The sequence below is a fragment of the Aliikangiella maris genome (assembly GCF_040719265.1).
In the GTDB taxonomy this organism is placed as follows: Bacteria; Pseudomonadota; Gammaproteobacteria; order Enterobacterales; family Kangiellaceae; genus Aliikangiella; species Aliikangiella maris.
In genome coordinates this window covers 1-85,073 of record NZ_JBFDAH010000022.1, presented here as the reverse complement: position 1 = coordinate 85,073, position 85,073 = coordinate 1, and the positions used below count along the sequence as shown (strand labels likewise).

The following is an 85,073-nucleotide window of genomic DNA, read 5'->3' as shown; positions in this document are numbered from 1 at the left end:
TTCGACCAGGAAGTGATGGCGTATTTTAACATTTCTGGTCGAAAAGTGAGTTATTAATTAGAGATTTTTTATTAAATTTCAGAGTGTTAAGCTGTTTTTCAGGGACGACTACTTACCAATACCAAAATAAAAATAATCACCATCACCAGACCTGCAAACAAATAGATACCTAAATGACCAGACTCAAAATCCTGTTTACGCTTTTCTTCACTTTGTACCCCAATGAGTGCCGCTAAAATGCTTTGTAATACACTAAAAAATCCTGGATGGGTTACTGGTGATTTAGTTGGCGTTGCCGTTGTTTGACTGTTTTGCTTTTGAGTATCTTTTTCTGATGCGTTTAGTTCTTGAGAGTTTAGTTCTTGAGCGTTTTGATCTTTAGAGTTTAATTCTGGTGTATTTGGTTTTTGAATATTCGCTGTTTGATCGTCTGTTTTTTGAATGCTTGGCGCTTGCATGCTTTGATTTTGATTTTCTGGTGGCATAACTGACTCATTGAAAGGTGAATAGGTTATTCAATTAGTTTAACAGACTATTGGTGTCAATAAATTGAAATATTTTGCATGCGTCCAGGCGAAATTGAAGATAAATTCAATCTGACTAATAACACCAACAATCCGAGTAGCAGTACCGACAATCCGCCACCACCGCCTTGGCTGGTGGGAGGCGAGGGCGCAGGGGGAGGTAAAATAACGACTGCATTGGGATCAAAAAAAGCAGGGCTACCATCATCGATTAAACGAATACTGCGATCAATGCCGCCACTATCGGCTTGGTTACCATCCGTCGACTCATAACCTGACCAAGCGCCCTGTTGCCAGTTGATGATTGTTTGTGGCGAGGTGTCGAGTTGCTGACCGGCTAGGTCGGGGGCTTGAATAGCTAATTGAAGTAAACTGGCATCGAGCAATGGTGAGTTATCGGGTAATATAAAATGAACAGCATAACTATCGTCTTGATAGCGTAAGTAACCATTGTTGATGATGTTATCGGCATTTTCTGGTTGATTAAGCCAGGTGCCTGGCTGGCTGGTGTAGGGCGTTATTGACGCTAGAAAAGCTGCATCTTGATTGGTCAGTCCCTCAAAGTTAATTTGTGGCTGACTACTGATTGATAATCCGGGATAGGCTGATATTTCGCCGTTATTTCGCCAGCGCATCGGTTTGTTAAAAGAAACACGTAATTGGTACTCAACATTGGCAGATAGATCGATATGGGTGGGATTTTTATACTCACGTGTCGTTGTGTTTATGGACTGCCAATGTCCTAGATAAACTGTTTGACCATTATCAATACGAGTGATTTGTAGTTGCACAATACTGGGGGGGGCCGATTGCATGTAATATCCCAAAATTGATGCATTAGCCAGCTCGTTTCTAACCCGATTGATTTGTGATTCAGGCAAGATAAATCCATCATGTGATACACCAAGTCCACCATACTGTAATGCACCGCCGTTGCCGGGTTCAGTCTCCAGGGTATATGCTGGGATTTCATAGGTTGTTGCAAAATATTCGTCAGTTGCGCCAATGCCTGCACCAGCAGGGGATGGGCTATAGGCATATTGATTATTGTTCACCGCGCGCATTTTTGATGCCAGATTAGCCGTTATTTCGTTTCTGCGGGCATTATGGGTCTGAGGTGCAAAATAAACTTGAGTAAATGAATGGGTGTCGATGTATAGTCTTAATTGTTGATTGGCTATTTCGGCCGCCGTCAGTAATGCTTGAGTTTCAGGTTCGGAGGCTGCTGAAGCGCCATGATAAACGATTGAGCTTTGGCGATTTGAAGAACGTCCGGGATTAGTCGACCAGAAAGGATCATTATTGCGATTTAAATCGACACCAAAGAGATTATCTGTTTCGCTATTGATATCGTGATCAACACCACGCATATTTTTTCGGCGCATTCGGCCATCTCGTGGCCAATTAGGGGCGTCATCCTGATCTTGGGTATACATGGCAATTGCCGGATAACGTTGTGTTTGTTTAAATCCATCGACATTGAGCACTGGAATCAAAATCATGTGGGTGTTTTCTAGTAAGTACTGATAAAAACCCTGATCGTTCTGAAATGTATTAAAGCGCTCGATTATGCCGCTGACTACTTCGGGCGTTTGCCATTCCCGAGCATGTATTCCGCCATTTTGCAGAAATGCCCCTTCTAGCGCAAAGCCTTCTATAAGGGTATTGTCGCTGTCACTTAGTATAAATGCCCAAATAGGCGCTTGTTCAAATGAGGTGCCAATTCGGGTTGCAGTAATCGTGTCTGATGACAACGCAATATCTTGCAAGCGGGCTAGTAAGCTGTCGTAGTCACGAAAACCATCAACCGGTAGCAGTGAGTTAACCGGAACAGGCACTGGATAGCCCAGCGCTTTTTCATTGGCTTTGCCCGTTGGACTGTTTACATAGGTCATTTGCGTCGCTATAACATCAACACAACAACAGCTTAATACGAATATAAAGTATTTTATTAATTGAGCCATTGTTTTACCTCCTGAGCGATTGTTGCGGGCAATTTTTTCTCAGCGATTAACCAAGGTAAATATTCATCGGCTTTATCACTGAGTGAAAAAGCTAAAACAATATTTTTGATTAAAGTAAAGTCTGTTTTCGAGTCTAATATTGGTGCGGTTACTTGTTCAAGTTGCTGTATCAATTGGTCGGCTAATTGAGGTGTAAGGCTTTGCGCAAGGATATGGGCTGCGGTACTGCCGACACCGTCAGACTTGAGTAATGAAAGCATTATCGTTTGTTTTTGGGCGGGTAAAATATCGAGTTTTTCAATTTGATAAACGGCTTGTGAAGCATACGGCAGTATTGTTGTTAAAGACAAATATAAGTCCAGTTGCTGTGCTTGGGGCCAGCTTTGACGAAGATGGAAAAACTCATGTTGCAATGGTAAATTAGGGGTTTGTGTTAAAACCTGAATTAGCTGTGCGGTGTTTTGCGTATCTACCGCTAACATCATTTCCAAAACCGGGCTCAAAGTTGATTGTTGAGTGTGCTTTGATGGCTGGCCCATTGCGTTTGTTAATGGATTATACGGTGAGCTGTGCAATAATTTTTGTTTGTGTTGAATTGCCCAGCTTAATAAATTCACTTTTGCCTGCTTCGATAAATCTTCACGTATGATTGAAAAAATAGCAGCCTGTGTTGCACTGTCTTTTGACATTAACGATGCAAGTTGAGGTGTTTCAAAAAAGCCGCTTTCAATATCACTCTGGGTTTGCTGAGCCAATTGGTAATGTGTAAAGCGATTAAGTCGTGCTCGTGCCGTTTCAGCAAATGGAAAAGCGATAATCCACTGTTGGTGTGCGCCGTCAGTGAGCGCGGTAAGACTGGTAGATTTTTGGTGTGACCAGTCATGTAAGAGGCTTTGCTGCTCAGCCGACAATTGTTCCGGCATTGCTTCAACAATATTCAGCTTGATAAGTTCTTTGGCGGGTATTGGAATATTGGCTTGCTCTAATTGCTTGGCTTGATGGTGCAGCGAGTCCGCTGGGTTTGATTGCTCAGTTTGCCAATATTTATTCGCTAACTGTTGGGCTTGCTGTAGTTGAAGGTTATCTAGCTTGGTCAAAGTTGAGGTGAGCGGTGGTAACGGCAGGTTGGAGTGATTTTGGGTTAAATGGTTCGAGTTTTTGGGGGCGTTTGCCAGAGTGTCTGTTGTTAAAATGGTCGCCATACCGAAGACAGTTATCAAACTGAAAAATCGCATCATACTCACATGTTTTAGTTGAGCTGCAAGCGGCAACAGATTCAAGCTTGAAGACTTAAACCACATATTTAATATACGGATATTAAAATATCGAATGTTAAAAATGTTATTAAAAACGATGTTATAAATAGAGTGAGCCGGCAATCTAAACATATGACTTCCTTCAATCGAGCGATACTTTCAGCATATAATGGCAAAAGACTGAATAATAGTGTCAAGATACCAAAGTCAGTTGTTTGATGAAAATTCAATCTTTTTAATTTGTCGGCCCTGAATTTTCAATAACTTACGACTTTAACTCGCATCACTTTATCGCATTATAGAGTAAATTCAAGTATTCCTTATGTCGAAGACAAAAACACAATATGCCTGTAGCGAATGCGGGGCAATCTTTCCTAAATGGGCTGGGCAGTGCAGTGATTGCGGTCAATGGAACTGTCTGGTCGAACAGGTAGACGTCAAAAAGTCATCCAATAATCCTCGTTTTGCTGGTTACGCAGGCAATGAGCGCCAACTGCAAAAACTCAGCGAAGTTAAACATACGGACACGGTAAGAATCGCCACCAGTATCAGTGAACTTGATCGCGTGCTGGGTGGTGGATTAGTGCCTGGATCGGTGGTACTGATAGGCGGCGATCCGGGGATAGGCAAATCGACGATTTTATTGCAAACCATGTGTCACTTGAGTCATTCACTTAATGCGGTATATGTGACCGGTGAAGAGTCGGCTCAGCAGATATCGATGCGGGCTCATCGCCTAGGGCTAACCGGCGACCAACTTAGCTTATTAACCGAAACACAGGTTGAAACGATAATTGCTACTGCGCAGTCTACCCAGCCTCAGGTAATGGTTATAGACTCTATTCAAACGATTTATACTGAGCTTTTACAGTCTGCTCCCGGCGGAGTCGCACAAGTGCGCGAGAGTACTGCGCAGTTGGTGCGTTTTGCCAAACAAAAGAGTATTGCTTTATTTGTTGTCGGGCATGTGACCAAAGATGGTGCTTTGGCTGGACCGCGCGTGTTAGAGCATATGGTTGATGCGGTATTGTACTTTGAAGGCGAACGTGACGGTCGCTATCGAATTTTACGCGCAGTCAAAAACCGGTTTGGTGCGGTCAATGAGCTCGGCGTTTTTGCAATGACCGAAGAAGGATTGAAAGAAGTACAAAATCCCTCGGCAATATTTCTATCTCGTTATCAACAGGCGGCTGCGGGAAGCGTGGTGACCGTTACTTGGGAAGGTTCGCGACCTTTGTTGGTTGAAGTTCAGGCGCTAGTTGATGAATCGCATTTGGGTAATCCTCGGCGGGTGGCGGTTGGGCTCGAACAAAATCGTCTGGCCATGTTATTAGCGGTTTTATCAAGACACGGCGGTGTATTTTGTCATGATCAAGACGTCTTCTTGAATGTTGTTGGTGGCGTTCGAGTCATGGAAACCAGTGCCGATTTAGCCTTGTTATTGGCGGTAGTGTCCAGCTTGCGTAATCAGGTTTTACCGCAGGATCTTATTGTTTTTGGTGAGGTGGGACTGGCTGGTGAAATTCGGCCAGTACCGAATGGTCAGGAGCGCATTAAAGAAGCGCGCAAGCACGGGTTTAAACAAGCGATCGTGCCAAAGGCAAACGCACCCAAAAAAGCGATTGATGGGATTCGGGTTATCGGTGTGTCTCATTTGGGGGAAGCGCTGGCCGCACAACGAGAGCTGGATGCCATCAAATAAACGGCTTTGGCTAAGTGTCACTTAACTTATTCGTTATCTGAGCATAGAGCGCTGAAATCACGCTCTAGTAGTTGACTATCTCCAAGGTTAAGTTCTACAAGGCGGCGCAAATGAGTAATACTGTCGAGATCGATATGGGTACAAACCAAACCGAGTTTTTGTTCATGTTGATGGGTCAGTTCCAGTTCCATTGAAATTTTTTCACCGTCGGTTTGCGAGGTGAGTGGAATATCTACTTGATATCGAGAGTCCAACTCAATATCTGCAGGTTCTAACAATAAAATTAAAGCGCCGTGGAGTGAAATATCGATTATTTCGCAATCAAGTTGTCGTTTGTCGGCATAAAATTTAGCCGGCGTTTTGAATGCGACTCGATTAAAGTGGCGTCGCTCAGTGTTCATAGCAAATCCCAGTTAGTTTTTTGTTATTGGCACCAGTCAAGTCAGCTTGATGAGAAACGCACTAATCATTGATTAATGCGCACATCTCAATTTGACTGGCGACTGAATAGTCGTAAATCTCTCTTTAAATGTAGCATATCAAGCACTATTTAACCGAAAACTGTAACAGTTTAGTTGGCTGATAGGCTAATTGGCATGATTGTTTGCGGGGTGGTGCGGTAAAAACAGTTTTCTTTATCTTTCAATAAAAAGCACCTTTAACTTATCATTTTGCTGTGAAATCTCTACAATAGCGCTTATCAGCTTAATTTGTCGTTAATTTTGATGGCTATTTATTTCTTAAAATTTTTAAAGTTTAAAACATCATGACTATTCAGTGGTATCCCGGGCATATGCATAAAGCCCAAAAAGAAATTAAACAAGCACTCCCTGATATCGATTTAATTATCGAAGTCGTTGATGCTCGAATCCCTTATAGTAGTGCAAATCCGGTAATCGCTGATTTAGCCGAAAACAAAGGGATCAGTAAGCCGATTATCAAACTGATGAATAAAACTGACTTGGCCGATCCAGCTCGGACCGCGCAGTGGTGTGAATATTTAGAAAAACAGCAAGGCGTTAAAGCCTTACCTGTAACCGCTCAATCTCCTGAACAGGTTAAAAAAGTGATTGGGTTATGCCGCCGATTGGCTCCCCAGCGAACAACTAAGGAATTGCCGGTCAGAGCAATGATTATGGGAATTCCTAATGTTGGAAAATCGACAATCATTAATATTTTATCGCAAAAAACAATTGCAAAAGTGGGTAACGAACCTGCTGTTACTCAACGCCAACAACGGATTGACTTAAAAGAAGGTGTGATATTATTTGATACGCCAGGGATTCTTTGGCCCAAAATTGATAACACCCATAGTAGCTATCGGCTAGCAATTAGCGGCGCAATAAAAGATACCGCATTGGATTATGAAGATGTTGCTTTTTATGCCATAGAGTATCTATTGAAAAACTATCAATCATTGTTGGCTGAGCATTTTAAACTTGACGAACATGAACTTGCATCTTATCAGTCAGAATCCTGGATGGCATTGGAGTTAATTGGACGTTTACGTGGTTGTTTAAAAGCTGGTGGACGCATCGATATGGATAAAGTCTGTAAAATTCTGATACATGAATACCGTGCAGGGAATATTGGAAAAATTACGCTAGAGTCACCTGCTATGATTGAAAAAGAGTTGATTGAAGTTGCCGAAATGCTAAAGCAAAAAGCAGAAAAAAAAGCAGCTAGAAAAGCGGGGTTTAAAAAGAAACGGTAGTGTTTTATTAAAAGATATCGGTAATAATTATAAGAGAAGTTTGGAAAAAATTATTCATGTTTGAAAAACAAAACCTAGTTGATATTGCTAATACCACTATGCCGTTTGGTAAATATCAGGGGCGTCGATTAATTGATTTGCCTGAACCTTATTTAGTTTGGTTTGCTAACCAAGGATTACCCAAAGGAAAATTAGGCGAGCTATTAGCGCTGACCCTGGAGATAAAAATTAATGGTCTTGAAAAGTTGATCATACCATTAAAACAAGAGCACTAATTGAGATAAAATAACCGGGTTAAAAGGTTAAAAGGTTAAAAGGTTAAAAGAGATTAGCTATAAAAGAATTAAATAATAAATGATTCCCCCCCCTTCTTTTTGTAAATAAATGCTTATGCTTATCTGCCTAGGCATATAGCGCAAGTAAAAAGCTCTTTTTGCGATTATTGGTAAATTCTAAGTCCTTCATTATTTATTTTCGTTAAACTAAAACGATAACTCAATAACAATAACTTCAATAACAATAAGGAAACCATTTTGAACCGAATAATTCGATTAAACATATTAGGCGTGCTGTGCAGCGGTATTTCTTGCATGGGACAATTTGTTAATGCGGATGTTGCCGCAAAGTCTTATGCCAACTATGTTGTGTTGGGGCAATCATCACAAGGTAAAAATATTGCGCTTGCCCGAACGATTATCGATGAAGCGCAGTTGTGTCCGAGTATTGCACCTATAAAATCCCAAGCTACCCAAAAAGCCAATGCTGACGCAGTGCAAATAATGATTCCTCGTGAAAATCCGAATCACTTTTCGGTTATAGTGTGTGAAGCGCAAATTGACTTCGATAAAGCCTATCAAGTTCAATTTAAACAACAGACTGTTCGCTTACCGGTCGCTATGTCTAATCCGCAAAATATTTTTGTTTATGGTGACAGTGGTTGTAAACGAGCAAAACCTGGTAAAGGAGGGTGTTTACCCGGCGAAGCAGCCGAACCATTTAAAACGCTGGCAGATGCCGGTGCTAAAATGAAGCCTGACTTGATTTTACATATGGGTGACTATAACTATCGTGGTACTTCAGGCGATGTTTACTTTACTGAAAAAAATCAACAGGGACAATTGCAGCAAGTGAAACATTGGACATATGATGCCGGTGATGGTAGCTCTCAAGCCGAACATTGCGAGCAGCAGCCAGGCACGCCTTTTTATAGTCAGTCGGCGGATAATAGTAATTATCCTGATATTTGGCAAAACTGGCATGATGATGTTTTCAAACCAGCTAAAAAATTGCTAGCTGCTGCACCTTGGGTGGTTGCACGGGGGAATCATGAACTATGTAGTCGCGCTGGCGCGGGCTATTTTTACTTTTTAGATCCGCATTCTAATCTGATCACTGGTGACCAACAGTTAAGTTGTCCAAAGCCACAGCTTAATTTAAGTGCAATCGACAATACCATTCAAATACCTAGTTATAAAGTTGGCTTTAACAATCTGGATATTATTGTTGTAGACTCTGCTAATGCCTGCGATAGTTTTACGGATTCTCCATTTACAAGCATTTATACAAAAGAGTTTGCCGCAATTAATCAGATGACGGGTGATAAACCTGCCTGGTTAATGGGACATCGACCGATTTGGGGGATTACCGAATACTATGCAACGGAAAGCACTGGGTGTACTAGCACGAACCAATTTGGCTGCATTAATCAGATGATGCAACAAGCTATTGCACAACAACCTGGCAAGCGACTCTCAAGCGCTATTCAATTATTGTTAGCGGGGCATATGCATCGTTATCAAAGTGTGAGTTTTGCCCAGGATCGTGCACCACAATTAGTGATTGGGACTAGTGGGGTTGCGCTAGACTCTGCTGCGCCAGATGGTGCGGTTACCGCCAGTATTGATAATCAACAAGTGAGGGTCTTAACAACTAATAACGAATTACGCTATAACAATAAAATTGTCGATGCTTATGGTTTTTTAACAATGAATGTAAAGGCCAATGGTCAATGGCAGGCAAAGCTGGTCAATCCGGCTAAAAAATTAACCTTGGTAAACTGTTCGAGTGAGCAAAATCTGGCACAGGGACTTTGTGAATTTTCCTCCGGTATTTCTGTTACGCAATAATATATTATTGTTTTTTTCTTTTAATTAATCTGGTGCGATTGATCGAGGTTAATTCCCCTTGACAAAAATTCTGTTATTATTATCTATCATTATTAAATTGATGGAGTAACAATGGGTAGAGATATCTGTGAAAAAGAATATTCTGCAGACGATTATGAGCTATTTAATCACAAAATTCATCAGCAGGTTGATCAGTTAAAAAAGATTATACTTCTACCTGAGTTTGGTCATGATGAAACCTGCATTGGTGCAGAGCTTGAGGTCTATTTGTTGGATGAAAATGGCGAAGTCAATCCAGTAAATCTACAATTACTCAAACTATTAAATCACTCACAATTTCAGTCAGAACTTAATACCTTTAATATGGAAGTTAATCTAAAACCTGTGCTTGCAAAAGGGCGTCCGTTTTCTTCCTTAACGCAAGAAATTCTTGAAAAATATAATGATATTTGTCGGGCGGGAGAAGAAATTAAAACTCGCCCATTGGCCATTGGTATTTTGCCTACACTGCAAGAAAGGCATCTCTCCCACGAATTTATGACGCCAGTTGATCGCTATAAAGTTTTAGCGAGAGAGTTATTAAAACAACGAGGCGAACCATTTCATATAAAAATTGATGGTGAAGAACCCGTTGATTTTAAAACCTCAGATGTCTGCGTCGAAGGGGCAAATACCTCCTTTCAAGTGCACTTAATGGTAAAACCTGAACAGTTTGCCAATGTATTTAATGCGGCACAATTAACTTTACCTATGGCGCTGGCGGTAGCGGCTAATTCAGGTGTGTTTTTGGGACAGTGTACGTGGGATGAAACTCGAGTTGTGTTGTTCAAACAGTCTATCGACAGCAGAATGCCAGACGCATCTGGATGGCGTCAGCCTGCGAGAGTTACCTTTGGACATGGCTGGGTGAGAAAAAGCGCTTGGGAGCTTTTTGCAGAAACGGTTAACTTATATCAGCCTATTTTTCCTGAAATAATTAATGAAAACGATAGCGCTCCAATTCCTGAACTAGCAGAGCTTAATCTGCATATGGGGTCAACCTGGCCGTGGCATCGTGCAATTTACTCCAATCATGGCAAAGGTCATTTGCGCATAGAGTTTAGAGCCTTGCCTGCCGGGCCGACTGCCTTAGATATGGCGGCTAATGCGGCGTTTTCAATAGGTATGGCCGTAGGGCTACAAGATAAAATTGATGAGTATATTGCCAGAATTCCTTTTCGATTTGCCGAATATAATTTTTATCGCGCAGCGAAAAACAGCTTGCATGCAACCATTTTATGGCCACAAAAGTTTCAAAACAAACCGGTTGAAGTGCCAATTAAGAATGTTATTGACGAAATGTTACTGATTGCAAATGACGGCTTAAGCCGATTGCAGGTTGACTTAAAAGAGCGAGATAAGTTTTTAAATCTCATTCAGCGTCGATTGGCACTTGGAATGAACGGGGCCATTTGGCAAAAGAAAATATTAACATCGTTACGTTCACAGTATGATAACTTTACAGCGTGTAAAAAAATGATGGAGCGTTATTATCTTCATCAAAAAGAAGGTTGTCCTGTTAGTGACTGGCCCAAAAAATACTAAACAGCTTACGAGCTTGTGGAAACAATCAAAATAGAGTGTAAAAAACGATGGGTTTAAAAGGTAAATTGTAGACGTTAACCACAAAAAATAACGCAAAGAAGTAATCAATTAATTTAAGGGGGGCTATAGAATTTAATGGAATATTAACAACAGGGATGTGACGGGCGAATATAAAAAATAGAAGCTAAAAAATTGAAATAGCCACTAAAAAATCAATGTATACCGATAAAAGGATGAATGGCCTTGAATTATGCTGAAGGAGAATGTTCGATAAGGTGTTAGATTTTTTCGAGAGATTAAATGGTAAATATTAACTTGTCGATATTGAAATGCCGCACAAAAACACAATGTATGATTTGATAGCCTGAACGCTTTATGTGATTTTTTTAACTGCCGTATAAGATGTGTAATACTGCTTTACGCCAGTGAAAATTCTATTGCAAAAAATCAAATAAAATGACTTTATTGACTTGTGTTAAGGTCGTTTTAAATTTGAACTGTTATATTCAACTGATACAGTCTGCTTCGAAGTAATTAACATTCGAAGCAATCAACAAACGAATTTCTTTTTTAGTTAAACAGAAAAGCGTTAAAATCCATAACCAGAGAGGAACTCTATGAAAATACTTTCTCCCATTCCTGAATATTTCGGTGACTCCTTTCGTCATTCTATTCAGCCTGAAGCGTTGGATTTTTTACATCAATTAAATGGTTTGTCAATTATTGATATTAAAGGCCAGGATACGTCGAGATGGCGAGTTGTAACAACCTTGATTCATGGAAATGAACCTTCTGGATTTATTGCTACTCATTGGTGGTTGAAACAAGCGTTCAAGCCAATAACCAATATCAGAATTATTATTTGTAATCCAGAAGCGGCACAAATTGCTCCAGCATTTTCTCAGCGTTATATTCCTTCGGGAGAAGATTTAAATCGCTTTTTTGCAGAACCCCTTGAAAATGATCATGAGATTGCTATTCGTGCCAGACAAATTAAACGGGCAATTGAAGAGGTGCGTCCCGAAGCCGTTATTGATTTGCATAATACCTCAGGCAATAGTCCGGCATTTGCCGTTTCGATTTATGATTCAATCAAAGAGCTGGCTTTGGCTGAGTTATTTACACAAAAATTTATTTTTACTGGGTTAAAGGTGGGGGCATTGATGGAGCAATCACTTGGTGCACCAATTGTCACTGTCGAATGCGGCGGTGCTAATCAGATTCGCTCCCATCAGGTTGCCTGTGATGGGTTGGCACAATATTTTACTCTCAATGATTTATTTGAAAGAGAAACCAAAAACATGTCGGTTCATCGTCATCCTATACGGGTAGAGCTGGTTGATAAAGCTGTTGTTGGTTTTGCACAAAATAAATTACCCACCTGTAATATTACCTTTCGCGAAGATATTGAGCAGTTCAATCAAAAACAGATTAATGAAGGTGAGTTTTTAGGTTGGTACAATCAACAGCAGCAGCTACCTCTAAAAGCGACTGACGAGCAAGGCGTTAATCGTATAGGGCAACTGATCGAAACCCGAAATAATGAGGTTTATGCTAAACAGTCGATGCAATTATTTATGATTACCACGTTGCGCGAGATTGCGACCAAAGACTGCCTGTTTTATGCCACACTGAATCATTAAGCAAATGGTTAGCGGCGCAACTTTCTTTGGTCGCTGATTATTACTAATGGCGGTTCGCTATGATAGGTAAATACGCTTAAACGCCAAATCACTCGCAGATAGCAGTGCTAAAAGGCGAAATAATTGTAAAGGTTATAGAACTAAATATTGTTAAACTTAAATTGATGAAAACTTGGTTTTGCTGTATCAAATTAACTCAACTTTTAATATCAATGGCGACTTAACCTTTACGTAACCCTATGACAAGCTTAGCAAATCCTTACTGCACTTCCAGCAAACTCAGGTGGGCTGGCGTTTGCTGTATTAACTGGTTGGAATTTCTTTTTATAATATTTTCTTACAGTAAATTTTCTCTGATATAAGAATTTAGTGAAAACTGTCATATTACCGTATGTGATTATGTGTTTTTTGCTGTTAGGCAATAAAAAACTCTGCAAATGTGTCTTAGTGAATCTTTTCATTAGTTTGCAATTGTTCTACTATTGGCACACCCAGGTACAATTTATACGAGCAAATGGTAGAAATAAATTTAAACGAAATCGATTGGAAAATATTAAGCATTCTCCAAAAAGATGGTCGTATTAGATTAAATAGGCTGGCTGAGTTGGTGGGATTATCTGCACCTGCTTGCCACTCGCGAATAGAGAAGCTTGAGTCTTTTGGATACATTAAAGGTTATGTAGCAGTACTTGAGCATCGAAAAGCGGGATTTGATGTAGTGAGTCTGGTGTTTGTTGACTTCGAAGATCATACTATCGAAAAAAGAAACCAAGTATTAGCTGAACTCAAAGCCATAGATGAAGTTGTTGAAATTTTACACATTACAGGTAGCCATGATTTACAAATTCGAGTCATGGTAAAAAATTCACAGCAACTGAATCACTTAGTCAATGATACGATCTCGGCAATTGAAGGAGTTGCCCGTGTGCATACCTCAATGGTATTAGATATTTGTAAACCTTTGAATGGTATTCCAATCAAATAAGTCGGTTAGTTATCTGATTGATGATGGCTCTTTATCATCGGGCGGTCGTAAGCTATTTATCTGATAAATGTAATACCGGTTTTTTATATTAGCCCACTGTTTATATTAGCCCACTGTAAGGTGGGCTTACTCTTCTTCTTTTACCAAAGTTCTTTTATGATATATCAAATATCAAATATCAAGGTTGTTAACTATACTCAGGTGTAACAAGTGATAATTTTAAAGTAACCAGTGAAACTTTTAATGATTCTTTCGAGCCAGTTAAATCGTTTTAATCGCTAGTCAGCTTCAACGACCTTGGCTTCAATAATTTTAGCACCATTTGTTAATTGATAAACATTTTCCTGACCTGCAATAACAGTAGCGAAAATCGTGTATTTTCTATCTAAGTGTAAATTTCTGGCGGTATTAATAAAAAACTGTGAAGTACCGGTGTCTTTACCAAGTGTGGCTATGCCGACTGTCATTGGGATATGCGCTAGAAAACTAATTTCTTCGCGAATCGTGGTATTACTCGACCCTTCACCATTGCCAATTGAATCGCCACCTTGAGCAACAAAGTTGCCGATTACACGGCTAAAGTAGCTGCCATTGTATAAACCCTGATTAACATATTGAACAAAGTGCCAACTGGTGTATGGTGCTTGGGGAAGTAAAGCCAGAGTGATTTCACCTGCGGTTGTCGATAAAACTATTTTCTTATCGATTACTTTGCGTACTTCTGTAAACTTAGGTGTGACTGCCGTGGTGACTTTTTCTTGTTGGTTATCGGTGAGCAGGCTTTTAGCGACATTGGCAACTGCTTCGCTGGGATCGTTTGTAAAAAACTCAATGGTTTTTTTAAAATCTGTTTTTGATTTATTATGTAATGCACCCAGCAAGCGAATTTTTACATAGTCAGATGGATGTTTGATTAGTTTAACAATCCAGCTCATTTTATCTTTATTTTGTCGCGAAATCAGGCCGTTGATTGCTTCAACTACCATTGCTGGATTGTCATTTTTTAGTTGTTGCTTTAGCAGTCCCATCACTTTTTCTGAATCGATCTTAGATTGTGCGATGACTTGCAGTGCGGTATGCGCCAGTTGCGGCTGATGAGAGAGTTGTAATTTCCCTAATTGAATTAAGGTTTGCGGAAAATCAATCAGATTTTTTAATCCTTGCGTAGCTGCAATTTGTACCCCCAGATCCTGACTGTCACTTTGTTCAATCAACCAAGCAACAAAAGCGCGATTGGTTTGCTGGCTTTGTGCAGAATTATTTTCGCTGACTTTATTAATTAAGCGTGCAACGACCATAATTTGCTGCGAAGTGAGTTTTTGCTTGGTCAGACTTAATAGTTTTGTCGCAGATAAATATTTAGCAACTTCGGGAACGCGGTTGATAAACAGACCAATTTTGTTGGCTATTTCTGGTTGTGCTGCCAGTCTGTCAAGCAGTGAATTAAAGTCAACTTGTGACAGATCGTCTTTTAACTGTGGGTTAAATACCATGGCGGTGCCGAGTCCATGGAATAACGCCCCTTGCAATTCAATATTTTTCTCTTTAGGTAATTGTTTCAATAATTGACTTACCAATTGATCTGGACCAAGTAAACCCAGGGCAAGATAAATTTCACTTTTGACTGAAGGGTGGGTTTCCTTAGCCAGTTGTTGCCATAATAACGGCGCGTTTTCTTTATCGGCGCTAATGCCAATAGCGAAGGCTGCATTTTTACGCAATGAAGGTTTATCAGCACCTAAAAATGGAGTAACCATCGCAATTGCCATTTTTCCACCGATACGACCCAAGCCGAGTAAGGCGGCATTTTGTTGAGTTAAATCATCCGCGGCGAGTGCTTGCTGAAATATTTCATGGGAGGCATCGCGTTTATCAACTTGATTGTATATTTGTTGTACGGTCGAGTCGTCCAGCGGAATATCTTTGAATGAAATATTAGGTGACTCACTTGCCAAAAGATTGTTAGCAAGTGCAGCAAAAAACAGTAAACAGATTCGATTGAGAAATGTACACATGTTGCCAGACCGTTCCTTTTATGGGAATAAAGGCTGCATTGTCCAATAAAGCGGTTACATCCTCAAGCCATCCGATGATAAAATTCGCTGTAGTTTTGACAGATTAAAAGGGCAATTGATATTCATGGCACAATATATATTTTCAATGAACCGGGTCAGTAAAATTGTCCCGCCGCAAAAGACTATTCTGAAAGATATTTCACTGAGTTTTTTTCCTGGGGCAAAAATTGGGGTTCTCGGTCTCAATGGCGCGGGAAAGTCGACACTTTTGCGCATTATGGCAGGAATAGATACTGAAATTGAAGGTGAGGCTATTCCACTGAAAGGAACTAATATTGGCTATCTCCCTCAAGAACCACAATTAGATGAAAGCAAAGATGTCAGAGGCAATGTTGAAGAAGGCATTGGCGAAATTAAGCAAATATTAAAGCGCTTTGAGGAAGTCAGTAATGCATTTGCCGATCCTGATGCAGACTTTGATGCTTTGCTAAAAGAACAGGCTGAACTGCAAGATAAGATTGATGCTGTGGGCGGATGGGAAGTTGATCGAATGCTTGATAAAGCCGCAGAAGCGTTGCGTTTACCGCCTTGGGATGCCGAAGTTAAACATTTGTCGGGTGGTGAAAAACGCCGAGTGGCATTATGTAAATTATTACTCTCTAAGCCAGATATGTTGTTGCTAGATGAGCCAACTAACCACCTTGATGCTGAATCTGTTGCTTGGTTAGAACGGTTTTTACAGGATTTTAAAGGCACAGTGGTAGCTATTACCCATGATCGTTACTTCCTGGATAACGTTGCTGGCTGGATTTTAGAGCTCGATAGAGGTCATGGAATTCCTTGGGAAGGTAACTATTCTTCCTGGCTGGAGCAAAAAGAAAAGCGATTAGAAATCGAAGAGAAAAAAGAAACGGCTCGTATTAAGTCGATGAAAGAAGAGTTGGAATGGGTGCGTTCAAACCCGAAAGGTCGACAAGCCAAAAGTAAAGCGCGTCTGGCGCGATTTGAAGAGCTTTCCTCACAAGAATATCAAACCCGTAATGAAACACGTGATTTATATATTCCACCAGGTCCTCGCTTGGGAAATTTGGTTATTGAAGCCAATCATATTCAAAAAGGATTTGGTGATAAATGTCTAGTAGAAGATTTAAATTTCAATCTGCCTCAAGGTGGAATTGTTGGAATTATTGGACCAAATGGGGCGGGTAAATCAACACTTTTTAAAATGCTGGTTGGTCTGGAGAAGCCCGATGCCGGAGAGTTACGGGTTGGTGAAACCGTTGAAATTGCCTATGTTGATCAATCTCGTGATAACCTGACAGATACAAATACTGTATGGCAGGAAATTTCTGATGATTCCGATATCATTACCGTTGGTAATTACCAAATTCCTTCTCGCCAGTATGTAGGACGGTTTAACTTTAAAGGTGGCGATCAGCAAAAGTTTATTAAAGATCTATCGGGTGGTGAGCGTAACCGGGTTCATTTAGCCAAGCTGCTGCGCAGTGGTGGAAATCTGTTACTGTTGGATGAACCGACCAACGATTTAGATGTTGAAACTTTGCGTGCACTCGAAGATGCCCTGTTGGCCTTTCCGGGCTGTGCCGTGGTTATTTCGCATGATCGCTGGTTTTTAGATCGGGTTGCTACGCATATTTTAGCTTACGAAGGCGATAGTAAGACAGTTTGGTTTGAAGGTAACTATGCCGAATATGAAGCTGATAGAAAACGTCGCTTGGGTAATGAAGCAGACACGCCTACCCGGATAAAATATCGTAAGATCGGCTAGGCTTTATACTAATTATTGGTTTGGTTTCTGATTAAAGATTGCCTTTAATCAGAGCCAAGGCATGAGTTGATGTATCTGAAATAGAGTCAAAGCAAGTTAAAATTTTTACAGAGTGTGTTGAGTGAGGCGTTTATGGCATTTGAAAATTTAGTCGGGCTATTTGTGATTGATGATATTGGCTATCAAAATTATCGAAAAGCCATGATGCCAATCTTACATCAGTATGGCGGAAGATTTGGATACGATTTGAAAATTGCTGAAGTACTCAAGTCAGAGGTTGATAATCATATCAATCGTGTGTTTACCATTCGATTTCCGGACAAAGCGACAATGAAGGCGTTTTTTAAAGATGAAGCCTATTTAAGTGTCAGAAAACAATATTTTGAGCCCGCCGTGACTGATGTGACGATTATGGCGGCCTACCACATTTAACTTTGCAACCTATCAAGTCTACCTGCTGACCCAGACTTAAATTAACAGCGGCTTGTTTTTTTAAAGCTATTGTCAGTTTGGCTTTGTGCGAAATAATATTCTTCTGTGTCTCTCTTGGGCTATCAGCCGCAATACTAATAACACTATATAGTAATGCTATAAATTTACCCCTTTAAATTATATGGTTAGTTAAATACTACCAGTTTGATTGGTTGACTATTCCGTTGAACGTTATTGCATTTAACTATTCAATTAATAGAGGCAAACTAGTCATATTGAATTCGTTTTCAAAATATTTATAATTTTCAGAAATTTCTGAAAATTGAGAATTTGGTGCGATGGAGCTTCCTTGTGAACTAGAAACGGTAGTCGTTCATTTTGGTGAAATGGGCAGTCGTTGGGGATTTAACCGAACCGTTGGGCAAATGTTCGCGGTCATTGTATTCACTGAAGCCCCTTTAAACGCAGAGCAAATTGCCAAAATGCTCAGTATTAGTCGTGGTAATGTGAGCATGGGAATTAAAGAACTCCAGTCATGGCAACTTATACGAGTGCATCATATTCCTGGTGATCGGAAAGAGTATTTCAAACCTGCAGGTACCATCTGGGAGCTGGCTCTTCAAGTTTTGTCTGAAAGACGAAAAAGGGAAGTTGAGCCTACACTCTCCCTGCTGCGCAGTCATATGATGAGTGAACAGCAGGGAGAGCATCCTTATGCTAACCAACAAATTAAAGAAATTTATGAGCTAATTGAATTATTTACCAATTGGTTTGATGACATTCATAAAATGAATTCTGATAGTTTAAAAACTTTACTCAAGTTGGGTGCTGGCGTTGGAAAAGTTTTAGATTTAAAAGATAAATTGAGCTTTAGAAAAGGTGAGTCATCTTAATTATTATCTCGACGCTAGTGATTTTCTTTATATTAACTTTACGGCACTAAAAAAAAATGGGGGATATTGTCGACAACAAGCTTACAAAAAAAATGATTTATCCAATTGAATGATTCAATTGAAAACAAACTAAGGAACCGACTTATTAAAGTAGATGATGGAGTATTCTCATGTTAGAAACCTTACTGCTTTCGCGAATTCAATTTGCAGTGAATATCAGTTTCCATATTTTATTTCCCACGATAACGATCGCCCTTTCCTGGTTTTTGTTTTATTTTAAAGTCAGGTTCGACTTGTCTCAGCATCCAGTATGGATGCGAATTTATCGATTTTGGGTCAAAATTTTTGCGCTTAGTTTTGCCATAGGTGTAGTGAGTGGAATCACCATGTCATTTCAGTTCGGAACAAACTGGCCAGGATTTATGGAAAGAGCAGGGAATATTGCCGGACCACTTTTAGGGTACGAAGTACTTACGGCCTTTTTTATGGAAGCAACTTTTCTTGGCGCCATGTTATTTGGTATGAACCGTTTACCGCCTTGGTTGCATACTTTATCGACATTTTTAGTTGCGTTAGGGACAACCATGTCTTCATTTTGGATTCTGGCATTAAATTCTTGGATGCAAACCCCGCAGGGACATCTGATTATTGATGGGATTGCCCATCCTGAAAATTGGTGGCAGATCATTTTTAATCCATCATTTCCTTATCGATTAGTGCATACGCTTATTGCCTCTGGATTAACGGCTGCATTTTTAATTGCAGGACTATCTGCCTATCGATTATTAAAAAATGATCAAAAAGCAGCACCTAAAGTTGCAATGAAAACTGCGCTTTATACTGCGGCTGTTCTTATTCCGCTGCAAATATTGGTGGGTGATTTACATGGATTGAATACCTTAAAACACCAGCCACAAAAAGTCGCAGCAATGGAAGGCGTGTGGGAAACACAGACCAATGCGCCGCTATTACTATTTGCTATTCCTGATGAAGCGCAAAGAAAAAATCATTTTGAAATTGCTGTTCCTAGTATGGCAAGTTTGATTTTAACGCATGATTTGAATGGTGAAGTGCAGGGGTTAAATGATTTTAAACATCACCCGCCAGTAAAACCTGTGTTTTACAGTTTTCGAATTATGCTTGGGGTTGGTCTGTTAATGCTATTGGTTAGCTGGTTTTGTGCAGCTCGACTTTGGCAGAAAAAAAGATTAAGCCGTTTATCGCTTAGTCTTCTGGTTGGTATGACTTTTTCAGGGTGGGTGGCAACATTGGCTGGCTGGTATGTGACCGAAATTGGTCGACAACCCTTTTTAGTGAGTGATTTTTTGCCCGTTGCAGAAGCTGTCACTGATATCCCGCCTGAAAATGTCGCTTTTTCTTTAGCAGTATATTGTGTGGTTTACTTTTTGTTGCTCATTGCTTATTTGCAAACAGTATTTTATTTAGCGCGGCGTTCGATACCTGTTGAAGAGTTTGAGGTATCTGAATTATCAATTGACAAGCAGTTAAAAATTAAAAATCTACAACCAGCACTTTCAACGCAATAGGAGGCTAAAGACATGTTACTCGATAGTTTACTACCACATATTTTTCTCTTATTGATGGCTGTTGCGGTTTTTATGTACGCTTTGCTTGATGGTTTTGATTTAGGGGTTGGTATTTTGTTACCAGCCGATCATCCTGATTATCGGCAAAAAATGATAGCCTCTATTGGTCCGTTTTGGGATGCCAACGAAACCTGGTTGGTGTTGGCGGTAGGCATATTGTTAATTGCATTTCCTAAAGCGCATAACATCATTTTAAAGGAATTTTATCTACCCGTTTTAGTTTTGCTGGTTGGGTTAATATTAAGAGGTGTCGCGTTTGATTTTAGAGCTAAGTCACTCAGTCAATTTAAACCGTGGTGGGATAAAGCTTTTACCTTAGGCTCATGGATGGCGACTGCCTCGCAAGGTTACATGCTTGGAATTTATGTCATGGGATTTCAATATCATACTTTGTCTATTTTATTTGCACTGCTTAGTGCGATTTGTGTAAGTGCTGCTTATGCTTACATTGGCGGGGCCTGGCTGGTGTTAAAAACGGAACATGATTTACAGCAGTTTGCCGTTAAACGTACTCGTATTGCCGGGTATTTCACAATGGCCGGGATCACAACTGTTTGCCTGGTTAATCCGTTGATTAATCCGCAGGTTGCCGAACGTTGGTTTGCTTCTTCTTGGCTAAGTCTTATTCCGTTAGCTTGTTTTGTTCTTATTTTAGGGGTTGATTATTATCTGAAAAAAATACATCAGTTTTCTCAACAATTATGTTGGATTCCATTTGTGTGCATTGGCACGCTGTTTTTATTATGCCTAGTTGGTCTGGCGTACAGTTTTTATCCTTATATTATTCCATTTCAATTATTAGCAAATGAGGCGGTAGGATCGGTTGCTTCACTACGTTTTATATTTTATGGGGTGGTGATTGTACTGCCACTTATTTTGGCATACACCTTATTTTCTTATTGGGTCTTTAAGGGCAAATCAACCCAGTTAAATTATTATTCGTAAACTCAGTTCATTTATAAGGAGATTGTACTTTTTATTCGTTGTGGTCTGTTATTGGTGGCAAACATAGTTTTGCCACATTTTTTCACTTTCTCTTCATAATTCACACCGATTTAAAGCCAGAGCTTATGGCTTAATAGAGACTTTATTAATTGCATCAAGTGCATAATTGCGTCAACTATATCAATAGCGGAAGTCAAAGAATGGAAAATTCAAAATTATTATTCCAATTTAATAAATCATGGTTTTATATTTTTTTACTTTGCTGCGCGGGGATTAGTTTCTCTGCTCTGGCAAAAGACTCTGAAGTTGCAGGGGGGCAATTAAAATTAAAAAACAGCAAAGGAAGTGAGTTTCCTGCGCTCACCATGAATACTCAGGTTCAAATCGATGTGGCCGGTATGATGGCAAGGTCCCGGTTAACTCAAATATTTACTAATCCATCAACCGAATGGGTTGAAGGAACCTATTTGTTCCCTCTGCCAGAAAAGTCAGCAGTTGATCATTTAACTATTAAAATAGGTGAAAGACTGATTGTTGGCGAAATTCAAGAAAAGCACCAGGCCAGAAAAAATTATGAAGCAGCAAAAAAAGCTGGTAAAAAGGCTTCATTGGTAGAGCAGCAACGTGCAAATATCTTTAGCAATCAAGTGGCAAACATTGCGCCAGGAGAAACAATCGAAGTGATGATTGAATATCAGCAAGATTTAACATTCGATTTAGCTGAAGGATTTTCTCTGCGTTTTCCATTGACGATTACGCCACGATATACACCGCTACCCACCTTGGTTGAAGAGTTTTCTTCATTTGAACAAGGGCTACAGACAAAAACACCCGCTAAGCAATTATTACAGCCCGCATTTGTAGAACCTGATAGTGCTATCAACCAAGTGAGTATTCAAGTAAATCTTAATAGTGGTGTCCCTGTCGATTTAATTAAAAGTGATAGCCACGAAATTGATATATTACCTTTTTCAGATTCGCAATATCGAATTGAATTGTCTAGCGTAAAACAATATAAAGCTGATAGAGACTTTTTAATACGCTGGAAACCGGTTCAAGGTGCTGCGCCTAAAGCGGCAATTTTTTCTGAAATTATAGAAAATGAAAAATTTGTGAGTTTAATGATTATGCCGCCACAACAGGAGCAAAGTATTGATTTGGCACGAGAGTTGATTTTTATTTTAGATATATCCGGTTCAATGGCTGGAGAGTCAATTGAGCAAGCAAAAAAAGCGTTATTATTTGGATTGAATACCTTAAATGATGGAGAGCTTTTTAATCTTATTGTTTTTAATAATCATGCACGAAGTCTCTTTCAAGATGCACAAGTTGTCAATCAAAAAACTAAGGCGCAAGCTCGTGCATATGTGCAGGAATTAGTTGCTGAAGGTGGTACAGAAATGCTATCCGCCATGCAGCTGGCATTGACAGGGGAAACTCAATTAAATCGAATTCGTCAAGTTGTTTTTTTAACTGATGGTGCAATTAATAATGAGTCTGCACTATTTCAAAAAATAGCAAATGACTTAGGTGATTCGCGTCTATTTACCGTTGGAATTGGTTCTGCACCAAATGCCTTTTTTATGAAGCGAGCTGCTCAGTTTGGTCGAGGTAGTTTTACTTTTGTAGCGAATACTCAGGATTCAGAATCAAAAATGCGTCAGTTGTTTAGCCAAATTAGTTCACCCACAATGTCAAATTTAATGATTAATTGGCAAAATGGAATTCAAGCTGAAATTTGGCCTAAGCGAATCCCCGATCTCTACCTTGGGGAACCGCTTTGGATTAAGGCTAAAGTCAGTGACTTAAATGGGGCATTGGAAATTAATGGACAAATGTCGAACGCAATTTGGCAGACAACAATTAATTTATCCTCAGCAAGTGAACAAAAGGGTGTCAGTCAATTATGGGCACGTGAAAAGATAGCATCTATTATGAATGAGCATCGTCATGGTAATGTACCATCCGATGCTAAGCAGACGATTGTTGACACTGCAATTAAACATCATCTTGTGAGCCGATTTACCAGTCTAGTTGCAATTGATAAAACCCCTGCGCGTGTTATTGAAAAGCTCCATGAGCAAATAGTTCCTTCTATCTTGCCAAAGGGAAGTCAGCTTGGCGGCTTTCAATTTGCTAAAACGTCAATTCACTTTTGGCTTGCTCCCTCGAAAAACTGGTTGTTGCTAATTGCTGCTACTCTATTGTTCGCTTGCTCTCAGTTAATTCGCTTAGCTACAAGCAAGAAGTCTTAATTATTTAGGCGAGGCTATCAACGCATGCTAATCAGAAAAGTATTAAACTTTAGTGCCATTGGTTTATTGCTCGTTGCCAGTATTTCACTGGCAACACCGGCTTACTATCGAGTTAAAGCCGAACTGGCGCAAATATTATTGATTCATGCATGGCAGGCAACTTTAGCAAACCCTGGCGTTAAACATAAGCCTTGGGATTGGGCTGATACATGGCCAGTTGCAAAAATGACAATATTAAAAAAAGAGCAATTGTCAGATAAGGCATCGCTAGATTATTTGTGGGAAAAAAGCTTTATTGTACTCGCAGATAGTAGTGGCGAAAGCTTGGCATTTGCTCCCGGAATGATGACTCCCCAAATATTACCTGGCGACAGTGGACATAGTTTTATCGCGGCACATCGTGATACTCAGTTTTCAATTTTGCAGCACCTCAATACTTTAGACCACATTATTGTTGAACGACAAGATGGGCAACAATTTAATTTTGAAGTCGATGAGATTCAGATTGTTGATATTAATAAGGTGTCACCAGTATATTCACTTGATGGAAATCGATTGACGCTGGTAACTTGCTATCCATTCGATTCTTCAGATCAAAATCCACAGTTTAGATTTTTAGTAACCGCTAATTTAGTGAATTGAATTCGCATTGTGTACAATAAATGAATTTACTTTGATTGAGTTTATTATCGATTACTTAAGTTAAGTCAATTTTAAATCATTGAATATTTATTTAATTTCTTTCTTAAAATATATGCGTTCAAACCGTCCGTCTATTTTTATCCATATTTTCTATCGCCATGCTCGTATAAAACGATACTGCATTATTAATTAAATAAAGTTACGTGGTTTGGTTTATTGTTTTTTTTGATTTTGAATCATCTTTTTTAAATAAATTAAATCGACTTTTTATTGGGAAATATTAAATGAGATAATTACTAAGGCACTGATAACGAAAAATTTACCGCTTAATCCATTAGAGTGACGATTCATTAATTCAACAGTGTAACAAACTTAAACAGTTCAATTAGGATAGGCTTGGCGCTTTTAATCCAATTAATAGATGCCTACTAATAAAAAATTAGTTCTCTAAAAAAACTGATAAACCCAATACCAAAATCTAATGGGGGATTGTTGTGAAATCACGTGGGATAAATCAAGATCAATTTAAACTGGGCAAACTTGCAAGTCAGGTTGCCCTTGCGTTATCACTGGTAAGCTTGCCTGCAATAGCGGCAGAAAACAGCAATGAACAAGATGATGAAAGCGCACAAAAAATCGTAATTACTGGTAGCCGAATATTAAGTATTGGTGCTGCTTCTCCATCACCAGTAACTGTGGTGGGTGAAGACCTTATCAAGGCCAGTGGTGCGGTTAATATCAATGAACTTTTGAATAAATTACCATCAATGGTTCCAGGCTTGGGTGCTAGTACAAGTAATACTAACGGAACCCCTGGTATTAGTACTCAGAACTTAAGAGGTCAAGGTGAAAAAAGAACATTAACGTTAATTAATGGGCGACGTCATGTAGGATCTGTTCCTGGAACTTCAACCGTCGATATGGGAACTATTCCAACAGCCTTAATTGATAGAATCGAAGTATTAACTGGTGGTGCATCATCAATTTATGGTGCCGATGCTGTCGCTGGTGTTATTAATATTATTACCAAAAAAGATTTTGCTGGTATGCAAGTGAATATTTTTGGCGGTATTTCATCGAGAAGTGATGGCGAAAACTCAGGTGCTAACATCACCTATGGTTTCGATTTTGACGATGGAAAAGGTAACAACGTCACTCACTTTTCTTACGATACTAGTGATGAAATTTTAGCTCGAGATAGGCCTTATACTAATGGCGACTGGCGTTTTGTTAATGCGCCTGGCACAGATCCTGAAGATCCAAATCGATTAAGAATACCAATACAAAGTCGCTCGCTTGCCTCAAGTACAACTACGGTTGCCATGTTTGATGGCGTTGGTTATACCTTCAATGCCGATGGTTCTATTCGTCCTATAAGACTAGGTGAAGGCGGTATTATTAATCCTGATGAAGCTACCGATATCATTTCTGCTCGAACAGGTCCTGGTGGAGAGCAGTTTGCTATTTATAACTACAATCGATTGCGCGTGCCTACTGAGCGTTTTACGCTTAATAATACCTTCAATTATGATTTTGGGGGCACGCAATTATTCGTTGACGCTAAATACACGCAGTCTAAGTCACAGTCTAGATGGGATCCTAAAGCAACTTATAATGGTTATATCTATCGAAATAATCCGTTTATTCAAGATGATTTGGCCGCATTGATGGATGATAATGGCTTGGGCTATTTTAGTTATTCTAGAGTTTTTGATGAAATGGGTGACAGTGGTAGTGATTATGACCGCGACTTATTTCAACTTGTCGCAGCTGTTAACGGTGAGTTTGACTTTGGTTGGGATTGGGAAGTTTATGCCCAGATGGGTAAAGCAACCAGTGATTTTACCATTAAAGATTACTACCAGGGAAGATGGGATGCCGCATTAGATGTTGCAATACATCCAGATACCAATGAAGTTGTTTGTCGAGCTTCATTGCCAGATATTGATCCAAGCTCACTATCATATAACCGTGATGGCGTGAGTTTAGATGGTTGTGTGCCACATAACGTATTTGTGCCAATGCCACAAGAGCTGATTGATTATGTTAAGGTAGATCATACAGGTGAAACTGAACAGACACAGAATGTTTTCCATTTTAGTACACGTGGTGATCTAGTAGATAACTGGGCTGGTACTATTGCGATGTCTGCCGGTCTTGAGTATAGGAAGGAGCGAAGTGAAACAACGCCTTCACAAATTGATGCTTTAGGAATTGGTAGTAGTTATGCAACTTCTCAACCAGTCGTTGGAACTTATAGTGTTAAAGAAGCATTTGCTGAATTTAATATTCCTTTATTATCCGACACCTTTATGGCTGAGCAGTTCGATCTTAATTTATCGGCTCGTTTAGCCGACTATACTGAAGCAGGAAGCAGCACCAGTTGGAATGTTGGGCTGGTTTGGAAACCGATTGAAGATGTTACTGTCCGTGTTTCTAATTCAGAAGCAACCAGAGCGCCTAATATTAATGAGCAGTTTGCACCTAAAGGTAGTAGTGGTGCCTGGTTGTATCAACCATGTTCTGAAAGTAACTATCCAACGCTATCCGCGCAAGGTCAAGCCAATTGTGAGACATTGGGGGTTGAATTTGAGCGAGATGATCAAGGTAATATCGTTAAAAGTTTACTTACCTGGTATCAATGGGGCGATTTAATTTCTGAAGGTAACCAAAACCTTGATGTTGAAGTGGCGGAAACATTAACAGCAGGAATTGTTTATACACCCAGTTTTATCGAAGGTTTTTCTTTTACGGCTGACTATTGGGAAATAGATGTTACCGGGTTAATTAGTAACTTAAGTGAAAGAACTATCATGTATGAGTGCATTGAAGCGGCATCACTTGATAATCAATTCTGTGATCTGATTACTCGTCAAGACAATGGTGTCATCACTAGTGTTGAAGTTGCTACTTTAAACTTAAATAAAATGATCACTGAAGGGATTGATTTTGAGTTTGACTATCGGTTTGATTTAGGCGAAGGAAAAATTCGTTTAAACTCAATGTGGCAAAAACTATTGAGCAGAAAAGTACAATCCGATCCAAGTTTACCTTTAGTTGAAACGTCAGGTAATTTAGCTCTGCCAGAGTGGAGAGGTACTTTTAATGTCACTTATTCAACTGATAATTACTCTGCAATGATTGCTAATAGATATGTTGGTGGGCAAAAACTTTACCCTACAACAACACAAAATCTTAGTGTCAATGAAACTGCCCCAATCTGGTATACCGATATGAGTTTTTCTTATCGAGTTAATGATGAGTTAAGTTTTAATGTTGGTGCTAATAATGTTTTTGATAAGGGAACACCTCAGTTACCATTAGCATTTATTGGTGGCGGAAGTTACTATATTGGTACAACAGGTGGCTTGTTTGATACGAGTGGAAGAATGTATTATGCAAGTATGACTTATCAATTTTAATTTTCCCAAAATAAAAACACCTCTCCCTTCGAGAGGTGTCTTGTCTAGAGTGAAATTGCTTCTGAGATTTTTTCTAATACTTTAAAGAAAATCATTTTTCATGTTTTTTTCGATACTTGTTTTTCTTTTAAATAGCAATGTTTTCTTATTATTTTTTTGTTGTTTGGAATTAAAATTTAATTATTTATTTGTGTGAAATGTTATTTTAAATTTTGTTTCTTATATTTTGATTTATGTTGCCATTACTTCGCTGGTGCTGAATTGCCAGTATTAATTGGAATATAAAAGAAAAGAAACAATGAAGTTTAAATTGATAATGTTTTTCGTCTTAATGGGAATTTCTTTATCCTCAAAAGCGACTAATTACTTGGAGTACTCGACCTCTTTAAATACAGGTTCTATTTTACATACTATTGGTAGTAAATATCCTGAAAAAAATATTTGCTATCAAAACTGCCAGCCACCACCTCCTAGTCGTTGGCGCTTGCCTCCCCTTCCACCGCAGCCACCGCTATATGTTGATACTTGGTACTTTTTTAACGATGATTCTACTGTGTTAATCAAATATCGGGTTAATGTTTATCAACAATACTTTCAGCCAATAAACGTTACCGCAACGGCGAATGAAAATTATGCGATACATGATATCAGAACTATTCGTCAAGAATACAAAAATATGGTTTCAAGTATTCAAGATTGGTGGTTGCAGTATCAAAATACGACGCCAAGTGGATTAATCGCTAGAGCCCAGCAAATGGCATCTGCTCAATCGTCTACCGAATGTGGTTCGGGGGATGAAAGAGTTGATAGTGTTTTTGATTATTTTAGTAAGTCTGCGACTAGAAGTGCTATAAGAAACGCTGTAGTAAATAATGCACTTTCTCGAAAAAAATTCTTTAATTCAACCTTTAGTTCATTAAAGACAACTATTAATGTTTATGGAGTAAGTCTTTCTGCTGATTGGGTTGTTCAGGGGGCTGGAATAGAATTGTTTTTTCCAGATGGAAAACTTGATATGAGGCTAAAGCTTTCAGGGCATACATATAATGCATATGTATCACTGTCAACGAGTATTGGGCCAGATGGCATAATTTTAGATGAGTTCTTCCAAAATGTAGGAGCGGCAGATCAAAATGAGTTTAAAGTTGATGTTAAACCAGGTCTTAACTTTGTAAATATTTGTGCTGAAGAAGAGTTTAAAGATGTACTCAGGGCATATAATATTAGTTTTGATTATAAGTTTGCTGAAAACTATCCTAAAACTCCTTCAGGAAATCCTATTGCTGGTTACACTGGGTTTATATGCAACTATTCCAGTGGATTTGGTGCCCCCGTTATTTATCGATTAGAAACGAAAGCTTTCTATAACCCATCAACGGGTAAATATGTGTTTGTAAAGGTACCTAACACAATACCTGTTTTACCTTATCAGCCGCCTGGATGTGGCTAATTATTAACTGAAAGTGCCCTATAAAAAGCCCAATACTTTATTGGGCTTTTTTAATATTACTTTAAATTAGCTTTACTTTTTAATTAATCATTAGTTAGTAAAGGTGTGTCACTTTCATTATTTTTAACCGGCTCTGACTCTACGGGAGCGGTATCGGTTAAGCTGTCTTCAGTTTGTTTCGGTGTTTTCAGTAAATTCTCCAGCTTGTTTTGGGTAATCGTATCAAAGTCGGACTGACTAATTTTAAAGTAACCTTCAATATCATTTCTTGCCACAAAATAGTCACTTTCTTGTTGATAAAATTGATATTGATGGGTTACTTTCTCATCGGTAACTTCAAGAGTAACCGCTTGCGATGCGGGTGTGCTATCGGCAAGTGCTATCACATTGAGGTTAGCGAGTGACTGAGCTAGTGTCGAGGCTTTTTCTGCATCTAACATAAGGTTCTCGGTTTGGCTATCAGCTAATTGCCAGTCTTCACCTGATTTAACTAACTCAAAATCATTCCCTTTAATTTTGCTGACCGATTGACTGTTAAGTAGAGACTTTTCCAGCCAATCGTTGTTATTTACCGGAAAATCGAAGGTATTGAGTTTAACACTATAAACTTCGCTGTCGCTGGGTTTTCTCACATGAACTTTTCTAAAGCCTGGTGATGTGCCCAAATAAATTTCATCAACGATATTGTCACCTTTGAATAACTGAATACGTCGCTGATATTTATCGTCGGCAACGGCAAAGCGTTGATGTGCTGAGGCGGTCGTTGTGGTTGGCCAACCGGTTTTGAGCTCGCTCAACTTGTTTAAGGCCTGAGTGATTTTATTGCTTTCCGCAGGTAAATTTTTAAGCTCAGGTAGTTGCCATTGTTGATCAACTTTTTGTAATGAAATCGTTTTGTCTTCGCCGTCAATGATAATTTTATTGACGTCATTGATAACAAATTTCATGAGTGATTGTTGCGGATGTTGCTCAGAGGAATTCTGATTAATCAACAACAGCCCACCAATCAGTACTAATTGAAGTACCAAAAGTATACTTAATTTTGATTTTAGCTGTTTCATTATATTCGATACTCCTTAATGCGAAAGTAACTGGGCATATGCCAGATTTTGTGCGCGTTTTCGTTGCTTTTGAATAAGCGCAACAATTGCTAAAGCAAATGCAGCCAGAATATAATTTAAATATTCCCAAAACATTTGGGCATCTTGTTCCATTGGCGGAAGCGTCCGATTGAAATGTCCGCGCGAGCGAATGCTTAAAAGCCCGGCATCTTCCAACGACCAGTCAATACTATTAGCCACTAATTGTAAGGTGGATAAATATTCACTGCCTGATGCTGAACTCGTCATTTGGATTATTTGATCGCTCAAAAAGTCATTAGAACTGAATAAAACAATTCTTGCCGACTCGGCTGATTTATCAATAACGCTTGATACAACCTGGTTGCTTGAAGCTGAGTCTTCCGAATCAGAAGCAGATTGATTGGCCGAGTCCTCTTCATCGGTGTCGGAAGTTTTCGCCGATAAAAGAGGTGATTGTTTACCAGCAAAATATGAATCAAACTGACCTTCACTAATGACACCAATTAATTGTTCTTTGGTTTCACCTTGTGGACTGAACCCACTAACACCGTTGGCATCAACTTTAGGCATGATATCGGTTGAATCCGATAACCAGGCTCCTGCTGAGCTTTTAACTAACTCAGTAATTTGGCGATTGTTTTGACTCTCTTGGTTAACCTTAATTGGTGATGCCCAGGCAATGGTCGCTTGAGGCAGATTCGCGGTAATGGGGTTGTCTTGATTGAGCCCAGTGTTTCTTGCATCGATGAAGTAGGGATAATCCAGCATTCGCATTTCTTGCAATTGAAATCCGCCCACATTGCGAGTAATTGGGACGGGAAATGCGGCATTTTGTGGATCCATTACTAACTGATTATCGATAGTCAATCCGTGATGCTTTAACCAGTCGGTAAGCCCACTTTCGTGAGGTAACATGGCGAGACGACGTCCGGTAAAGCTGGCACTAAATGGAGAGGTCGCAATAAATACTGTTCCTCCTTGCATTAAAAACTGATCGATGGCGAATAGTTGCTTGTCATCAAATGCTTTTGGTGACATCAAAATTAAAAAGTCAATATCACCATCAACACGACCCGCAGACAAATCGACTTTTTTTACGTTAAGGTCAGTGCTGATAAATTGTTCGAGTAAATTAAACTGCGGACCTGCCATACCAAACTGAGCCATTTGTGGATCTTGTTGGGGAACAACCAGACCAACGGTTTTGGTAAAGCCACTGGCAAAGCGTTTGATACCGGCTTCTAGATTGCGTTTAAAGCTACTTTCGGTCATATCATCTAGCGGAATTTGTACGATTTGCTCATCTTTTGTCAGAGTCAAATAAAAATAGAAATGATCATTACTAAACAGATTGGTTGCCATTGGTTGAAACCCAAAATCTTCGGCAATTTGTTGTGCTATTGCACCACCGTTGGCATCTGGATCAATCATATTGATTGTGAGGGAATCATTCGCTTGCTTTTTTAAATCAGCCGTCACTTTTTCAATTACTTGCTTAAAGTTGACCAGTTGCTCTGGTAAAGCTTGTTCATTTGACAAGTAAGCATTAAACACCAGTTTGCCTTGAATGGTGTCAAATAAATTACCTCCCGATTGATAACTGTTTAAGACTTTCTTTATTGAACGAGTTAAATCGTGTTCGGGGTTACGTAATTGCACATCAATATCTGTCGCGCCACCAGATTTAACTTCTATTAAATCACGAAATCCGAGTACTTGATGCTCATCACCATATTGAATGAGAATATTAAAGTAAGAACTGACAATCGATGACTGGTAACGGTCGGCAACCTGAAACGGACTCGGCTGAATGCCATATTTTTGGTTAGCCTCTTCTTCCAGTTCGGGATTGCTAATTGGATCAATAATTTCACTCAACACTTTGCCTCGACCTGCAACTTCGTATTCTTTAATCAGATCTTTTAGCTGAGGAACCAGTGGTGCTAATAAAGGGTGAGTTTTATTACTGAAGTAACCGCGAATTAATAATGGCTCTTGTAGCTGATTTAGATATTGCTGAGTGGCTGGTGAAATCGAATATTGATTACCTTCGGTCGCATCAATACGTAACAGGTTGATTTGTCCTAACCAAAGGTTTGCGCCTAATGCATTGAGTAATAGTAATGCGGTAACAACTCGCCAGTTTGTGTGATGCGGAGTGGTATTGAGTGTTGCCCAGCGCTCGCGTTCTAATACAAAAGCATTCAGAGACAGAAACACCAGAATAATACTGATATAGTAATATAAGTCACGCAAATCGATAACGCCTCGGGTTATCGATTCAAAGCGAGAACCGGTACCAAGCAAGCGTAACCATTCTCCACTTTGATTACCAAAAAAATCAGTAATCATTGGCGTACCTATTAAATAAAATACACCACATAAAGCAACGGCACTGATTAAACTGACAATTTGGTTATCGCTACGCGCTGAGACAAAAAGCCCAATACTTAAATAAGCGGCGCCGAGTAAAAAGGTTGCTAAATAGCCTGCGAGTACAGGCCCCCAATCGAGATCACCAATTAAAGCAACGGTAATGGGTAGCGGAAGTGTAATAAGTAATGCTATAGCTAATAAAGCTAAACATCCTGAAAACTTACCAACAACAAAGTGCCACAAAGCCACCGGTTGTGTCAGTACATGTTCAAGTGTGCCTGTACGTCTTTCTTCACTCCATAAGCGCATGGTTAAGGTGCTGGATAAAAAGATTAACAACAATGGCATCCATTCAAATAATGGTCTGACATCGGCAATGTTACGAGCAAAAAAAGCTTCGGCCCAAAAAAATGTAAATAACGTGACTGCGGCAAATGTGGCTAAAAATAAATAAGCAATTGGCGAAGCAAAAAATAATGCGATTTCTTTGGCTGCAATCCGGCGGATCAGGGTGTTGGCATTATTAGGCAGCATGTTTAACCTCCTTGCTTAAAGTACCTTGGTTAACTTGGCGAAATAGTGTTTCCAAATCGATATGTTGTTGGCTGATTGTGTATAAATCAGCGCCTGCTGAAATAACTTGCTTGGCGATTGTGCTGGATAGTTTGGTTAAATTAGCTGTTGTTGTTAAATGGATCACATAGTGTAAAACTTCGGTTTGCTGTGGATCTTTTACACCTGCAGATTCAATATTGATAATACCTTGAATCGGCGTTAATAATGCTTGAATTTTTTCTAACGAAAGTGATGTTGCTAGATTTAATGAGCGACTTTGGCGAAGCTCATCAAGTTTTGCATCAACGGCTAATTGACCTTGACGAATAATAATGGCGCGATCACATAACGCGTCAACTTCCTGCATGATGTGTGTCGACAAGATAACGGTCGCCTCTTTAGCAATCTCTCGAATTAATTCTCGCATATGTTCTGTTTGAGTTGGGTCTAGGCCATTGGTCGGTTCGTCTAAAATTAACAGACTTGGACGGCCCAAAATTGCTTGGGCGACACCGACCCGTTGTTTATATCCACGCGATAATGTCGCGATGGGATCCAGTAATTTGGGTGCAAGTTCGGTGGCTTTGATGGCTCGTTTTAATTCCTGTTGCTTTTGCTGACGATTTAATCCTTTTAATTGCGCCGCATAGTCAAGATAGTCGGCAACACTCATTTCGGGATAAACCGGCAGATTTTCAGGCAAATAGCCGATTTGCTGTTGAATTTGTTTTAAATTGCTGGTGATATCGATTTGATTAATCTTGATGGATCCGGCGTTGGGTTCAAGAAAGCCGCTGAGCATTTTCATAATAGTGGTCTTTCCCGCACCATTGTGTCCCAGTAGACCAACAATTTCACCTTTACCTATTGAGAAGTTGACACTATCAACGGCTTTAAATTTGCCATACCATCGAGTAAGTTGGTTGACTTCGAGCATCGATATCCTCCTGTTTATTTTATTCGTTTGCTTATTGTTTAATCTTGTTGTCAAAAAAGCCAACAGGTTGTTATGTGCGTTAACCTTTGAAGTTGATTGACGCTTTAGTCACTCAATTGGTGATGGTTAAAAATTACCGTAACAATTGATTTTTCGTTAAACTAACTCGGTTTTTCTAAAGGTGGCGAGTTAATGAGTCAATTCTGTCTAACCTGTTTGGCTAACCGGGGTTGCCAGATGGATTTGGTCAAAACGGTTTGAAACATTATTTTTTATCGTTTCAGAAATACACCACGATTTAGAAAGATACTGGTTAGAAACTTACCTGCAAGCTAAACCGACTAATGTTTGGGGTTTTTTTCTATTTTTTCAAGTGATAAAAATAAACAAACAGACATAAAACCCTGTTAAAAGATGATGACCCACCAATATTTAACAAGCAAGTAACCAAAATGATTAACAAAACAATTAGAGAAATGACGCGGCAGGATTTTGAAAGTTTTTGGCCTTGTTTTCAATCGATTATTCAGGCGCAGGAAACCTATGCTTTTGATCCTGATATGAGCTTAAACAATGCTTATACGTTGTGGTGTGAATCGCCACTCAAATCTTTCGCTTATATTGAGAACGACAAGGTACTTGGGTCTTACTATATTCGAGCAAATGCGGCCGGACCCAGCAAGCATATCAGTAATTGTGGATATATGGTTGATCAACAGGCTAGAGGAAAGGGAATTGCCACGCGGCTTTGTGAACACTCGCAGCAAATTGCCATTGAATCTGGATTTACTGCCATGCAATTTAATTCTGTCATTTCAACCAATGACGTTGCGGTGAAACTATGGCAAAAATTAGGTTTCGCTATAATTGGTACCATTCCCAATGCGTATTATCATAAACGTTTGGGGTTGGTTGATAGCTATATTATGCATAAGGTGCTGGTTGAGCCACAATAAGTGCTATAACATCAAATAATAGAAAAGCCAGACAACGGAAAAATAAATCTGCAAAATTAAGCAATAAGCGTTTGGTCGTTAAAATAGATTCATTACAATCCGTTCAGATAGCAATGGATTATCTTAAGCGGTCAATAAAGGCATACAAAAGTTCATTTATTCCGGTCATTTGATATTAGTGATTTGTTGATAGATGGCTTGTTCCGTCAGTGAGTTTCAGGTAATTAAGTTATGCAATTAAATGGTTCATGTTTGTGTGGTTCTGTCAGTTTCACTATTAGCGGTAAGCTGGAAAAGTTTTATCTTTGTCATTGCCACTATTGTCAAAAAGATAGTGGTTCGGCACATGCCGCCAATTTATTTTTCTCGGCTGCAGAGTTGGAATGGCAATGTGGGCTAGAACAAGTAAAGCAATTTCAATTAATGGGTACGCACCATATGAAAAGCTTTTGTGGTGTTTGTGGCTCGGCAATACCCAGTAAACAACCCAATATTCATAGTGTTGTTGTTCCTGCCGGTTGCATTGACGGGCAACTAAACCAATTACCTGATGCACATTTATTTAATGCCAGTAAAGCGCAGTGGGAAACTCAAGCGGCAACCATTCCCCGGTTTGAGTTTTTACCTGAGTATTAGTGTTTTATGATTCATTTGATTGATGAAGCTCATTGGGCAAATGAATAAGGTGTAGAGCGGGCGATAGAGGTGATGCCACAAGTTAGATGGATAGCCTGCCAAGCTTTGCAATGAGACGGCATTGTCAAAAAAAATTAATATATAATCGAACAAAGCGCGAATTGGTTTAAATGTCCCTAAATTTCAATAACTTCCTAATAAAATCGGATAAATCTCAGTTTCCGTTACGTAACAAGCTCTTGCAGGATGCTCATTTGACTGCTATATAGCTTTTAGTTAGTAGACCTATGCGGGGCTGAATAGAATAATCGGGGCAGATTTCAACAGATAACGTATTTCATGAGCATTTCGTCTTTTACACAATTCGTAGTCGTCGTACTCGTACTCGTCGTGAGCGTCAGTTCACAGCGGGGATTTGCGTTATCTTAGAAAAACTCAAGTATTCAAAAACCCCCGCTTCGCAAGAACCGGGGGTTTTTTTACGGCCAGACATTGAGTCGGCTGTCATGCTGATAGATGATGATTAGCGAGTTGATTGGTAAAAACAGGTGTGAGTGAGGGTGTTAAGGTGATTCAGTTGATTGGTTGGGGGAAATCAAAATGACTTCAGAGAAAGCAAATTCAGGCAAGGCGGCTTCGAATAAGAAAACTTCAGGAAAAACTGCACCAGAAATGTGCTCTGGCGCAGAAATGGTAGTTAGAACACTTAAAGATTTAAATGTGAAATATCTGTTTGGGTATCCAGGCGGTTCGGTGCTAGATATTTATGATGCCTTATATCAGCATCCAGAAATCCAGCATATTTTAGTTCGCCATGAACAGGCTGCTACACACATGGCAGATGGCTACAGCCGCTCAACAAATGAAGTCGGTGTGGTTTTGGTGACTTCGGGACCAGGAGCGACTAATTGTGTTACCGGTATTGCAACGGCTTATATGGACTCGATCCCGATGGTTATTTTGTCTGGACAGGTGGCAACACACTTGATTGGTGATGATGCGTTTCAGGAAACAGATATTATTGGCTGTTCACGCCCCATTGTTAAACATAGCTTCAGCTGTCGCTCAGCGGAAGAAATCCCCAGTGTTATTGCCAAAGCTTTTCACCTGGCTAAATCAGGAAGACCCGGCCCTGTTGTTGTTGACTTACCTAAAGATAAGTTGAACCCTAAAGAAAAGTATCCTTATCATTTACCTAAAGAAATTAAAATGCGTTCTTATAACCCAACTATTAAGGGCCATTCCAAGCAAATTAAAAAAGCGGCACAACAACTACTGGCTGCCAAGCGTCCCGTTATTTATTCAGGGGGCGGGATTGTTGCTGCCAATGCGTCTGAATTACTGGTTAAGTTGGTTGAAAAACTCAATGCGCCATCGGTCAATACACTGATGGGATTGGGAACGATTCCTGGTACACATCCTAACTTTTTGGGGATGTTAGGTATGCATGGAACACTGGAAGCCAATAAATCAATGGCACATGCCGATGTGATTTTAGCGTTGGGTGCGCGATTTGATGACCGTGTGACAAATAACACCAGCAAGTTTTGTCCTGATACAACAATTATTCATGTTGATATCGATCCATCTTCTATTTCAAAAACCATTGAAGCAGATATTCCGGTAGTTGGCTCAGTAGATATTGTTATTCAGCAAATTCTTGATCAACTTGATAAAGAAAGTATTCAGCAAGACACTGCGGCGGTTGCTCAGTGGTGGGGACAAATCAAGCAATGGCAAGAACGACGATGTCTGGCTTATGAAAATGATAGCAAAATAATCAAGCCTCAACAGGTTATTGAGTCGGTTTACAAGGCGACGAATGGTGAAGCTTTTTTAACATCGGATGTAGGTCAACACCAGATGTTTGCCGCATTATATTACCCATTTAAGCGACCTAAACAATGGATCAATTCGGGTGGATTAGGCACTATGGGATTTGGATTGCCTGCAGCAATGGGTGTTAAACTGGCATACCCCGATGCCGATGTTGCCTGTATTACCGGAGATGGCTCTATTCAAATGAATATTCAAGAGTTATCGACTTGTTTGCAATATAACTTGCCGGTGAAAATAATTTTGTTGAATAACGGTAATCTGGGGATGGTAAAGCAGTGGCAGGATTTGGATTATGGGGGACGCCACTCGCATTCTTATATGGAATCATTACCGGACTTTACCAAACTGGCAGAAGCTTATGGTCATGTGGGCATAGAGGTAACCTCTCCTGATCAATTGGATGATGCAATTAAAGAAACTTTTGCCATGAAAGATCGATTAGTACTGCTTAATATTCAGGTAGAAGAGCATGAACATGTTTTCCCGATGCAAAAACGACAAGGGGCAATTGACGAAATGTGGTTAGCCAAAGGAGTAGAAGCCTGATGCAACAAACAGTATTATCTATTTTATTAGAAAATGAGCCAGGTGCATTATCTCGAATAATTGGTTTGTTTTCGCAGCGCGCTTTTAATATTGAAAGTTTAACGGTGGCGGCGACTGAAGAAGATTCACTCTCGCGAATTACCATTGCCACCACAGGTGATCATCGTGTCATTGAGCAAATTACCAAACAGGTCAACAAATTAGTCGATGTTTTAAAAGTTGCAGAGCTTTCTAAAGAAGTGCATATTGCCAGAGAGCTGATGTTTGTAAAAATTAATGCAACAACCCCAGATGCACGCGAAGAAATTGTACGTACCGCAGATATTTTTCGTGGTCAGATTGTTGATTGCAGCAATCAGCTATATACCGTACAACTAACGGGGAAAAAAGAAAAACTCGATGCGTTTATTCGATCGATTAAACGCCAAAGCGATATTATTGAAATTGTTCGTTCGGGTTGTGTGGCGATTGCTCGTGGTCGTCAGGCGTTACGTCCGTAGCTCACTTTTCAATAGGGTGTTAATATCTTTAGGGTGTTAATATTCTCTACGAGTGCGAAGCGTGATTGTCGATAAGTGGTTTATTATAGCGTAGCGAGAGCTGCGCGCATTAACTGACGATTTCGACGTGCTCGCCAGGCTCTGGCCTTAACGGCTTCCTGCAAGTAGTTTGGTTGTATCGGCTTCATTAAAAAGTCATCGCCACCGTGGGCTAAAGCCAGTGCATGTTTTGATGGATCGGTTTCAACCGAAAGAAATAATATTGGTAACCAGGAAAGCTGCTCTTCTTCGCGCAGAACTGCGGCAATTTCAGGGCCGGTTGCTTCTGGCATATACACATCGAGTAGTAATACATCGGGCATAAATAATCTGACGCGATCAAGTACTTCTAACGGGTTATTGACACCTTCAACTACCATACCTGCCGCTTCTAAGGCAATGACAAAGGCATGGAGTGTGTAATTATCATCATCAACTACCATGACTCGATAAGGATCTTCACCACAGGGCGTGCATAACTCATCGGTCAGGCGACATAATTGTTCAAGGTTAACAGGTTTAAGTAAATACCGACTGGCACCTGCTCGAAATGCAGTTAAACGGGATTCCATGGAGTCGTGCTTGGAAATAAAGATAGACGGTAAATGAATGTCTAGTTCGTGGCGCAACTGCGCAATGACTTCGCCGCCAGCAAAAGCACCATCAGGAAAATCCATATCCATTAATACCAAGTCGGGATAGTGTCCATTGCGACAAGTTTGAGCAAAGTCATCGGGAGAATTAAACTGTTCGGTGATGTATCCTTTATTATGTAACGTGTTCGCCAGCAATTCGGTCAGTGTATTATCATCATCAACAATAAAAATAAGTTGGCCAACTGTTGATGGAAATTCCATCTCAAGTTCATCTGGCTGCTTGATAACTTGAATTTCAGCAATTTGTTCTAAATCGAAAATGGTTAAGCCTATTTTTTCCCACATGCTTAAATCGGGTGTTGCTTGTGCCGAAATTTGTGATAATTGTTTTAATAATTCTGAAGAGGCTTCCGATAATGCATGCCATCCCAGCGTGCCCGCCGTACCTGCTAATTTGTGCAGCAGTGCATACAGTTTTTTCTCCGCGCCTGCGTGCCATTTTTTTGGATTGATCAGTTGGTATTCCTGTTTAATTGCCGAGAGCCTGAGCGGGATTTCCTGTTTAAAATCGGCGGTGAGTTGAGAGAGCTGTTTTTTAAATTCACTTGTCAAGGGACATCTCGCAATTTGTTATAGTTTTGCAACCATTGATTGAGAAAAATACTGGTTGGGATGGGTTTACCAAAAAGATAGCCTTGCATTTTAATTTTCGCAAGTTTGTTTAAAAACTGTGATTGCCGCTTTTCTTCAACACCTTCTGCGACTACATACAAATTCAGATGTGCTGCCAGAGATAACATGGTTTTGACAACGGCAGCATCGTTGTTATTCTCGCAAATATTTTGAATAAATGACTTATCAATTTTTAATTCTTTTAGCGGCAGTTGACGTAAGTATTTTAAATTCGAATAACCCGTACCAAAATCATCAATTGAAAAGTTAATACCTAGTTTTGCCAGTTCATGCATTGTTTCGGCGGTTGCTGTGGCATCTTCTATCAATAAGCTTTCAGTCATTTCAAGTGTGAGATTATTGGCATCAATTTGATGATGGCGAATGTGTTTTTTGAGATTGCCAACAAATTGTGTATCTTTAAATTGGCGTGCGCTGATATTGGCAGAAAGCGCCACCGGCTTTCCGGCTCGCTCACATTGTCCGAGTATTTCGCAGGTTTTATCGAGTACCCAATCACCAATGGGAATGATTTGTCCAGTTTCTTCCGCAATACTGATAAATTCCATCGGTGAAACCACGCCTTGTTGTGGATGGTTCCAGCGAATTAAAACTTCCCAGGAAGAAATTTGATGATGATCGTCAACTTGTGGTTGAAAATAAAGTTCGAATTGTTTTTGCCGAATGGCCTCGCGTAGTTCTCGTTCAATACGAAATCGCTTTCTGACTGCTTGATACATGGATGATTCAAAAACTAATACAGTGTTTCTGCCTGCTGCTTTTGCTCCATACATGGCGGTATCTGCTTCACGCAATAAGTCTTCGGCTGTTTCCAGCGCTTTGGGAAAAAGGGTTATGCCAATACTGGCTTGAATATAATATTGATGACCATTGACAACTAAAGGCTTGTCTAATGAGGCGAGCAACTTTTCAGCAATCGCTTTGGCTTGAATTTGTGCAGCAAAAAAGCTAGCGCCAAATCCAAGTAATAAGGCAACAAATTCATCACCGCCAATTCTTGCCAGCGTATCATCTTGTCTTAAGTTTTTTAATAAACGAGTAGCACATTTTTTTAATACCGCATCACCTTCGCTGTGTCCATGTACATCATTGATTTGTTTAAAATGATCTAAATCAATAAATAATAATGCGCCATAAAGACGTTGTCTGCGTTGACTGGCAAGTGCCATACTTAGTCGGTCTTTCAGTAATGCTCGATTTGCTAATCCGGTTGTTGGATCATAAAACGCCAGTCTTTTTAATTGTTGTTCATTGGCAATTTCATTACGTCTATCTTTCAGTTGAACAAATAATCGATTAGGTGTGCTTTCTCCATGCCAGATAGGCGTCATACTAATTTCAACTGGAATTGTTTGTTGTATTGTATCTTGTAATTGCAATGTGCCTTGCCAAACTTGTCGGTTACTAATATAGGCGCTGATTTTTTCAAATGAATTTTCTGCTGATTGATCGAGTAAAAAGTCATGAAAAGTTAAGTCGTAGGGGGGATCTTGATGAATCCCCAGTAAGTTTTTTGAAGCAATATTTAAACTAATTATTGCTCCTTTGCTATCAAGCATTAGATAAGGTTGAGGAGAAAACTGTATTCCTGCCAATAGATCAAACAGACCTTGTTTGCAGCTATCAACGGCCACATCAGGAGAAGGCGCATAATGGTTGTTTGCATCAATGGTCGATGTCAGAGTGGCAAGCGTAGGATAAATTTTCAGTATTAGCTCTTGTGCGTTTTTCGATACTTTGGCGACTTTGAATTCTCGCGTATGTGAAGGAATATGGTCAATTAGCGATTGGCAATCTTCTATTGCGGTATATTCTAGCGCAGTCGTGAGTTGACTGATTTTCTTGGTAAAGCGGCTAAATAAGCTGGTTGGATTTGCATCGGAAGGAAGCTGTAGTCGCAAAATGCCACCACCAGAGTTAGCTATAGCGATACACTGGCTGGCTACCTTCATCCAACTTTTGGGATTATTGGGGTAGATAATCGGGACTTCTGATTGTGCGAGCGACAGTTTGGGTTCCATTATCGGCTATGTTCAATCCTTATTCCTTGTTACGACAATATTTAGTTTTAGCTTAACGTTTTGACTCGATCAAAGTCAGCGTTGTTACACAGAAGCTGTCAGATATTTCTTATCATCTACTTAGCCTAGTTTGGAATAGTAAAAAATCAAGCGTAATATGTTGGCAAGTCAAGTGGTTATTCCAAATCATTACCTGATAGTTGGCTTTCATAGAAATTTTATCTAAAAGCCGAAAAGGATTGAGAATAATTGTATTCTCTGGATTAAAAAATTATTAATTAGCTAATAATACTTTCAACCGCTTGATAAAGATTATCTGCAAGATTCTGGTCTTTTTGAATGACCGTTGTTGTTGATAGTTCATCGAGGTTTTTTGAGTATTTGCTGGTAACAAATAAGGCTGGAATGTTAGCATTTTGCGATTGTGAATATCTTAATGCCGCGATGAGTGCAATACCATTTAACTCATTTAACTCTTTACCAACAATAATAAAATCAAAAGACTCGCGTAGTAAAACAGTTAAGCCTTCGAGCCCATTTGTACTAACACGTAAATGTATGGGGAGGTTTTCAAGTGTTTGCAGGTATAGACTGGCCATCATTGGTGAAGATTCAATCACAAAACCTGATTTCTCGCGATGAAAATGGCGCGAAATAATCTGCTCGATTGCAATTTCCAGCGCTGAAAAGTCAGGTTTTTTTTCGGTTAAACTGAGCGTTGCGATTTGTCGAATGAGATCGATAAAAGTAAAAATGCTGGAGATAACTGATTCAGTTAATTGGCTTTTGTTAGTGAATAAGTTGAGTAAGTTTTCAAACTGATGACATAGTCGAGTTAATATGGTTAAACCGTGTATCCCGCCAGAACCCTTTAAGCTATGTACGGCTCTAAAAATTTCGTTAAATATTTTTTTATCGTCAGGTTCTTTTTCTAATTGAAAAGTGAGATCTTCAAGGTAGTCACAGCGTTCTGGTAATTCAACCAAAAAATCATTGCGTATTTGATCCAGCAAATGATGAAATGCTTCTGGATTATTGTTCATCAGATCATGCTTCTCATTCACATAGCAAAGCGATTGCTATTTTATTCATAACTCTCGCTCATCTCAGTTAATTGGTGGGCGTTAATGGTCTGATTGCGCCCCGTTCTTTTGGCATAATATAGTGCATTGTCAGCTTGAATTAGTAATTCAGAACCATTGCGACCGGGAAAGTCAGTGTTCATGGCAAAACCAATAGAAATGGTACAACAAAACTCACTATCTTGATGACGAAATTTAACTGTTGAAAAGCGTTGTCTGACGTCATCTAATATTTGTAAAGTTTGCTGTAGACTGCACTCTGGCAAAATAATGACAAACTCTTCGCCCCCATAACGGCCAATAATGTCATATTGTCTGAGTCTTTGACGTAATAACATGGCAATGGCACAAATCACAACATCACCTGTGGCATGACCATAGGTATCGTTAACCTGTTTGAATGAATCAATATCGAGCATGGCAACACTCACCGATGATTGATTGCGCTGTGCTCGACTAATTTCATTTTCTACCGCATCTTTGATAGACGAATGCTTTAATAACCCAGTTAAACTGTCTCTGGATATTAATGCTTCTAACTGCCGCGCACGATTAATCCGGCTGCGCACAGCAGAAAGTAGTTGACTGTCCGAGATGGGTTTGGTTAAAAAGTCATCTGCACCATACTGCATAGCATCAATTTGTTTATCAAGATCAGTTTCTGAAGATAAAAATACAATCGGTAAACTTGCCCAATTTTCGTATTGTCTGACGACACCGGCCAAATCCGGTCCAAAGTAGTCTGGCATATACAGGTCCATTAAAATTAACTCAGGACGAAACTGATTTACTTTATTAATAATTTCTGTCGGGTTTTCTAAAATTTCGGCTTCGATATTTGCCGATTCAAAAACTAATCGATAATGTTCTGCCAAGCGTTTGTCATCATCGACGATCAGTACACGTTTAGCAGGGGCTCGTTTGCGCTCAAACAGTTGAACAACGCGATTAATTAAACTGGGAACATCAAGAGGTTTGATAAAAAAGCCTTGCGCACCGATTTGTGCGGCTTTAATTCGAGTATCAAATTCATCAGTAGACGACATAAATATAATTGGCGAGCGGCTGCTGTTGAGCTCTGGCATCAGGCTGATTAAGTCGGTGGATTTTTCGTCGTTTTCAAAGATAACATCCAGTAAAATCAAGTCTGGCTCATTCGATTTTAAGGCAAGTTTGAGTGCTGAGAGCTTGTTGAATTTTCGTGTTTTATAGCCAAATGATTCGATCTGATAAGAAAGTTCATCAACCAAAAAAGTGTCATCATCGACAATCCAGATATTGTAGGTTTTTGATGGGGCAGGTCCCGTATTGGAAGGGACTAATGAAAATTTGTGTTTATTGACGTGGTTTAATTCATTATTTAAGTCTTTTTTCAACTGCTTAATAGTTGTAATAAAAAGCTTAATTTCATCGCGTGTAATTTCGCTGAGAGGATCTTGCAACCAGTTTTTTACTTTGCGCTCGAGTTTGCGTGCATGAGCACTCAGGTTATTACTGCCAAAGGTACCTGCCGAACCCGTAATCTTATGTAAGCGTACGTGTAGTTCATGAAATTTTTCACGACTGGATTCTTCATTTTTCAATTTTTTGGTTAAGGCAATTAACTGATCGATTTCGTCAGGTAAATGAGCATAATAGTCCGCCTTAAGCTTATCTAGCTTTTGTTGTATGAGTTCTTCTTTTGACAGTTCAGCCATTCCTGGATTCCCAAATTTTCTGAACGTGATTAGATAATTCCATTGGATCAAATGGTTTAGCGATCACATCCAATGCGCCGAGTGATTTAAAATGTTCAATCTCAGAAGGTTGTACTTTTGCTGTCATAAATGCAACCGGAATATGGGTCAATGTTGAGATTTTTCGCAATTCTTTTAGTGTGGTAGGACCATCCATGCCGGGCATCATCACATCAAGCAATATCATATCCGGTGCAAAACTTTCAGCTTCCTGCAAGGCTTCTTCTCCTGATGAACACACTTTGACCGTTAGCGCACCTACCATTTCTAAAGCTAATTGAGCAACTTTTTGAATGTCGATTTCGTCCTCAACATACAGTATTTTTTGTAGTTTACTCATGGAGCTTCTCCTTATTTTGTTTAAGAATGGTGTGTTTTTTAAGTATTGCTTTAATTTCCAGTGGCGAAATTTTCGATCTTAATAAGACACTGTCAACCTGTTTGCTGAGTTCAACAGGCACTTCCTTGGCTGATAACAGAATGATTTCTGGTACATGTTGAGCGCTTTTTAATTGCTCAATAATCAGGTGGTTACCACTTTCAGCCAATTCTGCGTCGACCAAAACGATGTCAAATATTTCTTGATTGATAAGTAGTTTAGCCGTTTTTAAATCTTCTGCGTGACGCAATGTATAATCACTTCCCGCCATTTGTTTAATAACTAGATGAAAAGCGGTGTCATCTTCGATATGCAAAATTCTTAATGAAGGCTTGCTGGCGGTGTCCAGCAAATGTTTAACCTTTTTAATTAATTGAAATTGATCGATTGGTTTGCTGATCCAGCTGATTAACTTGTTGTGCTGACTGATAATGTTGTGAATATTTTCATAATGGGCGGTGATAATAATAATTGGGGTTACTTTGGTGCTGGCATTTTTTCTGATTTGCCCAATAACTTGCTCACCAGACAGGCCGGGTAAAAACAAGTCTATGGTTATTAAGTCATAAGATTTATGTTTGATAGCTTCTAATGCTGATTCTCCACTATATACCACATCAACATGATAATGGTGGTCAATTAAAATATAGCTCAGTAGTTCAGCGACATCGGGATTATCCTCAATGACCAGAATATTAATTTGATTGCTTGAAACTTCCTGGTTGCCTGATATTTGTTTATTGGTTTGCAGTGTTGGTAATACAAAATAAAAACTCGTTCCTTTACCTTCAGTCGATTCAAAACCGATGCTGCCATTCATTCGTTCGACCAAAGCTTTAGTTATGGCGAGTCCTAATCCTGTTCCATCTTTTTTACGAGAGTCGGAAGAGTCTGCCTGGGCAAATTTTTTAAAAATACGCGGGTAAAATTCTTTAGGAATTCCCGGACCATTATCGCTGACAGTGATTTTAACACGATTACTGATTTGCATGGCATCTATCGTTACTAAATTATTTTGTGGCGAAAATTTAACGGCATTGGATAACAGATTCGATAATATTTGCATAAAACGATTATTATCGACGCTGATTAACACATCGGGCACTGTTGGAGATATCACCAGAGAGATGTTCTTTTTGGCGCCATAGGGCTGATTGGCTTCAACGGCATTTTCTAGTAAAGCTTTCAGGAGAAAGTGTTGCATATCGAAATGCATTTTTCCAGCAACCAGTTTTTCCATATCAAGCAGATCATTAATTAAATAAGTTAAGCGCAGGCTGTTATTTTGCGCAATAGTCAGAATGTTTTTTATTCCTTCGGGTACTTCGCCGAGTGCACCACCATTAACAAGCCCGAGTGCACCTGAAATTGAAGTCAGCGGAGTACGCAATTCATGACTGACAATAGAGACAAATTCCGTTTTCATTTTATCGATACGTTTTCTTTCTGAAATATCTCGCAATAATCCTACATACATGGGTTTGCCCGAACGAGTGATTTCTGAAACCGCGAGTTCTACTGGAAACAACGTGCCATTTTTTCGCCGACCTTCAACTTCGCGATTAAAACCGATGACTTTAGGAATACCGCCATTTTGGTAATTTTTTAAATAATCATCGTGATTTTCACGATGAGGGCTTGGCATCAGCATTTTTATATTTTGGCCTTGCATCTCTTGAATGGTATAACCAAAGATTTTTTCTGAGGTGGGATTAACCGAATCAATAATGCCGTGTTCATCAATGGTAATTAAACCATCGACCATATTATTTAAAATTGCCAGTGTGTGTTCCGCCTGATCGCGCAGTGCCTGCTCATGAATTTTTTGATTGGTAATATCTACTGCGGTTGCATAAACTTTACCGGTGGTTACATCGGGCGCACAGTTCCAAAGTAGAGTTATGTAGTGATTATCATGGCATCGATACCGATTGACAAAAGAGGTCGTCGGAATGCCTTTAGCGAGATTTTTTATTTTGTTGAAGGTTTTGTCAATATCATCAGGGTGAACAAATTCAATAAAGGGAACGGATAACAATTCTTGCTCATCATAACCCAGCGCTTTAATAAACGTGGTGTTAACTTTTTCGAAATAACCTAAAGTATTGGCAATACATAAAAAGTTAAGTGATAAATCAAAAAATGATTGTAGCTCTTTGCGTGACTCTTTAAGCAACATTTCCGCATTTTTTGCATGAGTGATATCAGCGTGAGTACCGTACATCAATAAGGGCTTATTGTCTCTGGTCCAGGTATAGACTTGTCCGCGATCGTGTACCCAAACCCAATGACCGGCTTTGTGTTTCATACGGCACTGGAATTCGTAAAAATCCAATTCACCATCAAAGTGCTGGTTTAATACTTTATCCAAATCTTTTAAATCATCTGGATGCGCCAGACTCATCCAGGTTTCAATATTAACGGGTGCCAACTCTTCGAGCGTATAGCCGACAATTTCGGCCCAACGTTCATTAAACACCGTATCGCCAGTTTGTACATTCCATTCCCAGGTGCCAATATTGGTCGCTTCAATAATGGCCCTGAGTCGCCTCTCACTTTCGTGATTTTTTTGCTGTAAACGGGCAGCCTGTAATAATTGCGCTATGGTGGATAAAAATGGAGACAAGAAATCGATTTGTTGTTCTGAATAGCCGCCGGGGCGATTGGCTAACCCTATCATCGCCACCATTCGTTCGCCATGCATGACCGGAACCCCCAAAAATGCATTTAAATCGGGGTGCCCTTCAGGTATACCGCAACCTCGAGGATCGTCTTTGGGATTATTTGCTATAATCGCTTCATGAGTTTTCATCACGTGACCAAAAAGGGAGTCGAGGTTAGTAAATTCGAGCCCTTCTTCGATGCCTTCTTCATACATGGCTTTATATTCATCATTCCAGGCAATGTTAGTGATTGCGTAGGTTTTTAAATAAGGTGAGTTGACGGTGTCATACAATACTTCGCCAATAAAGCCATATTCACTGTGGGTTAAATCAAGCAGGTTTTCCAGTAAGCTTTCAAACGCTGAGCGTCGACTGGTTTTTGTAATAAATTCAGATTGGGCTGTGGCAATTGCGTTAGTGAGCTGTTGGTTTTGCTTGAGGCTTTCTTTTTGTTCGAGAAACTCTAACTGGTTGATTTCATGTTCGACACAGTTGGCTAGATTTTCTAATGTAGCCATTTCATTCGGCGTCAGCTCTCTGGCTTTTGAGTCGATGATGCACAAGGTACCAATGCGATAGTTTTGTGCAGTATGAAGCGGCACACCGGCATAAAATCGAATATTGGGCTTATCGGTTACCAGTGGATTATCGGCAAATCTTTCATCTTGACTGGCATCACTGACATAAAAAATAGTATCGTTAAGAATCGTGTGGCCACAAAATGAAATGTCTCGTCCAGTTTGTTCAACATCTAATCCTTGTTTTGATTTAAACCATTGACGATCAATATCAACAAGTGAGATTAGCGCGATATCAACATTAAAAATTTGTTTGGCAAGTAAAGTGAAGCGGTCAAAACGTTTGTCTGGTAACGTATCGAGAATTGAAAGGGAATGTAAAGCTTCAATTCTTTGTTTTTCGTCTTTTGGAAGATTCGGATGCTGCATTCGACACTCACTTTTTATTTACGGAAAAAATGAAATAAAAAGTGTGGCCAAGAAGACACTTAAACTGGTAACCCGCGGATTCGATTTCATAGAAATATTCTTCAAATTAATTAACCGCTTTAACTTTATACCTTTTAATATGCTAAATGCTTAACGGTGTTATACCCGAAGACAATTGGCTGATGTTTCTATTTAGTTTAGTACAATATTAACGGGTTGTTGTTTTCTGTGGAGCAGGTTGCTGTGAGTTCTTTAAGTTGAAAATATGAGATGATAAATATTTGAATGATTTTGTTTCTAACGTATTGAATTTTAATGTATTATTGGTGCACTGACTAAACCTCTAGGTGAAGGTGAAAGTCAAAAAACAGGTGTGTTTTTGAATTAAAATCACCAAATCCCGGTGACTGTTTAATAAAATATTGATGAGTTGAAACAACTTTAAGATTTTAAAATATAAAAAAAAATATTCTTATAATTTAAATGCTATTAATTGCTACCGATTATTGAAGAGTGACACATTAATATTGAGGGTGGCTGGCAATTATTAGCTGACTATTAATTAGCACCAGTTTCAAGCTGTTATGAGGAAATTATGCAACAAAACATTGATCAGGAGTTGGCACAATTGCAGGCCGTTTACGATACAGTAATTAACTTTTTTGTCAATTACAGCTTTCAATTATTAGGCGCTTTAATCGTTCTATTAATTGGCTTGCTTATCGCCAATCGTGTCGCCAAAGTGGTGCTGCGAATTTGTGAAAACAAAAACATAGATGTGACTTTATCGCGATTTATCTCAAATCTTGCCAAAATTCTGGTGGTCATTATGGTGGTCATCATCTGCTTGAACAAGATTGGAATCAGTGTCGCACCTTTTTTAGCCGCGGTGGGAGCTATCTCCTTGGGGGCAGGGTTGGCTGTTCAGGGGCTCTTATCGAACTATAGTGCGGGCCTAAATATCATTTTAACGCGTCCTTTTGTGGTTGGTGACACGATAAAAGTACAAGGCGAAAGTGGTCAGGTGAAAGATATTTTGCTGGCACACACGATTCTTGTGACCGAAGACGGTGTCGAAATTACAATTCCTAACAAGCATATTGTTGGAGAAATTTTGCACAACTCCAAAGCGTTGACTTTATTGGAACTCAGTGTTGGCATTGCTTATGGCAGCGACTTAAATAGGGTTTGTGACATTTTGGAAGCTGTCATGGCTAAACATCCATTGGTCGAGCAACATAAAAAGCCCTTAGTGGGGATTGCCGAATTTGGTGATAGTAGTGTCAATCTTGAAATCAGGGTGTGGGTTGCATCAAACCAGATTAATGCCGCCCGGTTTGCTATCAATCAGACGATTTGGGATACGCTAAAACAGCATCAAGTTGAAATACCATTCCCTCAGCGTGAAGTCAGGCTAATTAATAATTGATCGGCTGTCAGTTCATGCCCTTTAAGGCTTTGGCCAACTGAGGGTATTCGGCGTTTTCAGCCAGCCAAATCTGGCTGAAAACATGGCTGAAAGTTTCATCAAAAATTGAGCCAACGTAGTTGCCGTTAAAATAAAAGTGACTGTTGTTATGGGTATCAACATAAAACTCGATACGATCTTGCTTGTTAACGTCGGGCCATATTGCCGCTAATTGCGCCAGCCACTGAGACTGCTGGGCGGAAGAAATCTTAAACCGCTTCCATTGGTTAGCTGTTTCTTCCAATAAATTGTCTTTACTGATTTTGCGTTGATAAGTGAGTTTTAAAATCAGTGGATACTGATTAGTACGGTATGAGCCGTTCTCGGTAAACAATTGAATTTGATAAATATCCCACCAAAGTACACTGAAATTTGCCTGACCTACCAGATTGAGCGTTGTTGGCAATTGAGGCATATTAATATTGGCATTGGCATGTGAACTCGGTAAATACAGGCCGCTGAAAAATCCCGCTATAGAAAATAAAATTAAAATAAGTACTCGCATGGCTCACCTAAAAAAAAATATCAAAGAATATTTTTTAGATTTGTTCTTCTCAATACGCAAGTGGTTAATCAATGGAGCAGAAATACCCTATGAGTGAATAAATAAAAGTTATCGCGTTGTTTTATTTACTTTATTTCATAGCCATTCGATTTCATCATAAGGCTGTTTGTTTTTTGCATAGGTAGTTTATTCTGATATAGAAAAAATTAATTAAATAACCCTACATAAACTGGATTTGCTGAAAGGTTTGATATATAAAACAACTGTTCTTTGATGTTATCTCAATCAGTCAAAGAGAAATGTTTAGCAGGTACAATCAGCAGGTATCAGATATACCTTAATTTTGGGGCTATCAAAAATACCAGAGATTGACCAAGCATTGAATATTTCAGTCAGAAAAATAATAAATGACAGTAGTAAATAGCAATAGTCAATCATAATAGTAATCATTCGATGACTTCACAGCGTCGTCAGATCTGTTTGTTTATCTGTTTTAGGATAAGCGTTTTAGTGTTAGCCGATCGTAAAAAGGGGGTAAGGCTCGATAATGAATTCTAATCACATCAACACTCAAAACACTAACAGCAAATTAAAGCTGTCTATCTTGCAAAATAATAACAAGTCTTATCCGGTTATCAGTTGGGGGAGTCAGTTATCGTTGATGCAAGTAATCTGTTTCATGTTCTTTACTTTTTCTATTGCTTTGTTGGCAAACCAGGTTTTTGCCGGGGTAGTCAAACAAACCAAAGGGAAATTTGATGATAAATTTCGTCAGCTTGATGAAATTTTGCCAACGCCAAATGATTATCGAAATGCTGCTGGAGAACCTGGCAAAGAATACTGGCAGCAAAAAGTTGATTATCAAATCAACGCCAGACTCGATGAGAAAAAGCGACGAATTACTGCCTCTGAAACGATAACCTATCATAACCGTTCGCCGTATTCGCTTAAATACTTGTGGCTACAGCTCGAACAAAATCGATTTAAAACCGATTCGATGGCTGAACAGACCGTCGTATTTGGTGGCATGGGAGATCGTTCACCCGCAACCCGTAAATCAGGTGATAGTAAATCCGCAGGGCTTAGTTTAGGTGCGCTACGTAAAATGCATGCGATGGCTGATAATGAATTTGGTTATCAGATTGACAAAGTTGTTGATAGTCAAAATCAAGCACTACACTATGTCATTCATGGTGCGCAAATGCGCATCGATTTACCGCAGCCTCTAAAAGCGGGCGAGCAGTTTCAGTTCCGATTGGAATTTGTCTTTAACATGGTCGAAGAAAATGCCGTGTCTGCGCGCGCTGGATATGAACATTTTCCTGATGATAAGCGTAAGGGTGGCAATGATATCTTTTTGTTGGCGCAGTGGTTTCCGCGAGTTGCCGCTTATTCTGATTATGAAGCCTGGCATAATAAAGAGTTTTTAGGGCGCGGCGAATTCACTTTGGAATTTGGTGACTATGATGTCAAAATGACAGTGCCGGCCGATCATATTGTTGCATCGACCGGTGAATTGCAAAATCCCGATAAAGTGTTAACCGCAGTGCAACGCCAGCGGCTAAATAAAGCCAAAGATGCTAAAAGACCTGTCTTTATTGTCACAGAACAAGAAGCTTTGGAAAATGAAAAGTCGGTTACTCGCAAACAAAAAACCTGGCACTACAAAGCGAGTAATGTCAGAGATTTTGCCTGGGCTTCTTCGCGTAAATTTATTTGGGATGCCAAAGGCTATCATCAAGGTGGTGAAGAACAGCCGTTAGTTATGGCAATGTCTTATTATCCGAAGGAAGGCGGAGATTTGTGGAAAAAATACTCAACTGAAACGATTGTTCACACGATGGCCGTGTACTCGCGTTTTACATTTGATTACCCGTATCCAGTTTCTATTAGTGTCAATGGACCGGTTGGTGGTATGGAATATCCCATGATCACATTTAATGGCCCGCGTACTAATTGGCATAAAGATGCTTCGCGTACTTACACACTCAGTGAAAAGCGATTTTTAATTGGCGTAGTCATGCACGAAGTAGGACACAATTACTTTCCAATGATTATTAATTCAGATGAACGTCAATGGACTTGGATGGATGAAGGGATTAATAGTTTTATCGATGGCATTGCCGGTCGAGAGTGGGATCATAAGATTCCGTGGGGGGTTGAGCCACGTGATATTGTTGATTACATGAAGTCAGATATTCAAGTGCCAATAATGACACAGTCAGACAGTGTGTTAAAGCTAGGTAAAAATGCCTATGCTAAACCCGCCGTTGCTTTTAATATTTTGCGTGAAGTGATTTTAGGCCGAGAATTATTTGATTTTGCTTTAAAAGAATATGCATTACGCTGGAAAAATAAACGTCCAACGCCTTCTGATTTTTTTCGCACCATGGAAGAAGCATCGGGTGTTGACTTAGACTGGTTCTGGTATGGCTGGTTTTATACGACCGATCATGTGGATATTTCTCTTGATAAAATTTATAAGTTACGTCTTGATACGAAAGATCCCGATATTGATTTTTCCAGACGCAGACAAGAAGAAGCCGATAAGCCAGAGCCATTGTTTGTGAAACGTAACCGTGAAGAAGGGCGTAAGTTATGGATTGAACTTAATTCTGATATCCGTGACTTTTATGACGAAAATGATCGCTATACGGTGACAAATAAAGAACGCAATAAATATCAGCAAATGTTGGTTGACTTAAAACCTTGGGAACAAGAAACTTTAGAAAGAGCAGTGAAAGAAGATAAAAATTACTATGTACTAGAGTTTTCAAATAAGGGTGGTTTAGTCATGCCAATTTTATTAGAGTTAACTTTTCAAAATGGTAAAAAACAGCATTTGAATATACCAGCAGAAATCTGGCGACGCTCCCCTGAAAAAGTACGTAAATTGATTGTCACCGATAAAAAGCAAATTTTACAATCGGTTGTTGTTGATCCGCATTGGGAGACGGCCGATGTTGATGTTGAAAACAATCATTATCCGCGACAGATTATTCCTTCAAGAATTGAAACGTACAAAAGTAAGAAAGAAAAGAAAAATGAATATCGTGATATTATGCACGATATTAACACCAAGAAAAAAGATCCTAAAGCGGTTGAGCAGAGAAAATAAAGTATGATGCAACAAAGGTGTTTGGCAAAACTTAGTGATAAATATGTAATCTTGAATCGGTTTGTGAATGTCGGTTTGTTTTTTCAGGCGGGCCTGCTTTTCAAGTGGCTTTATTTTTTTAAAGCAGGCAGGTACTTTCATCTTGTCGGTCTATTGATGTTGAGTCATTCTGTGTTTGCACACCAGCAAAAAATTGCTTACACCACTATTTTGTTTAATTCACGAACGGCTAATATCGAAGTTTCGCATCGTTTTTTATTGCACGATGCGGAACACGCATTAAATGCATTGACAAAAAAGCCGCATAATTTAATAGAGAGTCAGACTTCTCGCCAATTATTTGTAGATTATATTTTGCAGCACTTTTCTATTGCGGTTAGTGCACAGACTAATTTAATGTTAAAGGTGGTTGGTTATGAAATTGAGGGAAAGCATCTTTGGATATATCAAGAAGCACCCATTGATGCCGTAGTTTCTAATGCGGCACATCAACCTGATACAGTACAACCTGTTGATATCGAACATTCCTCATCTGCTCAATCTTCAAATGAGCAAGCTTTATCTGCGCAGTCTTTATCTGGGATGTCAGAGCTGAGTGAGTTAACGGTTAGTCAAACCGCACTTTTTGAGGTTTGGGCCGATCAGAATTTTCATATTAACGTAGAAATAAAAACACAGGTTTACTCGGCTTTATTATCTAAAGAGCGCCCAACCCAAACTATTCAATTAACTGATGCGAATATTCAATATTAAAATAGGCGAGATGTTCGGTAATTATTGATATGGCGGTGGTATTAGACTACGAATTACTTAAACAGGGCTTATTATAATTGAAGTTTATCAAATAGGCCCTCATTGGCTATTGGCTTTGGCTATTGCCCGTATTTTACGAATCAGCAGAACTATTGTTGATGTACTGATCATCATTGGCACTTTGTTTATTGGTTTTAGTCTGGCGATTAAGTTGATTGAGCACTTTTCGAATTGTTTGTCTGAGCTGCTGATTACTCGTTCGTGATTTAGTTAGTGTGAGTTGCACTTTTTCTAAAACGGAACGTTTTGGCAAGTGGGCGGTAAACAAAACAATTGGTGGTAGTGACAATTCACTAAAGAGTAAAAATTCTTCTCCCGAACCATCGGGTAATTCAATATCCATTAATATCAGGTCAAAATGATGGGCTGCTAAATGCGTTTTGGCCTCGTGTAATGTCGCAGCATGTTTGATGTCTGCAAACTCACTCAGTACCGTTGAGGCAACTTCAACAATATCGTGGTCACTTTCAATATGCAGAACTTTAGGTCGTTCCATTTTGGTTAGTGCACGGCAAAAAGTGCGTCGAAATTTTTCTTCATCGAGAGGTTTTTCAAGCCAATGAAAAATATTTAAATTGCGCTTGTCATTTAAGTGTTTAGGGCTTTCTGGCGTGACAGAAATAACAACGACCGAAAGCGCTTGAAACTTGGGTTTTTCGCGTAATTGTTTGAGCAAAGTTAAGCCATTCAGATCGGGGAGTTCCAAATCAAGTAGTAATAACTGATATTGCCCTGTATTTAGCTTTGATAGTGCGTTATGTGCATTGTTGGCAACATCACACGTTGCACCTTCTGACTCGACAATTAAACTAATAAAGCGCGCCATTTTTTCATCATCTTCGCAAATCAAAACATCGGAGCTGGCTGTCTGTTCCACATAAGATGGCGCTTGAGTAATAGGCAAATCAAAATAAAAAGTAGTTCCTTCGTTTAATTTTGAAAGATAATTTATTTGACCGCCGTGTCGCTCAATAATCGCTTTGCAGATGCTTAACCCCAGTCCTGTTCCTCCTTTTTCTCGCGTATCGGAACTGTCCGCTTGGGCAAAGCGTTGGAACATGCGCTTTTCAAATTCTTTGGGAATTCCCTGGCCGTGATCGATTACACTGACACGAATAAAGCGTTCTTGGTTATCGGCGGTGACTTCTACTTGTTTATAATCTTTGGAATATTTGATAGCGTTGGAAAGTAAGTTCGCCATAACCTGCAACAAGCGATGCTCATCTGCTTGAACAAAAATAGATTTAATCGATGATTTAAATTTAATTGTTACCTGATGCTGATTGGCGAAGCCTTCATTATCTTCAAGACTACGTTGTAATAAAGGAATTAAGTCGATGTTGGTATATTCAAATTCAAGTTGTTCCGATTCGAGTTTTTCAAGATCTAAAATATCATTGATGAGTAATGTTAGACGCTCACTATTACGATAAGCAACATCAAGCATTTTGTGCATTGAATCGGGTAATTTACCGGTGACATTCGCCAGTACCAGACCGAGTGCACCGCGAATTGATGTCAGCGGAGTCCGCAGTTCGTGACTGACGGTTGAAACAAACTCTCCCTTTAACCGTTCGGTTTCTTTGCGATCACTAATATCACGAATAATACCGGTGAACAATTGTCGCTTGGCAAACCACATTTCACTGATGGCCAGCTCCATTGGAAAAGTCGTGCCATCTTTACGTAGTCCTTCGATTTCACGGTCTATTCCAATTAAGCGTGAATCTTGTGTTTGCAAGTAGCGCTCAATATATTTTTCATGTTGTTTTCGATAAGGTTCAGAAATTAATAGTTTAATGTTTCGACCAATCACTTCTTCTGGATCGTAACCAAATATTTTTTCTGCCGCCGGATTAAATGTTTCGATGATGCCTTTACTACTGATAGTGATGATTCCATCAGGAACTGTATCGACAATGGCTCTTACCTGGCTTTCTCGATCCCGTTTTTCTGCTTCTGCTCTTTCGGTATTGGCTTTAGTGATTTCAAACGTCGCTTGATCAAATGCACTGGCAAGAATTTCCAATTCATCGCCCGTATGAGTCGGGCTAACTGGATAATCACCCTGTTTGACTTTTTGAGTTAACTGAATAATGGGAACGGCCATTTTTTGTCCGATTCGTTTAGCAAGCAGGCGAATGGCAATTAATCCAAACATACCGATAATGGTAATACTGGTTAACCAGGGAGTAATTCGGCTTAATAAATAAGTTGAATCTTTTGCTAAAGTAAACTGGGGTTTGTAATGTGTCAGCAAACTATCTGGTGTGACGCCAATACTTACTTTGAGGCCATTAAAATTATTGGGGATTGTTGTTAATTGCCAGTTATCGTCAAAACTGAGTGAGTAATATAAATTTTGGTCATTGATAGTTTTTCTTACCAAACTGGCAATGTCTACCTGAGTAATGATGCCGCCTTGAACCGTTTGATAGTATTTAATGGGAGAAACAATATAAAAATAGCCATTTAGATATAAAATTTTTCTCACGCCTTGAGCTATCATACTGTTGACCAAATTTATCGAATACCAATCCGTTTTATCGTGCGTGCTAAAGAGTAATTCACCAGAATAATTAAAGACTGCCGCTTCTGTTATATCGGTATTGTAAGTTAAATCTTCGAGAGCAAATTTAAAGTAAGACTGACTCATACTTAAATCGATCAAACTGTTAATTGACAGAGAACTGGTGGCGGTTTTTTCAACGGCATCAACTTGTGCACTAAAGCGTAATTCGATAATTTCAAGAGTATTGTGAGCCTGTTGGTTTAATTCACTTTCCTCTAACGAATTAATGCGAAGTAGTTCAATAAATAAGGTAATGCTGACAACACCTAAAAAGAATGTCAGTAGTAGACTTAATATCGTCTTTGAAAAGCGGGAGCTGATACTTTGGCTATTATTCATCGCGCTGTTTATTTTTGATTGCTTGGTAGCGGAATTAACTGACCATTTTTATAATGGGCAAAAATAACATCTTGCGAATTGAGTGCATCATGGCGTTGTGGCGTAAAGGGGGGGGCATAGTTTTTTACCACGCCATTAAAGTGCTTGATTGATTCCATTGCTACTCTAATATCATTCATATGGTGTGAATTAGCTTGTTTTACTGCCAGCGCCAATAGATGGGTTAAGTCATAGGCATGTGCTGTACCAACAGGCGCGACAATCTGCAAGTCATTCTGAGTGAAATATCGTTGGTGATAGCGCTTTGCGAGCTGATTAGCTTGTGCCCGAGAATTATTAATAAAACTAAAAGTCTGTAGTACTCGCAAATCTATTTTGTCTAGTGATGGTGATGCCATTTTAGGAAATTCAGAACCCGTAATACCCCAATGAGAGATAATTGGTGGTGGGGTGTCTGATTTGGCCAGGTCATGCACTAATTTTGCTCCTTCAACCGGGTTGCCGACATAAATAATAACTTCCACTTCTTTTTGCTTAAATGCCGCTATTTGCTGAGAAAAGCTTTCTTCACCCCAATCAAACCACTCGGTTTTTAAGGTTTGCAAATCTTGCTTGGCCAGTTGCTCAGTAATGGCTTTGTGGCTGCTTCTTCCCCAAGGATTGTTGACCAACAGTAACCCAATTTTATTAGAAATTTTTAACGCTTCTTGCAGTAAAACACGGCCTGCAAATTCATCTCTGAGAGAAACGCGAAAAACAAAATTGGGCTGGTAACCATTATCGACAATTGGTGTTGCAGCGGCCCAAGGATTTAAAAATAATATCTGATTATCGTGAATGAATTTTAATTCAGCAACCGCCACTGGACTGCTGATACCACAAAAAACGCCAATTAAATTGGGATGCCGAATGAAGGTTGCCAGATTATCGAGTCCTTTCGCAGGGATCATTGAGTTGTCTCTGACGACTAATGACAGTTGTTTATCTAAAAGGCCACCTTGCTGGTTTATCTCATCAATCGCTAATTCGATACCTCGTCTGATAGCCAGTCCAGAAAAAGCGGAGTTACCTTGCATATCAGCATCCAGCGCGATAATCAGGTTTTCTTTGGGCGGAGGCAGGACATTACTTCTTTGTTGTAATAAGTCTTCCACCAAACTCGAACCAAAAGTCATGCGATACTTTTCAATTAAATGATCAGACATTTTAATCAACTCAAGACGAGTTCGTTTGTCCATTTCGTTGATTTGAATGGGTTCTTGTTGCAGGCTGGTGAGCAACTCGTGATGTTGTTGTGTGCTGACTTGTCGCTGGTATTCGGTGGCTTCTTTGGCGGCTTCAATAATTACCTGTTGTAACTGGTCATCAAGTTTGGAAAATGACTGACTGGAAATGGCCAGCAATTGTGCCAGGTATCCGTGATCAGAGAGCGTCAAGTGCGATTGAACTTGGTAAAACTTTTTGCCAATAATTGAGGTTAACGGGTTTTCCTGACCATCGGCGATTTTATTTTTTAATGCATCGTAAGTCGCTGAAAAATTGATAACAATCGCATCTGCACCCCACAGTTGAAATTGATCGCGTAAAACCGGACTTTGCATAATGCGAAATCGTTTACCAGAAAAATCTGCAGCTTTTTCGATTGGAAAATTTGAGGTAAGTTGTTTAAAACCACTTTCCCAAAAGGCTAATCCAATTAAGTTATATGGCTTGGTTTTTTGTAAGAGGCGATTACCAACAGAGCCATCAAGAATTTTGTAAGCGATTTGCCGATTAGGAAAAATGAATGGCAAGTCAAACATCTGCATCTCTGGAATAATAAATGAGAGCTTTGCGGTTGGAGGCAAAATAATATCCAGCTTGCCATTTTGCGCTGCATCAATCATTTCTAAATCTGAACCGAGTGACTGATTGGCAAACACCTTAATTAAAACGCTTCCTTGTGTTTTTTGTGCGACCAATTCTGCAAATCGAATGGCTGCAAGATGATGAGCGCTTTTTTCATGCATATCATGACCAAAGCGCAATTCAATGACTGATGATGAACTGGTTTCCCTTGATGTACTTTCTTGTGGTGAATCACAGGAAAGTAAGCTTAAAGCCATCAGGAAAACAAAGCAGACCTTTAACTTCATTCGGTTTACCTGATAATTATTGCAAAACTAAAATTGATAACGAAACCCCAGTGCCATTCCACTGCCATCTAATGTGGGATTATTCTCTTCGTACCCGTTATATCGATATTCCAGCAATAGCCAAAAATTAGGCAGTAATCGATAATTAAGTTGGGGTTCGTAAATCCATTCGTTGTCACTGCGGCTATTTAAATTATAGTCGGTAAAGCCCGAAATATTGAGATTATCACTGATTCGATAAAAGTAGGCGACGCTAAGTTGGCCATGATGCCTGCTTTGCCAGGGAAAGACCCTGAGCTGAAGCCAGCCTTGTGATGACTGTATTAATTGATAGGTAACTCCAAACCGAAGTAAGTGGTTGCTATTTCCTGGCGTAGCATCATTGTATTCGAGCTGGAGTTTCAGGTCTTTGATGTCGGTCCATTGACCCAGTAAATCATTGGTTAGACGATATTCTGAAAAACTGCGTGAAAAGTCATCTCGTTGCTTACTATTATCTTGTGCTGAGTGCAAATCGGTAAATCCCCAAAAAGAAAATCCATTTGGTATATCGTTTTTAGAAATTTGTAGCGTTGCGGTATTGAAGTCACGATTGTCCCAATAATAGCTGATATCAATATTACCTTGTGCCTGAAGCTGGCCCGCCAGTGGTAATAACATGATTAGTAGGAGGCATTTGATAAACCGACTATAAAAGAAGCAATCTTGCTGTGTCATAAGGTTTTACCGTTTTAACGTGAACAAGTATTAATAGCGTAGTGCATGATCTTGTTTTGTTGTAACAAATTCCCTTTATTTCGTTTGGATAAACACTTTCAGAACAAAAATTGCCGGCTTGTTAATTTTTATTTATTCAATAAATTAATAAATTTTAATTTTGTAATAAATATTTCATCTAAAAATTTCAATATTGTCTAGGCTTGACTATTTCCCTTGTCCTTTTGGCCTATAAACGCGTTTTTCTCGGCAAAAAATATTGCAATTTTATAGCCTTTTCAATGAGTTAGACTTATTACGCTAATTGTATTGCAGAGTATTCGCCAAAGTAATGAACTGGCCCCGCAGGTATTAGAGTCGAGGCTTGAGAAATCTCAACTTTTAAATCAACTCATTCAAGTCTATACCCATAACATTATTGATACTGCGCATAAGGCTCGTTCGGGAATGGTAATCTGGAAAGATGCAAAAACTAAACTTGAACATGGTAAAACTCGCGCGCTTGATTTTTGGGCGCAGCTTGAACGGACGGCAAATAATGAACAAGAGATCGAACAAATTCAAGCGACAAAGCCATTGTTTTCTGAATCAATTAAAGCGATTGAAACATTACAGCAACATGTTGCTGATGAGTCGGCTTATAGTTTAGGAAATTTTGTTGATTTAAATTTATATACCAGTCTTGATCCACTATTGATAAGTCTGGATAAAATTGTACTTTTAGAAAAAGAAATTGCTTCACAAGAAATCGAACAAAACAGTAATCAGTTGGAATTTCAAAACCTTATTTTTATAATTATTATTTTTATCGTTGTAATTGTTGTGATTATTTTTGGTCTTTCAATCTTTCGCTCAATCGAAAAACCGCTGAGCCATTTACTCGAGACAATGACACAAATTGAAATATAGTCGGATCTCTCACTAAGAGCGCGTATTTTAAGTCAAGATGAATTTGCAAAAATTAGTGTTCGTTTTAATGAGATGATGCAGCGAATTGAATTATTGGTGAAAACCACCAATACGGTTGGAGAAGAATTTCAAAGTTCTTCAAAAACATTAGTTCAAATCAGTGAGCATGGTCAACAGATTGAAGCGATTTTAACCGTTATCAAGTCCGTAGCTGAACAGACTAATTTGCTCGCTTTAAATGCCGCTATTGAAGCGGCTCGAGCCGGAGAGCAAGGGCGCGGATTTGCGGTGGTTGCTGATGAAGTTCGCTCACTTGCGCAAAGAACGCAAGAGTTGACTTCAGAAATTGAAAGTGTAATTGCCAGTATTCGTCAATCAACTGAGAATGCTGCGGCAAAAATGTATCAGAGTTCACAAAATGCCAATGAGAGTGCGCAAGTGGTACGTACCGCTGAACAACAGCTGACTGCCGTACGTGAATCATTCGATAAGATCTATCAGCAAAGTATGTCAATTACTACCAGCTTTGGTGAGCAATCGACAGCGGTAAAATCTGTGAGTGATGTGGTACATCGAATTTTTGAGTTAGCCAAAAGTGGCGTAAGTACTGCGAAGAATACTTATAATCAAGCTTCTTCGATTGACGGGCTAAGTGAAAACTTACAAGTTGCACTGAAACAGTTTCGCGTCAGCTAACCGACTATTAATTAACAGTCGGTTAGTTTTTTGGTTTGGTTGTTGTATAAAATATTTTTTACTTATTATTCTATTCACTTTTTAATACAGTGAATGTTAATACAGTGAATGTTAATACAGTGAATGTTAATACAGCGAATGTTAATACAGCGAATGAAATGGCACTCAATTTGATTATGCACAGATTTAAAATTGCTTGTTCTAATGTAAATTTGCTTCAAGCTCTATTGGATTTTCTTCACGATCAAAAATAACATAACGATGAATGTTCATGCCGGTTTGCACATCATTAATCATTTGGTTTAAAAAGGGCTCCGTATCTTCTGAGGAGGGCGTTAGTCCTTGCTCACCACTTAGTGATGCAATAAATACAAAATTCCAGTCCTTTTCAATCGAGTCTGCTTCATCAACCAGTGATGAAAATGTCGTAAGTTCTTCTGGTAATTTATCCACACACATTACAGGGGTAATTGTGCCTTGCTGATCATCATTGTTTTTTTCGGGTTCAGCCACTTCAGCTTTAGCAAACAGCATCATCAATCGCTGCGGTTGATCTTGTTCATAAGTCATTTGCAGCAAATCGTTAAACATTTTTTTCATTTGAATTCCCAATCAGATTTAGAAAAAACGCACTGGATTATACGTAATCTCAGTCCATCATGAAAGATGATAATTGCTAAACTGGTTCACGTTTATCGATGACGCGTTGTGCTTTTCCTTCCGAACGGGGAATTTTTCCAGTTGGCAAGATATCAACTTCGGTATTGATGCCAATAAAAGATTTAATTTTTTCTTTTAATGTGTTTTTAATATTTTCGTGGTCTGCTATTAACTGAGTCGGCTTTGTCGTAGAACGATTTTTTTCAGGCATTATTTCTACTATAACCTTAATCTTATCGAGGTTTTGTTCACGCACAACTTCGATTTGATAATGTGGCGAAAGTTCTTTTGTTGATAAAACTTGCTCTTCAATTTGTGACGGAAAAACGTTAACGCCGCGAATAATCAGCATATCATCAGTACGTCCGGTTATTTTTTGCATGCGGCGCATGGTTCTGACTGAGCCAGGAAGCAGGCGTGTTAAATCTCCGGTACGATACCGTATAATTGGTAAAGCTTCTTTGGTTAAGCTGGTAAAAACCAATTCGCCTAACTCGCCATCGGGCAACACTTCGCCAGTTTCGGGGTTTATTATTTCAGGGTAAAAATGGTCTTCCCAGATAGTTGGTCCATCTTTAGTTTCGACACATTCCTGTGCAACGCCGGGTCCTATAACTTCGGATAAGCCATAAATGTCAACGGCATCAATCGACAATCGCTGCTCTAGTTGTTGACGCATGGACTCACTCCAAGGCTCGGCACCAAAAATACCAACTCTTAACTTTAGCTTTTTTATGTTGACTCGCTGGCGTTCCATTTCATCGGCTATATTTAGCATATAAGAGGGTGTCACCATAATAATATCGGGATTAAAATCTTTAATCAGTTGAACTTGTTTGGCGGTTTGCCCACCAGACATAGGGATGACTGTGCAGCCCAGTTTTTCTGCACCATAGTGAGCGCCCAGGCCGCCAGTGAATAAACCGTATCCATAAGCAATATGTACCATGTCACCTTGCTGGCCGCCCGCTGCACGAATTGAGCGAGCAACGACTTCTGACCACATTTGAATATCATTTTCGGTATAACCAACAACCGTGGGTTTTCCTGTTGTGCCGCTTGAAGCGTGAATACGCACGATTTGATCCATGGGTACGGCAAACATTGAAAAGGGGTAGTTTTCTCGTAAATGTGCTTTCGTGGTCATTGGAAGTTTAGCAAGATCGCTTAAACTTTGAATATCTCTTGGATGAACACCATGCGATTTAAAGTAGTGATAATAAAAAGCGACATTGTCATAGGCGTGTCGAATACTGTTTTTCAGTCGGTCGAGTTGTAGCGCCCTTAGTTCATCAATACTAGCAGTCTCAATAGGGTGATAAGGTGTTAAGTCTGGTTTCATTTGGGTAAACCACTCATCAGAAAAAATTGCTTGGCAAAGGTTGGTGAATAATCTTTTTATGCGGGTTTGCCAATATTTGCAAGGGTTTTTAGTTTTAATATCTCGATAATATAAATATCAATGCTCAATTGAGAAAGCGTCACCAAATAGAGGGAATGAGAGTAAACAGAGAAAATAACGCAAATCGAGAAAATGCCAGCAGACCTTTGATAAAATTAATCATTGCATATTCAGTAAACTTTCAAATAAAACAGCGAGACAAGTCACTATGTATTGTGCTAATTAGAACTCGGTAGTTACTATTCTATTCTTTGACGACATGCTATCCTAGACCCTTAAAGTATTGATAAATAATCGAACAATGTATTTATGAGTCAAAACCGTTGTATCAGTTGTCGAAGAAATCTGGCTAAAAATCAGCAGGATTGTCCTTTTTGTGGCGCTTCGCAAAGCTTTATCCGATTTCATCGAAATTCACTGTTGTTTATAATTGTTACCGTGGGCTTTCTTAGTTGGGCTGGCTATGAAGCTGTTCAATTATTAAACACAGAAGTGACGAATAAAATTACGCAACAGTTTCAGGCTAGAATTAATGCCGATGCGCAACAAATAAAACAATTAGAGCAAAAAATTGATGAACTCGATAAACAACTACTTTCCACTCAAAATGAATTATCAGCAATAAAGGAAAATCAGTCTGCTGACTCTTCACAAGCTCAGCAGACAATTGTTGAATTAAAAAAACAAGTTGCCGAGGCTAATGAAGAGGCAAAGCGTCAAGAAGGGCGAGCAGGCTGGTTAAATAAAGAAAATACTCGATTGAAAGATCAAGTCAATCAATTGAAATCACAGGTTAGTTCAATACCGCAAAATAAAGCCATCGATACCTCTGTTTCAAATATAACGCAAAAAACGCTTCCAACAGAAACGCTACAGACTGATATCAATAAAGCTGAAACCATTATTAAAACTGAAACGACTCAAACTGAACAAGTGAATCAGTAAGCCGTATAATTGCTGGCAGTTTTAATTGTTTTGAGTCTCTGTTTCAAATTGGTTGAGCCATGTTTCAATCGCAAATACATGTGAGTCGACTAGATTGAGTTGTCGAAGTGCCTTTGCCAGCTTTAAAACATATTCCTTATTTTCGCCGCTCGGACCTTTACTGTTAAAAATATGCTGCGCAATTTGTTGTTCACTTGCAGGGCCTAAAAATGCATCGTTGTCTTCAGGCGCAATATAAACCAAACCTTTAATTGTTTTTTTTGAGTTAAAAACTAAATCGGTTTCAAATCGTAGATAACCATTTTTTTCTCGATGATCTAAATGATCGAAAACTTCATGCGAAACTCGATAAGCCATGCCATGACAGATTTCATCTGGCGCATTAATCAAGGTTAAAACTCTACCGGGTTTTTCTGGTGTTCCGCGATGATCGTGACTACCTTGCCAAAATCGTCTTGTCCAACCTTGAATATATGCTTGTGATTGATCGAGTATGGGAAAATCTACTTTATAAATCAGCGAGCCATATCCAAATAGCCAAATTTCCTCAAATTCTGAAAGGTTCTGACGGGTTTTATTTATTGCTTGGGTATTGTGGGACATGCGGTTTGTTTTTTCCTACACAAGTTGATGAAGTGTTGTAAATTAAAATCGGCTCTAAATTCATAGGTATTGTAAAGGAATATAGATTTCGTCGTCCAGTTGCATGGGATGATCGATTAATTAATAAATAGATATTTAGACTTCTGTATTTAATAACTCTGTATTTAATAACTCTGTATTTATTAGCTGTAAAGCGGAGTAATAACACCTTGAAAATTACCTTCCTTGCTGTAAGATGCTGATGTCAAAATTATGTGAACAGAGTAAAAACTCGCTTGAAGATTAGTAAGATTTGAGGTGTTCAATATGTTATTAATATCTAGGAACTAAGAAATGAAAAAGTATAAAATTCTAAGTCTATTGTTATTATTAGCTAGTGGAAATTGTTTTTCGGGTGAATTAGTAAAAAATGCAGAAATTACTCGTGTTGGAACTTCTTCTGATGGTGTCACGGACAATATTTTTATAACAGTATCCGGTGGTAGTGGGCCGTGTGCAAATATGAATATTATTTTTCTTAGAGAAAATGCTCCTTCTGCCGAGTTTTTTAATCGACTTTACTCTACTGCTTTATTCGCTTTCTCAACGGGTTCAAAAAAAGTAAGGGTTTATAACCCTACAAGTGATAGTTGTACTACTGCTACTTATATAGATCTTATGAAGTAAATTTAAAAATGTTAACCGCGCATGAATATCGAATAAGCGAAAGACACGTCTCTCAAGATAAAACCAGACAGTCCCAATTTACTGGTTATCTTTAGTCTGAGCGGTAAGTGTGATATTAAAAAAGCACAAAGGTAAATATCTCTCTATGCTAAAAATTAGACTTATTATAGGTGTTGTCTGAAAAATAGATATTTTAGTGTTTTTCTAGGATTTTAACTGATTATTTACTTGTTCAGGTCAAAATGTTAGTCTCGATTTTTGATGGTAACTCATGGAATATTGTGTGGGTTACTAAGAATAACTATGGTTCATCGGATGAAAACTGGAAGCAATTTTGAATTTCTGAAAGAACATGATCCTATATTCTTTCAATTGGCAAATGGCGCAGAAAAGGGGTTTGCTAGTGATCCTAACATGACGTTAGTTAAGTTGCGTCAACTCGGAGAAGCATTCGCCGAAGATATCGCTGCAAGATGTGACATTGACTTTAACGAACAAACGACCCAAAAAGAATTATTATTTAAAGTTGGTCGTGAAATTCGTTTAGAAAGAAGTATTCAAGATTTATTTCATACGCTACGCCGTGAAGGCAATAAAGCCGTTCATCGTTTTAAAACGAAGCACAAAGATGCGATGGATGGTTTAAAAATAGCTCGCAGCTTGGCTGTCTGGTATCACCAATCTTTTGGGAAACAAGGCATAGATTTTAGGCCTGGCGCGTTTATCCCCCCTCAAGATCCCAGTATCCAACTGAGAACCCTTCAGGAAGAAATCGAAAAGCTTAAAGGTCAACTAACCGATGCAAATCAAAAACTAGAGAATAACCAGCAACTAACGGAACTGATAACGCGCGAAAAAGAAGAGTTCGCTGCGCTTGCTGAAATGATGGATGAAGAAGCTCGCCACTTTGAGCAGCAAGCTAAACTGAATGAGTCGACCGTTGAACAGCAGAGGCAATCATTTGAAGCTAGGATAACCGATCTTAAGCAGCAATTAGCTGAGACAAAGGAATCCGACGCGGCGGCTTCGAAAGATTATCTTGCAGCGGTTCATCAGCAAATCAACAAAGCGACATCGCTATTTACTCTTAATGAAGAGCTTACTCGTATCGTCATTGACCAGCAGCTCATCGACGCTGGTTGGGAAGCTGATTCTCAAGAGCTAACTTATGCAAAAGGTGGCCGACCAGAAAAGGGGAAAAACAAAGCCATTGCAGAGTGGCCCACTCGTTATGCCGGTAAGAATGGTCGGGCAGATTATGTGCTATTTGCTGGTTTGGTCCCAATCGCGGTGGTAGAAGCTAAAAAAGAAAATGTCGATGTTGCAGGAAAAATACCGCAAGCGGAACGATATTCGAAGGGGTTTAGTGCATTAGAGCAAATGACTCCCGCCTGGGAAATTGAAGGACGGACAATTGCTTGGGTAGATGAAGCGGAAGGTCATTACCATATTCCCTTTGTGTACTCTTGTAACGGGCGTCCTTATGTTAAACAGCTAAAAGAAAAATCGGGTACCTGGTTTAGAGATGTTCGGCATACGAGTAATACAAAAAAGCCGCATCAAAGCTTTCATAGTCCAGATGGTCTCTTAGACAGATTGAAAAGAAGTCTTAAAGAAGCCGAGTTAAAGCTGGATAAAGAACCATTTGGTTATCTTAAATTACGTGACTATCAAGAGAAAGCCGTTTTAAGTGTCGAAGAAGCTTTTAAAAATGGACAAAAAAATTGTCTATTAGCGATGGCCACCGGTACTGGTAAAACTCGAACTATTATTAGTTTAATGTACCGCTTTCTTAAAGCAGAGCGCTTTAGACGAATTTTATTCTTAGTCGATAGAACGAGTTTAGGTGACCAGGCGAATGACTCCTTTACCGACACACAATTAGAACAAGGAAGAAGTCTTTCAAAAATTTACAATATTGCTGAGCTTGCCGATAAAGCCGCAGAAGCGGAAACTCGTATTCAGGTTGCGACGGTGCAGGCAATGGTTAAGCGCATTTTTATGTCAGATTCACCACCGCCTATCGATGAATTTGATTGTATTATTATTGATGAAGCTCACAGAGGGTATACGCTCGATCAAGAAATGACTGAAGGTGAGCTAAGTAATCGCGATGCATCTCAGTATCTTTCCAGCTATCGAAGAGTTTTAGATTATTTTGATGCTCATAAAATAGGTCTAACGGCCACACCTGCTTTGCATACCACACAAATATTCGGTAAGCCGGTTTACACTTATTCTTATCGCGAAGCTGTTGCTGATGATTGGTTAATTGATCATGAGCCACCAATCAGATATGAAACACTTTTATCTAAAAATGGTATTAAGTTTGAGAAGGGCGAAACCGTTACCGCAATAGACACTCAAACAGGAGAAGTTGAAACTGCGGAACTTGAAGACGAAATGAAGTTTGATGTTGAATCTTTTAATCGCCGAGTGATTACTGAAGGATTTAATAAAGTCATCTGCGAGCAGTTAGCGCAAGAGCTCGATCCATTTGGTGATGAAAAGATCATGATTTTTTGTAGTACCGATCTTCACGCCGATATGATTAAACGACTTTTAGATGTAGAGTTTAAAGCGCTTTATAATGGCGAATATAAAGAGGCCGCGGTAAGAAAAATTACCGGACAAAGCGATAAAGTCAAACAACTCATTAAGAACTACAAGAATGAACGTTACCCCAATATAGCAATCACCGTTGATTTGTTAACAACGGGGATCGATGTTCCAAAAATTGCTCATCTAGTATTCTTGCGGCGAGTAAAGTCTAGAATTTTGTACGAGCAAATGCTGGGACGTGCTACGCGGCGAAGTGACGAGATTGGTAAGACGGTGTTTAAAATTTACGATCCGGTGGATATCTATAAGTCACTCGAAAAAGTTTCTACCATGAAGCCAATCGTTAAAAATCCCAATATCAGTTTGGCGCAGCTCGTTAATGAAATAACCAATGAAGTTTCACTTGAAAATGCACTTAACTCACCGGGCACATTAGCCAGCACTTCTCATGCCGATGACGTACTCGATCAAATTAATCAAAAGGTTATGCGAGTTTTAAGAAAAGCTCAGAGTAAAGCCGAATCTAACTCGAAGGTTAAACAAAAACTTGATGAGTTAGAAAGTGCATGGGGAGTTGAGCCAAGTAAGCTGCATCAGCATTTACATGAGTTAGGCCCGAAACAAGCAGCAAGTTTTATTCGCAAACATGCTAAATTTTTAGAACAAATCGAGAGTGTAAAATTTTTAATTGGCACTGATTACAAACCAATCATCCATGAAGGTGATGATGAGCTGATTAAGCGTGAACAATCCTTTAGTGGTTATGAGAAGCCTGAGGATTATCTCGAAGGGTTTAACCAATATATTAAAACCGCTGTTAACGAACGCTCAGCGATCGCGGCTGTCGTTAACAGACCCAAAGATCTCACGCGCGCAGAACTCAAAGCCATTAAATTGCAGCTCGATAATGAGGGCTTTAGCGAAGCTAATTTAGCGACCGCTTGGCGTAATCAAACTAATCAAGATATTGCCGCCAGTATTATTGGATACATTCGTCAAGCGGCGCTTGGTGAAGCATTGATCCCATTTGAAATGAGGGTAAACAAAGCAATGGAGATCATTTATACACTTAAACCTTGGACACCCGTTCAACGCAAATGGTTAGCTAGACTGGCTAAACAGCTTATTCATGAGGTGATTATCGATAGAGATTTTGTCAACGATTTACCTGCTTTTAGAGGGGGCGCTAAGCAGTTAGATAAGGTTTTGGGGAATCAGTTAGATATGGTGCTTGAGCAGTTAAGAGGACATTTGTGGAAAGCGAGCTCTAGCTAAGCGAGTTACTTGATGGGAATAGGTTTTTTCAGTCAATATAATTGGTTAATATGTCGACAAAACTTAAAAATATCGACATATTTTCTTTACATGTCGACCCGATCGACATATCCTTACAACGTGTCGAAATAATAGAGAAATTTAAACATGACATGGCAGTCTGACCAACCATTCAATGATTTACCTCACCTTCCGCCTGCGGTGGATTTGGATTCCGTTGCTATATTAAAGGCTTGTATTCCTGCGCGTGCAGCCCTTGCAGAGCTTAAGCAAGCTGGAGAATTGCTACCTAATCAAGCCTTACTAATTAATCTTTTGCCGCTCTTAGAGGCAAAAGATAGCTCTGAAATCGAAAATATTGTCACAACAACGGATAAACTTTTCCAATTTGTTGGTGAGGAAAGCTTAGCCGATCCAATGACGAAAGAGGCTCTTCGTTATCGAACGGCTTTACATAAAGGATATCGCGAATTAGAGACTCGTCCATTATGTAGTAACGCGGCTGTTGAGATTTGTAGTGAAATTAAGGGGACTGAAATGGAAATCAGAAAAGTTCCTGGTACTGCATTAGCCAATCATACAACTGGAAACATTATCTACACACCGCCAGCAGGGGAAGGTGTCATTAGGGATTTACTGGCAAACTGGGAAAGTTTTTTACATGCGCAAGATGAAATTGATCCTTTAATTAAAATGGCGGTTGCTCATTATCAGTTTGAAGCCATACATCCTTTTACCGATGGTAATGGTAGAACCGGAAGAGTGCTTAATATTCTTTATTTAATTGATAAAGGATTATTGAGTTTACCCATTTTGTATTTAAGTCGGTTTATTGTTCAAAACAAGAATGACTACTATCGATTGTTAACTTCTGTAACACAGGATGAGTCATGGGAGGAGTGGATCCTTTATATGCTAGCTGCGGTCGAGCAAACAGCTAAATGGACAACCGAAAAAATTGGTGCTGTAAGAGAACTGATTGAACATACGACTGAATATATCAGAGAGAGTTTACCGAAAATTTATAGCCATGAACTGGTTCAAGTGATCTTTGAGCAACCTTATTGTCGTATTGGAAATTTAGTACAGCGAGATATTGCCAAAAGACAAACCGCTTCGACTTATTTAAAGCAACTATGTGAAATAGGCGTTTTAAATGAAATTCAAGCGGGTAAAGAAAAACTATTTGTGCATCCTAAGTTGATTCAATTAATGACGTCTGATAATAACCAAATAGCTCACTACTAATTTTTAATATTTTACTGAAAGACTTTAGAAAAAAGAGAAATTAATGACCAATAACACAATCGTACAAAAGCTGTGGAATCTTTGTGACGTATTAAGAGATGATGGTATCAATTACAGTGACTATGTGACTGAACTGGTGATGCTGTTGTTTTTGAAAATGGTTCATGAAAATAAAGAATCAGGTATTCTAAATAAACATCATTTGCCCAAAGGTTGTCGGTGGACTGATATCAATGAACTTGACGGTATTAATTTATTGGATACCTACAAACGTATTCTTTTAATCTTATCAACGGGAAAAGAAATTAAGCCTGATCCTAAAGATCCTTCAAGGACCATTGAGAAAACGGTTGTTGTTGATCCTTTAATTCTGGCGATTTATCAGGACGCGCATACGCGCTTACGTGAACCTCGTCATTTACGCCAGTTAATTAAATCACTTGATGGCATTGATTGGTTTAGTGCGCAGCAAGATGGGTTGGGTGATCTGTATGAAGGTTTATTAGAAAAAAATGCGAACGAAACTAAATCAGGGGCGGGACAATATTTCACACCGCGAGCGCTAATCGACAGTATGATCCGTTGCATTAAGCCACAAGCAGGAGAAGTCATTCAAGATCCAGCAGCTGGGACTGCTGGTTTTTTGGTGGCGGCTGATGCTTATATTAAATTAAAAACCGATAATTTCATTGAATTAAACAAGAAAGATCAAGAGTTTCAAAGAGACAAAGCCTTTGTTGGTGTTGAGTTAGTTCCCAATACTCGGCGCTTAGCATTAATGAATTGTTTATTGCATGGAATGGAAGGTGATGATGAAGGCGTGGTTCATTTGGGAAATGCTTTGGGAAGTGTTGGCGCAGAATTAAAACCAGCGCATGTGATTTTAGCCAATCCGCCGTTTGGAACCAGTAAAGGTGGCGAAGCCAGTATTACCCGTGAAGATTTAACTTACGAAACCAGTAATAAACAACTGGCATTTTTGCAGCATATTTATCGTGGTTTAAAACCTGGCGGTCGAGCGGCTGTTGTGTTGCCAGATAATGTTTTGTTTGAGTCGGGTAAAGGGACTGATATTCGACGAGATTTAATGAATAAGTGTAACTTGCATACTATTTTACGCTTGCCGACTGGGATCTTCTACGCCCAAGGTGTTAAAACCAATGTATTGTTTTTTACTAAAGGGACAGTGAAAGATCCTAAGCAGGAAGAAAACTGTACTAAAAATGTTTGGGTGTATGACTTACGGACCAATATGCCGAGTTTTGGTAAACGAAATCCATTTGGTGAGCAGCATTTAAAGCCATTTGAAAAAGTTTATGGTCGTAAGGCTGATGGCACCAGCAAGCGAACGGAAGGGGAGTGGAGTTTTGATGCGCGGGATATTGAAGTGGATAAATCTGCTGTTAAAGAGAATCAAGGGGTTGATGATGAGTTAGCACATAGTCGTTGGCGTTGTTTTTCGCGTAAGTGGATTAGTGAGACTAAAGGTGATTCGTTAGATATAAGTTGGTTGAAAGATAAGGATAGTGTTGATGCGTCTGATTTGCCGGAGCCGAGTGTGTTGGCTGCGGAAGCGAAAGAGGAGTTGAGTGCTGCATTGAAAGAGTTAGATGAGTTGATGGCTGCGCTAGAGAGGGCTAGTTGATGAGTGAAATCCATTTGCCTGAGTCTTGGCTTGAAACTAAGTTGGAGTCATTGACAACTGATATCTCATATGGGTACACAGCATCTTCGAGCTCCGACTTAATTGGTCCTAAAATGCTACGTATCACTGATATACAAGATAATAAAGTAAATTGGAATGATGTTCCTTACTGTTACATAGATAGCGACAAAAAAGATAAATATATTCTTTATAAGAATGATCTTGTTTTTGCAAGGACAGGAGCTACTGTAGGTAAAAGCTTTCTAATTCGTAATACTCCACCAGAGGCTGTTTATGCGTCTTATTTAATTCGTGTCAGAACAACATCTGATGGCATGATTTCTTTTTTAGCTCACTTCTTTAATTCTAATCAATATTGGAAACAAATTACTGAGTTCAGTTCAGGAATCGGTCAACCAAATGTAAATGGTACAAAGCTTAAGGCTCTAGATGTTCCAGTCCCTCCACTAGCCGAACAAAAAGTAATCGCCGAAAGACTCGACAAACTGCTCGCGCAAGTTGAAAACACTAAAGCACGCCTCGAACGTATTCCAGAAATACTAAAACGATTTCGACAATCGGTTCTTGCTGCTGCGGTTAGTGGGAAGTTGACGGAGGAGTGGAGACGTAAAAATATGCAAACTTGGCCTGATGAAGAAAAAAAATTAGGAGACGTAATCGAGTTGGCATATGGAAAATCACTTCCTTCAAAGTCTCGTTCAGGAAGTGGTTTTCCTGTTTTTGGTTCTAATGGGGAAGTTGGAATACATAAAGAAAAGTTAGTTAGCGGACCATTTATTATTGTAGGTCGTAAAGGAAGTTATGGAGAAGTTACATGGTCAAATCAAAGTGGCTGGCCAATAGATACTACCTATTATGTTATACCAAAAACAGAAGCAAACCTTAGATTTGTATATTTTCTACTTCAAACACTGGGATTAAACCAATTAAATCGTTCTACTGCAATCCCAGGCTTAAATCGAGAGGACGCGTATGGTTGCAGTGTTACTTTTCCTGCTATAAATGAACAGTCTGAAATTGTTCGCAGAGTAGAAGAGCTCTTGGCTTTTGCTAATTTAATCGAAGAAAGGCTTAATGACACAATTGATAGGGTCACAGTTCTTACTCAAGTAATACTTGCTAAAGCGTTTTGTGGAGAGCTCACTGCAGAATGGCGAGAAGAAAATCAAGAGTTAATTACAGGTGAAAATAGTGCGGAGGCATTACTTGAAAAAATAAGATTAGAAAGGGATATACGAAAAAAGTTAATGCCCAAGCGAAAATCAAAGAAAGCACCGGGGAATAAAATGAAAAAAGAAGTCATATCTGTAGTTGAAGCACTAAAAGATACCAATAAATCAATGAGTGGCCAAGAGCTAATGTCTGCCTGCGGTTATCCATCAGATAGTGATACAGAAAAGCTGGAACAGTTTTTTCTAGATATCAGAACTTCGTTATTAGAAGAAAAAAGCATCATCAAGTTAGAACGTACTGATGACGGGCAAGATTGGTTTGAGTTGGCCGAAACTGAAATAGTAAAGGAAAGCTAAGGACAGAATATGAAAGTTGATAAGTTGCATATTCGCTCTAGATTCAAAAACCTAGAGGATGTAATAGTTGATTTCGATGAAGACCATTTGATGACTGTTGTTGTCGGTTGTAATGGTTCAGGAAAGTCTAATGTTCTTGAAGCTTTAGTTTCGATATTTCGAAATTTAGATTTAGGTGAAGCTCCTCCATTTTCGTATGTGCTTACTTATCAACTGGGAGAAAAAGAATCTGATAGATGGTTACAGATTACAGTTGATGCTGATCCCAAAAGAGGCACTTTATCAAAACAATATGAGGTCAAGGTTTGCGATTTGAACGCTATGTCACCTAAAGATTTATTTGAAAAAGATAATGACGGTGAGTCAGTTCCCATTGCTAAAGTTAAACGAAGCAAAGACGGCAAAGCCCCTTACCTACCAAACTACGTTTTTGCTTATTACTCAGGGCCAAGTGATCGGCTCGAAGGTTATTTTAGAAAGCATCGCACTGATTTTTATAAGAAGCTATTAAAGAGTGAGTTGGACTTAAAAGGAGATATACGACCGCTGTTTTATGCGAAGCCATTTCATAGTCAATTTGTTTTGCTCGCTTTTTTCTTAACTGTAGGCGATGAAGGTGAAAAGGCATTTCTAAAAGAACAACTGGGAATTTCTGATTTAGATAGTATTCACTTTGTGATGAGGAAGCCTAGCTGGGCAAAGAAAAAAGACGAGTTGTTTTGGGGGGCACAAGGCGTTGTTAGAAAGTTTTTGGATGAGCTTTTTCCGTACGCTATGGCACCAGTAAAAGTAACCCGGCAGGAAGATACATCTCTAACTGGTTCAAATATTCGAAACGAATTTTTCCACCTCTTTTTACCTGATGTAGAGTCACTCAGAAATTTTGCGAAAGAGCTAACTCCAGATGAATTGTTTAAGATGCTTGAGTCGACTTTACTATCAGAAATCATTTCCCATGTAAGTATTAGAGTAAAAGTTAAAGGTGCAAAAGACCCGCTCACATTTAGGGAGTTAAGCGAAGGAGAGCAGCAGCTTCTCACTGTTTTAGGACTATTAAAGTTTACTGGTGGAAAAGACTCGCTATTTCTTCTAGATGAACCAGATACACACTTGAATCCTGCGTGGGCAGTTAAATATTTAAAGTTTTTACGAGAATTTGTACCGAATCATGATACAAGTCATTTGTTGATGGTAACTCATCATCCGTTAGCAATTGCGGAGTTGAAAAAAGAGCAAGTACAACTAATGTGGAAAGACGATGATATTAAAGTACATGCTAGAGAACCATTTGTTGATCCTCGTGGTATCGGTTTTATGTCAACGTTGACGGAAATATTTGGGTTAAATACAACTTTAGATTTAGAAACTCAAAAAATAGTAGACGAACGAAATGAGTTAGCACATAAGTCCGAAAAAACTACTGAAGAAGAAGATCAGCTCAGTATTTTGAATGATCAATTGAATCGGCTAGGGTTTTCATTCGAAAACCGAGAACCTCTTTATAATGAATTCCTACTCGCTTGGAAAGATGTGCGATATGCAAACAAGCCACCAATGACGCCCGAGAAAGCTGCGAAACGTAGAGAAGCAATGAAGAAAGTGATTAATGCTTTAGCTCAAAAGGAGGAGTCAGAATGATCTACATTAATCGCGACGTTAATTTGATACCTCAAAAAATTATAGAGGTTGCTACTAGAGCACAAAATGCTTTAGAAAAACTCCCTTTGGAAGAAAGAAAAGACTTCATTAAAAAGAAGTCACACATTTGGAGAAGTTTTGGGAAATATTTATCAAAAATGTCCTATGGTAAATGTTGGTATTCTGAGTCTAGGGATGGAGGAGCCAATTTTGATGTCGATCATTTTAGACCCAAGGCCGAAGCAAAAAGAACTGAGCAAATAGTTGATGAACACGGATATGCATGGCTAGCATTTGATTGGGAAAATTTCAGGTTGTCAGCCCAAAACTGCAATCGTTTAAATAAAGATGATAAAACCGAAGAAACTCTTGGTAAAGGCAGTTGGTTTCCTCTTCTTCCTGATAGCCCTAAAGCCTGTTGGAATAATAGATGCATTAATGAAGAAAAGAGATTGTTACTTGACCCTGTTGAAAAAAGTGATCTTGAGTATATCGACTTTGATGATAATGGACGATTTGTGCAAAGTCCATACTGTGTAGGCCAAGCTGCGCTGAGGGTTAGAGAATCAGCTAAAATATATGGGTTGAACTTGGAACGTATGAGAGAAGCTCGTTTTGCAGCAATGAAAGATGCGAAAGAGCTACTTGAAACCATTCAACAGTATGCTGAAGATCTAGAGCCACTAGGAGATAAAGCATCAATGAGAACAATAGAAAGACAAATTGAATCATTAAAATTGAAAACTCGATCTGATGCGATATTTAGTCAGGCTGTTCGAACGCAACTTCGAAAACTAGGTGCTCCAGATGTGTTTATAGACAGAACTATGGATCCAGCTTAAATGTAAGGGAAAAACTTATGAGCAGATATTGCGGACATGCAAGTGTAGAAGCTAAATTTGAAGTGATTGAAAAATGGAAAAAGTCTTGTCTTTTAGAAGAGGGCTCTCTCTTACTTCAAGAGTCCATTTGGAATAAAGATAACTTTGATTTGTTGGTAGAGCATTATGTTGAAAACTTAGATGAAGGCGAAGGCGATTTTTTAACAAAGCTTGAAGGCCAGCTACAAAATGTGCCTCCAAATATCTGGGCGCTATGCGCTGAACTATTGTGGTTAATGTTATTTTGCCCTAGTAACATCGGTCCCCGAAGTAAGCGAAAGACAGTTAATCGAATTCTCAAAGTAAATGAACTCAAAATTACCGAGAATGATACTTACTTTAAAGATGAAGAATTGACTGGTTTTGGTAGCGGCGGAGTCGGCTACAACCAGCAACGCTGGCGGGAGCTGGTTTATGCAATCAATCTCTTCAGTCAATTTTATCGCTTACCTCAAGGTCAAAGACAATCTTTAGCTGAAAATGGAATTGCCATGCGAGAATGGTTGGAATCAATTCCCGACAACGAAAACCGCCAATTCAGACATATGTTTCTTTTCATGTTATTTCCCGAGCAACATGAAAGAATTTTTGGTACAAGTGATCGCTATAGAGTATTAGTAGAACTCCATGGTCAAAAGTGGCGTACTTATTCAAAAATGAAAGCGCGCGAAATTGACGAGTTATTGCATGTTACAAGAGAAAAGCTAGAAGCAGAATATCAACTCGAACAAATGGATTGGTATGTTTCACCAATCCGTGCACTTTGGCAATCGACCAGCAAAGACGGCGAAACCAAAGACGGCCGTATATTTACTACACTGTCTAAGTTTCTTGAACAAGCGAAAACCAAAGATTTAAAAACCAAAGATTATCCCAGGTATCACGAAGGTTATGAATTACGAGTTAGCTTTGGCGCTGGCGTGCAAGCACATGTTTCTTGGATTGGAGTATTTGGAAAAGATCAAACACCGAAAAAAGGCATTTATCCGGTATATCTTTATTATAAAAACGACAATTTACTGTTCCTTGTCAAAGGTATAAGCGCAACCCACCCACCAGAGCTAGATTGGACAATGCGCGAAGAAAGAACAATCAAAAAATACTTCAATGATGAGTTCGGCCGCGATCCCGTTCGATATCCAGACTCAATAGTATTTAGTGTTTATGATCTCAGTGTCGAATTAGACGAAGATAGAATAGAATCTGACTTAGCCGAGTTGATTAATGAATACGCTGAGCTAGTGCAACCAATAATAACCGTAACGGAAGAGATGCCAGAAGAAATTGAGGAATCTCAATCTACTTCCAAAGTAGAAGAACCAATATCTGATTACGTCGTTACAGAAACGTCAGAGAATAAAATTGCGGAGCCTTTTTCCTTTGACGATCTAATGAATGAGCTCTTTCTCAATCCTGAACAGGCAAAACAAATTCTTCAATTAATGCGAGTGAAGAAAAATATCGTCCTTCAAGGTCCTCCGGGAGTTGGCAAGACCTTTGTCTCCAAAAGATTGGCTTATGCGTTAATGGAAGAAAAAGCTGAGCACCGAGTAGGCATGGTTCAGTTTCATCAGTCCTATTCTTATGAAGATTTTATTCAAGGTTATCGTCCAGATGGCACTGGGTTTGTGCTAAAAAATGGAATATTTCATCAGTTTTGTAAAAAAGCCCGTGAAGATAAAAATAATGACTACGTGTTTATTATTGATGAGATCAATCGCGGTAATCTCAGTAAAGTATTTGGCGAGCTGATGATGTTAATTGAAGCAGATAAACGCGGTAAAGAATGGGCTATGCCTTTAACTTATGGTAAAGGGCCTGATGATAAATTCTACATCCCTGAAAATCTTCATATTATTGGCTTGATGAATACTGCAGATCGTTCATTGGCAGTGGTCGATTATGCATTGCGGCGAAGGTTTGCATTTATTGATCTAAAGCCAGAATTTAATTCTGTGTCTTTTAAAGATTATTTAGTCAAGCAAGAAATAGAGCCTGAACTGATTGCGGAAATTGTCAACAAAATATCTGTTTTAAATGACAAAATTGCAAAAGATACAACGAATTTAGGGCCAGGCTTTTGTATTGGTCACAGTTTCTTTTGTTCAATAGCTAAAGATCAGAAACCTGATCGCCAATGGTACGAACAAATTGTGAAGACGGAGATAGAACCTTTATTAAGAGAATATTGGTTTGACGATGTCGCACAGGCTGATTCCTTGATAAAGAATATTCTGCTTGCAGATTAGGTCAAGTTGAATCACTAATGGCTGCCAAGATACCTATTCAAAATATCTATTATCTACTTTGCTATGCTTGGAATAGCTTAGCTGAAGGTGAAGTGACTGATGTTTCTGGCATAGATTCCAATGAGTTAGCCGACCTTTTTGCCACAGTTTTGATAAATGGCGTTAATCATACGCTTCGTCGGGGGCTTGATAGATGTTATGAACCTCACGAGGAAGAACTCTCTTCAATACGAGGTCGTATTGATATAGCAATGACAACAAGACGAATGTTGGCCGCACAAGGGCGAGCGTGTTGTCATTTTGATGAGTTTACTGTTAATACAATGCCAAACCGAATCATCAAATCAACACTGAGGTTTCTAGCTAGTGTACCAACAATTGATAAAAAACTTAAAGGTAAACTATTAAAATTATACCGTAGTTTACATGAGGTTGATGATGTACCGCTTAATAAATTTCTGTTTCAAAAAATACAGCTTAACTCAAATAATCGCTTCTATCGCTTTTTGTTGAATATTTGTGAAATGGTTTTATCTTCTTGGCTAATTGATGAACAATCAGGAAAGTACAAGTTTAAAGATTTTATACGTAACGACAAAGCGATGGCTCGCTTATACGAAAGTTTTATGCTTAATTTTTATAAAATGGAATTAAAAGGCTCCAAAGTAAAAAAAGAAGAAATTAAATGGAATGCAACAAGTGAAACAGATCCACTTTTAAAACACTTACCTTCGATGAGAACAGATATTTCAATTCGAGACAAAGATAGAACGTTAATTATTGATGCCAAGTATTACAGCAAAACACTTCAGTCCTATTACGATAAAGAAAGTATTCACTCTGGAAACCTATATCAAATTTTAGCTTACCTAGATAATTTAAAGTCGGAAGGAGGAAATGATGCTAAAGCTGAAGGTATGCTGGTTTATCCAGTAATTGAAAAAAAGCTGAGAGAAACTTATTCAATGAACGGTAGAAAAATTCATATTTGCACATTGGATTTAAGCCAGGACTGGCGAGATATTAGAAGTGAGTTGTTAGAGCTGGTTAAGTATTCATTAGGGTAAAAAATGAACTTCACAGCAATAGTCAAATCAATATTATCTTTGGATTATCTATCTATTTGGTTGCACTTCAATAATAACTAAAGAGAAAAATAGTGTTTGTGAGAGCGTTGGCGCAGGTGTAGAAAAAATTATATTTCGAGTACAATCAAAAGTTAAATAGAACTGTTAAAAAAGCAAATGAGTTATGATTGAACATTCGCTTTACATTAGGAGTAAGAATTTGACATTAAAAGAAAAACATAAAAGTTTTCTTATTGGGACGGTGGCTGCTGCGGCTTTTATCTTCTTAACATGCACGTTGTTAGTGGTTTTAAGTCTTGTTAAATTTATGACGGTTGGAATTCTTATTTTTGCTCCGATAGCTGCGGGTGCAATTACTGTTTTTTTTGCAACAGAAGAGCAGGCTAAAAGTCGCAAATATTTAATTTGGGCGCCGTGGGGTGGTTTGATTTTTTGGTCGTTTTTTGCACTGCTTTTCAAGTACGAAACGATTATTTGCGTAATAATACTGAGTCCTTTGTATGCTTTTTTATCCAGTGCTGGTGGGTTATTTTGCGGCTGGCTTCGCAGAAATTTTTGTAATCGTACATTTTCGAGTACAAGCACTTGTGTTGTTTTATTTCCTTATCTGGTTTTACCCTTGGAAGGCAATTTAGGGACTCTAACCGAATTGATTGAAGCAGAGTCCTCGATTCGCATTGAGGCGCCGATTGAGCAAGTATGGTCAGGTATTCAAGAGGTTCCCAATATCAGCGACAAAGAGCTCATCTGGACATTTTCACATTCAATTGGCATTCCTCAACCTGTTTCTGCTTGTTTAAGCAGGCTTGAAGTTGGCGGGTTACGGGATATCAAATGGCAGCGAGGTATCCACTTTGAAGAATACGTGACAAAAATCAAAGAGAATGAGTTACTTGAGTATGAAGTTAAAGTTGATCCTGGCTCAATGGCAATTAAAGAGCTTGATACACATATAGTCATTGGTGACCAATATTTTGATGTAACACACGGCGCTTATACTTTACAGAAAGTAGAGGGGGCAACTTTGTTAACGCTAAAAACGGGTTATCGAATCTCAACTAAAATAAATTTTTACGGTAAGTTTTGGGCTAGCTATGTGTTTGATGATTTTCACTCGTCAGTGTTAAATGTCATAAAAAATAGAGTTGAACATAATCAGTCTCAGCGCTGCCGTGATAAAGTTAAGTAATGATTGATACTGTTTGTGTTTACTACGCTTTGTAATTGGTAAGTGGTTGATTTAAAAAATAAACACAAATGACGCCTGTATTTATATGCAGTAAAGCGGAGTAATAACGCTTGAAAATTATCTTCTCCACTGTAAAATATTGATATTAAAGATAACTTGAAATCAGTAAAAGCTCGCTTGAAGATTAACGAGATTTACTGCATTCAATCAGCTGTTAGCCGTAAAAAAGAATCGAGTATATGGGTCATTTTGTAACAGGTATAATCACGACAGAAGCCGATGCAAATGAAGTTGCGTCTGTGATTCCATTTAAATATTTTCATAAAATCAATCAAGGGTACGTGATATTTCCCCTTACAGATGATTTGATAGATGACAGAATCTCACCGCCATTAAACTTCTGCTTTGATGAGTTCACCTATTTGTCGAAAGAGCTATCAGAGATGCTTTTGAAAGCATCGCAAGATAAATACATTCTGTATCTAGAAACAGAGTATTTTGGCGGGGAAGGTTGTCAATCGGTTATTGTTTATAGAAATCATGAAGTGGTATTCGGCCCGGCAAAGTCTGAATCTGGTTCAATTAGCGATGCATTGGAGTTCATTGGAGTATCAGTGGATGCAGGGCACCATGATGCATTTCAGTCTGTGGGATTAGGTTCTTTCCGGTCAAGCGAAGAGCTTTTAGATAATGCTTAGTTCAGCGGCTAACAAGGCCATCAATTTGACAGTTTTTCCGTTACGCCTTTTGTGCTTAAAAATAGCACAAAAGTCTCCACTCCAAAACTGCAAATTATGGCAGCGTTAGCTTTACTAAATTACTACGGAACTACGGAGAATTGAATAATGAAGTTTGTATTAATATTTTTTATGTTAGCTATTTCGCTCAATGCGTCTGCGGATAAGTGGCACACTGATACTATTAAAATGATCTATCCTCTAGCAGACGGAGGTTTTGTTCTTACGTTTGCAACATTTCCTACGGAGTGCACCAATGGCAGTAAATATTTTTATACTGAAATTGGCCAAAGAAGTATGACGATTGAAGGTGCAAATAAAATTTATTCGCTTGCGATGATGGCAATGTCTACGGGCAAGAAACTAAGCATTAACTACGATGAGAATTCTAGTAGTTGCTACATAAACCGTGCTTATGTGACTAATTAAAAATCAGCTAACAAGTGTTTGAATTTGAACAGGCAAAAAAGATGCCTCCCAAATTAAACGAGCGTTACACGATAAAAATATGAATCTCGAAATCTGCGGATATATTCTCGAATTAGACCCAAGTGGCACGAAAGAGATATATGAAAAAATAAATAAAGGCGGCAGCGAAGAGTGCACTTGCGATTATTGCAAGAATTACATAGAGGCTATCGAGTCCATATTTCCAAAAGAAGTAGAAGAATTTTTTCTGAATGCTGGGATTGATAAAACCAAAGACGCAGAAGTTTATGAATATTGTGAAGAGACTCCAGGAATTCATCATTATGGAGGGGAGTATTATTTGTTGGCCAAAGTTTTAAAGCATCCTAAGAAGCCGGCAAGTATGGGAGAGCATTTTAATTTTGCATTTACTGAACCAAGCCCTTTGGCGCAGGATGAATTTAGAATAAAAGGATCAGTGTGTTTCACGTTCGATACTATGATACCTTGGAAACTCAAATGAACTTGAGAGAGTGTAACCAGTCATTGAATTCGAATCGGCAAAAAACGCCTATCGAATTAATTAGGCGTTAAATGATCGGGTTGTGTGGTGTATTAAATGTGGTTCAATATTGTTAATCGTGTTGCTGAACTTAAATCTATCGACTCCAATAAAGTTGTGTTCGGCGCAGATAGCCACAAATATGAAGCAGCTCCATTACTAACAGAAACACTGCTGAATAAGTATGAGTTGAGTTTAAAGCGTGAGCTTCCAGAACAATTGAGATCATATTACCTAGAAGTTGGAAACGGTGGTTTTGGGCCTGATTATGGAATATGTCCACTCGAAGAAATCCGACTCTATAAACCTGATTGTGAATGGCAAGGTATAGATTTCTATCTTGAGACTGATGAAGAATATGAAGATATAGCTTCGGGAATGTTAGGTATTATGGATAGATACTACTCTCACGAAGGGTGTATTGTTACTAATGGACCTGATAAGGGAAGATTCATTGAATTTAGTCCTTATGAAGGATGGATTTATTTTGGTGCCACAGATTTAATTTCTTTATTCACTTCTTGGATTGACAAAGAGCTTGAGTCTTTCAATATACTCAAGCGAGTGATAATCCAAAATAATTCAATCGAAGATTCGCTTGAAGAATTAAACAGTGTCTATGGCCTAGATCATCAAAACACTCTAACTAGGCTTGCAAGTATGCTTGGGTTTCCCTACAAATACTGGCCTGATGCAAGGGAGGCACTTGAATTCGAGCGGGTAAGTGATCTGAAGTACGATGTTAAGTTAACAAAAAATGCAGTGAAGATGTTTAACCGAAGAATAGGGAAATTTCTATCTACGGAGAGTAATTTGGACTTATCGAAAACAGAAAAGCAATTTACGTTTATGGAATTTCTAGCAATTGATGTTGATTATAGGGGGAGTAACGCTCATGTTGCGGGTGTTTCTTTTTCCGACTGGAATGACAAAGCAAAAACATACGAGTCTACAGTTTCTGGTATTGAAGATTATGTTTCAGGTGAATTTTATAAGAGAGAACTTCCTTGTATTCTCTCCTTGCTAAAAGAACACGAATTAAGTCCGGATTGTATTTTTGTAGACGGTTATGTCCATCTTGATGAAGGCAAACCTGGATTAGGCAAGTATTTATACGAGGCTTTAAATAAAGAGGTGGTAGTTATTGGTGTCGCAAAGAATCCGCGAGGCAATACAATGAAAGAAAATGAGGTGTTCAGAGGCGACAGTAAAAAGCCGCTATATGTTACAAGCGAAGGTATCGACTTACATAGAGCGAAAAAGATAGTCGAAGATATGGATGGGCCTTTTAGAATACCAAAACTAATTAAGCTTGCTGATTCATTATGCCGTCAATAGTTATCTTCGAAGCATTTAACAAGCGCAGGCTGTCGGAACGCCTTTCCGCTGCGCTCCAAGTCGTCCGCAGCTGCGGGCGTTATATTTGGAAGCTAAAATGACAAAAACATTACGAAAAACTCTAGTCACCGTCGCGGTTGCGGTAGTGTGTGTTGGTATAGCTGTACTAATTGAATCGGGTGCACTTTCGAGAATGAAAATTGATATTNTCGCGGTTGCGGTAGTGTGTGTTGGTATAGCTGTACTAATTGAATCGGGTGCACTTTCGAGAATGAAAATTGATATTGGTGGCATGTTGTTTGGTGCTCTTATTATCGGTGGCCCAGTTTTACATGCACTAATTGCTCACCCAAAGAAGATGCCATTTTACTGGGTGTTTATCAATTTATTCGGTAGTCTTGTTGGATATGCTTTCTTTTTATTCTTCCTATTAAATCGAGACAAATTAAGTAAATCCAACCAAAAATATAACCAGGAATCGGAGGTTGACGCAAAAGACGGGCAACACAATTAGGCGTTAATTCAAAAAGGAAGCGTATGAAAAAATATATATTTATGTTTTTAGTAATTATTATTGGGAAGCTTGAAGCTGCGGAGTGGGTGACTTTAGCTCCAGCAGACTTA

Annotated in this window: 61 protein-coding genes; 40 read left to right on the top strand and 21 right to left on the bottom strand. The window is 39.0% G+C overall.

Annotation, left to right across the window (positions count from 1 at the left end; all coding sequences use genetic code 11):
• Window positions 1-98: 98 nt before the first annotated feature.
• The 3 genes from ABVT42_RS17105 to ABVT42_RS17095 are packed head-to-tail and all read right to left on the bottom strand — an operon-like array spanning window position 99 to window position 3,876.
• The gene (locus ABVT42_RS17105; RefSeq protein ID WP_353897027.1) at window positions 99-485 is read right to left on the bottom strand and encodes a DUF2970 domain-containing protein; all 387 of its coding nucleotides are present in this window, start codon (window positions 483-485) and stop codon (window positions 99-101) included.
• 56 nt (window positions 486-541) lie between these two features.
• On the bottom strand, window positions 542-2,488 hold the full coding sequence (locus ABVT42_RS17100) for a M14 family zinc carboxypeptidase (RefSeq protein ID WP_353897026.1): 1,947 nt from the start codon (window positions 2,486-2,488) through the stop codon (window positions 542-544).
• Window positions 2,476-3,876, bottom strand: coding sequence for a hypothetical protein (locus ABVT42_RS17095; RefSeq protein ID WP_353897025.1), 1,401 nt, complete (start codon window positions 3,874-3,876; stop codon window positions 2,476-2,478). Before ABVT42_RS17095 ends, ABVT42_RS17100 begins: the two co-directional genes overlap by 13 nt.
• A 190-nt stretch (window positions 3,877-4,066) precedes the next feature.
• Here ABVT42_RS17095 and radA point away from each other — a divergent pair, with 190 nt between their 5' ends.
• Window positions 4,067-5,446 carry a DNA repair protein RadA gene (radA, locus tag ABVT42_RS17090; protein ID WP_353897024.1) on the top strand — a complete coding sequence of 460 codons (1,380 nt, stop codon included), beginning with the start codon at window positions 4,067-4,069 and terminating at the stop codon, window positions 5,444-5,446.
• Between the two features lie 26 nt (window positions 5,447-5,472).
• Here radA and ABVT42_RS17085 read toward each other — a convergent pair whose 3' ends face one another.
• Complete coding sequence (locus ABVT42_RS17085) at window positions 5,473-5,847, bottom strand: PilZ domain-containing protein (protein ID WP_353897023.1); 375 nt, start codon at window positions 5,845-5,847, stop codon at window positions 5,473-5,475.
• A 365-nt stretch (window positions 5,848-6,212) separates the two neighbouring features.
• Here ABVT42_RS17085 and ylqF point away from each other — a divergent pair, with 365 nt between their 5' ends.
• From ylqF to ABVT42_RS17055, 6 genes are all read left to right on the top strand, one after another.
• Entirely contained in the window at window positions 6,213-7,160 is a 948-nt protein-coding gene (gene ylqF / locus ABVT42_RS17080) for a ribosome biogenesis GTPase YlqF (RefSeq protein WP_353897022.1), read from the top strand.
• A gap of 56 nt (window positions 7,161-7,216) precedes the next feature.
• The gene (locus ABVT42_RS17075) at window positions 7,217-7,435 is read left to right on the top strand and encodes a DUF3820 family protein (protein ID WP_353897021.1); all 219 of its coding nucleotides are present in this window, start codon (window positions 7,217-7,219) and stop codon (window positions 7,433-7,435) included.
• 258 nt (window positions 7,436-7,693) lie between these two features.
• On the top strand, window positions 7,694-9,286 hold the full coding sequence (locus tag ABVT42_RS17070) for a metallophosphoesterase (RefSeq protein WP_353897020.1): 1,593 nt from the start codon (window positions 7,694-7,696) through the stop codon (window positions 9,284-9,286).
• Between the two features lie 111 nt (window positions 9,287-9,397).
• Window positions 9,398-10,870 (top strand): glutamate-cysteine ligase family protein, encoded by a 1,473-nt coding sequence (locus tag ABVT42_RS17065; RefSeq protein WP_353897019.1) that lies wholly within the window; start codon window positions 9,398-9,400, stop codon window positions 10,868-10,870.
• A 617-nt stretch (window positions 10,871-11,487) separates the two neighbouring features.
• Window positions 11,488-12,513 carry a M14 family metallopeptidase gene (locus ABVT42_RS17060; RefSeq protein ID WP_353897018.1) on the top strand — a complete coding sequence of 342 codons (1,026 nt, stop codon included), beginning with the start codon at window positions 11,488-11,490 and terminating at the stop codon, window positions 12,511-12,513.
• A 514-nt stretch (window positions 12,514-13,027) separates the two neighbouring features.
• Window positions 13,028-13,498, top strand: a complete 471-nt coding sequence (locus ABVT42_RS17055) for an Lrp/AsnC family transcriptional regulator (RefSeq protein WP_353897017.1) — start codon at window positions 13,028-13,030, stop codon at window positions 13,496-13,498.
• 278 nt (window positions 13,499-13,776) lie between these two features.
• On the opposite strand, the gene ABVT42_RS17050 is transcribed toward ABVT42_RS17055, so the two are convergent.
• Complete coding sequence (locus ABVT42_RS17050) at window positions 13,777-15,513, bottom strand: peptidylprolyl isomerase (RefSeq protein ID WP_353897016.1); 1,737 nt, start codon at window positions 15,511-15,513, stop codon at window positions 13,777-13,779.
• A 124-nt stretch (window positions 15,514-15,637) separates the two neighbouring features.
• Between ABVT42_RS17050 and ettA the strand changes: the two genes are divergently transcribed.
• The 9 genes from ettA (at window position 15,638) to ABVT42_RS17005 (ending at window position 28,948) form a co-directional block, all read left to right on the top strand.
• The gene (gene ettA / locus ABVT42_RS17045) at window positions 15,638-17,302 is read left to right on the top strand and encodes an energy-dependent translational throttle protein EttA (protein ID WP_353897015.1); all 1,665 of its coding nucleotides are present in this window, start codon (window positions 15,638-15,640) and stop codon (window positions 17,300-17,302) included.
• A gap of 132 nt (window positions 17,303-17,434) precedes the next feature.
• A complete protein-coding gene (locus ABVT42_RS17040; RefSeq protein WP_353897014.1) occupies window positions 17,435-17,734 on the top strand; it encodes a DUF1330 domain-containing protein in 300 nt (99 codons plus the stop codon).
• Window positions 17,735-18,072: 338 nt separating this feature from the next.
• Window positions 18,073-18,627, top strand: a complete 555-nt coding sequence (locus ABVT42_RS17035; RefSeq protein ID WP_353897013.1) for a GbsR/MarR family transcriptional regulator — start codon at window positions 18,073-18,075, stop codon at window positions 18,625-18,627.
• A gap of 170 nt (window positions 18,628-18,797) precedes the next feature.
• A complete protein-coding gene (locus tag ABVT42_RS17030; RefSeq protein WP_353897012.1) occupies window positions 18,798-20,174 on the top strand; it encodes a cytochrome ubiquinol oxidase subunit I in 1,377 nt (458 codons plus the stop codon).
• A gap of 12 nt (window positions 20,175-20,186) precedes the next feature.
• The gene (locus ABVT42_RS17025; RefSeq protein ID WP_353897011.1) at window positions 20,187-21,179 is read left to right on the top strand and encodes a cytochrome d ubiquinol oxidase subunit II; all 993 of its coding nucleotides are present in this window, start codon (window positions 20,187-20,189) and stop codon (window positions 21,177-21,179) included.
• Between the two features lie 200 nt (window positions 21,180-21,379).
• The gene (locus ABVT42_RS17020) at window positions 21,380-23,434 is read left to right on the top strand and encodes a marine proteobacterial sortase target protein (RefSeq protein WP_353897010.1); all 2,055 of its coding nucleotides are present in this window, start codon (window positions 21,380-21,382) and stop codon (window positions 23,432-23,434) included.
• 24 nt (window positions 23,435-23,458) lie between these two features.
• The gene (locus tag ABVT42_RS17015) at window positions 23,459-24,076 is read left to right on the top strand and encodes a class GN sortase (protein ID WP_353897009.1); all 618 of its coding nucleotides are present in this window, start codon (window positions 23,459-23,461) and stop codon (window positions 24,074-24,076) included.
• A gap of 494 nt (window positions 24,077-24,570) precedes the next feature.
• Window positions 24,571-27,498 (top strand): TonB-dependent receptor domain-containing protein, encoded by a 2,928-nt coding sequence (locus tag ABVT42_RS17010; protein WP_353897008.1) that lies wholly within the window; start codon window positions 24,571-24,573, stop codon window positions 27,496-27,498.
• A gap of 298 nt (window positions 27,499-27,796) precedes the next feature.
• Window positions 27,797-28,948: a hypothetical protein gene (locus ABVT42_RS17005; RefSeq protein ID WP_353897007.1), complete on the top strand. Its 1,152-nt coding sequence runs from the start codon at window positions 27,797-27,799 to the stop codon at window positions 28,946-28,948.
• 83 nt (window positions 28,949-29,031) lie between these two features.
• On the opposite strand, the gene ABVT42_RS17000 is transcribed toward ABVT42_RS17005, so the two are convergent.
• Genes ABVT42_RS17000 through ABVT42_RS16990 form a run of 3 tightly spaced genes read right to left on the bottom strand, consistent with a single transcriptional unit; the run spans window position 29,032 to window position 33,898 of the window.
• Complete coding sequence (locus ABVT42_RS17000) at window positions 29,032-30,009, bottom strand: DUF4340 domain-containing protein (RefSeq protein WP_353897006.1); 978 nt, start codon at window positions 30,007-30,009, stop codon at window positions 29,032-29,034.
• Between the two features lie 15 nt (window positions 30,010-30,024).
• Window positions 30,025-32,940 (bottom strand): Gldg family protein, encoded by a 2,916-nt coding sequence (locus tag ABVT42_RS16995; protein WP_353897005.1) that lies wholly within the window; start codon window positions 32,938-32,940, stop codon window positions 30,025-30,027.
• Entirely contained in the window at window positions 32,930-33,898 is a 969-nt protein-coding gene (locus ABVT42_RS16990; RefSeq protein ID WP_353897004.1) for an ABC transporter ATP-binding protein, read from the bottom strand. The genes ABVT42_RS16995 and ABVT42_RS16990 overlap by 11 nt, the downstream gene beginning before the upstream one ends.
• Before the next feature lie 452 nt (window positions 33,899-34,350).
• Between ABVT42_RS16990 and ABVT42_RS16985 the strand changes: the two genes are divergently transcribed.
• From ABVT42_RS16985 to ilvN, 4 genes are all read left to right on the top strand, one after another.
• Complete coding sequence (locus tag ABVT42_RS16985) at window positions 34,351-34,854, top strand: GNAT family N-acetyltransferase (RefSeq protein ID WP_353897003.1); 504 nt, start codon at window positions 34,351-34,353, stop codon at window positions 34,852-34,854.
• 231 nt (window positions 34,855-35,085) lie between these two features.
• Window positions 35,086-35,490, top strand: a complete 405-nt coding sequence (locus ABVT42_RS16980; RefSeq protein WP_353897002.1) for a GFA family protein — start codon at window positions 35,086-35,088, stop codon at window positions 35,488-35,490.
• 672 nt (window positions 35,491-36,162) lie between these two features.
• On the top strand, window positions 36,163-37,875 hold the full coding sequence (locus ABVT42_RS16975; protein ID WP_353897028.1) for an acetolactate synthase 3 large subunit: 1,713 nt from the start codon (window positions 36,163-36,165) through the stop codon (window positions 37,873-37,875).
• Window positions 37,875-38,375: an acetolactate synthase small subunit gene (gene ilvN, locus ABVT42_RS16970; RefSeq protein ID WP_353897001.1), complete on the top strand. Its 501-nt coding sequence runs from the start codon at window positions 37,875-37,877 to the stop codon at window positions 38,373-38,375. Before ABVT42_RS16975 ends, ilvN begins: the two co-directional genes overlap by 1 nt.
• 83 nt (window positions 38,376-38,458) lie before the next feature.
• Here ilvN and ABVT42_RS16965 read toward each other — a convergent pair whose 3' ends face one another.
• The 6 genes from ABVT42_RS16965 to ABVT42_RS16940 form a co-directional block, all read right to left on the bottom strand.
• Window positions 38,459-39,622, bottom strand: coding sequence for a response regulator (locus ABVT42_RS16965; RefSeq protein WP_353897000.1), 1,164 nt, complete (start codon window positions 39,620-39,622; stop codon window positions 38,459-38,461).
• On the bottom strand, window positions 39,619-41,724 hold the full coding sequence (locus ABVT42_RS16960) for an EAL domain-containing protein (RefSeq protein WP_353896999.1): 2,106 nt from the start codon (window positions 41,722-41,724) through the stop codon (window positions 39,619-39,621). Before ABVT42_RS16960 ends, ABVT42_RS16965 begins: the two co-directional genes overlap by 4 nt.
• 278 nt (window positions 41,725-42,002) lie before the next feature.
• Entirely contained in the window at window positions 42,003-42,767 is a 765-nt protein-coding gene (locus tag ABVT42_RS16955; protein WP_353896998.1) for an Hpt domain-containing protein, read from the bottom strand.
• A gap of 41 nt (window positions 42,768-42,808) precedes the next feature.
• Window positions 42,809-44,503: a diguanylate cyclase gene (locus ABVT42_RS16950; protein WP_353896997.1), complete on the bottom strand. Its 1,695-nt coding sequence runs from the start codon at window positions 44,501-44,503 to the stop codon at window positions 42,809-42,811.
• Window positions 44,496-44,882 (bottom strand): response regulator, encoded by a 387-nt coding sequence (locus ABVT42_RS16945; protein ID WP_353896996.1) that lies wholly within the window; start codon window positions 44,880-44,882, stop codon window positions 44,496-44,498. The genes ABVT42_RS16950 and ABVT42_RS16945 overlap by 8 nt, the downstream gene beginning before the upstream one ends.
• Window positions 44,875-48,531, bottom strand: coding sequence for a PAS domain S-box protein (locus tag ABVT42_RS16940; RefSeq protein ID WP_353896995.1), 3,657 nt, complete (start codon window positions 48,529-48,531; stop codon window positions 44,875-44,877). Before ABVT42_RS16940 ends, ABVT42_RS16945 begins: the two co-directional genes overlap by 8 nt.
• Window positions 48,532-49,126: 595 nt before the next feature.
• Here ABVT42_RS16940 and ABVT42_RS16935 point away from each other — a divergent pair.
• Window positions 49,127-49,960 carry a mechanosensitive ion channel family protein gene (locus ABVT42_RS16935; protein WP_353896994.1) on the top strand — a complete coding sequence of 278 codons (834 nt, stop codon included), beginning with the start codon at window positions 49,127-49,129 and terminating at the stop codon, window positions 49,958-49,960.
• Between the two features lie 7 nt (window positions 49,961-49,967).
• Here the strand turns inward: ABVT42_RS16935 and ABVT42_RS16930 are convergent, their stop codons facing one another.
• Window positions 49,968-50,504: a chalcone isomerase family protein gene (locus tag ABVT42_RS16930; protein ID WP_353896993.1), complete on the bottom strand. Its 537-nt coding sequence runs from the start codon at window positions 50,502-50,504 to the stop codon at window positions 49,968-49,970.
• A gap of 547 nt (window positions 50,505-51,051) precedes the next feature.
• Here ABVT42_RS16930 and ABVT42_RS16925 point away from each other — a divergent pair.
• The gene (locus tag ABVT42_RS16925; protein WP_353896992.1) at window positions 51,052-53,622 is read left to right on the top strand and encodes a M1 family metallopeptidase; all 2,571 of its coding nucleotides are present in this window, start codon (window positions 51,052-51,054) and stop codon (window positions 53,620-53,622) included.
• Between the two features lie 3 nt (window positions 53,623-53,625).
• Window positions 53,626-54,375: a DUF6702 family protein gene (locus tag ABVT42_RS16920; RefSeq protein WP_353896991.1), complete on the top strand. Its 750-nt coding sequence runs from the start codon at window positions 53,626-53,628 to the stop codon at window positions 54,373-54,375.
• 133 nt (window positions 54,376-54,508) lie between these two features.
• Here the strand turns inward: ABVT42_RS16920 and ABVT42_RS16915 are convergent, their stop codons facing one another.
• From ABVT42_RS16915 to ABVT42_RS16905, 3 genes are read right to left on the bottom strand one after another with little or no spacing between them, the layout of a single operon-like run.
• Window positions 54,509-57,346, bottom strand: a complete 2,838-nt coding sequence (locus tag ABVT42_RS16915) for a PAS domain S-box protein (RefSeq protein ID WP_353896990.1) — start codon at window positions 57,344-57,346, stop codon at window positions 54,509-54,511.
• 8 nt (window positions 57,347-57,354) lie between these two features.
• A complete protein-coding gene (locus ABVT42_RS16910; protein ID WP_353896989.1) occupies window positions 57,355-59,481 on the bottom strand; it encodes a DctP family TRAP transporter solute-binding subunit in 2,127 nt (708 codons plus the stop codon).
• 27 nt (window positions 59,482-59,508) lie between these two features.
• Window positions 59,509-60,198, bottom strand: a complete 690-nt coding sequence (locus ABVT42_RS16905) for a hypothetical protein (protein WP_353896988.1) — start codon at window positions 60,196-60,198, stop codon at window positions 59,509-59,511.
• A gap of 309 nt (window positions 60,199-60,507) precedes the next feature.
• Here ABVT42_RS16905 and ABVT42_RS16900 point away from each other — a divergent pair, with 309 nt between their 5' ends.
• Both ABVT42_RS16900 and ABVT42_RS16895 read left to right on the top strand, forming a co-directional pair.
• Window positions 60,508-61,107: a hypothetical protein gene (locus ABVT42_RS16900; RefSeq protein WP_353896987.1), complete on the top strand. Its 600-nt coding sequence runs from the start codon at window positions 60,508-60,510 to the stop codon at window positions 61,105-61,107.
• A gap of 72 nt (window positions 61,108-61,179) precedes the next feature.
• Window positions 61,180-61,803, top strand: coding sequence for a methyl-accepting chemotaxis protein (locus tag ABVT42_RS16895; protein WP_353896986.1), 624 nt, complete (start codon window positions 61,180-61,182; stop codon window positions 61,801-61,803).
• A gap of 201 nt (window positions 61,804-62,004) precedes the next feature.
• Here the strand turns inward: ABVT42_RS16895 and ABVT42_RS16890 are convergent, their stop codons facing one another.
• Together ABVT42_RS16890 and paaK are read right to left on the bottom strand one after the other, a co-directional pair.
• Window positions 62,005-62,403 carry a ribonucleotide reductase subunit alpha gene (locus ABVT42_RS16890; protein WP_353896985.1) on the bottom strand — a complete coding sequence of 133 codons (399 nt, stop codon included), beginning with the start codon at window positions 62,401-62,403 and terminating at the stop codon, window positions 62,005-62,007.
• A gap of 76 nt (window positions 62,404-62,479) precedes the next feature.
• Entirely contained in the window at window positions 62,480-63,805 is a 1,326-nt protein-coding gene (paaK, locus tag ABVT42_RS16885; protein WP_353896984.1) for a phenylacetate--CoA ligase PaaK, read from the bottom strand.
• Between the two features lie 369 nt (window positions 63,806-64,174).
• Between paaK and ABVT42_RS16880 the strand changes: the two genes are divergently transcribed.
• Window positions 64,175-64,810 carry a hypothetical protein gene (locus ABVT42_RS16880; protein WP_353896983.1) on the top strand — a complete coding sequence of 212 codons (636 nt, stop codon included), beginning with the start codon at window positions 64,175-64,177 and terminating at the stop codon, window positions 64,808-64,810.
• Window positions 64,811-64,831: 21 nt separating this feature from the next.
• On the opposite strand, the gene ABVT42_RS16875 is transcribed toward ABVT42_RS16880, so the two are convergent.
• Window positions 64,832-65,413 (bottom strand): gamma-glutamylcyclotransferase, encoded by a 582-nt coding sequence (locus ABVT42_RS16875; protein WP_353896982.1) that lies wholly within the window; start codon window positions 65,411-65,413, stop codon window positions 64,832-64,834.
• A 333-nt stretch (window positions 65,414-65,746) separates the two neighbouring features.
• Here ABVT42_RS16875 and ABVT42_RS16870 point away from each other — a divergent pair, with 333 nt between their 5' ends.
• The 14 genes from ABVT42_RS16870 (at window position 65,747) to ABVT42_RS16805 (ending at window position 84,449) form a co-directional block, all read left to right on the top strand.
• Window positions 65,747-66,079, top strand: a complete 333-nt coding sequence (locus ABVT42_RS16870) for a DUF5992 family protein (protein ID WP_353896981.1) — start codon at window positions 65,747-65,749, stop codon at window positions 66,077-66,079.
• Window positions 66,080-66,394: 315 nt separating this feature from the next.
• Window positions 66,395-69,916, top strand: coding sequence for a type I restriction-modification system endonuclease (hsdR, locus tag ABVT42_RS16865; RefSeq protein ID WP_353896980.1), 3,522 nt, complete (start codon window positions 66,395-66,397; stop codon window positions 69,914-69,916).
• A gap of 147 nt (window positions 69,917-70,063) precedes the next feature.
• A complete protein-coding gene (gene fic / locus ABVT42_RS16860) occupies window positions 70,064-71,164 on the top strand; it encodes a protein adenylyltransferase Fic (RefSeq protein ID WP_353896979.1) in 1,101 nt (366 codons plus the stop codon).
• A 43-nt stretch (window positions 71,165-71,207) separates the two neighbouring features.
• Complete coding sequence (locus ABVT42_RS16855; RefSeq protein WP_353896978.1) at window positions 71,208-72,809, top strand: class I SAM-dependent DNA methyltransferase; 1,602 nt, start codon at window positions 71,208-71,210, stop codon at window positions 72,807-72,809.
• Window positions 72,809-74,359 carry a restriction endonuclease subunit S gene (locus ABVT42_RS16850; RefSeq protein ID WP_353896977.1) on the top strand — a complete coding sequence of 517 codons (1,551 nt, stop codon included), beginning with the start codon at window positions 72,809-72,811 and terminating at the stop codon, window positions 74,357-74,359. The genes ABVT42_RS16855 and ABVT42_RS16850 overlap by 1 nt, the downstream gene beginning before the upstream one ends.
• Before the next feature lie 9 nt (window positions 74,360-74,368).
• Window positions 74,369-75,997 carry an AAA family ATPase gene (locus tag ABVT42_RS16845; RefSeq protein WP_353896976.1) on the top strand — a complete coding sequence of 543 codons (1,629 nt, stop codon included), beginning with the start codon at window positions 74,369-74,371 and terminating at the stop codon, window positions 75,995-75,997.
• A complete protein-coding gene (locus tag ABVT42_RS16840) occupies window positions 75,994-76,839 on the top strand; it encodes an HNH endonuclease family protein (protein WP_353896975.1) in 846 nt (281 codons plus the stop codon). The genes ABVT42_RS16845 and ABVT42_RS16840 overlap by 4 nt, the downstream gene beginning before the upstream one ends.
• A gap of 17 nt (window positions 76,840-76,856) precedes the next feature.
• Window positions 76,857-79,127 (top strand): MrcB family domain-containing protein, encoded by a 2,271-nt coding sequence (locus tag ABVT42_RS16835; RefSeq protein WP_353896974.1) that lies wholly within the window; start codon window positions 76,857-76,859, stop codon window positions 79,125-79,127.
• 17 nt (window positions 79,128-79,144) lie between these two features.
• The gene (gene mcrC / locus ABVT42_RS16830) at window positions 79,145-80,194 is read left to right on the top strand and encodes a 5-methylcytosine-specific restriction endonuclease system specificity protein McrC (protein WP_353896973.1); all 1,050 of its coding nucleotides are present in this window, start codon (window positions 79,145-79,147) and stop codon (window positions 80,192-80,194) included.
• Window positions 80,195-80,414: 220 nt separating this feature from the next.
• A complete protein-coding gene (locus tag ABVT42_RS16825) occupies window positions 80,415-81,404 on the top strand; it encodes an SRPBCC family protein (RefSeq protein ID WP_353896972.1) in 990 nt (329 codons plus the stop codon).
• A 239-nt stretch (window positions 81,405-81,643) separates the two neighbouring features.
• Window positions 81,644-82,102 (top strand): hypothetical protein, encoded by a 459-nt coding sequence (locus ABVT42_RS16820; RefSeq protein WP_353896971.1) that lies wholly within the window; start codon window positions 81,644-81,646, stop codon window positions 82,100-82,102.
• Between the two features lie 147 nt (window positions 82,103-82,249).
• Window positions 82,250-82,570 carry a hypothetical protein gene (locus ABVT42_RS16815; RefSeq protein WP_353896970.1) on the top strand — a complete coding sequence of 107 codons (321 nt, stop codon included), beginning with the start codon at window positions 82,250-82,252 and terminating at the stop codon, window positions 82,568-82,570.
• A gap of 79 nt (window positions 82,571-82,649) precedes the next feature.
• Entirely contained in the window at window positions 82,650-83,072 is a 423-nt protein-coding gene (locus ABVT42_RS16810; RefSeq protein ID WP_353896969.1) for a hypothetical protein, read from the top strand.
• A 96-nt stretch (window positions 83,073-83,168) separates the two neighbouring features.
• Window positions 83,169-84,449: an endonuclease V gene (locus ABVT42_RS16805; protein ID WP_353896968.1), complete on the top strand. Its 1,281-nt coding sequence runs from the start codon at window positions 83,169-83,171 to the stop codon at window positions 84,447-84,449.
• Window positions 84,450-85,073 lie beyond the last annotated feature (624 nt).

What these genes read in the sequence shown, in the direction of transcription:
- ABVT42_RS17105 (WP_353897027.1), bottom strand. Translation starts at nt 485, where the DNA reads ATGCCACCAGAAAATCAAAATCAAAGCATGCAAGCGCCAAGCATTCAA.
- ABVT42_RS17100 (WP_353897026.1), bottom strand. Translation starts at nt 2,488, where the DNA reads ATGGCTCAATTAATAAAATACTTTATATTCGTATTAAGCTGTTGTTGT.
- ABVT42_RS17095 (WP_353897025.1), bottom strand. Translation starts at nt 3,876, where the DNA reads ATGTTTAGATTGCCGGCTCACTCTATTTATAACATCGTTTTTAATAAC.
- radA (WP_353897024.1), top strand. Translation starts at nt 4,067, where the DNA reads ATGTCGAAGACAAAAACACAATATGCCTGTAGCGAATGCGGGGCAATC.
- ABVT42_RS17085 (WP_353897023.1), bottom strand. Translation starts at nt 5,847, where the DNA reads ATGAACACTGAGCGACGCCACTTTAATCGAGTCGCATTCAAAACGCCG.
- ylqF (WP_353897022.1), top strand. Translation starts at nt 6,213, where the DNA reads ATGACTATTCAGTGGTATCCCGGGCATATGCATAAAGCCCAAAAAGAA.
- ABVT42_RS17075 (WP_353897021.1), top strand. Translation starts at nt 7,217, where the DNA reads ATGTTTGAAAAACAAAACCTAGTTGATATTGCTAATACCACTATGCCG.
- ABVT42_RS17065 (WP_353897019.1), top strand. Translation starts at nt 9,398, where the DNA reads ATGGGTAGAGATATCTGTGAAAAAGAATATTCTGCAGACGATTATGAG.
- ABVT42_RS17060 (WP_353897018.1), top strand. Translation starts at nt 11,488, where the DNA reads ATGAAAATACTTTCTCCCATTCCTGAATATTTCGGTGACTCCTTTCGT.
- ABVT42_RS17055 (WP_353897017.1), top strand. Translation starts at nt 13,028, where the DNA reads ATGGTAGAAATAAATTTAAACGAAATCGATTGGAAAATATTAAGCATT.
- ABVT42_RS17050 (WP_353897016.1), bottom strand. Translation starts at nt 15,513, where the DNA reads ATGTGTACATTTCTCAATCGAATCTGTTTACTGTTTTTTGCTGCACTT.
- ettA (WP_353897015.1), top strand. Translation starts at nt 15,638, where the DNA reads ATGGCACAATATATATTTTCAATGAACCGGGTCAGTAAAATTGTCCCG.
- ABVT42_RS17040 (WP_353897014.1), top strand. Translation starts at nt 17,435, where the DNA reads ATGGCATTTGAAAATTTAGTCGGGCTATTTGTGATTGATGATATTGGC.
- ABVT42_RS17035 (WP_353897013.1), top strand. Translation starts at nt 18,073, where the DNA reads ATGGAGCTTCCTTGTGAACTAGAAACGGTAGTCGTTCATTTTGGTGAA.
- ABVT42_RS17030 (WP_353897012.1), top strand. Translation starts at nt 18,798, where the DNA reads ATGTTAGAAACCTTACTGCTTTCGCGAATTCAATTTGCAGTGAATATC.
- ABVT42_RS17025 (WP_353897011.1), top strand. Translation starts at nt 20,187, where the DNA reads ATGTTACTCGATAGTTTACTACCACATATTTTTCTCTTATTGATGGCT.
- ABVT42_RS17020 (WP_353897010.1), top strand. Translation starts at nt 21,380, where the DNA reads ATGGAAAATTCAAAATTATTATTCCAATTTAATAAATCATGGTTTTAT.
- ABVT42_RS17015 (WP_353897009.1), top strand. Translation starts at nt 23,459, where the DNA reads ATGCTAATCAGAAAAGTATTAAACTTTAGTGCCATTGGTTTATTGCTC.
- ABVT42_RS17005 (WP_353897007.1), top strand. Translation starts at nt 27,797, where the DNA reads ATGAAGTTTAAATTGATAATGTTTTTCGTCTTAATGGGAATTTCTTTA.
- ABVT42_RS17000 (WP_353897006.1), bottom strand. Translation starts at nt 30,009, where the DNA reads ATGAAACAGCTAAAATCAAAATTAAGTATACTTTTGGTACTTCAATTA.
- ABVT42_RS16995 (WP_353897005.1), bottom strand. Translation starts at nt 32,940, where the DNA reads ATGCTGCCTAATAATGCCAACACCCTGATCCGCCGGATTGCAGCCAAA.
- ABVT42_RS16990 (WP_353897004.1), bottom strand. Translation starts at nt 33,898, where the DNA reads ATGCTCGAAGTCAACCAACTTACTCGATGGTATGGCAAATTTAAAGCC.
- ABVT42_RS16985 (WP_353897003.1), top strand. Translation starts at nt 34,351, where the DNA reads ATGATTAACAAAACAATTAGAGAAATGACGCGGCAGGATTTTGAAAGT.
- ABVT42_RS16980 (WP_353897002.1), top strand. Translation starts at nt 35,086, where the DNA reads ATGCAATTAAATGGTTCATGTTTGTGTGGTTCTGTCAGTTTCACTATT.
- ABVT42_RS16975 (WP_353897028.1), top strand. Translation starts at nt 36,163, where the DNA reads ATGTGCTCTGGCGCAGAAATGGTAGTTAGAACACTTAAAGATTTAAAT.
- ilvN (WP_353897001.1), top strand. Translation starts at nt 37,875, where the DNA reads ATGCAACAAACAGTATTATCTATTTTATTAGAAAATGAGCCAGGTGCA.
- ABVT42_RS16960 (WP_353896999.1), bottom strand. Translation starts at nt 41,724, where the DNA reads ATGGAACCCAAACTGTCGCTCGCACAATCAGAAGTCCCGATTATCTAC.
- ABVT42_RS16955 (WP_353896998.1), bottom strand. Translation starts at nt 42,767, where the DNA reads ATGAACAATAATCCAGAAGCATTTCATCATTTGCTGGATCAAATACGC.
- ABVT42_RS16950 (WP_353896997.1), bottom strand. Translation starts at nt 44,503, where the DNA reads ATGGCTGAACTGTCAAAAGAAGAACTCATACAACAAAAGCTAGATAAG.
- ABVT42_RS16945 (WP_353896996.1), bottom strand. Translation starts at nt 44,882, where the DNA reads ATGAGTAAACTACAAAAAATACTGTATGTTGAGGACGAAATCGACATT.
- ABVT42_RS16940 (WP_353896995.1), bottom strand. Translation starts at nt 48,531, where the DNA reads ATGCAGCATCCGAATCTTCCAAAAGACGAAAAACAAAGAATTGAAGCT.
- ABVT42_RS16935 (WP_353896994.1), top strand. Translation starts at nt 49,127, where the DNA reads ATGCAACAAAACATTGATCAGGAGTTGGCACAATTGCAGGCCGTTTAC.
- ABVT42_RS16930 (WP_353896993.1), bottom strand. Translation starts at nt 50,504, where the DNA reads ATGCGAGTACTTATTTTAATTTTATTTTCTATAGCGGGATTTTTCAGC.
- ABVT42_RS16925 (WP_353896992.1), top strand. Translation starts at nt 51,052, where the DNA reads ATGAATTCTAATCACATCAACACTCAAAACACTAACAGCAAATTAAAG.
- ABVT42_RS16920 (WP_353896991.1), top strand. Translation starts at nt 53,626, where the DNA reads ATGATGCAACAAAGGTGTTTGGCAAAACTTAGTGATAAATATGTAATC.
- ABVT42_RS16915 (WP_353896990.1), bottom strand. Translation starts at nt 57,346, where the DNA reads ATGAATAATAGCCAAAGTATCAGCTCCCGCTTTTCAAAGACGATATTA.
- ABVT42_RS16910 (WP_353896989.1), bottom strand. Translation starts at nt 59,481, where the DNA reads ATGAAGTTAAAGGTCTGCTTTGTTTTCCTGATGGCTTTAAGCTTACTT.
- ABVT42_RS16905 (WP_353896988.1), bottom strand. Translation starts at nt 60,198, where the DNA reads ATGACACAGCAAGATTGCTTCTTTTATAGTCGGTTTATCAAATGCCTC.
- ABVT42_RS16895 (WP_353896986.1), top strand. Translation starts at nt 61,180, where the DNA reads ATGATGCAGCGAATTGAATTATTGGTGAAAACCACCAATACGGTTGGA.
- ABVT42_RS16890 (WP_353896985.1), bottom strand. Translation starts at nt 62,403, where the DNA reads ATGAAAAAAATGTTTAACGATTTGCTGCAAATGACTTATGAACAAGAT.
- paaK (WP_353896984.1), bottom strand. Translation starts at nt 63,805, where the DNA reads ATGAAACCAGACTTAACACCTTATCACCCTATTGAGACTGCTAGTATT.
- ABVT42_RS16880 (WP_353896983.1), top strand. Translation starts at nt 64,175, where the DNA reads ATGAGTCAAAACCGTTGTATCAGTTGTCGAAGAAATCTGGCTAAAAAT.
- ABVT42_RS16875 (WP_353896982.1), bottom strand. Translation starts at nt 65,413, where the DNA reads ATGTCCCACAATACCCAAGCAATAAATAAAACCCGTCAGAACCTTTCA.
- ABVT42_RS16870 (WP_353896981.1), top strand. Translation starts at nt 65,747, where the DNA reads ATGAAAAAGTATAAAATTCTAAGTCTATTGTTATTATTAGCTAGTGGA.
- hsdR (WP_353896980.1), top strand. Translation starts at nt 66,395, where the DNA reads ATGAAAACTGGAAGCAATTTTGAATTTCTGAAAGAACATGATCCTATA.
- fic (WP_353896979.1), top strand. Translation starts at nt 70,064, where the DNA reads ATGACATGGCAGTCTGACCAACCATTCAATGATTTACCTCACCTTCCG.
- ABVT42_RS16855 (WP_353896978.1), top strand. Translation starts at nt 71,208, where the DNA reads ATGACCAATAACACAATCGTACAAAAGCTGTGGAATCTTTGTGACGTA.
- ABVT42_RS16850 (WP_353896977.1), top strand. Translation starts at nt 72,809, where the DNA reads ATGAGTGAAATCCATTTGCCTGAGTCTTGGCTTGAAACTAAGTTGGAG.
- ABVT42_RS16845 (WP_353896976.1), top strand. Translation starts at nt 74,369, where the DNA reads ATGAAAGTTGATAAGTTGCATATTCGCTCTAGATTCAAAAACCTAGAG.
- ABVT42_RS16840 (WP_353896975.1), top strand. Translation starts at nt 75,994, where the DNA reads ATGATCTACATTAATCGCGACGTTAATTTGATACCTCAAAAAATTATA.
- ABVT42_RS16835 (WP_353896974.1), top strand. Translation starts at nt 76,857, where the DNA reads ATGAGCAGATATTGCGGACATGCAAGTGTAGAAGCTAAATTTGAAGTG.
- mcrC (WP_353896973.1), top strand. Translation starts at nt 79,145, where the DNA reads ATGGCTGCCAAGATACCTATTCAAAATATCTATTATCTACTTTGCTAT.
- ABVT42_RS16820 (WP_353896971.1), top strand. Translation starts at nt 81,644, where the DNA reads ATGGGTCATTTTGTAACAGGTATAATCACGACAGAAGCCGATGCAAAT.
- ABVT42_RS16815 (WP_353896970.1), top strand. Translation starts at nt 82,250, where the DNA reads ATGAAGTTTGTATTAATATTTTTTATGTTAGCTATTTCGCTCAATGCG.
- ABVT42_RS16810 (WP_353896969.1), top strand. Translation starts at nt 82,650, where the DNA reads ATGAATCTCGAAATCTGCGGATATATTCTCGAATTAGACCCAAGTGGC.
- ABVT42_RS16805 (WP_353896968.1), top strand. Translation starts at nt 83,169, where the DNA reads ATGTGGTTCAATATTGTTAATCGTGTTGCTGAACTTAAATCTATCGAC.